Source organism: Alkalihalophilus pseudofirmus OF4 (assembly GCF_000005825.2).
GTDB classification, from domain to species: Bacteria; Bacillota; Bacilli; order Bacillales; family Bacillaceae_D; genus Alkalihalophilus; species Alkalihalophilus pseudofirmus.
This window is the reverse complement of sequence record NC_013791.2, coordinates 979,286-1,094,628: the sequence shown is the minus strand read 5'-3', so window position 1 is coordinate 1,094,628 and position 115,343 is coordinate 979,286. Positions and strand designations below refer to the sequence as shown.

Sequence of the window (115,343 nt, the reverse complement as noted above, 5' to 3'; positions counted from 1 at the left end):
TTAGTGATTGCTTGACGCTTCGCTACTTCCCCTACTTGACGCTCACCGTCTTTGAATGCCACAACAGAAGGAGTTGTACGGTTACCTTCTGGATTAGGGATAACTGTTGCTTCCCCGCCTTCCATTACTGCCACACATGAGTTAGTTGTTCCAAGGTCAATTCCAATAATTTTACTCATTTTATATGCCTCCTAGTTTCAATCGTTTAATTTATATAGATCTATGTAAGGATTACGCGTTTACTTTGACCATAGAAGGTCTTAAGACGCGATCCTTTAATTTATAACCCTTTTGTAATTCTTCCACGATTTGATTTGATTCAAACCCGTCTTCACTTACCTGCATTACTGCTTGATGCAAGTGCGGATCAAACGATTGTCCCGTTGTTTCAATTACTTCAACACCTTCATTTTTAAGTGTATCTTTTAATTGACGGTACACCATTTCCATACCGCTTAGAAGAGATTGTGCTTCTTCTGATTCAGGCTTAACGAGAAGGGCACGCTCAAAATTATCAACAACTGGAAGTAAACCTTCAATTAGTGCTTGAGATCGATATTTTGCAGCCGCCTCTTTTTCTTCGCGAGAACGGCGACGGAAATTATCATAATCAGCTTGAACACGCAGCATACGATTGTTTAACTCCGCAACTTGTGCTTCAAGGGGATTTTCTTCTGCTTCCACCACTTCTGTTTCATCAGATGCTGATGCCTCGTTTTGATCTGTATCAACTGCTTCTTGCTCAGTATCTTCTGCTTTTAGTTCATCTTCTAGTGTGTTTGTGTCTTTTTCAGTCATCTGTTTCACCTCCTATCGAAATCAAGTCGTCTGCTTTTAGCAGGCTCTTTATAAAAAACGCTACGTTATTCGCAACTGTTTCTTTTTGACCAATCATATTTTTACCATCAACTAACAATATTACCACTTTTAACTTTCGTGATACAAGTTAGTTAGAAGCTTTGTTAAATCTTTTGAAACCGAATCGACCACTCCGATAACACGACGGTATTCCATACGCGTCGGTCCTAAGATACCGATTGTTCCCATATGCTTGCCGCCAATCGAATACGTCGCTGTAATCATGCTGCATGAATCAAAGGCTTCAAGATTGTTTTCCTGCCCTATTTTCACCTGTATTCCTTGATGTGGAGCACGAAGAATCTGCTGCATCAGCTGATCTTCTTCAAGCATGTTTAACAGCATTCTCACTTTATCAACGTCACGAAATTCTGGCTGCGATAAAAGATTCGTTTTACCGCTGTAGAACACTTTTTCTGAACGATCATTAGTAAGTGAGTGTTCAAGTGAAGACAGGATCTGTTCATAGTTTGTGACATGTGCACGCATCACTTTGCTCACTTCTGTATTCAATTTTTGACGAAGCTTAAATAGCGGCACACCCATTAAGCGGTCATTTAAAATGTTTACCACTCGTTCGATATCAGAAGCCTCAATCGTATCTGGCAGCTGGATCGTTTGATTTTCTACATGTCCTGTGTCAGTTACCAAGATCAGGATAGCCGACCCTTTAGCAAGGGGAATGATCTGAAGCGAGCGAAGCTTGGCTTCAAACATTTCAGGACCTAGAACAATCGAAATATAGCTTGTCATATTAGACAATAGCTTTGCTGACTGTTGAATGACTTGTTCAATCTCCTGCATTCGATCAGAAAAGATCGTACGGATATTAGCTTGCTCATCTTCAGTCAGATCATGAGGCATGAGCATGTTATCAACGTAATACCTGTACCCTTTTTGAGACGGAATACGTCCTGCAGAGCTGTGAGGCTTCTCTAAAAAGCCGAGTTCCTCTAGGTCAGCCATGTCATTTCTGATCGTCGCTGGACTAAATGTTATATCTTCTCGCTTAGAGATGCTGCGAGAACCGACTGGCTCTGCCGACCGGATATAATCATCAACTATGGCGTGCAGAATTAACAATTGTCTATCTGTTAACATCTCTCATCACCTCTGTTAGCACTCACAATGATCGAGTGCTAAATCTAATGATAAATTATCAAATAGGTCAGGATTTGTCAACTTCAAAACAACATTTCTTCTAAAATAAACGTTCGGTTTTTTTGCTAATCCTCTAACACAGCAAGAAACTGTTCAAATACTTCATTGGCTAACAACAGTCCCTCGTTTGTCAGTTTTAGCATGCCTTGCTCACTAACTAGCAACCCTCGCTCAGATAAATCCTTTATTTGATCGTGATAGAGCTTGTTAAGGTCTTTATCGTAGCGTTTAGATAACTCGTCAAGATCTACCCCGTTAAGCTTTCTCAGGCCCATAAACATCGCTTCTTCAATTTGTTCTACTCTACTGACTTTATGTTCATTAAGGTAAGGCAGCTTCTTTTGATTTACAGCTTCTATATACTTTGGCACCGGACCAATGTTTTGATGGCGAACGCCATTTACATACCCGTGAGCCCCAGCACCGAAACCATAATATTCATCGTTATTCCAATAAACGAGATTATGCTTACTTTCTCGTCCGGGCTTAGCGAAGTTGGAGATTTCATATTGTACGAAACCATGAGCTTTCGTACGTTTTCTAAGCTCTTCATACATTGTTACCTCATCTTCTTCAGGAGGCAAACTTAATTTCCCCTTGCGCTGACGATTAAAAAACACTGTCTTCTCTTCAATTTTTAATGAATAAGCAGATAGATGTTCTACCCCTAATTCAGCTGCTTTTTCAATCGTATCAATAAATTGTTCGACCGATTGATGCGGCAGACCAAACATTAGGTCAAGCGATAGATTATCAAAGCCTGCTTCTCTGCTCCTCTTAACAGCGTCATGCACACTATCACTTGAGTGCGTTCGGCCGATCGCGTCTAATAGTGATTGATCAAAGGACTGCACTCCGATGCTAAGACGATTCACCCCGAATTCTTTCATAACAGCAAGCTTTTCTTCTTCACTGCTATCTGGATTAACTTCCACCGTAAATTCCTCAATCTGCTCCATAGGAAGGATCGAATGCATTTCGGCAAATAGAGTTCGTAACTGAGCAGCCGTTAAAGCGGTAGGGGTTCCACCGCCGACATAGATTGTTTTAAGCTGATCGGGCTTTGCTTCATTAATCGTCATATGCATTTCGTGAAGCAGTGCTTGAATGTACTCATCGACCGGCTGGTTTTTCAAAAATACTTTATTAAAATCACAATAGTGACAAATATGCTCACAAAAAGGGATGTGAATATATGCTGCTGTCCTCATATTATTCCTCCTGCTAACAATAAAACCGCAGGAATCCCTGCGGTTATCATTGTATTATTCATCCATACGAAGAACGGCCATGAAGGCTTCTTGCGGTACTTCCACGTTACCAACAGACTTCATTCGCTTCTTACCTTCTTTTTGCTTCTCAAGAAGCTTACGTTTACGTGAGATATCCCCGCCGTAACATTTAGCAAGTACATTTTTACGCATCGCTTTAATCGTAGATCTTGCAATAACTTTTTGTCCAATACTAGCTTGAACAGGCACTTCAAATTGCTGACGAGGGATTAACTCTTTTAACTTTTCAACAATGATTTTGCCTCGGTCATAAGCTGAATCGCGGTGAACAATAACCGATAGGGCATCGACCTTCTCACCATTTAACAAGATATCCATTTTAACCAGCTTAGATTGTTTATAGCCGATCAACTCATAATCAAATGAAGCATAACCTTTTGTATTTGATTTTAATTGATCAAAGAAGTCATAGACAATTTCAGATAAAGGAATTTCATAAACAATTTGTACACGGTTCTCATCTAAGTATTGCATGTCAATGAAAATTCCACGTTTACCTTGGCAAAGCTCCATTACTGAACCTACATAATCATTTGGAACCATTACTTTTGCTTTTACATAAGGTTCTTCCACATAATCAATCTTTTGTGCATCAGGCATATTAGACGGATTATCAATTTGAAGGTCTTCCCCACTAGTCAGCTGAACCTTGTACACAACACTTGGTGCTGTAGTGATAAGAGAGATACCAAATTCACGTTCAATACGCTCTTGAATGATTTCCATGTGCAAAAGTCCTAAGAATCCGCAGCGGAAACCAAAACCTAGCGCCTGAGATGTTTCTGGCTCATATTGCAATGAAGCATCATTTAACTCAAGACGCTCAAGAGCTTCACGAAGGTCATTGTAATCATTTGTATCGATTGGGTAAAGACCACAGTATACCATCGGATTCATGCGACGGTAGCCTGGCAGTGGCTCAGATGCCGGGTTCACAGCATTCGTAATCGTATCACCGACACGCGTATCCCCTACATTTTTAATCGCTGCCGTTAAAAATCCTACATCTCCGACAGTCAGCTCATCACGTTTTTCTGCTTTTGGCGTAAATACCCCAATCTCAGTTACTTCAAATTCTTTTCCTGTAGCCATCATTTTAATCTTCTGGCCAGGCTTCACTGTGCCATCAATAATACGAATATAAGCTACGACACCGCGATATGAATCATATAGAGAATCGAAAATTAAGGCTTTAAGTGGGGCGTTCGGGTCACCAGTTGGTGCAGGTACCTTTTCGACCACTTGCTCTAAGATCTCTTCAATTCCAATTCCATTTTTTGCAGATGCAAGTACAGCATCAGATGCATCAAGACCGATTACATCCTCTACCTCTTGTTTCACGCGCTCAGGCTCTGCACTTGGAAGGTCAATTTTATTGATGACCGGCAAGATCTCGAGATCATTATCAAGGGCCAAATAAACATTGGCAAGAGTTTGCGCTTCAATGCCTTGTGCTGAGTCAACAATTAACAAAGCCCCTTCACAAGCTGCTAAACTTCTCGATACTTCATATGTAAAATCTACATGTCCTGGAGTATCAATTAAGTGGAAAATATATTCTTCGCCGTCTTTAGCTGTATAGGTTAATTGAACAGCATTTAATTTAATTGTAATTCCACGCTCGCGCTCAAGGTCCATTGCATCAAGCGTTTGGTCTTTCATTTCACGGTCAGTCAGGGCGCCTGTTTTCTCTAAAATTCGATCAGCTAACGTTGACTTTCCGTGGTCAATGTGAGCAATGATCGAGAAATTTCGGATTTTCTTCTGGCGCTCTATGCGGTCATTGTTATTCATAAATTGATCACTCCTACTAAATCGTGCCATATACACTATTTCTCATTATACCAATCGTATAGACCGTCTTCAATACACAGATTAGGGTTAGCCTAAAATCTTAACTTATTTGCTATTAAAACGATCTTTATTTTCTATTAAAATGATCTATTTTACAGAAATAGGGAAGTCCCTATAGCATGTCTTTTTTATTATCATATGTTATTACTAAAAGGTTTGTTAAAGAGGTGAGCCCTTGTCAAAAGAAGAATTTGAACGACTAATGAGATTATTAGATGTCATACAAGAAATCGGATCTAAAGAATTATTCTCAAACATCATTGATGGTGTGAACCGGGATCGCTACAACCTTATCCGCACCTATTTCGACGAATGTATCGATAATATCCCAATAAAAGAAAAAAGAGAGTAGCAGCTATTATTCGCTGCTCTCTCCATTTAACACTTCATGAACAAATGTCATCACTTGGGTAAGTGCCATCCGGCTTATTCTGTTTGCTCCTTCAGCAACACCTGTGCCAAGCTCAGAAAAAAAGTTAAACCTTCCTACATCTTCTGCTTTTTGGCGCTTTTCCACTAATTGACTTTTAGGATCTACAGGCTGTTCCTTTTTAGCACTTATTACCTCAGGTTCTGACGGGACACCTGCCGCTTCACTCTCCTTGAGTTCAAGAGGAACTGGCTTTGTGATCCCTAGTTCTTCGTTCATATGCTGAATGCCAAATAGAGAACCAAGCAACAAAGTTACGAGTATGAACATGATCACAAAAACCAGTTTCTTAATCATCATTTTTCCTCCTCTTCTCCGTCTGCTGCGCTTACATCCACCGCTTCTTCTGTTTCTACATCGTCTGTTCCATCTACCGCTTCTGCATTCCAATAATAATCAGCAAACACATCAGCCAGCGCTTCTGCAGAACGATAGACCTCTTCAAGTGAGTTATGCACACCGCCAAATTCAACCAGCATTGATTGTTTCGATAAATCTTGATTAAATTTACCATTTGTACCTCGGCCTGCTTTTAAAATTACCCCACGGCTTAGTCCAGGATATTTCTCTTCAAGCATGTCATGCAGCTCTTCTGCTAATTTAAGATTATGTTCATAATTTGAATGATCCCCGCCTACTACAAATACTGTCCGTCCATATTCAACACCATTTATGGTTACAGTCGTTTTATCCCTTGAGAGCGTATCGCGGTGAAGGTCAAAGAAAAATTGCAGGTCATCATTTTGTGCTATGGCTTCTTTTACAAATTCACGAGATGCATCATACGATTGTGCGTATTGCCAGCCTCTATTTTTTAGAGCACCTTGCACATCACGTTCCTCTATTTCTGTTCCGATCCCTCTTTTTTCAAGTTCTTGAGATAACTTCTCTCCGACTAAAGTGATATTAACCTCACCATGAAAGGCTTCATTTACTACGTCTGTTTTAAGCTCCGGTAAAAATGACTCGGTATTATGAGAATGAATAATATGCGCTACTTTTCTGCCATCTGTCGAGCCTTGCAGATTATCTCCTGCCTGCTTTAATTCCTCAAGCTTTGCCAAACTTTCTTTTGTCGCCTCACGCTCTGCCATTATTACTTCTAGAGGGGGAGCTGACTCAAACGGCAAGTTTGTATAATCTGTTCCTTCACCCGCTACAATAATCTGGCCGTCAAATAATGAAAAGCCTGGCAGCTCTCGCCCCAACAGACTTCTTGGATCATCCGGATTAATACTTGTCGCCACTTGAAACGCTACACCAGAGAGACTCATAGCCTCAGCATCAGGTGGAAGCTCTTGTTTAAAATACTGATTCTCCATTCCAAGAAGGTGAACAAAGTCTTCTCCTTCCAGACCATTAGCCCATTGATTTATAGAGGAAGAAGCCATTCCATATCCCGGCTCAAAGGAAGTGAGTACACCTGTAAATATAAAAAGGGACATCACGCCAACTATGATTAATGCAGCTAGACGTTTTAAGCTCGTCCGATTGACTTTTACGGTAAATCCATGAAATCCCCGTCTTCGCATCTTCTCATCCTTTCATGTTTGCTTGTCCACACGCACACTTACATGATTAGACCTTGTAGTTGAGATATATGCTTTTATGAGACAGGGTAGAACGTATAATTTTATACAGGTATGTATTTTCTCAATATAAAAGCCTCTTCCCATATGGAAAGAGGCTTTCTGCATTAATGTGTGTAGGAACCAACATTATCTTGATTCACTTTTTTGTGAAGAGCTGCGTTCAGGCCTTGCGCAATGACATTGGCCATATCATCAATAAAAACATCAACTTCTTTTGGAGTGACCATTAAATTATGTCCAAGCGGAGAGAGGACTTCTCTAATCAGCTGACGTTTCTCTTCTTCTGGAAGCGCGCCGACCATTCCGAGAATTGTTTGCTTTTTCTCGTCATTTGGCAGATCTTCATCCGTTAACACCCGCTTCTCGCCAAATGTCATCCCTGCTGGGGCAAGGGAACGAGACGGAGCATTCCCTTCTTTCATTTCGCGACCAAAATGCTTTAACACATAATCAATCGTATCACTCGTAATGGACACCGCATCGACCACCGTTGGAATCCCAACAGCAATAACCGGAATCCCAAGCGTATCTTTGCTCAGCTCTTTTCGTTTGTTCCCAACTCCGCTTCCAGGATGAATGCCTGTATCAGAAACTTGAATCGTCGCATTCACTCGCTCAATGGAACGTGACGCTAAGGCGTCAATCGCAATCACGAAGTCAGGCTTTGTTTTTTCAATGATACCAAAAATCACATCACTCGTTTCAATACCTGTCAGCCCCATAACTCCAGGGGTGACTGCACTAACAGGACGATATCCTCCTTGAACCTGTTCAGGAGCGAGCTCAAACAGGTGACGAGTAATCAGTAAATTTTCAGCTGCGATCGGACCAAGTGCATCAGGTGTGACATTCCAATTCCCTAAGCCGACAACTAAACAAGTATCCTCTTCCTTGATTCCAATGTCGGTCATAAACTGATGAAACTGACTTGCAAAAACTCTCTCCATTTTTTCTTGAATGTCAGTATCTTTCTTTCTAATCCCTTGAGATTCAAATGTTAAATATGAGCCTTGCTTTTTCCCAAGACGCTTTGCTCCTACTTCATCAATGATTACTTTAATTACTTTAACATCATCAATCACTTCTTCTTCAATCTGCACACCGCTGACATTTTGTGATTCTTGTTCTCCTGGAGCCTTTCTCTCTTGCTCTTCAACTGCCAACTGATGAGCTTCCACAGCTAGATCAGTGCGTATTTGATATTGTTCAAGGTTTAATTCTTTAGGCATTCGGATCACCCTCCTCATTCTACTCTTATCAAATAGCTTCTCCATTGGTTTTTGTTTTCATTCTTTCTATTGCATTTGTTCGTTGTTTTTGATAGAATGCAGATTGTTGTATTGATGATGCCAACGGGTGTCGTCACTGCCTTGAATAAAGGATGCGAAACCGTTCATAACATAGAGATGGACTGGTTACAAAAGAGGACAATCGTTGTTTAACCAGGAGGTGAAAGGTATGCCAAATATTAAATCTGCAATTAAACGTGTGAAAACAAACGACAAGCGTCGTGCGCAAAACATCGCTGTTAAATCTGCTCTACGTACTGCTATCAAGAACTTTGAAGCTAAAGTGGAAGCTGGTGAGCAAGAAAATGCTCAAGCAGCATTCGTTGATGCAGCGAAAAAGCTTGACAAAGCAGCAAACAAAGGTCTTATTCATAAAAATGCAGCTTCACGTCAAAAGTCTCGTCTAGCTAAAAAGCTTAACGGTCTTTCTGCATAATGAACGAAAAAAACGACTCATACAAAATGAGTCGTTTTTTTATGATTATAAATCTTGAGTCATCTTCATTAATAATAATTCCACCGCCAACACTTTCTCCATCTTTCCTGATTTAATCGCATAATCGGTATCAGCTGCCGCTTCAAGAAGGGTTAAAAGTGATCTTTCCTCAAATTGACTGACCTTTTGGCTGGCAAGTTTAACAGCATATGGGTGAAGCTTTAATTGAGCTGCAATTTGTTTTTGTGAGTAAGCTTGTTTACTTAACCCCTTCACTTGATAATAAATTCGAAACTGTCTTGCAAGGAGCGCTAATATCTTTAATGGATCTTCTTTCTGCTTCAACAAATCATGATATATGACAAGTGCCCCGTCTAAACGCTTTTTCACAGCAAAATCAATTAATGCAAACACATCTTGCTCAAGAGTGCGAGCAACAAGTAAATCAACCTCCCGCGGAGTAATCTCTCCTCCCTCACCTACATAAAGGGCAAGCTTTTTCAACTCTGACGCTGCAAGAAGCAAGTCAAATCCAAGCCGTTCAACCAAACGTTCCTGTGCTTCTTTTGTTATTTGGATATGGTGGCTAGCTGTCTGCTCTTCTATCCACTGCTTCATCATTCGGTCATCAAATGGAAGAGCTTCAATAACTGTTGCTTCTTTTTTTAATCGTTTTGTAATTTTTTTCCGTTCGTCTAGCTTCTCATAAGGGGCAACAAGGATGAGCGTTGACTCAGGAGAAGGATTTTCTATATATTTGATTAACACATCAATATCATGCTCGATTTTCACGTCTTGCTTTTGACTGGTAACGGCTTGAAAATCTTTCACAATAACCACTTTATTCGCCCCTAAAAAAGGCAGTGTTTCCGCTTCTTGAACAGCAAGCTCTATTGGCGTTTCTGAAAAGCTGTATGTAATAACATTCATATCTGATCCATCTTGACCGACTACTTGATCTAATACTTGCTGCGAAAAATCTTCAATCAAAAATTGTTGCGTACCATGTATAAAATAAACGGGTGAAACCTTACCATTTTTTACCTCTTTTTTTGCTTGCAAGTAATTCATTTACACATTCCCCAATTTCATTGCAATATTCTTATCGATTTATGGATAATCTATGGGTGTAGTCAATCGATATTGACTGCTGACTTTCGCTACCCTTCTTTAGCTTAGAAAAAAATGCTGGCCATTACAAGTTAAATATTGAGTAAGTGTATTGAGTACATTTACTTTGCAAAGCTAGTTAGTGAAAACAAGAGAAAGGGGTCCGGCCCCCATGTGCCAAACCCCCATTTATGATAAACGTCATGATCCGAGATCCCGGGTACCCTCGTTCATGACGATAATCATGACCGCCTTTCACTAGTTATGATATCCTATGCAGATTCAAACTATAGGTGACAACTCTTTACAATGCAGGCAGATCCAACTCAAGATGAACAAATTATTGAACATTTCTTGATTAAGGATAATTGTTTGAGGAATCGATATAGCTTTTTTTGGTGGCTTGGCTTATACTAAAGGTTGAAAAAAGGAGGGGTGCCAGATGAATCATTTTGAAAAAGACGTACAAAGTAAACGTAATGATGCGATTGATTCTGGTGTTGCCTTTGTTGTTTCTTTTGGCTTCTTTGCAACGATTTTTATCATTGCATCTATTGTTGATGTATTCTCAGGATTTTAAGCCGAAAAAACACAGGCATGAAAGGTACCATCTGAATGGTACATAAGCAGAGGAGCAAGTTAATCTTGCTGCTCTGCTTTTTTATATGAGGAAAATATGATCTTCATTTTTTCTTGGTATAGATGCAATTGAACAGCACCTTCGAGGTCCGTTCTAATCACCTGAATGTTGTGGTCAAAAAGGCGTTCGGTTACCTCTGGATGTGGATGATTAAAGCGATTGTTTCGTCCTGCTGAAATTAACCCAATATTTGGTTGAACCTGCGTTATAAATGCCTCTGTGGTTGATGTTTTGCTGCCGTGATGACCAACCTTCAGGATATCAGCTTGAAGATCAGGAAAAGCCTGAATCAACACCCTCTCCCCTTCTTCTTCGAGGTCACCTGTAAACAACAGCTTTACTCCTTCTATCTCTGCAAAAAGGACAATAGACCGGTTATTTAAATCTTGTTCATCACCAGATGGAGACAATACGATAAAACGAGAAGATTGAGCTTTCCAAGCATCACCTTTTGAAACAAAGTGAATCTCAGTACCTCTCTCGTACAATTCCCGTAGTAACGCTTGTTCAAACTCTCCTTCTACCGTTCCTGCACTATATAAAAGTTTCTTAATCGGCACCTCATCTGCTAACGCAAAAGCTCCTCCTATATGGTCCATGTGACCATGCGTCAAAATCAACGTATCAACTTTTCGGATTCCCTTAGCCTTTAAATAATCAACGACTACATCTCGGCCTACATCATAAGTAGAATTTCTCTCACGCCATTTCTCATTGGCGAAATGCAGTGTACCTCCTGCATCAATGACATACACTTCACGGCGTCTCGGAAGCTCAATAATAAAGCTGTCTCCTTGGCCAACATCCAGCATCGTCACCACGGCCTCCTTTTTTAAAAAAGGACCTGCCCATTGACTAATTACAATCCACAAAAGACCGCAGATCAACAGTTTCCACCAGCCTCTCTTCCCTGCTTCCCACAAAAGGATGGATGCTGTAAACAAAAGGATGGAGCCAAATAAAGCTACTGCATTCGGTTTACCTGTACGTACCATAAATAATGAAAGGCCATCAAGACGAACCAGCCATTCATGTACAGGAGGAATCGTGATTTCTAAAAGCAGAAAAGCAATGTTTATATTCGAGGGGAGGATAGATGAACAAAGCACGCCTAGAAAGGCTAATGGCAAGACAATAAAAGATATAAAGGGTATATAAATGAGATTAAGAAGAAGAGAAAGCAATGAAGCTTGATAAAAGTGAAGGAGAATGAGCGGAAGAGATGCAAGCTGCGCGAGTGTCGTCACTGCTGCCAACCTTGCAATATTATGCGAATAGCGATTTATGATGATTGGTGCAGAAAGGATAAGAACAAACGAGGTAAGAAAAGAGAGTTGAAAGCCCAACTGAAACAACGCAAACGGTTTTATCGCTAAATAAAGAAGGAATACAGCCGCAATCGGAATAAGAGGCGGCACAGTTTGTTTAAAGCGTAAAAAAAAGAGTACAATGATCGTCATAAACGACGCACGAACGACCGAGGGTGCCCCGCCTGCAATAATCATATAGATGGGTAAACTTATACAAAGTGCCTCGAGCGCCCTCTCACGGGTAATTCCTGCCCTCAGCAGCATAAAGAACATTACAGACACAACCAACCCTACATGCAGACCAGAGACCGCCAATAGATGTATAACACCTAATGATTGATAAGCACGAAGAACATCCTCTTCTACAAACACCCTCTCACCAAATACTAAAGCAACGATGATCCCTGCCGAGCTCTCCCCTGACCCCTCTAAGATTTGTTTGATTTGCTTACTTCTAAATGCTTGCATTTTGTAATAAAATCCGGAGCTGCTTGCCCTGCACGTAAGCGAGGAAAGATTCGCCGTCATGATCCAGTGTATGTTTTGTTCGTATAAAAAAGTTTTATAATTGAATTGATAAAAATTTGTGGGGGACCGCGGAGAGTGTAATTTCCCTTCAATGCGACAAAGGTCTCCAGGAGCTAGCGTGCGAAGAAAAGCTTGTTGGGCCTCACTTTCAATAAATCCATGAACTTGGATCATTTCATGTTGTATGCTTTTTACCTTCATAGATAATGAATCACCATCAACATAAACAAGTGAGTGGATAGTAGCGTCAATAACTGTCTCATCACCTGAATAAACCGATACATGACGCGCCTCTGCAAGTGTGCCTATGCCTGCGTAAAGACTAAAGAAACTTACAGCAATCAACCCATTGATTCGTATAGACCTTACATGCATACATAACAACAGCAGGAGAGCGATACAGACAATATAAAAAGAAAGGCTCGTCCCTTTTAAGATGAAAACGAGACCGAGCACACTAGAAATGGCAGCAATCACACTATAAACCATAGAACCCCCTTATGATTTAGGCGGATATAGAGAATCCACTTCGGCGCGTAGACCTTCCCATTCAGCCTCATTCATGCCAAGACTTTTTAATTTGGTTAACAATGTTTCTGTTAAATCCTGTTTTTCATTTTGGTGAATATCAAGAACAGGGTTTTCAAGGACCACTTGTGATACTTCTACACCAGCCTCTTTAAAAAGCTCAACGGCATATGGATGGTTCTTATAATCACTTGCATAAAATACTTTTTTAATCCCAGCCTGGATAATGGATTTCGTACAATGCACACAAGGGAAATGTGTAACATAAAGCTCCGCTCCCTCTGTCGGCACGCCGAATTTTGCACATTGCAATAATGCATTTACTTCTGCGTGAATTGTCCGGATACAATGATGATCTACAACATAACACCCCTGATCAATGCAATGATCACTGCCACTAACCGATCCATTATACCCCCCTGCAATAATCCGTTTTTCTCTTACAATCGTGGCACCGACCATTAGGCGGGTGCACGCGCTTCTTAATGCTAATAAATGACTTTGAGCCATAAAATATTGATCCCATGATATACGTTCCATCTCTTCACTCCCCTTGCATAGTAGCCACTACTAGTGTAGAGAACAGATACAAAGGAAGTCAATGACTTATTGTACCGTCACTAATTCTTGAAGCTTCTCAAATGACTTAGGCCCTATACCTGATACATTCATCAGCTCTTCTACACTCTGAAAAGCTCCTTGTTCTTCCCTGTAACTGAGAATAGCTTCTGCTTTTGCCGGTCCGATTCCAGGCAATGTTTCGAGCTCCGCTTGGCTCGCTTTATTTAAGGAGATTTTAGCGCCAGCTGCGTTCGAACTTTGTGTTTCTGCTCCCATCGTTAAAGGAATCTCTTCTTCCCCTAAATAAGGAACATAAATGACCATTTCATCAACTAAAAGCTGGGCTAAATTAATACCGTCACCAAACGCGTCAGGCAGCAGCCCTCCTGCTGATTCAATCGCTTCAAATACTCTGCTCCCTTCATGTAATTGATACACTCCTGGTCTCATAACTGCACCCTTCATATCAACGGTCACAACGCCAGGGTCAGCTGCCGCTTCTATTTCTGGCTTATCTTCTTCAAGCTCTTCAGCAAAATTCCAATTCATTTCTTCTATTTCCTCCTCCCCTATATTGCTAAAATGCAGAAATAACACTACACTTACAATTAGAGCAATGCCTGTTAAAATAACCGCTACAATATGTTTTGGCCAATTAGCAATCAAAAGAATAACCTCCATCATGTTATTAGAAAGGAAGACACTAAAATGAGCGTACATTTACAAATTGCTGAGCAAGTAACAAACCATCGCAGAGCACAAAAGGAATTTCTAGCATTAGATGAGAAAAGAGAGGCGGCCATCGACCGGGTAGTAGAAGACGCTAAGAAAGGTTTACATATTTCGCTGAATGAAGTAAATGCGATTACAAAGGAGATGAATCAAATTGCTCAAGACTTTTACTTCCCTCCTAGAAAAGAAGTAACGACCGATATGGTACGAGAATACATAAATAAATCCAAATAATAAAGACACATACTTACCCTGCCTTCTTCATACGCTTGTGATAACGATATCGTTTTGGGACGTTTTGGAGAAGGAGGGGATTTTCAGATGAGGGTTGGAATCATTGGGCTTGGCAGTATGGGGACGATTTTACTTGAGTCATTTCTTGATTCCGGAGTAATAAAAGAGAAAGATATAACTGTAATCAATCGTACAAAAGAAAAAGCCTTAAAAGCAAAAGAGGCGTACCCTGCCATTCATGTAGCAGATACAATCGCTGAAGCAGTCAAACGCTCTGATTATTTTTTTGTCTGTGTCAAGCCGCTTCAGTTTGCATGTGTGATTGATGAAATAGCTCCGGTCTGTACACAAAAGCAATTATGCATCTCTATTACGAGTCCAATCTCTGTAGAATTGCTTGAGAGTAAAGTTGACTGTAAAGTAGCCCGTATTATACCGACCATTCTTAACCGTGCCTCAGCAGGTTCTACACTGATCAGCTACGGCAAGCGCTGCACCACCGAAGACCAAAAACAAGTGCATGCCTTTATGAGTCATTTCTCAGAACCACTTGAAATTGAGGAAAACATTACTCGGGTATCTTCAGATATCGTAAGCTGCGGGCCGGCTTTTTTCAGTTATTTATTACAACAGTTTATTGACGGGGCTGTGAGACAAACAGAGATATCTAAAGAAGACGCCACTACTCTTGCGACAAATATGATCATAGGTATGGGCCGCCTGTTAGAGCAAGGACACTATACCTTACCTACCTTACAAGAACGAGTTTGTGTGCCAGGGGGAATTACCGGAGAAGGGATTAAAGTACTCGAACAGGAAGTTGGTCATATGTTCGACCATTTATTTCAGCAAACTCATGCAAAATACTATCACGAACAAAAGAAAATACTTGAAGCCTTCACAAACCAAGCGACAAATAAATAAAAAACAGGGGAAAGCATTGCTTCCCCTGTTTTTTTCGACATTAATTCACATTATCCTCTTTTTTTCTTTCGCGCAGCAAAGAAAATTCTCATGCTTTCTTCTGAAGGGATCTCTGATGAAAAGTCGGCAGTCACCGCTTCGACCTCAAAACCAGCCTCAAGAAGCCATGTCGTGTACTCTTCTACTGAATAGGTACGTTGTTTATGAAGCTCTTCATATCTTTCATATAAGCCGTTTTCTTGCTTAACAAAAAAAGTGAGTTCATGCTCTACACTATTCTGATACTCACCAGGAAAAGAATGCCAGATATATGAAATCTCTTCCTCAGAATCTGCAAACGTTTGACCAACGAATTCATCCTCAATTTTTGAAATCGAGTGGACATCAAATAAAAGCCAGCCGTTATCCACCACATTTTGTGACACAGAATGGAGGGCTGCTTTAACATCATCAGGCGTCTCTAAATAATTTAGCGAATCGCAAAAGATCGTTGCCACATCATATTGACCTAGATCACCGAGCTTTCGCATATCCTGATGGATCAGGAGCGGGGAAACTCCTTTTTTCATACATTTATCTCGTGCAACAACGAGCATCTCACTTGATAAATCTACCCCAGTAACATCAGCACCCTCATCAAGCATCGAAAGAAGAAGCTCTCCTGTACCGCACCCGACATCTAGGATCTGAATTCCTTCTAAATAATCAACACCTAGTGTTTTTTTTGTAAAAGAAAGCCACTCATCGTACGGTGCATCAGCCATCAACTGATCATACAGAGCAGCAAAAACTTGATAATTCATTTTTTCTCCTTTAAATACGTCCAGCCATCGCACTGCTCAACTTTTCCTTCTTTTAGAAGCTTACCAAGTGCACGCTTAAATGCTGCCTTACTTATGTTAAAGCGGTGTTTAATGTCTTCCGGCTGAGACTTGTCCCAATAAGGCATCTGACCGCCGCGCTCTTCCATGTAGCGAACAAGCTTAGTGGCATCATCTTCTTGACGCTCCGAGCGAAGGGGGTGCATCGTGACATTCAGACGACCGTCTTCACGCACATAGATAACACGAACGGTTACTTCCTCCCCGTAACGAGGCTCTCTTGACATTTCATTATCGTGAAGGTAAGCTAAATACCCTTCTTCCGTGAATATGGCTGCTCCCTCATCAAGATAATGATAGACACGGCCTTTTACTTCTTTATTCATGAGGATCTCAGATGCTTTTTTCGATTGTTCTTCAATCGGTTGACCTTTTACAAGACGTGCCATTAAGCGCCCTTTCTTATCCCATGTATAGGACACAGGAAGAACATCGTCAGGCTTTGGCCATAAATTACGGTCAGTTGGCAATTCATCCATTGATAAGAATAAATCGCGAGATATTCCATTATATAAGAAGACACCATGCCCCGTTTTAATCGAGACTACTTTCAGCCAAGCAAATCCCTCGCCTTGTACAATCGGTTGTTTCATTGTTGCGGATAAGCGTTTTTCATGATCGTGATACAAGAAGACCTCAATGTTTGATCCAATTTCTAGTTCTTCTTCACCTTCTATATCATTTTGATGAAGAAGAATATCCGTATTGCCATCACTTAAAAAATACCCAAACTTTGCCTGACGAGCTACTTTCAGTGTCACGGTATAGCCAGGTTTTAATTCCATTAACTTAAGACCCTTTCAATTTCAATGGTTGGAGCATCTCCCCATAGTTTCTCTAAGTTATAGTACGTACGTTCATCTTTATGGAAGATGTGGACCACAACATCTCCGAGGTCAACTAAAATCCAGCGCGCTTGATCGAATCCTTCAAGACGTTTAATTTCAATTCCTTCTTCTTGTGCCACTTTTTTAAGTTCATGAGCAATAGCTTGTACCTGCTTTTCGGAATTACCATGGCAGATCACGAAATAATCTGCTATCAGTGAAATCCCCTTCATATTTAATCCAACAATATTCTCAGCACGTTTATCATCAATTGCATTAATGGCAAGTGTTAATAATCTTGATTCACTCATTTATTCAAACCCCTTTTCGTTTTAATTAATTGATTGTATGTGTTTAATGTGTCAGGATACACAGGCTGTCTTCTTTTCATTAGAAAAGTAATCGTATTTTCAAGTGATTTAATGATCGCTTCATCTAAATCCTTTTCACTTAGCTCCCTAACCTCAGCAACTCCCTTGAATTGTCTTCCCGGTTCAATATAATCAGCTAGGAAAACAACCTTTTCAAGCAAGGTCATATCAGGCTTGCCTGTTGTGTGGTACCGGATCGCATTTAAGACATCTTCATCTGAGATCCCGACTTCCTCTTTTACATAGTATGCACCACACGGGGCATGAAGTAACTCATCTCCATAACCTAATACATCTTTTTCTTTTAAAGTTGACTGGATGAGGTCTCTCATTTCTTGTTTGTCTCGAAATTTTGCATAATCATGAAAAATAGCTGCAAGTTCCGCTTTCTTCTGGTCTGCACCATATCTTTCTGCCAGTAAAATCGCCGTTTCAACAACACCAAGAGTATGTTGATAGCGGTGTTCGGTTAAATGAGGCTTAACTTTATTTAGTGCCGTCTCCCTCTCCATACAACTTACTCTCCCTTATCATAACTGCTACTTCCTCTTGAACGAAATAGCGTATCGATTTACCTTCTCTTACTCTTTGTCGTATGTCGGTGGAAGAAAGATCGATTTGTGGAAAATGAATATGGTGGAGATGATCCTTATATACAGGGGAAGGAGAATATCCAGGCCTATTCACCCCAATAAACGTAATAAGGTTTATTAGATCCTCAATCCCAGCCCAGCTTGGAAGAGACTCCACCATATCCCCGCCGATAATAAAAAAGAACGTATAATCTGGATACTGTTCTTTCAATTGCTTTACCGTATCAATCGTATATGAACGGCCGCCTCGATCTCTCTCTATTGTAGAAACATAAAAATGTGGGTTGCTCCTGGTCGCAACTGTTACCAATTCAAGCCTTTCCTCTATAGAGGACATATCTGGACGCTTTTTGTGAGGCGGAGTAGATGCTGGGATGAACCAAACTTGATCAAGCTCACACTCCACTCTGGTATGCTCAGCTAGCATCATATGTCCAAGATGAGGCGGATCAAATGTCCCGCCAAACAATCCAACTCTCATCATCCCTGCCTCCTTTGACCCCTGCAGGATTACGGAAGAATAATTTCTTTATTTTCTTTTGATTCTTTATAAAGAACAATGGTACTTCCTATTACCTGAACAAGTTCTGCTTTTGCCCCTTCTGATAATTCCTTTGCTACCTCGTCTTTATCGAATTCGCAATTTTGCAGCACACTGACTTTAATTAATTCTCTTGCTTCTAGTACATCATCAATCTGCTCAATCATATTTTCATTTACGCCACCTTTTCCAACCTGAAAGATTGGTGTTAAGTGATGTGCTTTTGATCTTAAGAAACGTTTTTGCTTTCCTGTTAACATAGTTTTTACCCTCCAAGTGTTTTGAGTACAATGTTTGTCATTCGTTTCCGGTCTGGCTTGATGCCTGTCCAATATTCAAATGACAGAGCACCCTGATTTACAAACATCCCCACTCCATTTACTGTTATTGCCCCGCGTTCTGCAGCTTCCTTTAAGAAAGCTGTTTCTAGCGGATTATAGATTAAGTCACTCACTATCGCTTTATCTTTCAACTTCGTAAGAGAGATCGGCTTTTGTTCAGTGTAAGGGCTCATTCCGACAGATGTTGTATTTACAATGATGTCGAACCTCTCTAATCCCTTCTCAGCTTCACTAAGTGTCATGGCGTTCGTTTGATCCTGTTTAGTTGAAATAAGATTCAAAAGAGTATCCGCTTTTTCTTTTGTTCGATTAGCAACAACGAGACTTGACACACCTGCACCTAAAAAGGAAGCACAAACTGCTCGTGCAGCTCCCCCCGCTCCAATCACTAATACGTTTATATCGTGAAGGTTTGAAGGCAAATAAGGCTCAATCGACTGCATATAACCAGCGCCATCCGTATTATAACCAACAAGCTTCCCGTTGTTCCTGACAATGGTATTAACGGCTCCGATCCTTTCGGCTTCACGGTCAATCTCGTCTATGAAGCTCATGATCGCTACTTTATGCGGGATCGTAACATTCACACCGTCTAATACACCGATGCGGATCTTTTCCATCACTTCTTCAAGGTCTCCTGCTTCCACATCTATCGCCTCATAATCCGCATCAATTTCACAGGCCCTAAAAGCATCATTATGCATCTGCGGTGACATCGAGTGTGCCACAGGATGACCGATCAACCCAAAACGTTTCCCCATGTTTAGTGCTCCTCTCTATCTATTACGAGATAATCGAATCACGAATGGATACACCTACGCCCTTAGGTGCATAAGCCTCTACTTTTACATTTCGATCATTGACTGTTATCCAACCAAGCCCAGAGATAACAATATCACTTTTGGTATCTTTAATGGTGAACTCATGCTTTACAAGCGGGGGAAAATCAACCATGCTTTCTTTTCCTGGCGGCGTTAATAATTCACCAAGGTGGTTTTGATAAAGTTCCTCTGCTTTCTCTCTTTTTGTCCGGTGAATGTTTAAGTCATTAGAAGTGAAGCATGTAAAAGATGACCGCTCACCTGCTACAAAATCAAAACGAGCCATTCCTCCAAAATAAAGCGTTTGTCCTTCATTTAATTGAAACACCATCGGTTTAATTTCTTTTTTAGGTGTAATTTGCTTAAGCTCTTTCTTATCAACAAAGTGAGCCATTTGATGATGATTTATAATACCTGGCGTATCATAGAGCGCTGACCCATCATCAAGCGGGATATCAATCATATCGAGTGTCGTCCCTGGGAAATGAGATGTTGTGATTAACTGTTCGGTATCACCTCCGAATTCTTTAATAATCCGGTTAATAAATGTAGACTTTCCTACGTTCGTGCATCCAACGACATAGACATCTCGTCCATCACGCAGGCGGTCTATCTCAGATGCAATATCTAGTACCCCTTCACCCTTTTCTGCACTCATTAGAAGAACATCAACAGGCTTGAGGCCGTTTTCCTTAGCAGATTTCTTCATCCAGTTAATGAGACGGTTTCTTTTTAAGGATTTAGGCAGTAGATCCACTTTGTTTCCAACTAGCAAGACATCATTATTCCCTACAAACCTGTGCAGACCAGGCAGCCAGCTTCCATTAAAATCAAAGATGTCTACCACTTTTACAATTAGAGAATCTGTATGTCCTAATGTATTTAACAACTTCAGAAAATCATCATCTGTTAATGAAACATCTTGTACTTCATTATAATGCTTTAACCTAAAGCAGCGTTGACAAATAATAACCTCTCGCTCTAGTGCGGATTTAGGTGCATAACCTGTCTCGTTTTTATCTTCTGTCTGAATCTGTACACCACAGCCAGCACATGTGATCGTTTGTTCTTCCATATTTACTCCTCCCATTGAATCATTCCACGTTTTCGCATCCAATTTAATACGACACGTTCCATCCTGCGATTTAATTTTGTGGCCAAACCATCCGTTTTCGCTACTGGCACAACCAAGATCGTTTGCAGGCCAGCTCTGTTTCCGCCAAGAACATCCGTAAAAATTTGATCACCAACAACAACGGTCTCCTCAGGCTGAAGATCCATTTGATGACAAGCTTGTCTAAATGCTCGGCGCATTGGCTTTCTCGCATTATGAATAAATACGACTTCTTCGGGGTCAGCAAATACTGAAACTCTTCTTCTGTTATTATTTGAGACAATCGTAACGTTCATGCCATATTCTTGAAGCTTCTTAAACCATTCTCTTACTTCGGGTGTTGCTTCAGGACGATCCCACTCAACAAGCGTATTATCCAGGTCTGTAATCACGCCTTTGATGCCAGCTTCCTTTAATTCTTCAAGGTTAATTTCAAAAATACTTTTTACGTACTTATTCGGTAATAGGTTCTTTAGCATGACTTCACCTCATTAACAAGCAACATCGCTATTTTTATGTTCTATCCATATAACTCTTTGCATACCTAAACAGATCAGGGCAAACTTTTCCATTTATAAACGTAGTCAAACCATAACTATACCGTCACATTTGAAAATTTTCAACGCATTTCCTTTATTTAATTTAATAACCCTTTCCACTGATTATAAAAACATAAAAAACTTTTCGACAAATTACGCCATACCTCTACACTGTGGATAACGTTATACACTTATCCCCCTACTAATTATAAGGTTTATTTCCACTAATAAACAATTAACCCACAACTTATCCACCGCTAAATGTGGATAAACAGAACGATTGTTCTCTTTTAGAAGACGTGGTAATATTTAGGTACAGACAAGCATAACTGTATATACAGCTTACAGACTAAGAACCTACATACTATGCAAACTTTCTTTTATATAGAACAAACTTGATGAGACAACCTTGATAAATGATCGATTGACTACTACATGTCTAAGGAGGTGAACTCACTGCAGCAGCGGTGAGAAGGAGATGAATAACTTATCTGATGAACTTTTAATTGAAACGTATTACAAAGCAATCGAACTTGACCTAAGCCCTGATTTTATTGAATTAATTCGTATAGAAATCAGCAGACGTTCATTATCAGACAAAATTAAGCTTTCATTTAAGCTTAAAACCTACACACCTTAAGACAATACAGAAGTACGAACGCCCAAGATTATGCTTAATATACACACCACAATAAAAGGAGAGCTTCCTACTCAGGAAGCTCTCCTTCTTCGTTTAGCCAATTTCGTGTTTGAATGACACGAAGATACTCTCTCGGCCCAAATGTTTGTGCCTCTTCACGGTATTCTTGAACACCATATTGACCTGGAATTTCTTGTATACGATTATGAGTCATCTCCTCATTAAATCCATCAGCAAAAAAGCCTGCTACCAAAATAGATGCAAAGATGACCAAACTAATGATGCTTTTATTTTTAGTAGACACTTTAATCACCATTCCCTATTCGCTTGTTTACTAATAGGTTAGCTTCTTCACACAAAAATTATACATCAAACACTGAATTTGGAAAAAGATATACTGGGTTCACACTAATAAACACGATCACACAAAAAAATTTTGCTTAAATTTTTCGTCTTTCTTCATATTTAATAATTTCGTTAAAAGTGGGTGAAGCTAAAAGCTGTAAGGATGCAAGCATTTTTAAATTAGGTTATAATTCTACATAGTCTATGAATTGTTCGGTTTTCAAATACGGATAAGAGGATAAATACATAGGGCCCAACCAATTCTACTAATAACCATTTAAGGAGGTATGTGATTTGACCGTATTACATTGGGCTACGATTTCGCCTTTTTTATTAGCTATTTTGATCCCATTTCTGTACAAATACGCTAGACGGATTCACACAGGCTGGTTTGTATTAGTACTCCCGCTTGTACTATTTATTTATTTCATTCAATACCTCTCGATAACCTCAACTGGAGGGGTTGTTGAGCACACGATTCCCTGGGTCCCATCCCTCGGAATTAACTTTACTGTCTTTGTAGACGGGTTGAGTCTCTTGTTTGCCCTATTGATTACCGGTATTGGAACATTGGTTATCCTCTATTCGATCTTTTATTTATCAAAAAAGACCGAAAGCTTGAACAATTTCTATGTGTATCTTCTCATGTTCATGGGGGCAATGCTCGGAGTTGTCTTATCAGATAACTTAATTGTTCTTTATGTATTTTGGGAATTAACTAGTTTAGCTTCATCGCTTTTAATTAGTTATTGGTTCCACCGTGAAAAATCTACATACGGTGCTCAAAAATCAATGTTGATTACCGTTTTTGGCGGATTTGCTATGCTCGGTGGTTTTTCATTGCTGTATGTCATGACTGGCACATTCAGTATTCGCGGCATCATTGAAAATGTAGATCTTGTCACATCAAGCGAATTGTTTTTACCAGCTATGATTTTAGTGCTGCTTGGTGCATTCACTAAATCAGCACAGTTCCCATTCCACATCTGGCTGCCAGATGCGATGGAAGCACCGACACCTGTTAGTGCGTACCTGCACTCTGCAACGATGGTTAAAGCAGGAATCTATCTTGTTGCACGTCTTACACCGGTGTTTGCCGGCAGCGCAGAATGGTTCTGGCTCTTAACCGGATTTGGTGTCGTAACCCTGTTATGGGGTTCAACATCTGCTGTCAGACAAAAAGACTTAAAAGGAATCCTTGCCTTCTCCACAGTCAGTCAGCTCGGTCTGATTATGACTTTACTAGGGTTAGGTTCTGCAGCAATTTATTTTGGAGAGAGCGTCGACCCAGCCTTTTATTCGTTTGCCATAATGGCTGCGATTTTCCACTTAATAAATCATGCGACCTTTAAAGGTAGTCTTTTTATGACCGCAGGTATTATTGACCATGAAACCGGCACACGTGATATCCGTAAGCTTGGTGGTTTAATGGCCATCATGCCGGTCACATTTACGGTTTCATTAATTGGACTCGCCTCAATGGCAGGCCTTCCACCATTTAACGGGTTCTTAAGTAAGGAAATGTTCTTTACTGCGCTTCTTCGTGCAACTGAAATGAATGCTTTCAATATGGAAACATTCGGTATCATCATTGTTGTACTAGCTTGGATTGCGTCTGTATTTACATTCCTGTATTGCTTAATCATGTTCTTTAAAACATTTACAGGGAAATTCAAGCCAGAGAATTATGACGTAAAAGTACATGAGGCTCCAATTGGAATGTTGATCAGTCCAGTTATTCTAGGCTCTCTTGTTATCGTCTTTGGTTTCTTCCCGAACATCTTAGCTTATACAATCATTGAACCTGCAATGCAGGCTGTTCTGCCTACAGTACTTGCCGATGGGGAACTGTTCCATGTCAATATTTATATGTGGCACGGCTTTAATGCTGAGCTGTTTATGACGATGGGTGTTGTAGCAGCTGGGATCATCTTATTCTTAATGATGAAAAACTGGGCAAAAGCGGCCTTCTATATGAAAGAGCGCGACCCGCTTAACTGGTTCTATGATAGTTCTCTAAGCGGAGTCATTACAGGTTCTCAGTTTGTAACAAGAATCCAAATGACAGGTCTATTACGTGATTATTTTGCCTATATGATTGTGTTTATGATTCTTCTTCTTGGCTACACGATGTTCAGATATGATGCATTTGCGATAGATACAACAAATGTGACAGAAATAGCTCCATACATTTGGGTCATCACAATCGTATTTATTGTAGCAACATTATCTATTCCGTTTATAAACAAGCGGATTACCGCAGTGGTTGTAGTGGGTGTGATTGGTTTCTTATTAGCATTGCTTTTTGTTGTGTTCCGTGCACCTGACTTAGCCTTAACACAACTGCTTATTGAAACAGTTACAGTACTGCTTTTAATGCTTGCATTCTACCACTTACCAGAACTTCGTAAAGAAGAGTTCAAGCCGCGCTTTAACGTACTGAACCTAATAATATCTATTGGAGTAGGTTTCTTTATTACAGCAATTGCCCTAAGTTCTCTTGCGCTTGGTAATGAAGCAGGAATTGAGCCTATTTCACAATTCTTTATAGAGAACTCTAAGGAACTTGCTGGTGGATACAACATGGTTAACGTCATCCTTGTTGACTTCCGTGGCCTTGATACGATGCTAGAAGTTCTTGTCCTTGGAATTGCTGCATTAGGTGTTATTGCATTAATTAAGCTACGTATGACAGGGAGGGAAGATGTGTGAAGAATTTAAAATCAAATGATGTGCTTCTTCATACACTCACACGTGTTGTGACGTTCATCATCCTGGCATTTTCTGTCTACCTATTCTTCGCCGGGCATAATAATCCCGGAGGAGGATTTATTGGGGGGTTAATGACGGCAAGCGCCCTGCTGTTAATGTATCTTGGATTTGATATGAGGAGCATCAAGAAAGCAATCCCATTTGATTTCACCAAAATGATTGCCTTCGGATTGTTGATTGCGATCTTTACAGGATTTGGGGGTTTGTTAGTTGGAGACCCGTACCTTACTCAATATTTTGAATACTATCAAATTCCGATTCTTGGTGAAACTGAGTTGACAACAGCCCTTCCATTTGACCTTGGAATCTACTTAGTTGTTATCGGAATTGCATTAACGATAATTCTTACGATAGCGGAGGATGATATGTAATGGAAATTTTAATGTCCATCACTGCTGGTGTCCTCTTTATGGTCGGAACCTATTTAATACTTACCAAAAGCTTGCTGCGTGTGGTTGTAGGGCTCATCCTGCTCTCACACGGAGCACATCTCCTGCTGTTAACAATGGCAGGTTTACAAAGAGGCGCACCGCCACTATTACATCTTGAGGCAACAACTTATTCTGACCCGTTGCCACAAGCATTGATTTTGACAGCAATTGTTATTAGTTTTGGGGTCACTTCATTCTTACTTGTGCTTGCATACCGCACATACAAAGAGCATAAAACAGATGATTTAGACCAATTAAGGGGATCTGCAGATGAATAACTTAGTCATACTACCGATTCTAATCCCATTTATTGTAGGTTCGTTTCTTATTTTATTTGCAAAACATCACAGCCTACAGCGCGTAATCAGCGGTTTTGCTGTTGTAGGCATGCTTTTAGTATCCATTTACCTTGCGGTTGATGTTTATCAAAATGGGATCACTGTACTTGAACTTGGTAACTGGCAAGCACCTTTTGGTATTGTCTTAGTTGCTGACCTGTTTGCTACTATGATGGTTATCCTTGCAAGTATTGTAGGAGTTGTTTGTTTATTCTTTGCCTTTCAAACCATCTCCTCTGAACGTGAAAAATATTATTTTTATCCGTTCTACTTTTTCCTACTAGCTGGGGTAAACGGTGCATTTTTAACAGGAGACTTATTTAATCTATTCGTATTCTTCGAGGTTATGCTGATTGCGTCTTACATTTTAATTGTATTAGGTGGGACAAAGTATCAACTTCGCGAATCATTGAAATATGTAGTCATTAATGTTTTTGCCTCCATTTTGTTTATTGTAGGTGTGGCCTATATATATTCAATTACAGGAACACTTAATATGGCTGATTTAGCCGTCAAAGTGGGAGAGCTCGAACAAACGGGTGTATTAAACGTTATTGCGGTTATTTTCTTAGTTGTATTTGCAATGAAGGGCGGTCTCTTCCCCCTTTACTTCTGGCTTCCACGTTCTTACTTTGGACCACCAGCAGCAATTGCCGCATTATTCGGGGGCTTGTTAACGAAGGTTGGTATATATGCAATTATGCGTACATTCACCCTCATCTTCAATCATGACCCTGGTTTTACCCACACGTTAATTTTAATTTTGGCCGGTCTCACGATGTTCTTTGGTGTCCTTGGAGCCGTTTCACAGTTTGACTTTAAGAGGATCCTTTCATATCACATTATTAGTCAGGTTGGTTACATGGTGATGGGTCTTGGTATTTACACGCAGCTAGCCATTGCCGGTGCGATATACTATATCGCCCACCACATTATCGTAAAAGCAGCCCTCTTCTTATTTGCAGGGGCAACACAAAGAATTACCGGAACAACCGATTTAAAGAAAATGGGCGGCTTGCTTAAGACGCATCCGTGGCTTGCATGGATGTTCTTTATTTCAGCCATATCCTTAGCTGGTATCCCGCCGCTTAGTGGATTCTTCAGTAAATTTGCGCTTATTTTAGCAGCATTCTTGAACGAGAACTACATTATTGCAGCCGTCGCTCTTGCGGTTGGGCTTCTAACATTGTTCTCAATGATGAAGATTTTCATTTATGCTTTCTGGGGGGAACAAAAGCACACTGAAGAACAAGCAAACTTTAAAGTGGGTAAACTCTTACTGCCAATTGTTCCACTAGTCGCTTTAACTATTATCCTTGGTTTCGCAGCCGAGCCAATTTTCCAATATTCACTGCAAGTGGCTGATCAAATTCTAGACCCAACGATTTATATCGAATCTGTACTTAAGGAGTAGATGCTAATGGCTTTTCAAATATTATTAAACCTTGTCATTGCGGTTATCTGGGTTAACTTTCAAAATAGCTATACAGCTGTCGACTTCTTAATTGGATATGTTGTTGGGATTTTCATCTTATTCGTTTTAAGACGTTTTCTGCGTTTTGATTTTTACATGCGCCGCATATGGGCTATTATTAAGTTAATTAGTTTATTCTTTAAAGAACTTATATTAGCCAATATAGACGTGATTAAGATTGTGTTAAGTCCTAAAATGAATATCCAACCTGGAATTGTAGCTGTGCCTACTAAATTAAAAACAGACTGGGAGTTAAGTCTTCTAGCATCTCTTATCTCTCTTACTCCAGGTACACTATCGATGGATTTCTCAGATGATAATAAATACATCTACATCCATGCGATTGATGTTCCTAATAAAGAGAAAATGATCCGTGATATTCACGATACATTTGAACGTGCTATTTTGGAGGTGACCAAATAATATGTTCCAATCCATTTTAATGATTGTATTAGTGGTCATGTCTATCTCATTGTTCGTTTGCTTTATCCGTACATTAATCGGCCCTACGATGTCTGACCGCATCGTAGCGCTTGATACATTTGGCATCAATCTAATAGGCTTCATCGGGGTCATTATGATGCTTCAGGAAACTTTGGCATACTCAGAAGTTGTTCTTGTCATTAGTATTCTTGCCTTTATCGGGTCGATTGCGCTTTCTAAATTTATTGAAAGGGGTGTTGTCTTTGACCGCGGTTGAGATAATTATTAGTATCTTTGTTCTCATTGGCGGCTTTCTTAGCCTGTTAGGTTCGATCGGGATTATTCGTTTCCCTGATGTGTACGGCCGTCTCCACGCTGCGACAAAGAGTGCAACACTTGGTGTAATCTCGATTATGCTCGCAACGTTCTTATTCTTCTTCCTCGTTCACGGTGAATTTGTCGGAAAACTGTTATTAACGATTTTATTCGTTTTCCTAACTGCTCCTGTAGCCGGAATGATGATGGGCCGTTCTGCTTATCGTGTAGGCGTGCCTTTATGGGAAAAGAGTACTCAAGATGACCTAAAGAAGATGTATGAGAAGAAAATGAAAGGAAGCAACTAAGCTTCCAATAGGAATGAGGGGGCTGTCCCTTAAGGTCATAAAATGGCCTTGGGACAGCCCCCTCTCTTATCAAGCGGTATTTTTTTTAGTGGCTTTGTTTATGAGCAGATGATACACTTGCTCTATTATTAAGAGGATCACTCGGAGGTTTTAATGTTTCAATCATTATGGGAGTATATATTAGTATTTCTAGCGGCGGCTACGCCATGGCTTGAAGCGATCGTCGTTATACCGATCGGAATTATTCGAGGATTAAATCCAGTGCTCGTATCAATTGTTGGGTTTGTCGGTAACATGCTGACTGTTTTACTTGTCGTTATTTTCTATGAAAAATTCGAGGCATGGAGAGCACGCAGACGTAAGGAGAAAGGAATCGAAGAAAAGCCTCCTACAAAGCGTCAGGAGCGCGCTAAGCGAGTCTGGAACCGTTATGGTCTTCCCGGCCTTTCCATTGGAGGGCCGCTGATTCTAGGCACCCATTTAACGATCCTTATGGCGCTTGCACTTGGGGCAAAAAAACAAGCTGCTACGTGGTGGATGACCATAAGCTTAATTGCTTGGATTCTTGTTTTTGCTATCGGCACCTATTATGGATTTACCTGGTTCACTAATTAGATTCCATACAGAGATCAAGCGGCAAGGGCAAATGGCAACGATAAGAGAATGTCATATGAATTAAAATGATCTTAAGTCACCCACTATATTTCTTACTAAAAACTACTACTTAGCGGATGAAATATACGGAGACTCCTATGGGAACTAAAGCGAAGCTGAGACCCCACAGGGCCAAGCCCGAGGAGGCTCAGCAGCTTCCCATGGAAAGCGAAGTATATTTCAGAAGCGGTATACACAGGCCGCATTAGTATAATGTTTGAATTACCATAAGTCAAAATACTCTGCCCCAGCCTCTCTGTATTTATATAAAGGTACCTCTCCTCTATTTGTTAAAAACACATTTCTTCATTTCCTCCCTCTCCAACTATTCATATACAGATCTTATTATCAAACAACCCTCCATATTATGACAAAAATAGTGCTGTTTTATCGACTTCGTTCTCTAGTGAAAACGGCTCGAGTGTGTTATGATATTAATTTATAAAGGACGTTAGGAGCATTTGTTTAGCTAACGTTAAGGAGTGAAGTGAATGTTCCTTTTAGAACATCTCGATCAGACGGTGAAGAAAATGAAAGGTCAAATTGCAAATATATTAACACTTATGAACCTTGGATTAGGTGCTCTCTCAATCATCTTCGTTCTGCAAAACGAACTTAGAATGGGATTGTTATTTATTACAATTGCAGCAGTATGTGACCGACTTGACGGAGCAGCAGCAAGACGCTTTCAATCTACGTCTGAATTTGGAAAACAACTAGACTCACTGAGTGATATTGTCTCTTTTGGAGTCGCACCAGCTTTATTGATTCATCAAGCTGTTTTACATGAATTCGGCTCAGTCGGGGCCATTTTCGCGATTATCTTTATTATTTGCGGAGCGATACGTTTAGCTCGCTTTAATGTAATGGAAAGTCATGGCTTCTTTGTTGGCCTTCCTATCACAGCTGCAGGATGTATCTTAACATTTTCATCTCTATTAGTTCCATTTCTAGAAGCATATAGTTTTATGTTCATTACGATGATCCTTGCCTTGCTTATGGTCAGCTCATTTAAAGTGCGTAAGATGTAGAATAAAGGATAAAGCTCAAAGCGACTGCTTGAGCTTTTTTCGTATCAAAATTAGGGAATCTACGCTTTTTTGCTGTCGAAATGTCAAAAAGAGTGGAAAAATTGACTTTAAATGCTTGAATTTACCCCCAAAGTCTTGACACCACTGGGGTTTAATGAGTAAATTTGAGTTGCAGGTTATTTTAGCTTGTTGGGACAGCTATTAAATCCAATCGAACAAACGAAGATAGATTCACATTCTATAAGAGTTTATCTATCGTTTTTCAAAACAAGGTATGAAAGGGAGTTTTTTTCATGAACAAAACAGATCTAATTAATTCAGTATCAGAGCAGGCAGACCTTTCTAAGAAAGATGCTTCTAAAGCAGTAGACGCTGTATTTGACAGCATCACTAACGCACTTGTTGAAGGTGGTAAAGTTCAGCTAGTAGGTTTCGGAAGCTTTGAAGTACGTGAGCGTTCTGCACGTAAAGGCCGTAACCCGCAAACTGGCCAAGAAATTGAAATCCCAGCAACAAAGAACCCAGCATTTAAGCCAGGTAAACAATTAAAAGACGCTGTAAACTAATAACGTCAAAAGTAAAAGCGAAGAGTACTCCTCTTCGCTTTTTTCAAAGAGTTATAACACATTTAATATTGTAACCTTAAAAAAAGTATGATAATTTGAAAGTAGTTTCTGAATCATATTTTCAGACTTATATTTAAATAACATAATTAAATAGCGAGACCACTAGGGGTGCAATTATTGCTGAGAAAGGTGCAAGCCTTAACCCTATTACCTGATCTAGATAATACTAGCGGAGGGAAGTGGTGAGAGCGTCTATTCTCAGTTGTAACTCCAGCTGTGTTCAGCGAGATTGCATACAGCAAGGTTTTCCTGTACATATGACGTCTATCAGCCACTTCTTTTATAGAAGTGGTTTTTTATTTGCTTTAAAGGAGTGAGAACATGAAATCTATTGCAGAACTTATTGAACGTGTTGAGGAAAGAGAAGAAGAACTAATCTGCCTGTTGCAGCAGCTAGTAGAATATCAAACGGAAAGCCCCCCAGCTAGAAATACGAAAGAAGCACAGGACTTTATCGCCCACTACCTTGCTGATGCGGGCTTTGATATTGATATGTGGGATGTTTACCCTAATGACCCAAATGTCGTAGCTGTAAAAAAAGGGACAGCTTCTGCTCACCACCGCAGTTTACTCTTAAACGGACATGTAGATGTAGCTTCCGTTGCCAAAGACGAAAACTGGACCTACCCCCCTTTTAAACTGACTAAAGAAGGACGAAAGGTGTACGGACGCGGAATGGCAGACATGAAAGGCGGTCTGGCTGCCTGCCTGTTTGCAGCAAAACTTCTCCATGAAGCAGGTATAGAACTTCCAGGTGATCTGACGATTGAATCGGTCATTGGTGAAGAAGTCGGTGAAGCTGGTACAAAAGAATGCTGCGACCGGGGCTACCGTGCAGATTTTGCGGTTGTAGCTGATACGAGTAATTGCGAGATTCACGGGCAAGGCGGAGTCATTACAGGCTGGGTAACCGTGAAAAGCCCAAAAACGTTCCATGACGGACTGAGACGCAATATGATTCATGCTGGCGGCGGACTCTATGGTGCGAGTGCAATTGAAAAAATGACTAAGTTGATTCAAGGTCTTAGCGAGCTTGAGCGTCATTGGGCCATCACAAAGTCATATCCTGGTTTCCCAAGCGGTATGAATACAATCAACCCAGCTGTGATTGAGGGCGGCCGTCATGCGGCATTTATAGCTGATGAATGCTCGCTTTGGATAACAGTGCACTATTATCCTGATGAAACGTATCAAGAGGTCACCCGTGAGATTGAAGAACATTTACTTGCCGTTGCAGCTGGTGACCCTTGGTTAAAAGAACACCCTCCTCTTTTCCGTTGGGGCGGTACTTCAATGATTGAAGACCGGGGTGAAATCTTCCCTGCCCTTCCGATAGATTTGGAGTGGGATGGTTTGAAGCTTTTAGAATCCACTCATCATAAAACGTTTGGTGTTAAAACAAAAGTCGGAATGTCTTCTACAGTGACAGACGGAGGGTGGCTTGGAGATGCTGGTATTCCAACCGTCATCTATGGTCCTGGTGAGTTAATTCATGCCCATGCTGTAAATGAAGAACTATCCATTGATCAGCTTCTTGATTATACGAAAACGATTTTAACGTTCATCTATGAATGGTGTCATAAAGAAAAGCAATAGCGTTTATAAAACGTACGATAAAAAGGAGGACTTGTACATGTCATTTTCAGCACGCCTACATCAAAATTCCCTACCCATTTGGGAGGCTAGTCACAACCATCCGTTTGTAAAAGGAATCGGGGACGGGACACTTGATATTGAGAAATTTAAGTTCTTTATGAAACAAGACTATGTCTACCTAATTGATTACGCCAGACTATTTGCGCTTGCAAGCATGAAAGCAACTTCACTTAAAAATATGGCCCTATTTGCCAAAATGCTTGACGCCACATTAAACATTGAGATGGACCTTCACAGGCAATATGCAGAGAGACTTGGGATCTCGGCTGAAGAGTTAGAAGCTACCCAAGCTGCACCGATGACATTAGCCTACAGCAGTTATATGTTAAGTGTTTCTGAGCGAGGCTCTTTAATTGATTTAGTGACTGCCATTCTCCCTTGTGCTTGGAGCTATTATGAGATTGGAAAGAAGCTCGCAGAAATACCAGGAGCCATGGAACATGAATTTTATGGTGAGTGGATTACGATGTATCAATCTGAAGAATTCGGCGAAATCGCTGATTGGCTGATTAACCTGCTTGATGAATTAGCTCTTGGACTCCCTGAGAGTGAATTAGCCCGTCTTGAAGAGATTTTTCTTAACACAAGCCGCTTTGAATATATGTTTTGGGATATGTCTTATAACGAGGAGTCTTGGCCTTCTCATGTCCGCTAAGCAGCTCGAACTACGCGATATAACATTCACTTATAAAACGGCTCAGCGGACAACGATTGAACGTTTAAATGCAGAAGTTTATGAGGGAGAATTTCTCTCTCTCATTGCACCGAGCGGAGCGGGTAAAAGCACTATCTTCCGTTTACTCATGGGCCTAGAACAGCCTCAGCACGGAGAAGCTCTTTTTCATAACAACAGTAGCGCTATGGGCTATATGCCGCAAAAAGACCTTCTTTTAGAGTGGCGTACGGTTCTAGAAAATGTTACCCTCCCGCTCGAGTTAAAAGGCGTGAATAAAAAAGAAGCAAAAACAATCGCCGAACCTTATTTTGTTCAGTTTGGATTAGAAGGTACCCAGCATCAATATCCTAGAGAACTTTCAGGCGGAATGAGGCAGCGTGCATCCTTTCTAAGAGCGATGATTGGGGGTTCTAAGCTCTTACTATTAGATGAGCCCTTCAGCGCCTTAGATGCCATGACCAGGCTCCATATGCAGGATTGGCTGCAAAAGGTCTGCAGTGACTTGAATTTAACTGTCATATTAATTACTCACGATATGGATGAAGCCTTAAGAGTAAGTGATCGAATCCTAGTCTTCTCTAGCAGCCCTATGAGTACTTATTTAGAACTGTCAATAGAAGAACCTCATCCTAGAGCAAATCTTGAAACACTGGCTCCAATTAAACAACAGATTATGAGGCAGCTGTTTAGTGGAGTTGACTCAATATGATTAGAAACTATACAGCTCCGAGTCTGCTCTTACTCGGGCTATTGATTAGCTGGGAGATTTTAGCTGGATTTATTGATAAACCTTACTTGATGCCGGGACCATTAGCCATCACAGATAAATTAATTTCGCTTCATTCAACTTTATTCTTTACCCACCTCCCTGCAACACTCGAGGTGGTGATTACAGGGCTTGTTATCTCCACTATTTTAGGAGTAACAGTCGCTATATGTATGCATCGCTGCCCGGTTATTGAAAGGGCTCTTTACCCGCTTCTTGTTATTTCACAAACCATACCTATCATTGCACTAGCACCGATCTTTGTGCTTTGGTTTGGCTATTCCGTTTGGAGTAAAGTGGTCGTCACTGTTCTTATTACCTTTTTTCCGATTACGGTCAACATGTATGATGGTTTGAAGTCAACTCCAAAGGAATTAAAAGAATTATTTCAAACAATGAATGCCAGCCCGTTTGCAACGTTTATGAAATTATATGTTCCCCATAGCCTGCCTTCTTTCTTATCAGGAATGAAAGTGGCTGTACCGCTCAGTGTCGTAGGAGCAGCGATCGGGGAGTGGTTAGGCGCAGAAGCTGGTCTCGGCTATTTCAGCAGACGAATGATGACTCAATTTGACGGGGCTGGCGTATTTGCTCCAATCGTATGGCTTGCGCTTATTGGAATCATTGGGTTTTTACTTATCACTATTCTTGAACGATACCTATTACGTTGGAGGACTTAACAATGAAAAAATTATACTTATTTTCGCTCACGCTTTACCTTTTAGTTCTAGCTGCTTGTGGCGGAGAGGTCACAGAAACGTCTGCAGAGCCTACTGATTCCTTAGAAGATGTAGACATTATGCTAGATTGGTATCCTAATGCTGTTCATACCTTCCTGTATACCGCAATAGAAAATGGCTATTTTGAAGAAGAAGGATTAAACGTAAACATCATTTTCCCTGCCAACCCTACCGACCCTATTAACTTAACGGCAGCAGGAGAACTTGACTTTGCCTTAAGTTATCAGCCAGATATTATTACAGCCAAGCATCAAGACTTGCCTATTGAAGCGGTGGCTCCCATTGTACGAAGCCCTCTTAATCACGTAATGTTTTTAGCGGACCAGAACTTCTCAAGCCCTCGTGACTTAGAAGGTAAAACAGTGGGTTACCCTGGTATTCCATTAAATGAACAGCTGCTAAAAACGATGGTTGAAAATGACGGCGGAGACTTCTCTAAAGTTAAAATGATCGATATCGGATTTGAATTAGGTCCAGCCATTATGACAGAACGTGCTGATGCGATCATCGGAGCATATATTAATCACGAATATCCAGTGTTAAAGCATGAGGGTTATGATATAAACTATTTTAACCCGACAGACTACGGTGTTCCTTCTTATTATGAGCTTGTATTAATCACGAATGAAAAGCTGATGAACGAGCGGCGAGAAACCGTAGATGCCTTTTGGCGTGCGGCTGTAAAAGGCTATGAACAAATGAGAGATGAGCCTGAGGCGAGCCTTAACATCCTCTTAGACAACCAAGAAGAAGCTAACTTTCCTTTAATTGAAACAGTCGAAAAAGAAAGTTTAGATATCCTTTTAAGTAAAATGGAAACAGAAGAAGAACCTTTCGGAACACAAAGCAAAGAGCATTGGGAGCAGATTGAAAATTGGTTAGAAAAAACTAAAGAATAGTTATCAAAGAGCTGTCCTATTGGGGCAGCTCTTTTCTTGGCCGAGTTAGTTAAATGATAGACGCAATAATGCCTTCAACTGATGAAATGAAGTGATGAAACCGAGCAATTCTCTTGCCAACAGACTCATAAATGTCTTGAAAACATACAATTGACCACCACACACTACCTAGGTTTTAAGTGCATTTCACAGATACAAAATCTACTCTAAAACTTTATAGGATTGATCCCTCACTACGACCGTCTCTGGTGTGATAGAGATAAGGATGGCTGTTTTGCCAAATGACGTAAAACGTGGATCCCATTTATCTTGGTCTGCTCCTAAGTAACGCGTTAACAGGCGATTTGCTCTGTCTTGGTCAAAAGACACAACCTCCCCTGCTCCTCTAAAGCCAATATGTATTACCTTCCCAGTCCTTTGATCATACTCCACTATTCCTACCGCACATTGAGGTTCCGCCTCTATTCTCCTCGGGAAACTATCGGTGTTTACATCTCCTATAATCCACAGCTTCCCTTCTTCCCATAAAAACCAAACAGGTGAATCTCTCGGGACGTTCTCTTCTACTGTAGCCAAATGGGCAAATAAAGACTTCTTGAGCAGCTTTTCCATATCGACTTCTCCGCGATCACGTATGATTTTCACTTATTAATCAACCTTTCTGTTTCTATGATTCTTAATTTCACTTCGACACGTTTATCCCTACCCCTTCTACCTTTCACTATATATTCCTGCTCTCTTAGTTACAAATTAGATATGAACAAAGTCTCACCAGGTAAAAATTACCTATTTTCTGTCATTTAACTGTAGCAATCTTTACCAATCATTAGACTCCTCTTTATTCTACCTAAATAAAATCTATGTAAACTACTATTTGTAAGCAAAACTAGTTATACATAGGAGGAAACAAGAATGAAAATGTTTAAAAGATTTGCCGCTACCGCTTTGTGCACAGCAATGGTCGTTTCAGGGGTTAGTTACGTGCAACATGTTAACGCAGGACCTCCCTCCCACTCAAGTGCCAAAGTAGAAAACGTCATCTTCATGATTCCAGATGGTTATTCTGCTAGTTATGCGACGAATTATCGAATTTACAAAGGAGAAGACACAGTCTTAGATTCGATGTTAGTAGGAATGATGAAAACAAACTCTGCCGATAACTGGGTAACTGATTCCGCAGCAGCAGGAACCGCCATGGCAACGGGGTCTAAGACAAATAATGGTATGGTCAGTGTTTCTCCAGAGGGTGAAATTCTTGAGACAGTTTTGGAAGCAGCAAGTGATGCAGGAAAATCGACCGGGCTCGTTGCGACCTCGACCATCACGCATGCCACTCCGGCTGTGTTTGGTTCACATGTTGAGTCTCGCGGCAGTGAGGCTGATATTGCGCTTCAATTAATCAATGATGTAGATGTCATGCTTGGAGGGGGTAAAAGCAACTTCCTGCCTAAAGAAGAAAATGGAAATCAAGCAGAACGTAATTTAGTAGAAGAAGCTGAATCGAACGGATATGAATTCGTAGAAACAAAAGAAGAACTTTTATCAATGAATGGCAAACAGGATAAAGTGCTAGGCTTATTTGCAGATGGCGGTATGGCACCAGAACTAGATCGGGATCACACAGAGGAGCCAAGTCTCGCAGATATGACTACCGCTGCACTCCATTCGCTATCAAACAATAAAAAAGGGTTTTTCTTAATGGTAGAAGGAAGCCAAATTGATTGGGCCGGTCATGCACATGATGCAGCTTGGGCAATGAAAGACTCAGAAGCTTTTGAAATGGCCGTTGAAGAAGCATTAGAGTTTGCTAAGAAAGACGGTAAAACATTAGTAGTCGTTGCAGGAGATCATGATACAGGCGGAATGAGTGTTGGCGGTTATGACGAATACCTTTCAAAAGTTGATATTTTAAGAGAAGTGACGGCTACGGGAGATTTTATGGCTGGGGAGTTGAATGAAGATCGCAGCAATGCACGCGACATTGTAAGCCAATATGCCAACATTGAGCTTACGGAAGATGAAGAAGCTCGCATTCAATCAGCTGCTGTCAATCAAACAGCGATGACAATCAATCAAATTATCAGCGAGCGTGCCTATGTGGGCTGGACATCAAAAGCACATACTGGTGTCGACGTTCCTGTATATGCCTATGGTCCGCAATCAGATTTATTTAACGGTCTGCTAGATAATACAGACCTGCCAAATCGAATTGCCGAAGCAATGAAACTTGAGTTTGGTAAGTAATAAGAAAAGGAGTTCTTCTGCATTAGAGGAACTCCTTTTTCGATTTAAAAATCAAAATTATCAGGATCTGGACCGCAGCGCTCATCTTTGTTTAATGCATTAATACGATCCATATCTTCATTTGTTAATTCAAAGTCAAAAATATCCGCATTGGCAATAATGCGATATTCTTTAATAGATTTAGGGATTGTAATGACTTTTTGCTGAAGATCCCAGCGCAAAATAATTTGAGCAGGTGATTTTCTGTACGATTCAGCTATTTCTTTAATGGTCTCATCTTCTAGTAATTCACCTTGCTTTAACGGAGACCATGCTTCAACCTGAATCCCTTCACTCTCACAAAATTGCTTTAATTCTACTTGGGTAAGATGCGGGTGAAACTCTATTTGGTTGACCATCGGCTTAATCTCAGCTTCTTTTAAAAGGTCACGAAGATGATGAATGTGGAAATTACTAACGCCGACAGCCTTTACTTTCCCATCTTTATAAAGCTTCTCAAGCGCTTTCCATGTCTCAATGAATTTCCCTTCAACAGGCCAGTGAATGAGGTATAAATCTAAATAATCGAGCTCAAGACGTTTTAAGCTCTGATCGAATGCTGCAAGGGTTGATTCATAGCCTTGATCAGCGTTCCATACTTTAGAAGTGATAAACAATTCTTCCCGAGGAATACCTGACTCTTTAATACCTTGTCCTACCCCTTCTTCGTTTTTATATATCGCAGCCGTATCAATACTTCTGTATCCATTTTGAATGGCAATACGAACGGATTCACTTGCCTCAGACCCATCTTTCACTTTATATACCCCAAGACCAAACCAAGGCATTTTCACTCCATTATGTAACGTAGCTGCCTCTTGCAAACTCATAACCATACTTCCTTCCTCCCCATATTTCATTAAAAATGAATTTAACTAAAAGTTCTTTCTATTCTATTTTCCTATACCTCTATCACATCTGACAAGCTTTAATTCATCTAAGTAAATCGTTAAAGCTTTAAATCGAGATAGATTTTCATATTAAAAGTCTTCTAATGAGACTCTTTGGCTAAGGTGTATGAACTCTTCAATTTCCTCAAACACTTTTTCTAAGCTTAGCAGCCAAAATTCTTCTTCTCCTGCATCCATTCCGGTATATTTTTTTATAAGTTCTTCAACCGGTAGAACAGATGTATCATGCAGAATATCCTTCAACAAGGTCCCTCTATCCTCCGATTTCTTCAGGAATTGATAGAATCCGCTGCTGATTAAATGAGCAACGGTATACGGATAATGACCAAACGGTTTATGGGTGAAATAAAAATGCCTTAAGGAAGCCCAAAAGGTAGGCTCATATGTATCAAAAAGATTATTCATCACTTCTTTTTGGATACCTTCCATGAGCATATTTAGTTCATCAGCACTTACATAACTAGATCTACGTTTATCATAAAAAATTACTTCGAACTGATGCCTGATATAGCTGTTTACGATCGTTACTAGATCACGAACGAGCTGTTGGTTTAACAAATGTAATTTTTCACCATCATCTTCTGCCTTCTCAATAGCTGCCCGCATGACGATCGTTTCTGTTAACGTTGATGCAATTTCTGCCATAACCATAGGACAGTCCTGTCTGTACATCGGCAGCTCTTGCAATAACGTGTAATGATAGGCATGTCCGATTTCATGCGCTAGCACGCCAACACTTTCTATTTGTTGGTTATAATGCATGAATATCCGTGATTCCTTATCAATTGGAAACGCTGCACAAAATGCCCCCGGACTTTTACTCTCACTGGGCAGCGCATCAATCCAATGGTTTTCAACAATATGCCTAGTAAAAGCACCTAGATCCTCATCAAAGCTCTTTAAATGGTTTTCAATAAATTCAATTCCCTCTTTAAAAGGAATGTGCATTTTATCTTGCTTTTGGGGCAAAGATGCAAATTGGTCAGTCCAACATAGATGGTCTGCCTTGAATAATGCATGCTTATGCCTTATGTAATTATAAAAAGGCTCTATATGATGAAGCACCGTATTCCACATAGCATCCAACGTTTTTTCATTCATCCGATTAAGATGAAGAGATTCCTCTAGAGATGATTCCATCCCCTGATTCTTATAAGCATTTAATCTAAATCCTGCTATATGATTGAGTGCTTTTGCACAAAGAGGAGCTTCATGCTGCCATGCTTCTTTCCATTTCTTGATTCCTTCAACTCTTTTTGCACGATCACTGCCGTAATAAATCGTCCTTAAAGCATTTTGTGCAGTAAGCTCATCTTCACCTAACATGAATGAGATGCGATTTGCGGCTAGTTGATGAAGGTCACCCCAGGCATGCAGACCATCTGCCTCTAAGGAAAATATCGCTTCTCCTTTCGCTTGATTACGTGACAGCTGTTTACCTCTACCATGCTCTAGATGAGTTCTAATTTCTGCTAAACGCTTATCACCGCGAAGGACCTTCCATTCTTGCTCACTCAGTCCAGCCAATTCAATCTCCACTTGCGATTCTACTATTTTATAAATGCTATACATTTGATTGACCTGATCAAGCCATATTTGAGGAGCTTCTTTTGTTGTATCGATAGAGCGTAAACAAATCACATATTCAAATAGCTGATACCATGATTGGTAAAGCTTCTGCAGATCTAGGATAAGGTCTATTACTTCGCTTCTTGTCTTCTTTTGTATCTTGACTTTAAGGCTTTCTAAACCTTCTTCAATATTTTTTAAATACTTGGGAACCTCTACTTTATCTTGCCCCCTCGGTGTAATTCGGTCCAAATCCCATTTCATTTCGAACACCTCATTTATGCCAGACTTAGATCTGCTTTACTTGACTAAGTACGTTTTGGTTATTCGTTCATATAAAGGCCTTTCTTTTTTAAAGAACGTTATAATGACAAACGGAAATAGAATATATTTTAAAAACTCACGAGAAAGCAATTGTAATCGTGACGGTTTTTCAGCCTCTTCGTTATATACATGTAAATCAACGATCATCATACCAAACGAACGTCCTGCACGAAATACATATAAAAAATGCACTAAAATAAATATGACCGCTAAAATCCCCCAGTTAATAAGTAGCAAATGAAACTCATTTTGATATAAATATCTTGAAAATCCTTCTGCATCATAATGAGGTGATTCAGAAATGACCATCAACCAAGATGTTGTTCCTGCCGAAGCCAAAAGAAGTACTACGGACAGAAATAAAAAATCATAAAAACCTGCTAGTATACGATACCAGCCGCTTGCTAACTCATCTTTATTTAATAAACGGGCCTTCCAATCAATCCCCACCGCATCTCCCCCTTTTTTTTCCAGTTAATTATAACATAATTTTCTAAAAAATCAGTTAAGAATGGATGAATTTCTTGATAGATGGCGATTACTCCCCTTCCCTTATAGGAATGATAGGATTGAAGAATCAATTTCTATGATGTAAAATGAATCAGTGAGAATTCATGCCAATTACATACAACACTAAATAAAGAGGTGGATTTGAAAATGAGTAATGATAAAATTTTAGTTTTCGGTCACAAGAATCCAGACACTGATACTATTTGTTCTGCTTTAATTTATGCAGACCTTAAATCTAAGCTTGGAGGGAATGTTGAAGCTGTTCGTCTTGGAGAGATTAACGAAGAGACTGCCTTTGCATTAAACTATTTTAATGCTGAAAAGCCTCGACTTGTAAATACGGTTTCAGATGAGGTTGCTGAAATCGCGCTTGTTGACCATAATGAATTTCAACAAAGTGTAGATGACATTGAGAATGTAAAGATTATTGAAGTAGTAGACCACCATCGTATTGCAAATTTCCAAACGAAAGAGCCACTTCATTTCCGAGTAGAGCCGGTTGGATGTACAACAACCATCCTGCGAAAAATGTACCAAGAGAATAATGTAGAAATCACAAAACAAATTGCTGGTTTAATGGTATCTGCTATTATCTCTGATTCATTATTATTCAAATCACCAACATGTACAGAAGAAGATGTACAAGCTGCTAAGAGTTTGGCTGAAATTGCAGAAATTAACCTTGATGAATACGGCCTTGAAATGTTAAAAGCAGGAACGAAGCTTGAGAACCGTTCAGCGGAAGAAATTATCTCAATTGACAGTAAAGAGTTTCCTATGGGAGACAAATTAGTTGAGGTTGCACAAGTAAACACAGTTGATGTAGCAGAAGTACTAGCGAGAAAAGACGAACTTTCAGCTGCAATGAATAGAACGATCGAAGAAAAAGGACTCGAAGTATTTGTTCTAGCAATTACAGATATCTTAGAAGGAGATTCTACGATCCTTACTTACGGTGCGGGAGCAGCTAAAGTCGGCGAAGCATTCGATGTAGCGATTACTGAAGACACAGCTCTTTTAAAAGGTGTCGTATCAAGAAAAAAACAAATTATTCCTGCATTAACCAAAGTTATTGGTTAATGTACTCTCCAACCTTGCTTCTAAATAGAAGCAAGGTTTTTTTATGCGGTTTCCTCTAATGAAAGAATATGATCGATTTTAAACATACGCCGCTGCCTTCTTTTATGGCAATAGGCGATCAAATGAGTTTCATTCATTTGAATAATGGTAATACTCCTTTGGGTAACCATGCCCTCAGCAGATAGATAGATCATTTCAATCTTCTTTTTGTTTTCTATGGCTCTTCTTAGCTGCCCTTTCATTAGACCCACCTCACTCACTTTTTTACATTATACACAAACACACGTTCTCAATCAACATAAATAAGAACATACATTCTTAATTATTGTATGCCATTTAACCAAAAAAATGACAAAAAAAGAACAGCTCCATAAAGCTGTTCTAATGAAAAATACTCGCTGATATCCAGAAGCCTAACAAAAAAGTGATTATTGACCCTAAAATACTTAATCCGATATATGCCAGTAGTTTTCGCCACTCTTTTTGTTCGATTAACATAGCAGACTCAACACTGAAGGTTGAATAGGTAGTAAATGCTCCAAAAAAACCAAGTCCAATTGATAAAAAGAGAGGGTCTTCATAAGCACCTAATGGGACTTCACCAAAATACCCTCCCAAAAAAACCCCTAGCCCAAAGGAGCCTAATATATTCACAAGGAGCATTGCAGTGGGTACAGGAGGTTTTGGAAACTTCTTCATTATGATTAAACCCAAAAGATATCTAGTGACAGCGCCAATAGCTCCGCCTAATGCAAGAAGGAATATACTCATGATTTAAGTCCTCCTTCTCTCGTTTTCAGTTTGCGTTTAGCTATCGCAGTGCCTAGAACCGAACCTGCTAATGCAAACACCACTCCGCCAAAGAGGGAGATAACCACATAAATGAAAGCGTTATAAAGGTGTACACCATACAAGAGAACGGAGTCTGCAGCAAAAGTAGACATCGTCGTAAACCCTCCGCATAAACCTACTCCAAGTCCCGTTTTCACCCACTCTTTTGGTTTAAAAACAATAAACCAAGCAGTCAAAAACCCTAATAAAAAACTTCCGCCAAGATTTTCTATAATTGTACCCAAGGGATAGCCTGTTTCAAGCGTTACTATATTAAATATGTACCTGAAAGTCGTTCCTATTGCCCCTCCTATACTAATCGCAATAATGTTCTTCGTTAAATCATTCATACAAGCCTCCCACCTTACTACACTAAAAGCTGATTAACATTCTATCTATTATAAAGTAAGTGTTCGTAAATTTAAAATCAGCTATTTATATAGGGGCAGCCAAATAGAATATAAACGAAAATTGTGAGACACCTCTACTCTAGCAGGTGTCTTTTTGAGTAGATTTCTTCTTTTCCTTCTTTCGGTACCTTTGAAAGATAGAAAGTGAAATTAGCAGCCATAAACTGCTGAGTAATACCCCTCCTATAATATCACTTGCATAATGAACCCCTAAGTATATTCGGCTGAACGCTATCATTAAAATCATACTTACACCAAATGTAATCAGGATTATTCTCGCCGTGACGGTGGATGTGTGTTTCCATAATAAATAAATAATCATTCCATACAGTGATACAGCAGCCATTGTATGAGCGCTAGGATAACTATATCCTGATTCCACTATTAAACTTGATTCAGGACGTTCTCTTTTTATGGTCATTTTTAGCACTACATTAAGTGTAACTGAACCAAGCGATACTAGTGCAAAAAGAATGACATCTTGTAAGCGGCGGTATTTTAAATAGATCACTCCAAGAAATAATAGAGAAATAACAATAACCGGCCTAGTTGCACCGATAAAACTAAAAAATCTCATCATTTTGGTTAGTAAGTCTGTATGAAAAGCAGCTATATTTTCTACTATTAAACGATCCACTGACAAGGTATATCCTCTTAAAACAGAATAGGTTGTAATTAAGAAGAAGGCGAACAATAAAATAAAAGGTATTAGAACTTTATAAGGAATCTTTTTTTTCATCCTTCACCTCTCACTGCAATATTTCTCTGCAATATTTTACATACTATACCCTCTTTTCTAGAATTTTAATGACTCAGCTTAAGTTATATGATAAAAGCTATAGATTCTAAAATTCAATCGCAAAAACTATTAAAAAAGTCACCCAATTACGGTTAAAAAAGGTATAATAATAAGTACGCACAACTACTATTATTTACCTATAAGCATTTCACTTCCCTAGAACTATAGACCCGCATGATTTTCGTTTAACAGTCTCCTCTTGTCTGCTTCTTTTGACGTGTAAATTTATTATTTAAGGGGTACGTCTATGATAAATAGTCTGTTGAATCAGCAGAGCACCAGCATAAATAGGAATTCAGATTTATATGTAGTGATTAATTCTGCTTATAAGATTACTCATGCTTCCTCTAAAAAAGGTGAGGAACAAATGAATCTTAGCCACAGTGACCTATGGGATCTTCTGCCGCCATCATGTCATAATACGTTTGAAGATGCTTTTTTCAGGTCCAAGACGGAAATGATTCCTATACATTTGGAAATAAGCAAGCCCCTCCTCTCATTTAAATGGGTGGAGGTTGGCATTTTCCCTTTTGTAGAAGGTTTCTCAATGTTTTTTAAAGACTTAACAAGACATAAACAGGTCGATCAACTGATTACCCAGAATGAGAAAAAGCTTGCACTGCTTGCTGAGGCCTCAAGCGATTTGATTTTTCAAGAAGATCCAAAAGAATTGCTAGATAATCTGTTTAACAGCTTGTCACATTACTTAGACTTAGATGTTTATTTTAATTATATTTTTGATGAACGAGCGAATAAACTGCGGCTGATGAACTATTACGGTATTCCAAAAGAAATAGCAGATGGGATGTGCTGCTTAGATTTTGGTCAAGCAGTATGTGGTACGGCTGCTCTCAATCAACATAAAATTATTGCTGAAGATATTTCAAGCTCTATAGACCCTAAAGTCAATTTAATTAAATCGTTGGGAATACAAGCATATGTATGTCACCCTCTGATCTCTTATGGCAAGTTAGTCGGCACTTTGTCTTTCGGATCAAAAACCCGTACACATTTCATCAAAGAGGAATTAGATTTAATTGAGAGAATCTGTACTCAAGTATCGATTACTTTAGATAGGCTTTCATTAATCGCTAAGTTACAACAAACGAATATAGAATTAGAACAAGCCAACACTTCACTAGTATATGCACAAGCTCAAGCTGAAAAAGCACATAAGGCTAAATCTGATTTTCTAGCGATGATGAGTCATGAATTAAGAACGCCTTTAAATTCTATTTTAGGATTCTCACAGCTTCTTCATCAGGATACTGGCACGCCGCTGTCAGCTCAACAACTCGCTAAAGTAGATAAGATTTTGAAGTCAGGAAGACATCTTTTGACGATGATAAATGATATTCTTAAATTAGTAAAGCTTGAAAACGGCAAGCCCTTTATAGAGTTTCAAGAGGTCGATTTGGATGCCATTGTTCAAGCTGCATTAAGAGAAATCACTCCTTATGCACAGTTAAAAAAGCTTAAAATGAATTGTGAAGACTTAAAACTCAAATCCGACCAAATTATCTACTCTGACCCTGTCAGATTACAACAGGTTCTTTTAAACTTACTTAGCAACAGCGTAAAGTACAATCGAGAGCATGGAAACATTACTATTTCTTATCAAGTTTCAGAACATACGGTCACTGTAAATGTAGAGGATACTGGAGTGGGAATCTCCTCTGTCGAACAGTCGAAGATCTTTGATCCATTTTATCGTACCGAGGAATTTTCAATGGAAGCAGAGGGAACTGGAATAGGTCTGTCGTTAGTCAAGCAGATTGTCACAGAGATGCAAGGAAAGATCGGTGTAGAAAGTCAATTAGGAGAAGGCAGTACATTTTGGATTGAATTACCAATAGTAAAAAAGTAGAAGCATCCAGTATAAAGGATGCTTCTTTTAATAGGTATAAATATCTATTATTTTTTACCCATTAAATATGTTTTACTTTCTTTTGTTATGGGTATTAAGATACTAGCTATTAAACTAATACTAACTAGAGGTGTTCTTCATGTTAACTAACATTGAGTGTGAAGTTTTCAAGCAAGAGTTAAAAAAATTAGCCGATGAATATATTAAGTGCAGCAACGCCTATATAAAACAAGCAATTAAACATGATATTTTACAACTAAGTTCTATTTTATTACAGGCTTCTAAGTTAAAAGCACATGCTGTTTAACCTGGTCCTTATACAAAGATGTCCTTCCCCACAATCTCAGGTATTTGCAGCATTTCAAAGATATCCATCACTTCAGTTCTTACTTTAGAAATCGTTAACGCAATTTGCTGCTCATTTAACGTTTGAATGGTACTCAATAAGAGACCAATACCTGACGAATCAATAAATGGAACCTCTTCAAAGTTTATAATGATTGTTTGGTGTTGCATAAGAGCAGGAAGTAATTCTTCCTCAATTAATTCTGTACTATCGATATCTAAGTCACCTATAAGTTTAACCTCAAGTTCGTTCATTTTCTTACTGAGGGTAAAATGAGTCATTCCTTCTACCTCCATCACCACTAATGTAGCACCATTTTTTGTTTCTCATTAAGATAAGCATTAACAAAGTGCGTTGTCTCACTAAATGTATGAGCTACATTTCCTATTTTAATTGTCGTTCCATCCATTGCTTTATCGATTCTAATCTTCTGATCACGTGGAACAGCTATCTTTGTTACTGCGCCCATATCTGAGCCAACTTCGTTAATTTGTACTCCATGTCGTCCAAATACTTCGCCGCCTCTTATAATACCTCTAATTTTTAATTTTCCACCGGCATATATTTTAGAATGAACGCTGCCCTTCCCATGAATAGTAATATCTCCGCTGCAATAAAGTTGACTGTTAATTGCACTTGGTATAGTGATAAAAGCTTCCGGTTCAACTGGAGTCTGGCTCATTTCATATAGTTGGTGAATTTCTTTTGAGAGGTTCAGTATATACTCATGAGTAACATTCTCCCTATTTAGTGACAAGAAACATTGGTTTAATTGAGAAGACACATCAAGGAACCTTTTGTCTGCAATTTCTTCCTTATGCTTTGTAACCTTCTCATTAAACGTTTTGACAAGCCCAGGAAACCCTCTGAATTTCTTTTCGAGCAAAATAATAATAAGGGGTTTCAGTCCCCTGCGATTGAAATCTGTATTTTTAAATGCAGGTGATTGTGTTAATTGTTCAATCAGCTTTAAAATCATTTTTAGATTCATATTTATTTTCGCTAGATGATCTCCTAGTTCAGTAATGATCATATTGCTCTTTCCTGCTGACAGTTCTGAGGACATAATGTTTCCATACGATGTAATCGCACCTGCGGCAAGAATCTTTGATCGGTTAACCTCTTTACGAATCGTTATGTCTCCCGTAGCTTCTACCAACATCCCTTCTTCTACTTTACCAAGAACCTCAACATCTCCTCTAAACCGAATATTTCCTGATTCTAGGTCGACATTTGCTTTATGTGTCAATTTCGGCAAAACCGAGACTTTCACAAAAAGGCCTCTCTTTTCCACTTTAGGTCTTCCTGCTTGTAAGGAGATAATTTGATCGCCTACGCGTTCGACTCCCTTGTCTAATTGTAGTACTACTGGGAATGTCTGCTTTGCAGGCAAGGGATCATTTTGCACAGTCACTCCCGGAACTCCAGGGACTGGATCATAAACAACACCGATTACTTGACCCTCAGCTATTGCAGGAATGTCATTGATCTCTTTAAAGTCAATACTGCCATCTTCTTTTTCTTTTAAACCACTTTCAGTCTCTAGTTTAACTAAAACCTCTACCCAGCCGTTTTTCCCTGGCTTTGGCTCAAGTCCTGTTGCAATTTCAAACTCACCTTTTTCAACGGTCTCGATTGCTTTAATGATCTCATTATGATTAAACCCATATTTAACTCGTAGTTGGTCTAGCTCTTTAATAATATCTTCATAGGTCAAAGAATTGTCCACAATTTTTTCTTCTTCTATAACTAGTTTCAAGTGCTCACTCGGTCCCACATCAGTTAACGTTCTAGTAATTTTGTACCCTGGAAAAACGTTTAACATGACCTTCAAGTGATTCTTGTCCATGGATATATTCCATTTTGTTTTTATTTTTTCTTCGGCTAGTTCAATTTGTATATCATCTTCTTGTGTAATGATCAAGGAAGATGACGTCACACGTTCCTTATTTTTATAAACATTGATTCCTTTTGGCACTGTAATAACGGGATAATGGGTGCTAGAGGAGTTGCATTGCAAAAGGCCATTTTCCACCCATGCTTTACCCATTCCGTTATTATTAGTAGCAGGGACAGAGGTTTCATTAATAGGAGTCTCGCTTAATGTATCCTCTTTGATCGACCCGTCTTCATCGATATCTAACTGTGAAATCAACTTTTCCATCATTTCAAATTCGTCAATGATATTTTCACTTGTCACTTCACGAGCAGCAGCCTGCTCAATAAAGTCTTGATGGTTAATGCTGCTATTAGAAGAGTCATTAAATGTGTTCTCTCGTTTTGTTAATTTAACCACTGCCGTTTTCTTGCCGATCTTCAAAAACCCTTTTTTCTCATTCTGAATGACTTCTATATTTACATCATTAATTGTCGTATTTAAAATCGATAACCCAACTGAGATTGCCTCGTTAATATCGCGTCCTTTTGAAATAATGCTTTGAGCCATACGATCCCCACCTATACATTAATTACTGGAGAATTTAAACTTGTTATATCCGATTTTTCATAACTCACCTTTAAAACAACCATTGTGATGTCATCTTTTTGAGGGGCTCCCTCTGTAAAAGACTCAATAGAAGTGAGAACACCCTTTTCAATCTCTTCAATTTCATTTGTATATTGATCACGAAGAACTTCTTTCAGCCTGTCTAATTTAAATTGTTCACCTTCGTTATTTTGAGCTTCAATAATCCCATCTGTATAGAAGAATACTGAATCTTTATCCTTTAATCGTACTGACTTTTCTTCATACGATTGGTCCTTCAAGCCACCTACCATAATGCCAGATACTTTAGGAATTTCACTTACCTCCCCTGTTTCTCCGTTAATAAACAATGGCATATTATGTCCTGCATTTGCGTATGTTAACTCATTTGATTCAGGGTCCCAATCGGCGCAAAACAAAGTAACAAATGATTTAAGTGTTCTTAGATCAGTAAAAAGAGCTTGATTCATAGAAGATAACGTCTCTCCTGGACTTGATTTACTCTCCGCAGCTGTTCGAAAAGCCCCCCTTGTTAAAATCATCAGCATCGCTGCAGGAATGCCTTTTCCCATCACATCTCCGATAACAATGCGAATTTTCCCGTTAACAAGTGGATAAAAATCATAATAATCTCCGCCAATTAATCGTGCCGGAACAGAAGAACCTATCACTTCGCCTTTCTCAAACGTAGGGGTTGAGGCATTTAATAATTTGGATTGTATGTTTTTCGCTAAATTAATTTCTCTTTGAAGTGTTTTCTCTAAACTTTTTGTTTCTTCATTCATGGTTTTCCTTGAAAAACTCATTCCGTCATAATACATTACCCCACCCCCCTCTGGACTGACTCAAGCACTTGGTAAACTCCGACCATTTCAAAGATTTGATCAGTCATGTCATTTATCCCCACAAACTCAAGCTTAAATTGATGATCAGCCGATAGGAAGATGAGAGCCATCACCGTCCCTACACCTGTTGAATCAATAAAATGAACGTTATTAAAATCAACAATTAACTTCTCTATACTTTCATTTATCAAGGGCAAGTATTGATCAATCTCATTAGTAGTGGAGATATCTAAAACGCCTTTTAGATGAAGTGTCATTACATTTCCTATCTTTTCTTGTTGTATGGTTAAATTCATCTTTATCTCCCCCTCCTTCTCTGCCATGACTAATTGTATTTATAACCGTTCTTCATCTACTTTAAAGAAGCTGATTTTTTTATTTAGTTCTACAGATAATGCATCAATTCTCTTTGAAGCCTCATTCAATTCCTCTAACGTGTCATAAAACATAAATGTTAAATTCGTTACTTGATTTGAATGATCTTTTGAGAAAGCTTCTAATTCTTTTACTTTCGATTGCACCTGAACTAAAAATTCTTTTGCATGGATGTTATTACTGTCCGCTTGAGAAATCGAATCAATAGTAGAAATAAGTTCAGCTAACTGCTCTAACGTAATTGTTAAATCAAATAGAAGATCTTTTGACTCGGCTGTCATAGCAGCTGATGTGTCCCCCATGGATTTTACAGAAGAATAAACTTGCTTTGACAGCAAACTAGATACAACAACTAAAGAATGTGATTCATCTTTCAACTCGGTAATAAGACGGTTAAAGTGAGCTGTCATTTCATTCAATTGATCAGCTAACCAATCAAATTCATTCTTTTCATGGACATCTAAAGTGTGCGTTAAATTTCCTTCTGCTAATTTATGAATTTGCTCTACTATTTGATCGATGGGTCTTAACTGCCGCTTTGCAGCTAATCTTATAATGATAATTAAGATCATGGATGCGACTAAAAATGTACCGACAAACAACAACAAGAATTGATCTCTTACTTCTTTTAAGCGCTCTAAATTCATCGTTATCGTCATGACACGTCCATTATCAAGAGGCTGGTAAATTTTTTTGTATGAGATTTGATTATCGCTAAATTCTACACTTCTCATCTCAGATAATTCTTGAACTTCGGTGATCATCGCAGCATCCTCTTCAGTTTCAATTGTGTGATGACCATGCAGAACAGGCAGATCTCGTTGCGGCTCTACAATATCGACTTCTGCAGGATTAAGCCAAGGCCCGCTATTAATTACAGCTATCTCTTCTATATCAATATTCTCTTCAATAATCTTGTCTATCATTTGTGTTGGTCCTGACTGAAAGGTTTGGCGATAGATTTCTTCATCACTAATAAACGCATTAATCATAAAATCAGTCGTGCCATCAAAATAATAAGCAAATTTATAATAGATGTGTTCAAATCTTTCCGCCCGAGAAACAGGGCCTGCCCAAAATCTCTCCATCGCATGCCCTTCTTCTATTGTGACAGGCTCTAATTCCATTAATTGATTAAATGCAGTAAACCAATATCCCCAATTTTTTGAGCTCATATTTAGCTGCGTAGGGTCAGATGATTGTGTGATAATAATATCATCATCAGCTCTCTCCCAAAGTGAGATTTCTTCTACACCCCAGCTCTCGGCAAGTTCACGTAATTCATCCATTGTAATAGAATCAGCATCTCTTCCACGAAGATCACTAGCAATTCCTTTTGAAGATGTATATAGCCCTTGTTCAATCATTCTTTCAATTGTATTTGCCGATTCCTGCGTTCCATCCATTGCATGCATTACGATACTAGTAGCCGTATATACCTGCTCCTGCTGAAACTCTTCTACTTTTATCTTTATGAAATAATAACCTACTAGAAGAATGATTAATGCCAATACTCCTAAGAAAAGGCCGATTTTAACAAGCAATTGAAACATAATCGTATTCCTTTTCATTATCGTTCCTCCGTCTTCTCAAATATCTCGCTACATCGCTGGTATATAAAAGCTATAGATCAAAGGTTAGGATGATCGTTGAGCCGATTGGTGATGTGTAGAGCAATACTTGTTTTGTCATTTTAGTCATTAATGTAAAACCTTGACCTAGGGATTCTTTAGAAGAATAACCTGCAAATAAAGTCATGTTTGGAAGTTTATCAAGAGGAAAACCCGGCCCTTTATCTTCAATGACCGCATAGAGTTCTTCCTTTTCCATACATCTATATAACGTAACTCTTCCTTCCTCCGCATGCTTGATAATATTTGTAATCCCTTCTGAAATGACAAGCAGCCAGTTCATCATCTTCGTCTGATTTATGTCTTTTTGTTCTAGGATTTTCCTGATTTCTTGCCGGTTATATGGGATATCTGCACGCTTTTGGACCATTCCTTCATACAAGACATCGCTTTTTTCATACTTCTGAACTTCATCTTTTTCAATAAGCTTCAGCTTGCCTTGAGTTGCTGCATAGATAACATCGCGGTAAATAGCCCACTCCTTTGCTGTTGACTTAGTATCGTCGTGCACTTTCTTGCACTCGGTAGAGCTTTTTTCAAACAATGCCTCTTTATGTTTAAGGTAAACCATTCGTACTGCATTTTTCACATCTTCCGGAAATGATAATCGTTCGATTTCCTTCTCCACATCTTTTGAAGCGGATTCCCAATCTAATAAATGTTCACTGAGTAAAAAAATAGAATCTTCTTTTACCCTTTTCTTATTGTTTTGGCCTTTAGGACGTAAGAATGATAAAAATAATAATTCGTTGCCTTTTTTAGGCTCATAATGTAATTCAGCAGAGATTTCTCTTGCAAGAAATCCCCGCTTAAATTGATATTCCATTTCACGATAAGCTGCTTGTTTAGGAAGAGCAGGGATACCTGACCTAGATGCAACAGCACCGCCATTAAATAACTTTTTAAATAACTGTCTCACAGGAAGGCTCTCCTTAACCCATTTCATTAGGAAATTCGACCTTTTCAGAACAAAAAAATAGACCCCGAGACTATCTTTGGGTCTATTTACTCACGACTGTTCCTATTATTCTTTTTGGTGTAATTTCACTTAATCATTTTTTGAAATTGGCTGATCTTTAATTTTGATATATGTGCAACTTCAGGATACCCATCAAAACGAATCAAATAGGTTTTACCAGATGCTTCAACAGAAAGTACATTATTTAAATTCACAATATAAGACCGATGGGTTTGAAAAAATGATGGATCATTGAGACTGGAATCTATCGCTTCAAGCGAATCAAGCGTTTCGTATACACCTGATTTAGTATGAACGACCGTATCTTTTCCTCTCTTTTCAATAAAATAAATCGTATCAAACCTAATGTAGAAAGTAGTTCTTCCTTTTTTGACTATAAGCTTATCTGTAGTTGAAATAGACTTAGACTTCTCTCTTTCATTATTTATAAGATTGACTGCTTTTTTCAACCCTTTATACAACCGTTCTTGTTCGATTGGCTTCACGATATAATCAATTGCAGACAATGTAAAAGCCTCCACAGCAAAATCCTCATACCCTGTTATGAAAATAAATTTTAATTCGGGTCTAAGTTTTGTACAAAGTTTATTTGCTTCGATCCCATTAATTTTAGGCATCCCTATATCTGCTAATACTAAATCAACATCTTCCCCTGCATCACTTGTTATATACGTTAACAATTCTTCACCGTCTTTTAGTTCTGCAATAAGATTAATTTGCGGAAGATAACTAATGAATGCTGTTAAAATCTCTCTGGAATCTGGATTATCATCAACGAGTATTGTATTAATTTCTTTCATATGCATCCCTACTTTAAAGATTCTATCAGTTAAAGCACATTTAATTTATTGCTTAGATAGTGAAATCATGAAGCAGCTGCCTTTGCCAGATTCACTAGTAACTGTAATTTTTCCGCCCATCGCTTCAATCAATTGCTTTGCTAAAGCAAGACCGATCCCGCTTCCTTCCACTTCATCTTTTACTAAAGGAGACCGGAAGAAATGATCAAAAATTTGGGTTTGATCCTCAATAGATATACCTACTCCTGTATCTTCTATCTTAACAAATATATACTCATTATGCTCAAAAACATCAATAGAAATCTGGCCGCCATCTACATTATACTTTACTGCATTCGTTAGTAAATTCATTATGACTTGACGCAATCTTGTCGGATCTGCAAGCACATAGTATTGATTATCCAAGTTCATGTGCATGATTAATCGAAGCTCTTTTTCTTTTAATAATGGCGTCATGTTGCGCGCAGCTTGTTTAACAAATCCTGAAAGTTCAATTTCTTCCATATGAAAGTTAGAAGAATCTGCTGTATCTGTTCTTGTTAAGTCTAATATATCATTTCACTAGTGTTGCATAAAACCCTATAATTATAGTAAGAATATTCTGTCTATATTTCACTCTGGTAAATGAGCTAAAAAGACAATCCAAAGCGAGAGGTGGCACTGACCATTTGGTAAAAATATACATTTAATACTTAAGCAACATCGACTAGTACATGTTTACGGACTTCCTCTTTGCTCAATGAACCTGAACCATGTTCTTGCTGGTCTCCACATAGTTGCCTTGAGCCATCGGGTAATCCGTAATAATGTAGGTTTTCCTTTGGCTTCAAGTTGAACGAGTACATTGAGGCAATACGTAATTAACGCAAGGAAAATTTGATTGTGTACAGCTTGTTCGCTGTATCCAAAAAATGTTTTGATTTCGACGTGCTGCTTTAACCATTTGAAAAATAACTCTATTGCCCATCTTGAACGGTATAGATCGCCTATTTCTTCCGCTTTTAAGTCAAAGCGATTCGTGATTAAACGTATTGGATTCCCTTTGGAATCAACTGTTTCAAGGATTCGAAATACATTTTCAGTACGCTTTTGTGTTGTACCGATGTACGCTATTTTATCCGTTGTAATCGGACTTCCTTCAGGTAAAGAATAGGATTCAACCTCTCTTATGACGGCATTCTTTTTCAGTCTTGAGAGAAAAAAGATTCCTTCATCAAAGTAGCGATCAAACCGTTGATAGTCGATATATCCACGATCAAACACATACATGGCATCTTTGTCATCAACGAGAATCTCCAATTGATTCCGATCGTGTTCAACGGCATTTGTGATAACCGCTTTATCAGGATAGACCGTATCTTGATCGACAAAAACTAATCTAAGATGAAGTTTGACACCACCCTTGCTCTTCCGAAATGTAGCCCAGTTACAACGGGTGAGATTTAGCGGCAGGGTGCTTGAATCAATAATTTTTAAAGGAAATGGTGACTGATATTGGTTGGTTTTCATCTGAATCTGCCGAACTAATTCAAGAAAGACGATGGAAAACAGCGATGAATCTATAGCCCTGTTTTTACGAGAAAGCTGAGAAACACTGATTGATTTGATCCCCAGTTCTTTCTGTAAGTTTTCATCGGCTAGTTCTGCATTCAACGCATGAAGGCTTTCCACTTGTTTCAAGTGTGCATAGAGAAATAGTTTTGTAAAAGAGGACGTTGATAATTTCTTCTTATACTTATCTAGTCCATCTTTTTTTACTTGTTCATCAAAAAGTTTCATATTTATGGGTGCAACCCATTTACCAAATGAAGATAATCGTGTATTCTTGTCCATAGCGGATATCCTTTACGTTGGATTTGGGCAGGAACCACCTGTACTTCCATTGTAAAGGATTTTTTTGTGCGCTCATGAACTGAAATTTGAATATTGGGTGTATTTTGAATCTTGAAATAATATTAATGCAACACTAGTGATATCATTTATAAGATTTAAAAGGTGTATCCCGGAACTCTTAATTCGTTTTACTTTACTTACCTGAGCACCTGTAAGAGGAGGCTCTTTTTCTAACAGCAGAAGTTGAGCAAATCCTAATATACTGTTAAGCGGTGTTCTGAGCTCATGGGATATATTAGATAAGAAGTCTGTTTTTGCTTTTATTCCTTCTTCAGCATCAGCCACTGCTTGTCTTAAACTTTGTTCCATCTGCTTTTGATATGTTACATCTCTAAACTTCCAAAAATGAACATCAAGAGATTCATTATCTTTAATAGGTATATAATCTCTCTCAAGTACTCTTCCGTCTATCAACTTTATCTCTTCATTCAACACAATCTCTTCGTCCATAATCGTTTGCTCTACAGCAGCGCTATAATTTTTGAGGTCAGGGATCATCTGCCCGTATTGTAGAAGAATGTCGTCAGTCGCTTTTCTAACTAGATCTTTTTGAGAAATCGGAAGGCTGAACATTTTAATGAATAACTTGTTCGCATAAATAATTTTCCGCTCCTTATTAATTACGATGATTCCTGATGGGTCATTTTCAATTAAATTGGCTAGATAAGCATTCTTTTCTTTTAATTGGTTCTGCTCTTGTTTACTAACCGTAATATCTGAAAAAGTAATAACGGAACCGCTCAATCGCCCTTTATAAAATAAAGCTTCAGTATTGATCGACAGCCAGCTCAACTGCCTATTATATCGAATCCCCATGATGATATTATGCTGAGCTTTTTTTGTGTTTAATGTGACAAAGCACGGAAAATTTTCATTTGGAAACGGAGCGCCGTTTTCGTATATAAAATCACGATTTAGCTGATAAAGATTCATTGCGATTAGTTCAGCGTATGGAATATGTAATAATTCTGCAGCTTGTTCATTAGCTGTTATTACTTTCCCGTCCGTATCAATAACAATAACTCCTTCAGTCATTGTGGTTAAAATGGAACGATACAAAATTTCATTCTCTAGAAACTTTGCTTTAATCATTTCCCTGTCAGTAATGTTGATTGCTGAGCCAACAACTTCGAGAGTTTGACCATTTTCCATCACAGGCTTTAATGACATATAATAACGCAATCCGTTAAATTCACCTTCATAATGAACGGTTTTTCCACTCCATGCTTCATTATAAAATGTTGTTTTTTTCAAGGCTAAATCTTTCGGTAGAAATTCGTCCATTCTCTTTCCTACGACTTCTTCCTCTTTTAACCCTATACGGTCTACTAGTTCACCTCTATAGTAGGTATGAATAAACTGCCCATGTACTTTTTTAAACTTTACTATAAAACCCTCTATATTCTGAATCGTATTTTTCAACGTCATTTCACTTGATAATAGCTGTCTTTTCATTACCTCATGCTCAGTAACATCATTAGCGATAACGTTTATCCCAAGCAGCCTGTTACGATATTTGATCGGGATATGCGTCACGTTCACAAACAACTCTTTACCTGTTTTTGATCGTAACGTTGCCGTATAGTAAGCAGTCGACCCTTCTAAGGAGGTTTCCATAGCTTGTTTAATAGTGGAAAAATACGAACACTCAAATAAATCCAGATACCGTTGAGATTGTAATTCTTTTTCACTAAATCCTGTTACAAGAGAAAATACATGATTGCTTTTAGTAATTCGGCCTTCCTTATCTAATGTACAAACTAAGTTCGGATTGCTGTCAAACAAAGAATCTGCATGTAATTCACTCATCCGTTTGGCATGTATAACTGTGCGTCGATCCAAATAAGAAGTAATGATGACTAGGATAAAAATGAATAACACACTAATTGTAATTCCATAAACAATTAAAGAATTATTGCTTGGAGTATGGGGAGTTGTGGTCACATGGCCATGGAAATGGTACATGCCAATGTAGTGAACCGCTAAATAACTAGCTGCAAGAAGAATACTGGAGACCACTTTATGACTTAGAGTTACATTTGTTCCCTCTATCGACGTTCTGAATATTCGAAAACCAATAAAAGCCAAAATACTCCCTGAAATAAGACCAACAAGGACTTGGGTGATATTAAACACATCAGCTGCTTCTCCGCCATGCATACTCATCAAACCTGCATAATGCAGGATTGAGACACCCACACCAAAACTTAGACTGCCGAATACAGCATGCAGATAGGAGGTGGATTTCATAATAATTAATAATGTAAGACTAGAAAAAAGAATCGAAAATACGATAGAAAGTATGATCGGTGATATAGCATGTTGAGTATGGTGATGACTGTTATATCCGAGCATACTGATAAAATGCATGCTCCAAACACCCACTCCTAATGTCACGGCCGCTACTACCGCCCAAAACTCACGTGTGAAATATTGTTTCTTTGTATATACCTTTTCTAATAAATCGATAGAGGTATAGGCTGCTACAAGGGCTATAAAAATCGATAGAATAATAGACAGCCCGTATAAATGTGTATACATAAAAGAGACCTCTGTCATCTCTGCACCTGCTTTAATATAGTTTATATAGTATTTTGTATAAGAAATAACTATTTTCTCTTATTATCTTACAAGATTCGCTATCTTACAACATGGTTAATGAAGAGCTTCAGTAAAAGTTAAACAAGCCTGAAAATGAATGATAATTCACCTCCAGGCGGTTTCTTTCTTAATTACTTCTAGATCTAATAGTTTTTATCCTCATCGTCATTTAGCAGGATTTAAAGTTTGATTTAATTGACTTTAAACTGCTGTAGCTCTCCTGATAGATCCTGCGCCAGATTATTCAATAATGAGACAGATGACGAAATTTCCTCCATTGATGCATTTTGCTCTTCTGCAGAAGCACTGATCGTTTGAATGCTGCTCGAGGCTTGTTCAGCGATCACTGCAACATCTTCTATTTTCCCTGTCATATTAATCGATTGTTGATTCACTTGATCGATAATTACATTCATTTCGTTCGTTTGTTCTTTCATCAGCTGTATATCTTTCAAAATACCTGTGAAACCATTGCCAGTAAGATTTACTTTGTCTATTCCCTTCTTTACAACTTCTTTACCTTCTTCCATAAGCTTTACTGCCTGATGAGTTTCCGTTTGAATATCTTGAATGATTTTTTTGATATTTTCCCCCGCTCCCGTAGACTGTTCGGCTAATTTTCGAACTTCTTGAGCGACAATAGCAAAGCCTCTTCCATGCTCACCTGCTCTTGCAGCTTCAATCGTAGCGTTTAAGGCCAGCAAGTTTGTTTGGTCTGCAATACCAGTGATTAATCCTACAATTTCACCAATTGTTTTAGACTTTTCTTCTAATGTGCTTATCACTTTTGAGGTACTGCCTACTGTATGATGGATCTCATTCATTTGATTAATCGTATCGACTACCAATTTGTTCCCTTCAATCGCCTTTTCATTTGTTGATACAGCAAACTTTGATACTTTATCAATAGTAAGAGACGACTCTCTCATTTGGGCAGAGACTCCTCTTGCTGTATCTACTAACTCGTTTGCGCGCTTTACTTGTTCCTCAGCTCCGGTGTTCACATCTTGAATAGCATAGGTGATCTGTTCAATTGCTTTACTATTCTCTTCAGCTACAGAATTTAATTGGTTAGATGATCCCGTCACTTCTCCAACTGTTTGATTTGTTTTTAGAATAAGGTGGCGCAAATCTTTCATCATCTCATCAAAAGCCATAGATAATTGACCAATTTCATCCTTTGATGCATTCTGAATAGTTACGGATAGATCTCCTTTAGATGCTTGCCTGATCGCGCTCTGTAAACGATTTAAAGGTCTGATTAGAATGAAGCGAACAAAAATGAGGATAATAGTAGTGGTTACTATGAGGGTGACTAATGTATTAACATAAACAGCAAAGTTTCTTGCAACATATTGATCAATTAATGAAAATAGATAAGCTGAGATCGGAGAACTAATTAATAAACTTACAATAATTGCACCGATTAATTTAGGACCGATTCCACTGATATTAAAGGTTTTCATCAACATCTCTCCTCTGATAGCTAGGCCATCTTATTCAATTTTTATCGAATAAATATCTGCGATTATTAGTTAGTCTATTCAAGATGCAAATGAAAGTTCACTGCATTTCTTAGATGTAAACTCCTGTAATGTGGACTTTATGTACTTGGAAAGTTGAATCTTAAGTTGGACCCCAAGCCTCCTCCCCTAAAATAAATTAAGACTTAATACCCACCCAATACCTCCTACAACATATATTTAAACCAATTTAAGAGATTAAACGACAAAAAAGCACCGATGTCTTACACCGATGCTGCGTTTTTCATTATATTTTGACAACCTGCATATCAAAGTAGGCTTCGATAATCATTTTAATCGTTTCTTCTGACATCATTAAATGTTTAATGTTCGTTTGTTTGATTAACCTTTGGGTATTAGCATCTTCAAATGTAATTGCACCTGATAGATATACATTGAACACATCCACCATTCCGTTCAATCTCATTTCTGCCAGACTTAATTCATAGCTAATGGTATCTTCCACAACCGACAACCGCTCAAATTCTAGAGCCTCTTTTAATACGTTTAAGAGATCCATATTATTTGGCGGATTAGGATTTGTAATATGGTAAACCTTATTAGGCTCCGCTTTTGCTAAACCGACTGCTAATACGTCAGCAACATAATCAACAGGAACTAGATTTGATGTACCTTCTTTATTTGCCACCAAACGGTAGACTTCAGAAGAAGTATTCTGTCTGCTCACTCGACGTTTAAATAAATCAAGGGCACGCATAAACCCATAAAGAGTAAATTCAGAGTCTGCTTCTCCTGTTTTTGAATCACCGACTATAATAGATGGCCTGAAAATTGAGATTTTCATTTTATCGGAATAAGCAAAAACAAGATGTTCAGATTTGACTTTACTTTCTTCATAAGGGTTGTTGTATTCAGCCGATGGATCATACAGCTCCTCTACTCCAAGGCTGCGTTTTCCAACAGTATAGGCTGTACTTACATAATGGAACGATTCTACTCCTAATTTCACCGCAAGATCAAGTGCATGTTTTGTTCCGTTATAATTAATCGCAAATAATTCATCACGTAAATCTAAATCAAATTTAACTAGAGCTGCTAAATGATAAAATGCATCTATATTGTTGTTTAGTTGTTTAAGGTTTTCTTTAGATAATCCACAATCAACATCCGTAATATCACCCTTTAAAAGATGAATACGTTCTTGTTCTTCAGCTGTAAATGCTGATTTAACCTTCATTCCTTTTTCCATATTACGAACAAGCACATACAACTGATGAGAGGTGTCCTCTATTAAATTCTTGATGAGCTTACCGCCAAGAAACCCTGTAGAACCTGTTAGAAAGATATTCATATTCTTCCTCCAATTAACCCATCATTAGGAAATTTTTTTTACAGCCTCGAACTGCCCCTTCAAAAAGTTTACAGAAACTTCATTGAACTTGCGATACTTCTCGATATTGCATAGGTGCCCGCATTTCTCAAAAACAATCAAGCTTGCCTTTTTATCAGACTTAATATCTTCTTTTAATGTATCAATAAAAAAGTGATCTTCACTGCCTGATATATACAGCTTACTGATCTCAGGAGCATGCTTTTGAACAAAAGTATAAGTGGTTTCGATAGATTGTACTGCATCGTACCAGCCCATAAAATTTTTCCGCTTCATCTTAACCGCTTCACGGATAAAACTATCGCGTGATTTCTTATGATTCGCCTTAGGCATCATAATTTGAGCAAATAATTTATAGATCCATAAGTGGGGAGTAAATGGCTTAATGAGTTTTCCAAATGTTAACAGCGCTTTAGACGTTAAATTAAATCTTGTAACAGTCCCTGCCATGACAACACTTTTTACTCGTTCTGGTGCATCTTGAAGAATTTGATGAATGATAATGGTTCCTAAAGATACGCCCACAAAATGCGCATGTTTCAATTTCAAAAAATCTAGTGTTTTCACCACTTCTCTAGCGGCTAATTTCCAAGAGAAATCTTCTGTATATGAATCTACATCTGGCGAGTTTCCATGACCAGGCAATTCAATCGTAATCACATTAAAGTGTTCTTTATATGCTTTTAGCTGCAATTTAAAGATCTTTGAATTTCCACCAAAACCGTGAATCAAAACGACATCTTCTAAACTGCTTGCATGTTTATGAATCGTATATTCTAACAATCTTTTCACACCTGCTTCCTCACACGTCTCCCCATTATAAAGGCTTGAAGCTTCTCTGTCACGTCACCTCTTGTCGAAACTTGATATAAACAGTTGCAAGAAGGTCGTTATGAGGCAAACGAGTGACATTTACGAACATTGTGTGAAAGATTTTATCGGTATTAAAGTCTTTTAATGCATATTTTTAAAGTGATGAGAAATAGATTTGTAAAAGGTTAGTAATCGTTGAAAAAGATTAGCTTTAATCAAATATATATAGTAATCTATATCTTAAACTAACTATACAGGGTATATTGAACTAAGAATATATACTCAAACCAAACATAAATGAGAGAAGGATTTCAGTGCAAACGTTACCGAATCAAGTCAAAAAATTATTAGATATTGAAAATGCCTTAAACCAGACGGCTATCGTTGCTATTACTGATACAAATGGCGTCATAACCTTTGTTAACGACAAGTTTTGCGAGATCTCTAAATATACGTCTGATGAATTGATCGGCAGGACACATCGAATCATCAATTCAGGCTACCATGATGAATCTTTTTTTAAAAGGATGTGGGAGACCATTAAGAAGGGTGAGACATGGAAAGGAGAAATCAAGAATAAAGCAAAAGATGGAAGCCATTATTGGGTAGATACGGCCATTGTACCTTTTATGAATTTAGAAGGGGAACCGTATCAGTATGTTGCAATCCGATATAATATTACGGAGAGAAAAGCGTTAGAAGAAAAACAATTACAACGAATGATTGAAGATCCCGTGACCGGACTATCAAACTTCAGCCACTTTGAAAGTAAAGTTCAGCAAATGATTTTAATGGAAGCAGAATTCCATTTACTTTATATTAATATTGACCATTTCAAAGGAATCAATGAAAGTTTGGGAGTATATCAAGCAAATCAAATTTTAAAGTTAGTTGGAGATCGAATTAAAGGCGCATTAAATGAGATAGAAGCCGTAATAAGCAGGGTTCATGGCGATGAATTTGCCATTGTTCTTCCTTCAGCTGCTCCTATTAACCAAATAGTAGATACTTTACATACATATTTTAAAGAACCGATTGTACACTTGCACCATTCCTATTATATGACATTGAGTATCGGTCTTACTGCCTTCCCAGCGCTGTCAAGCAATTTTCAAGAATTAATGCAAAGCGCGTTTTATGCAGTAAACCAAGCGAAAAGCACTGGAAAAAATACATGTGTATCCTTCCATCAAGATATGAATGTTAATATTAATCGCAAATTAGAAATGAAAAACTGTATGCATCAATCCATCTTAAACAAAGCGGAAATGAACAAAATGGATATGAACAAAACGGACTTAACCAAAGCGGATATTAAAACGGATCAGCCAAAAGACTTCATCATGCATTATCAGCCTCAGGTAAATAGGAAAGGTGAAATTATCAGCTTTGAAGCTCTTGTCCGCTGGCATTCACCGGTTTTCGGTGCTGTTTCACCAGCAGAATTCATTCCATTAGCAGAAGAAACAGGATTAATTGTCCCTCTTGGATATGTTCTATTCGAGGAAGTGTTAAAGGATCTCTCAATATTAAAAAAGGCTTACGGTGATACGATTCAAGTCGGATTTAATTTATCTCTGAAACAATTTTTTTACCCCCCCTTGCTAAAAAGATTAAAGGAACTATGTAATCAATATGGAGTACGCAGTCAAAATATAAAAATCGAAATTACAGAGAGTATCTCGGCTAAATCTCCAAAAGAAGTAATACATTTAATGAAGCAATTCAGAGATTTTGGCATGGAAATTGAATTAGATGATTTTGGTACTGGTTATTCTAGTATGCAGCATCTGAAAAACTTCCCAATCACATGTTTAAAAATTGATCAAAGCTTTGTTCGAGACATTACCCATTGCAGCAAAACACAAGCCCTCGTTAACAGTATGCTTTATCTGGCTCAAGAGCTTGAGCTTGATGTCATTGCTGAAGGAATTGAGACTCTTGCGCAGTATGAATACCTTCTTCAGAAAGGCTGCAGCTGCTTTCAAGGATATTATTTTGGAAAACCTCAAGCTATTCAAGCTTATAATAACTAAATATAGCAAAAAAGAGGAGCTCCTTTAAAAGGGAAGCTCCTCTTTTTGTCTCTCCTAGCATTAATGATTGCTATGCTCCAATTCAGATAACTCTTCTTCTGTGACCCATTTATGGTTAACCACTTCTTCTCCACTATCTGTTAGGGTAAAGTCCACCATGTACACGGTTGTCTGTTGGGCTGAATCAATGACTGCTTCAGCACCTTCCATCCCAGCCATGTGATCTGCATTAAGAGTGACTTCATCACCCGGTTCAAAAGGGTCCTGATCAGCCTCTTCTAATTCTTCATGAATCACCCATTTATGGTTCTCTTCTCTCGGGCCGCCGTCTGTTGGATCATAAGACACCGCATAAACCATTGTATCGTATGCACCAACAATCGTTGCCTCGGCACCTTCCATCCCAGCCATGTGGCCGTCAGTGATCATCGCATGGCTGCCTACCTCATACGTTGGGTTATCTGCTTCTTCTAAGCCTTCCGGAACCTCACCAGAGCTTGAGTGATCCATGTGAGCATGTTCATCTTCGTCCACATCACCATGCTCGTCCATTTCAGAATGCTCTTCTCCCTCAGTTTCCGTTTGTTCCTCGTTTTCCATGACTTCATCCGGGTTAACCTCTTCGTTTCCACAAGCAGAAATAACAAATGCTGAAAAAAGAGCGGCCATTCCTATCGCTAATTTCTTCATTTCTTTACCCCTTCCTTTTAAAGAATCAGATTTTTCTATTATATACTACATTTCTTAATAGTACTTTATTTTCCACTAATTCCTTTAGTAAAAACTAGTTCTTTTTCATTTTCTCTCCTTTAACTGCATCAGGCACAACTAATTGCCTTCCAATCACATATTGACTTATCTTTATTGGAGATAACAGTTTGGCCAACAAAATTGATGCGCCTACAGAAAGTATAAAGACCGCCATAAAATATAAGAGAGGATGTAGAAATTCTACTGGTCCCATATAAAACAAAAAGAATTTATGCAATAAATAAATATTAAAAGAATATTTACTTATCAACCTAATAAAGGGTGGGACATAATCAAATCTCATCGTTAATAAAATAATCGCAAATATCATACTTACTGTGTAGAGAAGCATATCTATTCTTTTTGATGAGACGACAGATAAAATGTCCGAAGTGACTAAGAAGACTAGGAGTAAGATTGATACGGATGGCATAACCAGTACTTTCCATTTATGTCTAATGAGTAAAGCTTTCAGCGCTTCATAATTCTTCCCGCAATAATACCCAAGAACGAAATAAAAGATCCATCCGAAAAATGGTACCCAGTATCCACGCAGCCAAATGTATTCAGCAACAGGAGAGCTTCCTGGTTCTGTAAAATTAAAAAAACCTAAATAAATCAAATTAATGATTAAAGCAATCGGTAGGACGACTTTGGGAGACCATTTTCTCAGGTAGCCTTGCAATAGAACATGGAGTATATAAAACTGAAAAATGATTAAAATGAAATAGCCGTAATATCCACCAAGAAAAATATGTTTAAATGATTGCAATACCGCCTCTTCCCATGAATGAGAGATAACCAAAGCGAACAATATACCAATAGAGATAAACGGAATCAGTAAAAACATCACCCGTTTCTTAAAAAAATCCTCAGGAACATGATTAGGATAGGCCTTAGCTAGTAACAACTCTGATATAAACACAAACGCAGGTGTCCCAAAAAAGGCCATAAAGCGGATTAATATAAGGATATGTTCACTTAATTCAGAGGCCGTATGTTCATAATTTGCAAGAGTGGTGTTCACCGCATGAGTGACCGCAACGGCTAAACAAGAAATCGCACGAAGCCAAAATGCCTCATTTATGTATTGTTTACTCACTCATACACACCCTTTCTCATCGGTTACCTGCCTTTCTATTTTTATTCTTACCTGAAAGTTCCTTTGTTATAAGCAAGCCTGACTATATGGCTTCTACCCTTCATACAAAAAAATAAAACAGCCGGCCATTGCCAGCTGTTTTTTCTATCCCTTCCCTTGACTATGTTTATAAAATTCATGGAACAGCTTCATCAGTGCTCGCTTTTCAATCCTTGAAACATAGCTTCTAGAAATTCCAAGCTTCTTGGCAATCTCTCGTTGTGTCAATTCATCTTCCATATCGAGCCCAAACCTGCCGACGATCACTTCTTTCTCACGCTCATCAAGTACATGAATGTATTCATAAATTTGTTTTTTCTCCATTTTTGTCTGAATTACATCAACAATATCGTCTGCATCTTCTTGGAGAACGTCAATAAGTGAAATTTCATTGCCTTCTTTATCTGTACCAATCGGGTCATGAAGAGAAACGTCTTTCTTCACTTTTTTCAATGCACGAAGATGCATGAGGATTTCGTTTTCAATACATCTAGCTGCATACGTCGCAAGCTTTGTCCCTTTCCCATCAGAATAACTTTCAATCGCTTTAATCAACCCTATTGTGCCAATTGAGATTAAATCTTCTGTGTCTTCTCTCGTATTCTCAAATTTTTTTACGATATGAGCAACAAGTCTTAAATTATGTTCAATGAGTAAATTTCTCGCCTCCGCATCCCCCTCTTGCATCAGCTTTAAGTATTTACGTTCATCGTCTTTTTTGAGCGGCTGCGGAAACGCGTTGTTTTTCACATAAGAAACAAACACAATCACTTCTTTTACAAAATAAGAAAGTGCCGCTAGCATTCCAGACACGACCTCACCCCCGCATTTGTCGTTTTTACATTCATATGTCGAATTGGGCTCGCCTGTGTCTGTACTAGCGAAAAAGATTATGTAATTTATCTCTGCTCTTTCTTCGGTTTCTGGGCTATCACTTGTACGACGTGAGATAATCCCTTATGAAGTTCCCCTTCCTCACGCATCACTTCACCAGTGAAAAAGTGAATGATTTTCCAATCAGTAAATGTCGTTAGAAGCTCTTCTGCAGAATAGAGAAGCTCTATATCTTTTGGGCCGCCGCTTTCATAGGGCAGCTGATCGGTTGAGTAGACTTCACTTATGTAATAACCACCTGGCTTAATTGCTTCTTTCACCCCACTTAATGTCTTATCTCGCAAAGGCTTTGGGAAATGTCCAAACACACAAACAACCCCATCCCACGAATCACTTTCCCATTTTGCATTATTTAAATCGATTAACTTTGTGTCGACCTCGACCGATCTCGTGCCTGCCAGCTTCAATGTCTTTTCTAATCCAGAGAGAGCATAATCCCATGAGGTCACCTCCAGACCCTTTTCAGCTAGATACACAGCATTTCTTCCTTCCCCTTCCGCAATCGTAAGTATATGACCCGTTAGATCTACTTTAGCTAATGCCTCAACAATAAAAACATTCGGGTTCATGCCATATACATACTCTTCTGTTTGAAAACGTTCATGCCAGGAATTCATATGATCACCTCATCATTTAGTTACTACCTAGTTTAAACAAACCTTGCATCAAAATCTATTCAGTCGATTTTCTTGCACCCTTTCATCATATTTTCATAAACGTTTGATATTGTTGATGTCAAAGAGCTCTTACTTAGTTGAGAGACATAACGAAAGAACAGAGGGGAAGATGTACTATGGATTTAGCGCAAATAACGGTGTGGGCTGCTTTTTTAGCTGGCTTTATCTCCTTTATATCACCGTGTACTCTTCCACTTTTTCCTGTCTACCTATCTTACATCACAGGGATTAGTGTGAAAGAGCTGCAAACCAATCACAAAAGTCAGAAAGTACGTAAACAATTAATGATACACAGCTTTTTCTTCTTATTAGGCGTATCATCTATCTTTTTTGCATTAGGGTTTGGTGCCACGTTCTTTGGTCAATGGCTTGAAGATATGATCATTGGTCGTAATGGCAACCTTATTCAACAACTTGCCGGTATTTTCATTGTGGTAATGGGATTATTCGTAAGCGGGATTATTCAATTCGACTGGCTGATGAAGGACAGGAGATTTAATGTCGGGAAAAAGCCAGCTGGTTTTGTAGGGACAACGTTTGCTGGTATGGGGTTCGCCGCAGGATGGACACCATGTATCGGGCCAATATTTGCTTCAATCTTAATGCTCGCAGCAAGCAATCCCCAAGAAGGTCTCCTGTATACGCTGTTTTACATACTAGGTTTTACGCTGCCGTTTTTTGTTCTCACATTCTTTATTGGGTCAACACGATTTATTGTGAAGTACAGTCAACCTATTATGAAAATCGGCGGGGCAATTATGATCCTTATGGGAATTCTTCTCTTCACTGGGAAAATGACCGATATTTCTATCTTTATTTTACGTTTGATTGAAGGAACATGGCTTGAAAATTTAGGATAAAAGTGCACGCCATTAAAATAAGAACACGAAAGGATGAATGGAATGAAGAAATGGTTTGTATTTATACTTCTTTTTGGAATGGTCGGGTGGGTATTATATGATACAATCGATTGGCAAAGTGGAGAAGAAGCCTCTCCAGGTCAAATAACTCAAGAGATAAATGATCCAGAAGATGAGATTGGATTAAAAGAAGGTAACATAGCTCCAAATTTTACGCTTGAGACATTAGATGGCGGTGAAATGGCATTAACCGATTTCCGCGGGCAGAAAGTGTTTGTGAACTTTTGGGCAACATGGTGCCCCCCTTGCCAAGCTGAGATGCCTCATATGCAAGAGCTGTACGAGGAGCACGATGTAGAAATTCTAGCGATTAATTTAACGGAAACAGAGCCTAATGTCGAACAAGTGGATCGTTTTCGCAATGATTTCGAGTTAACATTCCCAATATTATTAGATCACGATGTTTCAATTGCGGAGTTATATCAAATTCAGCCAATTCCCTCTTCGTATTTCATCGATACTAACGGACGCATACATAGTGTGGCTTTAGGTGCTTTGACAAAAGAAATGATGGTTCAAAGAATAGAGGAAATGGATTAAGTTAAACGAAATATAAAGGCAGTCAAGAATGAAGGTGGTAATCAATGAAACAACTCGTTTTAGTCGTTGAAGACGATGATATGATTCGTGACCTGATTGATATTTATTTAAAAAAAGAAGGATATGACGTTATTTTGGCTGCAGACGGAGAAACGGCTAAGGAACAATTTCTGAAGTATTCACCTTGCTTAGTCATCCTAGATTTAATGCTGCCGAAAATAAGCGGTGAAGAAGTATGTCAATGGATTCGAGCTCAAGAAAGGAATGAAGTTTCCATTATCATGGTTACTGCTAAAACGAGCAGTGACCATAAAATCTCAGGGCTTAAAATGGGCGCAGATGATTATGTCACAAAACCATTCAGCCCAAATGAATTAATGGCAAGAATTGAAGCTGTGCTTAGAAGAGGAGGACAATTCTGCCAAAAAATAAGTCATGAAGGGTTAGTCATTAAACCTAGAAAAGGCGAGGTTCTGCTAAATGGGGAGCTTGTACCTTTAACCAAATACGAATTTAATTTATTGTATTATTTCATGGAAAATCCAAACATAGTTTTATCACGTGAACAGCTCATAAAACAAATTCACCCTGATGATGAAGCCGATATCCTAGACCGAACAATTGATGCACATATTAAAAAGCTAAGAGAAAAGATAGAAACGGAACCGAAAAAGCCTCAACGAATTGTGACTGTAAGAGGAATGGGGTATCAATTTGTTCCTTAAGAAGCTAATTAAAGCTAAGAAAGACAGGGCCAAACATTCACTAAGCATCATTATTCCTATCACGTTATTAAATTCAGGTATTTTGATCATTTTTCTCTTGATTAGCAGCTATCTTATTTATTCTACAGCTTGCTTTTTAGTCGCTCGTCTACCCACTGTCCAAGAGGAAAAACAAATGATCTTTAATGATCAACTGGCTTTATTTTTATTCATACTGCTTCCTTCTACCATCCTGACAGGAATTGTGCTCCATTATTGGGTAACAAAGAAAATGTTTAAACCTTTTCATGAACTTATAGAGCACACACAAGCTTTAAAAGAAGGACGCTTTCCTCCTGAAATTAGGGCGCGCTCGTATCGTGAAATTAATCAACTGACTCATACCTTTAACGACCTTACAGAACGTCTAAAATACAATGAAAAGTCAAGAGATCAAATGTTAACAAATATGGCTCATGATTTACGAACACCGCTTTCGAATATTAACGGATACCTTGAAGCGATGAAAGACGGAGTGATTAAGGGGGATAAAGATATTTTTTCTTCCTTGCATAAAGAGTCAGACCGTCTGATTCATATGATTAATCAGCTGCAAGAGATGAGTAAGTGGAATGAAATCACAAGTCATACCTTACTTGAGAAATACAACTTAGAGATTCAATCTGTTTTGCACGAGAGTCTTTCTTTGTTTGAACTCACATTAAAAAATAAAAAGATCTCTCTTTTGACTGAGATTGACCCATGCACAGTTTCCATAAATAAAGAGGGAATTCAACAAGCCCTGACCAACTTGATGCAAAATGCTATTCAATATTATGAAGGGACCTCCCCTATTTCTGTTAAAGGAGAGAAGTGCGGAGGTTATTATCAAATCTCTATCACTAATCCCGGACTTCCATTAACAGAAAAAGACCAAGTCTCTTTATTTGAACGATTTTATCGAGTAGATACAGCTAGAAACCAAAAGACAGGTGGGACAGGACTTGGGTTAGCGATTGTTAAAGAAATTGTAGTCACCCAGCACAAAGGAGAAGTATTCATCGAATCGACAAACAACCATCATACGTTCTTTCTTCACCTTCCACTAAATCACTAAGAGGCTGCCCAGATTTTTAGATTGATTCACCTCAAAAAAACGACGAGCTCAATGAGCTTCGTCGTTTTATCATTCGCTTATCCGTTAACCGTTTGATTCATGGCAATCGTTAAACTTTCTTCTACAGCTTCTGCGTGACTGGTTAATTCTGAATCATCCAAGGCAGAAATTAAGTGAGTGGGTTTAGGCATTCCAATTTTCGTTACGCCACCTTCAACATAAACAACCATTTTACAAGGAAGAAAATATCCTGCTAGTAAATTTCTTGTGAGTACGTCTTTAGCCACTTTAGGATTACACACTTCAAGCACACGAAAATCTTCTTCAAATGTTTGGCCTTTCTCTTCTAGTTTTCCACGAAGGTCAAAATCCCAAAGAACTCCAAATTCTTGTTCTTTTAAGTTAGCTGTTAACTTCTCTACTGTCTCATTAATTGAATGTGGTGATTTAACTGTTACATGAAACATCCCTATACGCCTCCTTTAGGTAAAAAGCTTATATACCCCTATAACTATCCATAACCTTATTATCCTCTACTTAAACATCTAAGTAAAGTTCGTTACATTTTTCAGAATAAAAAAGTGAAGCATTTCGCTTCACTTTATATTCCTATCTAGATATCATCCTTGCCTACTTCTCCTGGGATGTTATTGTTTGTTTTCGACTTCGTGGAATTAGAACTCACTTCATCTTTCGCTTCAGCCACTTTGTTTCCAATATCCACTACATCTTCTTTTAGGCCCTGTGCCTGATTCACAATATCCATTGAATCTTCTTTCACATCTTTCACTTGCTCTAAGATATCGCCATTCACTCGCTCATATAAATCTTTAGCCTCGTTAATGGCCTCCTTTAATACAGCAGAAGCAGATTGAACTCTTGCTTGGACATCTGTCTTCACTTCTTCTGGATTCTCTCTTACTTTTGTTACCATATCCATTGTCTGATCTTTCATATCGCTTGTAGCGGTCGTCACACGATTTCTCGTCTTAGGATCTAACATTGCGACAGCAGCTCCTACTGCTGCCCCGATTACAATTCCTTTCATTAGACTTCCGCTTTTCTCGTTCTTCGTAGATGGTGCTTGTGCATACGTGGTATGACTAATTTTAGCTTGTGCCATTGGTTGAACCTCCTATTAAATTTAAAAATTTTAATATTAGAATGATTTGTTACTAAAAAAATACCCTCATTTCTTTTCTCTAAACATAAAAAGAGAACCAACCAATAATTGGAAGGTTCTCAACTCACATTATTTAATTTATTTATATACATGAAGTCGTTGGATAATTTTGGATAATAGTCTTGTGCGCTCAGTAAGAGAAGCAATCTCTAAATACTCATCCTCGCTATGTGCGCCTCCGCCAATTGGTCCTAAGCCGTCAATTGTAGGAATTCCCATCGCAGCAGTGAACGATGCATCTGATCCACCGCCTGTTTTTGTATCTTTTATTGCCATCCCAAGCTCGCGTCCAACTTCTTGTACAATTTGAAACAGATGAGCAATCTTTTCATTTTTTAACATCGGCGGTCTGCTGATATCACCTGTTACTTCAATTTTTGTGCCCCGCACATCAGTAGAAGCACATACTTCTTCAATCTTATGCTCCATCTCGCTTGCCTGTTCAGGTGTTGCCACACGGACATCAACATGTCCTATTGCAGAGGAAGAAATCGTATTAACCGCATTGCCTCCCTCTATGATTCCAACATTGACTGAGATCCCATGTTCATGATCATTCAGTTCGTGCAGCTTCACTATTTTGTGAGCAAGTTCTTCTATTGCACTTCTGCCCTTTTCCGGTTCTATACCTGAATGAGCAGCAAGCCCTTGTACTTCGATTTTGTATCGGCCGCTGCCACGCCGCTCCGTCACAAGAGATCCATCTTTTCTCGCAGGTTCCATGATAAGAGCATAAGATATACCTCTCGCTTGCTCTTCAATTAAGCCTCTTGAAGACCTGGAGCCAATCTCTTCATCACTATTTAAGACGATTCGAACATTCTGATAGGCAGCATCCCCTTCATCTTTTAACGCTTGTAAGGCATAAAGAACGGACACGAGACTTGCTTTCATGTCAATGACTCCTGGCCCATACGCGCGTCCCTTTTCTTGATCTATACTGAAAGGACGAACCTTAGCCGTACCATCTTCAAATACTGTATCCATATGAGCGACAATCAAGATATCAATGTGACTTGCATCTGGGTGTTGGATCACTAAATGATTGCCAACCTCAATATTAGGAACCACATTGACCTTAAATCCTAACTCCTTAAATTTTTGTCCGACAATCTCCCCGACTTTATCAACACCTGCTTTATTATTCGAACCACTATCAATATTAACAAGTTTCTCAAGTAATTGAAGCATCTCGCTTTCTTTTGAATGAACCTCGATCATGCTAACGTACCTTCTTTCTTCTCCTACACATTTACTTTCCTATTCTAGTATATGCTGTCTATTCCTTATATTTTCGTTGATGTGAGCCCTTTTATCAAGTGGGAAAGTGAAATAATAAGAAATCCATTAATACCTAGAGGAATTATTTTTCTATTTATTTCCTTATGCACTTCGATTACGATAAAAGAAGACTGACTTCCGAGGTGAGGATATGGACACCCTTTCGTTTCAGCTTTCTACCTATAGTATTGAATTTGCTAATCAACAATTGACTTTGCTCCCAAAAGAGTTTGATTTATTACATTTTTTGTATCGTCACCCGAACCAAGTCTTCAGCCGCGACAAGCTATTAGATGCGGTTTGGGGGGAGGGCACCCCAACAGACCGGACGGTGGATGATCATATTTACAGGGTAAGAAAAAAGCTTGGCACTCTTAAATCCGGGATTAAGATAAATACCATCAGAGGACAAGGATATTGTTTAATTAAGGGCTCCTCTAAAGAAAAAACGCTAAAAATAGAAGATCCTCAATTTGAAGAGATAAGCGAATCTTTATTATATACCTACCATTTGTACGGTAACGGTCAGGCTATCAAGTCATTATTAAATAATCCAGCATTCGGTATTGAGCCTCCATCTAGCCTACGAATGCCGTTAGCGTTTATGGCTGGAGATTATCGTTCAATCATCTATGATTCATCCATTTCATTTAAAGAGAAATCATTATTTTTATTATGGGTCTATCTCTTACTAGAAGGGGCAAAGCCTGCTTGTGAATACTTTAATCAAGTGTACACAAAGCAGCTTTTCACCCCTTTGCAGCAGCCTGAATTTGATACATTAAGCAAAATTCTATTTCTCTTACTTAGCCGGAATTTTGATAAAGCGCTTAAGGCAATAGTTTTTACAGAAGGAAAAATAACTTCGTCAAATGATGGCTTCTATCCATTTTTTAGAATAACAAAGCTAATGTATGCGATATGCATGTCTGATCAAAGGGAAATAAACGAGGAAAAGGCATTGTTAAAAGTTTTCTTTACAGAAAAACCTTACCTACGTGAAAAAGGGGTTTTTCTCATTGTCACAGGCATTAAAGAAATAATTGAAACAAAAAAGAGATCTGGTCTAGCTTTGATTGAAGAAGGAATTGAAATTGTAGAGCATTCTCAATTCAATTCACATATGGGCTTAGCCATTGCCATTATGAGATTTTTCCTTGAGAAGGAATGTACAGATGAAGCGCTTCAGCTTCTTGTTACAAACACTTCCACAGCATTTTTTGAACCACATCAAATAGAGAAACTTAAAAGTGAAATTAAATCTATATTTCATCGTCACCTCTGATATTCCTCTGACATACCTCCTCTATGATGAAGCCATAAGGGAGGTATCTTACCATGTCTTTACAACCACTATTTAAAAATAAATTATTTATGAAAGTGTTCGCGTCTTATAGTATCTCAATGTTTGGCATTTACTTTGACCGTGTCGCCATCTTCTTATTGTTTGCTTATGTGTGGCAAGAGCGCCCAATCATGCTCGCATTTATTGCCGTCGCAATCGCCCTTCCTCAAGTGATTATTAGTCCTTTTGCCGGGGTATTTATAGAACATCGAAATAAGGTAAAAGTGATGCTTGCAGCAGATATCCTGACCGCTCTTTTTACCTTCTCACTATTATTTATCACAAACACATGGCTCTTTTTAACTGTTTTAATGCTGCGTTCTACGATCGCAACCGTTCATTTCCCTGCTGAACAAGCCATCATCAAACATATTGTTCCAGAGACCCTTGTGCTTCGTGCAGTAAGTTTAAACGGGATATCAGCCCAGGCTGCAAGAATTATAGGTCCGGTTATTGGAGCTACGCTTGCAGCTATCTACTCACCTCTTCTATGTCTGTTCATAAACGGGGTTTCACTGCTTTTTTCGAGTCTCATATTACTGAGTGCTGCTAAAGAAAAAACTAATTTCTCACATCCTCGAATAAGAGAGAAACAGCCATTTTTGGAGGACTTACAGGAAGGTTTGAGGATTATCCTACAAACAAACACTCTCTTAATCTGTTTTGGGTATTCTTTTTTAGGCTTTTTCGCTCTACAAATGGTTGATGTGCAATTCCCTGTTTTATTTAGATTGATCGCGCCAGAACATCCTGAGTTAATGGGCTGGATTATGTCGTTTGTCGGTATCGGATCCATTTTTATTTATGGACTGATGTCTAAACAAAGAAAAATGCTTTACCCCGCTAAGTTACTAATGACAAGCTTTTCCTGTTTAGCGATTGTGTTTATTAGTGCGAGCTTTTTAACAAGCGGCTTTCCACTGTCAGTGCCTTTACTCATGTCTATTATTTTAGGAATCGGCATTGGACTGCAAATGTTTGTCGCCCAAACTGTTATTCAAAAAGAAACAACGGGTGACACGATTGCACGTGTTTCAAGCCTATATCATGCGATTATCAATGTAAGCATTCTAGTGGCGCCATTGATCGGAGCACTTCTTGTTGAATTGTTTTCTATCTACACTGTATTAAAAGGGTCTGGAATCTTACTCTTATTAATTGGAAGCGCCCTGCTTCTTACTCACAAAAGAGAGAACCAGGAGCGTGTTGAAGTAACGAGACATCCTTCGATCTAAGAAAAAAATGCATCTCCTTGATCAGATAAGGAGATGCATTTTTTCCTAACATAGGATTTGATTATGACTTTGTATAAGTTCCTTGATGAAAGGACATTTTCCAGTTACCATTCTCTTTTTTCCATATAGAACTTCGTATTGTGTTACTTACCCTGTGCTCATCAAATACCCGATAAGTAGCAAGAATCACTTCGGGTGCCAGCTGCCTGATCTCAAAATCATAAATCTTCATGCTGACTACACCGACTCCTCCTTCTCCTAAGCAGTCATCTCTAACCCATACTTGTCCGGAGCTTGCAAATTCCAAAAAATCATCAGCTAAGAGTTCTTCTAATTGTTCAGGTGACGTTCTTGTGTGCGATTGAAGCAGCTTTTCTTCTAAAAGAAGAATAGTTTGTTTTAATGTTTGGATACTATTCATCTCACACCTCCGTCTATTTTATTACTTATCTTATTCGCCATTAAGGCCATGATTCCCTTGCAGGATAAGGAAATTCTCTTTATAGAAAAAGCATTTAATTTTCAATTAGAAAATTAAATGCTTCTCTTCGTTTATATTGAAATAATTTTCCGGCCTTTTTCAGCGAGCGCGTAGTAAATACCATGTTCTAATGTCTGAAAACAATCATAGTTAGATAAGTCGATATCTTCCTTTGTAATCGCAAGGCTTAATTCAGCTTTAATTCCTACTAGGATCGTTTTAGCTCCTATTAATGAAGTAGCTGATACAAGTTTCTCAATTAAATCAGCTGAGACTGAGGCAATATCTGAATCGAGTCCCGTGAAATCGAGAATTAAGAAGGTTGCTTTATGCTTAGGAAGATTGTGCAGCGTTTTCTCGATGAGTTCATCTGTACGCTCTTTATCATACATACCAAGCAGTGGTACCACTACTACCCCATCCATTACCGGAATCATCGGGGAAGATAACGTTCTGATAAGAGCCTTCAGTTCTTGTGTTTTATCTTCAACCATGGCCTCAAGCTGCATAATTTCTTGTTGTTCACGGCTTCGAATTAATTTATGTATATTTTCTGTAACGGTTATTTCAGAGGGGAAATACTCAACTACGGTTTCCTCTTTGCCCTCGACTTGGCTTTGAAGGATTCTATACCAAATATTTGTACCAAATAACCCAGTGAAGATCCCAGCATAATGAGCTGGAAGAAAGCTGCCGGCTTTACTCTTTCCTTGTGCAATATTAATCTTATACTCCCAATCATCTCTTAATCGAATAATGACCTTTTTTTGATCTGTATCAAATAGATCAATTACTGCTTTTCCCCAGCCTGCAGAAGCATATGTACGCGTAAGAGTTTCAGCAAACTCTTTTTCGCTAACATGCAGCCTCTCAAAATAATCACCAACTACAGTCCCTTGCCTGTATCCAGTCGTTTCCAACACAACACTTGTAGCTTCTTCTCCTGACACCTCTTCAATCGTATCAAAAAACGTTTTCATTGCAGAAGAGATCCAAAAAAGTACAGCATCTTCCCCTTCAAAGAGAAATTGGCCCTTTTCTACATCCCACCCAAATTCTAAGCCGCTCACATTTACTTTTGGTGCTTCCATTTTTGTAACGTCCTCCTTCTCTTAAATTAAATTTCCAACCTTTTAACTTTATTATACATCACCTGAGAATAGACACTAGTCACATGTTGTGTAAAATGGTAGAATTCTAATTTATGAGTAATATATATAGCAGGAGGAAGCAATGAAAATAAATGTAATTTATATTCTTACGATTTCTGTTTTTCTTAGTATGGTGTTTTTTATTGATTCTAATGAATTTGATAAGCTGCTGCTTGATTGGATGAATCAGCTTATTCCTTCATCATTACAAGAGCCTATGTCTTTTCTAACTAAACTTGGTTCTGGAGAAGTAATGATTATACTTACCCTTGTCTTAATGGGGTTTTTATATTTTAAAAGAGAAAAACTTTATGCCCTCATGCTCGGAGTTATTGTTTTTGGCGGACTCTTTTTGAACCTAGGATTAAAGTTATTATTTCAGCGGGAGCGGCCTGGTGAGATTCGTTATTTAGAAGTGTTTGGGCAGTCTTTTGAGCTAGCTTCCTACAGCTTCCCAAGCGGTCATACGATGAGAACCTTTTTACTATTTGCTTTTATTATATATATTAGTTACCTCTTTATCACAAAACGTGCGATCCGTTTGATGAGTTATGCCATTGCTGTTTTCTGCATATCTGTTGTCGCATTGAGCAGAATGATCTTAGAAGCCCATTATCCGAGTGATATTATCGCGGCTATCAGTATTTCTATCCTATGGTTTATAATTTGTATACGAGTTGTTCCAGGCCTTGTCCGGAAATATTCAAGAACCCAAGCTCCAAGTTAGAGCTTAGGTTCTTTTTTCGTCGAGTGATTTTGTGAAAATAATTCGGTCTTTACCAGGCCCATCATAATTTTCATAAATAGAAATACCATTTACTACCTTGGTGCCTGGTTTAATGGTAAATCCCATCCGTTTATGAAAAGCAATGGATCCTTTATTTACGGGTGAAGTAACGCAAAGTACGTTATCGCACCCAAGCTCTTTTATTTTTTCAAAGAAAGCCTCATACAGTATGCGTGCATGACCTTCTTTCCTCGCTTTCGGGTGAATCCCTACAAAATGGATATATCCTATATTAGGGTCAGTCTGGGAAGGAAATCCCACTAAAAACCCTATAATCTTATGTTTCTCTTCAATGACAAAGCTCGTTTCTTGAAAATGAATAAAAAATAAGCGTTGCAGCATATCACTCATCATACGGCCGCCCCACCATTCATCAATGACTGAAATGACCCGATCATAATCAGCTTCTGCTAAATGTCTTATGTTCATTTCATCCTCTCCAATCACGTTACTTACCATTTATTATACGCTTTGCATGGTTATCCAACTACCGTTGAGAACGTTTAAATCCAAATAAACCGAGCCTTTTATAAAGGAGGCTCGGTTATAGGTTGGTAGGGATAAGACTTTCCTTTTAATGCAGCTGTAACAACAGTACGATGAGAGTGAGTTTTTTCTTTTTTACTATAATAACCTGAACATGTGACAAGGTTGAGCTTTGATTTCCCACTACCATGAAAAATTGATTTCACAGGTGCTTCTGCTCTCTTATATGTCTCTACATCTTCCACTTGATATGTCAGTATATAATCATTCTCAGTGACAATATAAATATAGTCCCCTGTTTTTAACTCATGAAGGTGATAAAACACCGCTGGACCTACATAATCATCGAAATGACCTGCTAACACAGCATTTCCTGGTCCTCCTGGATTCACCCCGTCCTCATACCAGAATACTTTTTCTCCATCAGGCGGAATCTGCTCATAATTCCTTAAACCGAATGGCGCAATTTCAGCTTGAATATCCAATGCAGGAATTTTGATAAACTCTGGTTTTGATCCTGTTAAACTTTCTGCAGCATTTGATTGGGACGGCTGACATCCTAGCATGATAAGAATAAAAACTGAAAAAGATGTGAGCCAAATTTTCATCTTAGCGAATGTCTGATGCTCCGCCTAGTCCTGTCTTCGGCATGTCTTCTGGAGTTGGCGTAGCATCAGTTAATAAAATCACATCAAATTCAGGCTCAGCATTTAAAAGCCCGGTTGCTACAGCTGTATAGATCATTCCTTCTTTCAACTCAAGATTAGTTAGTTCTTCAACGACATCAGCCGTCCCAGCTGCACGAATTTCAAGGTTATATTCTCCTGCCGGCAGCTCTAAATAGTCTGTCACTGCGGAAAAAGCTGCATTTGGGAATAAAATATCTCCTGTATCTGTTGCGATATCAACAGCTGGAGCATCAGGTGAAAAATGAGCCACACGGATCTTCGTATTGCCTTCTGATACTTCTTGCTCATCTAGCATCGTTGTTAAGCGAATAGACTCTAACTGACCGATTGCTGACACAGTATATGCTTCTCCTCCGCTTACAGCTAATTGTTCGCTAATGATTGCAGAAGTTGTATCACCTGCAGCATAGATCTCTACTTTATGAGAACCAGCAGGCAGCTGCAAGTAGTCACTGGCATCTTTAAATTCTATATTTTCTACTACAAGCTCCTCATTTACAAAAACATCTACTCCTGGAGCATCAGGTGTTGCATGGAGTACTCGAACCATTGCCATTTCCTCAGCAAAACCGGTTCCTGTAAAGGTTAGGAATAGCATAAAAAGCAATACTAAACTAAGTAATTTTTTCATCTAACTCATCTCCTTTTTTATAGGTGCATGCATATCTTTCCAATCGACAATCCTTACTATTCATAAAAGAAGAGTCAAAACGTATGAAAAAAGTGGTAAGGAACACTCCCATTAGACGACTATTAAAACAATCACTATACTGAAGATGGAATATATCAAGAAAGGACGTAATGCAAAATGATGAAATTTATAGATAATAACAATATTACTAACCCGAGAATCAATTTAGCGATTGAAGAATATGCTTTAAAGAATTTAGATCCAGAACACTCCTATCTTTTGTTTTATGTAAATGAGCCTTCAATCATCATTGGTAAAAACCAAAATACGATAGAAGAAATCAATCTTGACTACGTAAAGGAAAAGGACATCCATGTGGTTCGCAGACTTTCTGGCGGAGGGGCTGTTTATCATGATTTAGGAAATCTAAACTTCAGCTTTATTACTAAAGATGATGGTGAATCTTTTCACAATTTTAAAAAGTTCACAGAGCCTGTTGTCTCTGCTTTAAAGAAGCTTGGAGTGGAGGCAGAACTTAGCGGCCGCAACGATATACATGTGGGTGAGCGTAAAATATCTGGAAATGCTCAATTTTCTACTAAAGGAAGAATGTTCAGCCACGGTACATTAATGCTTCACTCAGAAATTGAACATGTCGTTTCAGCGCTTAATGTAAAAGATGAAAAGATCCGCTCAAAAGGGATTAAATCAATACGCAGCAGGGTAGCAAACATTAATGAATTTCTAGATCAGCCATTAACAGTTGATCAGTTCAAAAAAGTATTATTACAGTATATCTTTGAAGCTGACGACGAAATCCCTGAATATCATTTAACAGAAACAGATTGGGAAGAAATTAATCGCATTTCAGAATCTAGGTATAAAAATTGGGACTGGAATTACGGGAAATCTCCGGCCTTCGACTTAAAACGAACGAAGCGGTTTCCGGTTGGCTCAATAGATGTTCGCTTGAATGTGCGTAAAGGTCGAATTGAAGCATGCAAAATATACGGAGATTTCTTTGGTGTGGGCGATGTAAGCGAGCTTGAATCTAAACTAATAGGCGTCAAGCATGAAGGGGATGCATTGCGTGAAGCATTAGACGGTGTAGATATTAAACCTTACTTTGGCAGCCTTGATAAAGAAGAATTTATTGCTTTTATTTACTAAGATTCATATTCCCTAGGAAATGAAGTCTGATTTAATTTAATCAAAAAAAGGGCGGTTCACATCAAGTGAACCGCTAACAATGGGGAGAGTAGAGAGAACATGTTGGAAGCTAGGTCAATGACCTTTCCTGAATTCATCTTACCTCACATTTCATTAAAATACAGAGTTCTTGTCATATCATCTAACAGATTTTTTAGCATTATTTCGCTCTAAATAATTGAGTCTTGAATTCATCAATATCTGAGAATCGACCCCTTAACTTGAAGCATGTAATCCTAACTTTTTCAGCAATTGAATCGCTTCTTCTGTTTCATCTTTATTTAAACCAGATAAGATATGTGCAATTCGTTCCTTATGCACATGAAAACGTTCATCCATCCATTGTTTCCCTTCATCTGTTAATGTCGCATACGTAATACGGCGATCTTTCGGACATGGACGCCTTAGTAACAGTTGTTTTTTTTCGAGTTTATCTACTACATAAGTGATACTTCCACTTGAAATAAGTATCTTTTCACCAATCTTTTGAAGCGGCTGATCGCCTTTATGGTAAAGCAATTCTATTACGGCAAACTCAGTTGGATTCAAACCGTAACTTCGAATATCCTTTTCAACCTCTGTCATCACAGCACTATGAGCTCGAGATAAGACCACAAATAACTTCAACGAAAGATCATCATTTGCTTTAGTCATAGTTAATCCCCTTTATCTTAATTTTAAGATATGTACTAAGTGTACAAGACCCCCCTCTTCTTTGCAACAATCAATCGTAGATGCTCATATGCTATACTATAGTTAAAAAAGCGTATAGGATAACCATAATTATGTGTGAAAGGAAGGATCTCTTTGCCGGATATCTCAACTATTATTTCAACGATTAAAGACCGCCAACCAGGTGTACTTGGACAACAGACTGCTAAACATTCCGCTATTCTTCTGCCTCTTGTTGAAGTAGATGGAGAACTTTCTGTATTATTTGAAGTTCGATCCGAGCATTTAAGGAGTCAACCTGGTGAGATTTGCTTTCCTGGCGGCCGAATTGATCAAAGTGATAACAGCGCTGCAGCTGCTGCGATTAGAGAGCTAAGCGAGGAATTAGGAATTCCAGAAAATCAGGTGGAATTAATTGCTCCACTAGATTATTTAGTTACCCCTTTCCGAGGAGTAATCTACCCCTTTGTAGGTAAAATCAATGATATAACTCAACTGCACCCTAACAAGGATGAGGTGGCTTCTACATTTACAGCACCGCTTAGTTACTTGTATGAGACTAAGCCAAAAATGTATGAAATGGGGATCACGTTTGAACCTGCAGATAATTTTCCCTTTCACCTCATTCCAAACAAGAAAACTTATAACGGTCGAACCCAATCGGTCCAGGAACTGTTTTATTTTTATGATGAGTACGTAATTTGGGGACTAACCGCCAGAGTCCTTAATCACTTCTTAACCTTAACAAAGCCAACATGACAGATCATGTTGGCTTCCTACTTGTTTATGAATCTTTCGGCAACCGTAATATAAAGAAGAAACTAGTCACAGCTAATATAAAAATGGTCGTAAAAACAATTCCTAGACTGTTTGTTAAGCCTAGCTGCAGTGCCTCTAGCTCTACTGAACGTAATTCTTCCCTCTGACCTGCCTCGAGCAAGTGATTGACAGCATCAATGGTCGGCTCAAATGATAAATACTCTTGACTGTTTTTAAGCTCGTTTTCAAGACGTCTATTCAAGAGACCTCCTAAAAAAGCAACTCCTACAGCTCCTCCAAGAAGCCTCATAAACATATTCATAGATGTCGCTTCTCCTCGGACATTCCAGTCAACTGATGATTGAATCGACACTATAAAAGTCGTTGTAGAAAAACCCATTCCAACTCCAATAACAAAGGAACCTGCTCCAGCCCATAGCGGATGGTTAATAACAGGCAGCAGCATATAGAATAACCCGCCTGTTACTAATGCACATCCACCAATCAAGGCTGTCGTACGGAAGCCTTTTTTGAGCATCATTTTTCCAGCAATAGTAGATGAGATCGGCCACCCAATCGATATCGCTGTCAACGCAAGTCCAGCAATAATTGGAGGCTGATTCATGACACCTTGCACATAGGTAGGTAAAAAGGTTGAAACAGCCAGCAAGATCGCTCCTGCCGTAAAGGAGGCAATATTTGCGTTGCGAATGTGCTGATTCTCCCATAAAGACAACGTCATCATTGGATTAGCCTCTCTGCGTTCCACTTTGATGAACAAGACAAGACAAATAAACGAGCAAGCAAGTAAGCTCATTACCAGAGGTGAAGTGAATCCCCACACATTTCCTTGTATTAAGACGAGCATAAAAGGTGTAATGGCCAAAAGTAAAAGAAGTGCTCCCTTATAATCAATGGATTGCCTATTCTTTTTCATCGATTCAGCGGACTTAATATCCTCATGCAAGAAAAGAGTTACCCCAATTAATGCAATGATTCCAAAAGGGATGTTGACCCAAAAAATCCAAGCCCAATGTAGATATTCAATAAATACAGCACCGAGTACAGGACCCATAATCGCAGATATCCCCCATACACTCGCTAAGTACCCTTGGATATTCGCACGTTCTTCTTTCGTGTACATATCGCCCACAATCGTTGTAGCTATTGGCTGCACAGCCCCTGCGCCCAGTCCTTGAATAAACCTGCTGATGATTAGCATCTCCATCGTTGCAGAAAATCCGCATAGGATCGATCCGATTAAAAATATAGATATCCCAATAGCAAAAATAATTTTCCGTCCATACATATCAGAAAGTTTTCCATATACAGGGATCATTACTACCTGCATTAATAGGTAGGATGAAAAGACCCAGCTGAATAATGAAAAACCTCCTAGATCAGCAACAATTTGAGGCATCGCTGTAGCAACAATTGTCGCTTCCACAGCCGCCATAAACATGGCCAAAATAACTGCTGTTAACACAATTGGACGCTTTGTTTTACGCTTACTCACATAAATTTACCCCTTTTATTTATCTCGTTTTAATTTTCTCAATATTTTGTCTTTACATTCAGTCAAACATGATGTAATTTTAGTATAGATTGACAAGGAAGTGAATATTTAATTAGTGGCCAGGGGGTGACGTACATATAATTTGAACAAATGCTCAGCTGTCAATTTAACTGAGCGAGCGTTCAGTCTTATTTCGATTGAAAGCGTTATCAATTATACGAAAAGAGGTGTCAGTATGAGTGCTTACAAAAAAGAAGTTTGGTTTACGATTATCATGTCAGCCCTTTTTCTAGTGTCTGGTCATATGGGTTTAATCTTCTCTCTTTTCCCTGTTGATGGAATGTTATTTGGGTTTCCGATTATGTACATCGTTCCCATACTGGTCGGTTGGTTTGGCGTACTCATTCTAACGATCATCGCTGGTAAAATGGGAAATCACATTGACCAAGCAATTGAAGATGAAAATGCTCAAAATCAATCTGCTCAATCATCTGAGAAGGGAGCTAGCTAAATGGAAGATCAACTATGGCAATTATCGAATCCCGTTATTGGTATTATTTTTGTAGTCGCTACATTCGCTTTATTCTACATCGTAGGCTGGGTTTCAAACCGTGCGAGTAAATCTGTAGAAGATTTATATGCCGCTGGCGGCGGTGTTGGTCCAATTACTAATGGACTAGCGATGGCTTCGACCTACATGAGTCTTGCTACATTCCTTGGTGTTACTGGTCTTATCTTAAATTTGCAAGCCCCATTTATCTTACTGTGGATTCAAATGATTTTAGCTATTCCTTTAATTACAATTATCTATGGTACGAGTCTACGTCGTATGGGCGCATTCTCACCAACTCACTTCGTACGGGAGCGTTACGGGGTTAGTGCATCTATTATTGCGGCTCTATTTATGATTTTAGTATCTATCATGTATGCACTTGGTCAAATGATCGGTATCGCCGTAACATTTGAAACGCTGCTTGGTATCCCGTATATGACAGGCCTTATTATCGGCGGTCTATTAATTGTTGGGTATGTAACAATTGGCGGTATGTCTGGTGCGACAAATAACGCAGCGATCCAAATGGTCATTATTGCGTTAATGTTTATCGTTCCTCTTGGAGCGATCATGAAAGCAATGGGCGGAACTGGCTGGTATTTCCCTCCGCTTCTATATGCGGATATGGTACCTGCTATGCTTGAGGCTATGCCTACATTCTTTGATTATCAGTATTCTTCTAAATGGTACTTTGCTTTGATTCCGGCATTTACAATTGGAGCTCTTGGGCTTCCTCACTTAGCAATGCGTATTTATACGGCATCAAGTCTTAAAAGTGCTCGTCAAGCGATGGTATGGTTTGCGCTAGTACTAGGTCTTGTTTTCTCTGCAACTTATGCAATGGGATTTGCAGGTGTATTCTATACACAAACAGAAGGTGTTGCAATCTCTCAAGCTGATGCAGATAAATTAACGATTATCTTAAACTTAGTGTACAACCCAGAGTGGGTAACTGCTCTAGTTATTGCTGGTGCAATCAGTGCCGGTCTATCAACTTTAAGTGGAAACCTCCTTGCAATTGGTGCTCTTATTTCACAAGATATCGTAACGACGCTAAAGCCAAATTTAACAAACAGTATGAAAGTAAAGCTTGGTTACTTCTCGATTGCTGGGGGCGGGGTTGCAAGTGTCCTGCTTGCTATTAATCCTCCTGACTTTCTGGTAGTAAGTATTTTATGGGCTTTCGGTTTAGCCGGTGTAACAAATGCTCCGTTAATTTTGATGGGTGTATGGTGGAAGGAAGCAAACCGCTTTGGCGCCATAGCTGCATCAGTAGTAGCAGGTGGTCTATACGTTGTTGTTTCACCTTTCGTCTTCCCATCTATTGTAATCAGTGGTCATGGATTAACAGATGGTATGGGGATTTCTGGTGCTATGCTGGCCGTACCATTAAGCTTCTTGCTTCTAATTGTTGTTTCATACATTACAAACCGCATGCCTTCACTGCAATCAAAACTTTCTACAGCTGAAGATCACAAGCTGGTAGAGCGCATCCATGGCTGGACAGACGTTAACCCAGCACGCTACAACAGCCGTTTCGGTGCTGCCATTATCAGCATCATCTGTATCGGAGTAGCAGTTTGGGCCATCATGCCTTGGAATCTATAAGAATCACTTGACATTTCAAGTGAATAGTAGCAGTGTACATAGTGTACACTGCTGCTTACATATACATAGCTAAAGAGATAGGAGTTATCCATATGAATCGATTTACTCTACTTATTAAAGCGATTTTACTAGATCGAGAAGCCTTTCGCACGCTTGCTGAATCACCTAAAACGAACCGCATCGGAATGCTGCTTGTTGTTCTGCTAGGTGCAGCGTATGGGCTGTTTTCTGTTCAAGCAAACAACGCCTATGTCAGCAGTTTTGAATCACCCCTGCTTCGTGACTTTGTTGTTCCTGTAATCTTTATTATCTTTGGAATTATAACCATTATTTTAACTCGATTTGCTTTTACTCTACTCCTTTGGGCAGGGGCTCGCGGCTTTGGCGGAGCTGGATTGCTTCGTGTTCAATACCGTCTTTCTATTATTATCTTAGTACCGAGCTTTCTAGCGATGCCTACGCTGATCGGCATGCAAGCTGGTTACCCGATCTCTGCTATTCATCTCGCGTTGCTTGCAGCAGGAATTGCTTGGATGTATGTACTCGGAGTTCGCGCGATGGAAGCAACTCAAAGCTTTAGAGGATTCCGATCATATGGATCTGTACTAGCAATTTTTATCTTTTTTGCTTGTATCTATTATTTAGTTATTCCACCTGCATCTTAAAAGCAAACCGCCAAGCGAGTGTAAACTGCTTGGCGGTTTTTGTGGGTGCTGAGGTTGGTAATAGTGTGATTGTGTCTTTTCAGGTGGTTATTGAGCTGATGATTAGTATTAATGCGCCTATGCTAGATACTATTGTATAGTTGTCTAGCATAATTGAGCCTATTGGCTGTGATTTCGTTGCTTCAAGAGAAAATTGCGTCTTTGCTCTTAACATTTACGTCAGAGTGAGCAGTGATTACGTCAACCGACTGCTCAGTCCAACTCTATTCATATATCCAAAACAAAAAATGCGCCTCGTCTGCCGAAGCGCATAATATTATTCATCTTCATACATTTGTTTTTGTGCATTCATCGCTAAACGGTGACAAACCACTGCTAACCCCATTGTAAGAAAGACTCCTACAATAAATCCGCTAGGCAGCGAGACAGCTTGTCCATCAGCCGGAATAATTAATCCAATAAACAAAAAGGCACTTAACGACAGCAGGATAAAACCAAAGCGCTTATAATCAGCTACTTTATCTTTTAACTCTTGCATCTTCTTCTCTGTCATAATACGTCCCCTCCTACTCTATCACTTATGATATCATGTTTAGAGAGGATATGATGATGCAATGTCCGCCACTATAGGTAACTTATTCCGCTAATGCTTCAACCATTAAAATGACTTGATTTGCTGAATTTACAGATGCTGTTTCTAAAAACTTCTCATAAGATACTTTTGCATCACTGCCAGCAATGTCAGATAATGAACGGATAATAACAAACGGCACCTTAAATTGGTGACACACTTGCGCAATGGCGCCAGCTTCCATTTCTGCACATTGAGCAGCAGGGAAAATCTCTTTTAATTCAAGTACACGTGCATGATCACTCATAAAGGAATCCCCAGAGACAATCAATCCTTTTACAGTGTTTACCCCTACTTTTGCAGCTGCCTTGTCAGCAATAGAAATTAACTCGTCATTCGGATCATAGAAGGCAGGCATTTGCGGTACTTGCCCAAATTCATAACCAAATACCGTTGCATCTACATCGTTGTAACGCACTTCCGTTGAAATAACGACATCCCCTACGTTTAAGCCTTCTTTAAAACCGCCAGCTGAACCTGTATTAATAATACGATCTGGTTTGTATAATTCAATTAAAAGTGTTGTGCCGACTGCAGCATTTACTTTCCCAATACCCGATTTAAGCAGTACCACATCGACTCCTTGTAAAGTACCGTGGTGAAATTCACATCCAGCAATCGTTTTATCTTCTCTATTTCCGAGTTTGCTTTTTAATAATTCAACCTCTTCATCCATTGCACCGATAATTCCAATTCTCATTTCCTTCATTCCTTTCACTCAAACAATCTCTTCCTAGTATACACAGCAGAACTCATGAATTCACTTATTTTCTTTTGAAAACGAATTTGCTATGATTTAAAACAGATAAGTTATTTCAAATAGATAAAACCGAAAAAGATAACACCTTACTAGGAGTGGTGACATTGAGTATCCAATTAGAACGAATTGAAGATAAAGTTGAATGCTTTGAAGCAACCAGCTTCAAAGAACTTGAACAGCGTATTAATGAGAAAATTGATGTGAATAAAGCATTATTACTAGAAGTAGCACAAGTAAATCATCATGTGTACCCACATTTTAAAACAGGGCAGCCTATCTATACAGCGGTGGTTCATTTTAAAGCAAAGCAACTATAAATTGTTCCAACTATAAAATAAAGCCATCTCAGGAGAATGGATCTCTTGAGATGGCTTTAAAATATTTTTCATCAACCCGTATTCACAAGTCCTGCTGCTACTCCGCTGATTGTGAGCAATACCTCGGTCATTAACTCATCAGATGGGTTCTCTTCTGCACGCATTTTTGAGATTAGGTCAACTTGTAAGAAATTAAGCGGATCGACGTACGGATTACGTCTATGGACAGATTCTTGAATATTTGGCGAGTGATCTAGAAGTTCTTCGCTTTCTGAGATTTTTAATAAAATCTCTTTTGTGCGAATATACTCTTCACTAATATCACCAAAGATTCGATCTGCAATTTCTTGGTCTTCTACTAAATTCATATATTCTTTCGCCGTCTTTAAATCGGCTTTCATTAGGGCCATTTGCAGATTATTAATCGTTGAATGGAAAAACGGCCAGTTATTGTACATTTCGCGTAATAGCGCCAGGTTCTCTTCGCTCTCATTTGCAAACGCGCTGAGACCAGTCCCTGCTGCATACCACGCTGGGATCATTTGACGAGACTGCGTCCACGCAAATACCCACGGAATCGCACGTAAATCTTCAAAGCGCTGACTTCCTTTACGGCTCATTGGACGCGAACCAATATTTAAGGCACCTAGTTCATTTAACGGTGTTGCTTGTTTGAAATAGGTTAAGAAGTCTTGATCTCCAAAAACAAGCGACTGGTATTTCTTAAGCGAGTGTTTAGACGCTTCTTCCATTGCCTCTTCCCAAGCCTCTTTACGCGAATGTCCTTTTTTCGTTTGGATCTGTGATGAAGCTGATGCCTCTAACAATGCGGACGCTGCCTGTTCAAGGTTTCGATAAGCAATATCTTCAAGAAGATAACGCGAGGACAGCACTTCGCCTTGCTCCGTAATTTTCACTCCATCACCAAGCGTCTCTGCCGGCTGGGATAAAATACTGCGGTTAAGCGGTCCGCCTCCTCGTCCTAGCGATCCGCCGCGGCCATGGAAGAACTTCAAACGCACTTGATAATCCTTTGCCATATCATGAATTTCCTGTTGAGCTTTAAAGAGCTTCCAGTTTGCCGTAAGTGTTCCGCCGTCTTTACTTCCATCAGAATATCCAAGCATAATTTCTTGATGGTTGCCGCGCTCAGATAAATGGTTGCGATATACATCCATCTCAAACAATGTCTTCATAATACGCGGCCCAGCTACTAAATCATCAACCGTTTCAAGAAGCGGTGCAACATGAAGTCCGCTGTCTACTGTACCATCAGCATGCAGGCGGTAGATTCCAGCCTCTTTAGCTAGTAATAGCACTTCAAGCAAGTCACTTGAAGACTGCGTCATACTTACTAAATACACTTCAATAGAGCGGCTGCCAAACTCACGATGTGCTTGCTTAATCATGTCAAATACTTTTATCACTTCTTGTGTTTCTTTTGAGTAATCTTCTTTCAGAAGTAAGAGAGGTCTTGGGTCCCTTAAAACATCTTGCAGGATAGTCAATTTCTCTTCTTCTGTCAGGGAAGCATAATCATCAGTGATTTGTACAGCTCTTAAGATCTCAGTAATTGCCGCTTCATGCTCGCCACTGTGATTACGAATATCAAGTGTTGCTAAATGGAATCCAAAAAGTTGTACCTGACGAATTAGCTTTCGTAATGTTTTTAGTGTGCGGTTTGCTGGTTGATGCTGTTCTGCACTCTCTTTGATCAGATTTAGATCAGCTAATAATTCCTCTGCATTTTGGTAAGCTGCTTTATCCTCTTTACCAACAGCACGAATTCTCTTTAAAATCACTTGAAACTTACGACGATATAGCTCTGTTTCAATCGGCCATTCTTCTCCGTCCTCCAAATAATTAGCTTCATCTGCTTCAACTGATTGTAAAAGCTCGTCACTAATTTGTACACGAGTTGTTGTCTGACTGAAGCGTTTCATTAAATCAACTAGACTCTCTTTGTATTTCTTTAAAACAAGACGTCTTTGGAGTTTCAGTGTTTCCCACGTCACTTCTGGCGTTACGTTTGGGTTGCCGTCGCGGTCCCCTCCAATCCATGATCCAAAATGAAGGAAGTTTGGCACAGACCATTTGTGATTAGGGAACTGTTCATCGAGCTGCACTTCTAATTCTTGGTGTACTTCAGGAATAACTTCAAATAACGTTTGGTTGAAATAGTGCAACCCATTTTTCACTTCATCAAGAACTGTCGGTTTACGATGACGAAGCTCATCTGTCTGCCATAACGCCGTTACCTCGTTAAACAGGCTGTCCTCTAAACGGCGGCGTTCTTTTTTCGTTAGTTGTTGATTATCAAATTCTTGTAAGATTGTTGAGATACGTTTTTGCGTTTCGAGTACCGTACGTTTCGTTGCCTCTGTCGGGTGAGCCGTAATAATAAGCTCAATCGATAAATCGTTTAGCACTTTTTGCATCACTGCATCTTCTGGCTGTAACTCTTTTACAGCTGACACTGCACGCTCTAAAGAGAATGGCTGGCTTACTCCCTCTTCATTCAGCTGGTATTGTCTTTGGCGGCGGATTCGGTGATTTTGTTCCGCTATATTCACTAAATGGAAGTAAATTGAAAACGCGCGTATTACTTGCTGACGTGTTGGTGGTTCAAGTGTCGCAATCTCTTCTTTTAATGCGTTATATGTCTCTTGGTCATGGTGTTGACGCAAGGATTTTGTTTTTTCACGAATGGATTCAACTTTGTTTAGGAGATCAACCCCTCCATGGTGGACAAGAATTTCTCCTAGGATATTACCGAGCTTTTTTACATCATTTCTTAATAATGTATTTGCATCATTGACTTCAATCATTCAAACATCCTCCTCATACTCTAAACTTAGAAACGGCCCATAGGGACACACTAAGTCCCGACAGGTCGATATGTGTCCCTGAGAAATTATAGGACTCTCATCAGGTTTTTATTATCTTACCTGATAATGCTTTAATACGCAAATATTTTTCTGACTATTCAGCCTTTAGGTGTTACTCATATTCATTTAAGTGTTAGAAAAAGTAACATTAAGCCTTGATTGTTACTTATCTTAACATAAATATAGATTTCATCAATTCAAATTGCTCATTCTAAAGCTCTGAAAGCCTTAACATTAAAACATTTTAAAGCAACCTAAGCCAAGGCAATAACTATCCTCGGCTCCACTTTACTCATTTATTTAATGTTTTTCATATCAAGTGATTTATTTAAGATCGCTCCCGTATGCTTAATGTTTAAATGAATGGTTATTTCATTAAGAGATTGTTCATCAATAAAAAGCTGACCATTTTCTCTTAACGTTAACCATTCTTTTGGGTGCTTTCTAAAAAACTGATGCTCTAAATTTAAGAAGTCTACATTATTTTCAATTCCTAATTGATAGAGCGCTAAAATTTCATCTTCGACCTCTTTAATTGATTGTTTATAAATTTGCGGGATTACGAGGTGATGATTTTCGTTTCGGTTCGTAAAATAGCCTCTCATCGATACCACAATGTCAAAAGACGGCTTCCCCTCTTTTATACCTGAATTTGTTCTAGGTACAGGGTCTTTAATAACCATCACATATTCTGTATTATCTTCATCAGGTACGACCAATGAGGCCCTTTGTGTATCTGGAATAAGCCAGCGAAGGCCTTCTAATTGATCCGTTGTGAAGAAACCTTTAAAATGGTCATTCTGAATAAAAAATGCCCCGTTCACCTCTAATTTAGATTCATCTTCGTTGTTCTTTTCCCATTGAGTTTGATCAATAGCAAGTGATGGTATATACGTTGTTTGGGAGGGTTCAAACATTTCCCTTGCCAGACGTTGTAATTTTATTGGTCTAATTTTTGAGCTTTGCTCATAGCTTCTCATTGGATTATGCATTATCGTATCAAGAGAGGTCTTAGCGAAGAATCCAGTTTGACTAAGAATATCTTCCATTGATTCAGTTGTACCAAAAACCCAAGGCGTTAAACGAAATTCATAGTACCTCGTTAATGCATCAAAGATGTGTTGAAATCCTTGATCTAGAGCTGACTCACTTAAAACAATAGATGTTACATGCGCCCAAATAATTCTTTCTTGTGCCGTTCGATACACTTCAAAAAAAGCTTCTTCAAATGTATTAGCAACAGCTTTTGAGACGAGCATTTGAGGCTCTCCGGCCCCCCCGCCTTCTGTTGTCGCAACTTGGTCAAGATTAACCATTTGAATGTAACTCTCATATTTCCCGTCTTTAAAGTCAATCCCAATAGCGGTTGCATAATTGGCGTTTTGAAGCTCTTTAATATCACTGCATCCAGCTAACAAAAAGACACTTACTAAAAGGATCATGGTTGGCTTACCTAGAGTTCCCATCATGATTTCCTCCGTTTCAGCATAGGTGCGGTAAAATCTTTACGTTTAAAGGGATTCAGCAGTAATGCAGATGGGATTTCTTTTAAACTTAAAGATGACACTGGCTCAAGATATGACAGTTTAAACGATTGAAGGTGACACAAATAAATAAGTACACTAAATACTGTAATAAAAAATCCATATACTCCTAGAAATGCCGATACAGCTAAGCAGTAGATGCGCAGAACACTCACTGTTCCCGTCAATGATTGATTGACGAGGGTGTACGTTGCAACCGCACTTAGTGCAATGACAACGATAAGCGCCGGTGATGCAAGCCCTGCACGAATCGCCGCATCCCCAATAATTAACCCACCTACAATTGAAATTGTCTGGCCTAATGCTTTTGGCATCCTGACCCCTGCTTCTTTTAATAGCTCAAACAAACCTAATATAAAGATGGCTTCAAGCGCATAGGGAAAGGGAAGACCCTCCCTTGCAATAACTACTGTTGCGAGCAGTGGAAATGGCAGCTGATCTATATTTACAGAAGCAATGGCAATCCAAAAGCCTGGCAAGAAAATAGCAATGGTTAAAGCAACCACTCGGATAATACGCTGGAAAGCAATTAAATAAAATGGATAATGAACATCCTCAGGTGACTTAATCAATTCGAATAAATTAATGGGTCCGATTAACACAGTCGGTGATCCATTCACAATGATAATAAACCGGCCTCGCAGCATGCACTCTACCACAAAATCAGGGCGCGTAATATAATCAAACAAGGGAAATAGAGAAAAGGAACGGTCAGACAGCCATTGTTCTAATTGGCCGCTGCTTACAATCCCTTCTGTTTCAAAGCCCTCCAGTCTTTTTCTAACTTCCTTTATGACTTCTTTGTTTGCTTTATGTTCCAAATACAAAAGGGCTACTTTAGTTTCAGTTTCAGACCCTAGCGTAAACGTTTCACTATATAATCGCGGTGATTTTAACCGCTTTCTAATCAGAGCAATATTAGTATGCAGTTCTTCTGTAAAAGAATCTTTAGGACCTTTAATTGATACTTCAGTAGTGGATTCCTGCGGTGTACGCTGTGGTATTTTCGCGATATCAATTGCCTGAAATTGTGGATCTCCTTCTTTAAAAACAATCAAGTAACCAGAAAAGAGTTTTTCAATCAATAGATCAAAGTTATTTACTTCAAAACTAGGAGGCAGCCCTTGAAGATATGTTTTCTCATCATGGTGATCGCTTAAATTGCTTATAACAGCCATGTAATGATCATTGTATTGGGCGTGATCAATCATCCCTTCACAATAAAAGGAGAGAATTGCATTTGGTTCCTCTTTACACTCTAGATCTTCAAATCTTGCCAACAACTCTTTAAGTTCTGGTATCGTCAACGTTTTGCTTTTTAATTTTTCATCTGCTGTTATTGACTCCGGATAACGTTCTATCTTACGTTTCATAGGCTTTGTGCTCCTCCTTTCTTTCTAGGTAAATAACTAATCACAAGAAGGAAAAGGGTCATTAAAAACCCAAAAATTAATACTGATGGGTAGAAATATCTCCCTAAAAAAGTCTGCATCCAAATATCACTGATCGGGTAGATTGACACAGCAGAAAGAATAATACCCACTAATACAAGCAGCATTTGTTTTGTCTTCTCGGTATATTTTCTCAAAATGTCATAGAGGATAAATAAACATAGTGACACTCGAATGGTTGTTCCGCATAGCAGCTGTAATACTGCTAAAAAATCAACGTGAGAAATATGTTCTCCAATCATCACCAGCCTCCACTGTTCAAAAGCTGGAAATCGCATATTCGCTGCCACATTAGGTCCAAAAGCTGCAATAGAGCCTAAAGTCGGCCCTAGTACTAACCCTGTTAAAAGAGAAATTAAAATAATGAAGTGTTTTAGATAAAATGGCTTATTAAGATGGTGCTGTAACAGCACGATAAAAAGCAGGTCGACACTGCCTCCAAGAACGATGATTGTTCCCTTAATCAGCGGTTCACTGCCATACATTAAAAACCGGAAGCATGTAAGAATATGATTTTTCCCCCATGGTAGAAAAAGCAACTAAATGCCCAAGTATCCAAACGACAGGCAAAAAGAAAGATGAAAGGTAGACAATTGTTTTTAAATTATAGTAAGCAGCTAAGACACATAACAGAAGAAATGGTGCAACAATTAACCAAATAGGTGTCACCGGTAAAAAGTAGATATCTACACTTTGTGTGAAATCATAAAACGTGATGGCCGCAGTGAAAATGATATAAATAATAAATAGAAGAATAACGACTGCCGCCACTGCATGTCCAGTTCTCTCACTGACCCAATCAACCAGCTTTTTCTGTTTATTTCGCTTAATAATGAAATGGAGCAGTACACCCCAAATTAAAAGGAGACCATACCCTATAAGGACACAGATCCAGGCGTCACGCTTTGCTGCTTGAAGAAGATGAGGAAGGATAAGTACATGATTAGAAATACCAATAAATAACAATAACACAAAGATGATCTGCAGTCGTGAAAACATGGTAACCCTCCTCCTTCTTTAGCATTTCATTCCTTAACTTGTGTCAAATGGTTATGGTGTATTCTTAGATCTTCTAAAATTTAAAAAACGCTGCCGGTTACCCGACAACGTCCTTATTGGTATCACATCTGCTAACCGATACTGGGATCCCATTAAATATCGCATTTCCAGATACCGGATCAATCATGCGATCATTACTTAATCGATTTGAATTCACCCCAGCATTCTTCCTCCCCTGTTCAAGCTGAATACCATCCAAATCATGTCCCCACCCATGCGGAAGAGTGACAACACCTTCCATAACGTCATTCATCACCTCAACTCGGACTTCTATTTTCCCTACTGCCGACTCTACACTAACCATGCTTTTATCTTCAATATGATGCCGGCTTGCGTCATTTGGATGCATTTGCAATGTACAACGATTACTCCCCTTCGTTAATTCTTTAATATTATGCATCCAAGAATTATTCGACTGTAGGTTTCTTCGACTGACTAATAATAGGTGATCTGCATTCTTATCACGTTTTCCTTTTAAGCGTGTTAAATCCTTCATTAAAAGAGAGGGTGCCATCTCTATCTTTCCTGAAATAGTGGTAAGCACTTGTGGAAGCCTGGATTTTAAAGGGCCTAAATCCTTCCCATGCGGATACTTCTCACTAAGGACTGTTAAAGATAGTCCACTAGGAACCTCACCGAAAAAGTCACCATATTCACCTGTTCGCAATAAAAAATCAAGCATTCTTTCCGGCCCTCGTCTATGGGAAAGGTTTGAAAAGATTTCAGCTGGGTCCTTGTTCGAAAGAGGTGAATTCTCGTTACGCTGCTCTTTTTTTATAAGCTGCATAACGGCATAATCATCTAGTGCACGTACAGGGTCAACCCCAAGTTCTTCATCCATCACTGCTGCAGCTAACTGAAGCAGGATTTCCCACTCATCGAGCTGATCTTCAGGCAGACCAAATACTTGCTTTGAATAATGAGCGATATTTCTTACGGACAGCTGGTAAAAAGATAAATCATAATGCGAGCGTTCTAGTGCAGAAGGAGCAGGCAGCAGCACATTCGCATGTCTAGTCGTTTCATTTAAGTAACAATCAACACTGACCATAAATTCAAGTGAACTTAATGCTTGTTCTATTCGTTCACCATTCGGTGCGGATAATACTGGATTTCCTGCGACTGTTAGTAAGCCTTTAATTTGGCCCTCTCCAGGCGTTTCAATTTCTTCAGCCAAGCATGAAATCGGAAGTTCTCCTAGCACCTCGGGTTGTTTTCTAATTCTTGAATGAAACCGACCGAACCGATCTGCTTTTTTCTTGCCGCCTGCATTTTTTGAGCCGGCTGCTGGACTGGTGAACATGACTCCTCCTTCTTTATCAAGATTACCTGTGACAATATTAATCACTTCTATTAACCAGCTGTTCATTGTTCCAAACGTTTGAGTACACGTCCCCATTCGACCATAAACAATTGCACGTTCTGTTTTTGCAACCTCTCTAGCAAGCTTCTGTATGATGTGAACATCAATCCCGCATGTAAGACTTAACTCTTCAATTTTGAAGTCATTAAGGGCTTGCTTTAAGTCTTCTAATCCGTTTACATAATTTTCTGCCCTCCCAAGATCTTCTAACCCCTCTGAGAAAATCGTGTGGAGAAGTCCTGCTAAAAAATAGGCATCCGTACCAGGAATAATAGTATAGTGCTCATCAGCAGCTTTTGCTGTAACGGTCGATACCGGATCAATGACCACCATTTTCCCGCCGCGTTTTTGAATATTTTTGATCCGCTTTCTCATATTTGGAGCTGTCATCAAGCTCCCATTTGAAACAAGTGGATTTGCACCGAGTACTAAGAAATAATTCGTACGATCGATATCTGGAATAGGGATCGAAAAGTCACTTCCATACATCCATTCCGCTGTCAGCTGCTTAGGGATTTGATCCATCGTACTTGCGGAATATCGATTTTTTGATCCAAGTGCCCTCAACAAAATTGGAACATAGAGCATACCAGCTAGATTATGAACATTTGGATTGCCTAAATAGCTCGCTACCGCATCTCGACCGTCCTTTTTTATAATGGTCTGCAGACCTCTTTTCACTTCCTCAAATGCTTCTTCCCAAGACGTTTCCCGCCATGTGTTTCCATCACGTATCATCGGCTTTTTAATCCGGTCTGGATCTGAATATAATTTATCTAAATGAAATCCTTTTGGGCATAAGTATCCCTTACTAAAAGGATCTAATGTATCTCCCTTAATAGCCGTTACTTTATTGCCTTCTGTATGAATCTCTAATCCGCATGTTGCTTCACATAGTGGACAGGTTCTGAAATGAACTCTCTTATCTTTCTCTTCCATTCATTAACCTCCTCCAATTTATACCTACTAGTCAGTATGTTAATTTTATAGAATATTCAATTAGTTGGCAAGTATGTTTTATACTGAGTAGTTAATATCACCCTACTTTTAAAACAACAGCCCAATCAAAAACCCTTCGCTTTATAAAAGCGAAGGGTTTTTCCTAGTTACATGACATATTGGCTGAGTGGTGAGATCAACACAATAAGAGCCACAACTCCAACAGCTATTCCACCTGCTTTATTTCCTTTGTGGTAATATTCTTTTGCATAATAACCTGTATAGATTGCTGCTCCAACAGATAACAGCCATATCATTTCTTAATCCCTCACTTCTCTCATATCTGTATTCTGAATAAGTTTCCCAAAGCGAATCGCTTCCATATCAAACTTTACGTCAATGTTAGCATTGGGGTAAATTCGATTATTCCAGTCTGCTTGTTCATATTCTTGTATTGTTCTAAAGTATCGCCTGACGTAAAGTGACCAGTAAAAAGGCTCAGATCCATATACATCTTGTGACTTCTTGATTAGTTTTCCCGCTTCTTGATTAAACTTTTCCTCAACTGCTCTTTCAAGCATTTTAAGATTTTCTTGATTCGTCCCATATTCGATGAGACTAGGGACTGCTAATAGTTCCAAGTGAAACGGAACAACCACATCGATTTGAGCTGGCTCATCTTCTTTCATTTTTATAGAAATATTTGTTGTTCGCTCTTTTATGAGACGTGCAGATATGCGGTGCACCTCAGACTTCGGATCTGGAAAATTAATTAATATGTCCTCTATATGCTGAGTATTATCAAGAATCATTGAAAGCCTTGTTTCTTCACCTGTTAACGTATCTATCATAACTCCCTCTTTAAAAACAGCGGATCCAATAAACTGTGTGTCCTGTTCCCCTTTTTGCGGTACTTGACCAGCGTAAAATTCGTCTTCTAATGCAGGTTTATCTTGTAGCCTTGTAGCAGTTGCATAGATGCCTAAAAACAAATCAGCATCCCCTTCTGTAATTTGAAAAAAGCGATGAATGTCTGCATCAGGAATCAGCCCTGTACTGCTCGATTGCTGCATCATAAGCTGATAATACTTATGGGGCTTTACTTCAAGCGGAGGATCATTGTTTGCAAGAAATTCACTTGCATTTTCTCTTGTTATAATAAGCTGCACTCCTCTTCTAAACGCCGCTGCTCTAGTTGTCGCTTGTAAGACATTTAATAACTCGCCAGAACGCGCAAGCTCTTCAGAAACAATTAATACTTTTGTCTGATCAAGATTAATTTCTCTGGCAATGAGAGTGTTAGCGGTACTTTTTGCCGCGATGATATCATTGGCTTGTATCGTTATATTCTTTTGAAGTTCACCCTCTGCTTGACCTCCTCTTAACTGCCCTTGAGCTATCTGAAAGGAGATCTGATATTGTCCATCATCTTCTGCCTTATCTATCCCCACTGCAATAACAAAAGCCTGCTGTTCAAGCTCTGTTTTATCATAGCAGCCTCCTAGTATTAATAAACTAAGAATAATTATCAAACCTTTAGTTCTCTTCACCTCGCTAACTCCCCCTTACTTTTAGCCACAGCCCACAAAATAAGAGGCAGTATGATAAATAAAGGAGTTGTCAATGTTAGGAACATATCGCGATAAACGAGTACATTTTGAATTGGATTATTAATGGACATTCCCAACACTATAGCTAAAAAGAAGAAAACAGCTAACAAAGGTTTGAATGATGAGATTGAAAAAACAGCTGCAAAAATCCATGTGGTAAAATAAAGATAAATCGTATAAATGCTGCAAATAACCAAAAGATCATAAAGAAGGCTTCAACATTAGTAAAATACATTCCAACAGAAATGTACTGGGTCACTTCATGGAAAGGATAAGCCACTTGGTCGATCGATTTATAATCAAAGAAGAGGCTGTACATGAGAAAAAACAAAGTTAGTTCAAACAAGGTAAATGCGCCGCCAATGTAAGTAGTTCTATGAAACGTTTTTGTTGATTTCAAAGAGGTGTAAGCCATTGTTAAAAGAAAGAGATCTCCAAAAATTGAAGCCTTTTTAACCCCTTCAATAACTGTCACCATCATCCCTTCGCCCCAAATTGGAAATACCCGCATCCACACGACATCTTTTAGCACTAAAACTAATAAAATGAGTGCAATCACTTTAATAAATGGAGTTAAGATCCAAGATGTTGATGCGATGACATTCAACCCTTTTCTTGCACCAAACAAAATGACAATGAATAAAACAGTATATAATGCATACTGCGGAGATTGCGGGAAGAAGATGGAACTTAGTTCATCTAGATAATTTCTGCTTTCTAAAACTAGTGATACAAATGCCACTAGGAATAGTACTACGCCAACTAATCCACCCACCCACTTTCCTAACAAATGATAAATAAGGTCCATTAAATTCTTATTCTGGTAGGTACGTAATAAATATAGAAGCAACAAAAAGGGCGCCAATAAAGTTAATGCTCCCGCAAAAGGCATCATCCAGAATGCATTTTTACCTGATTGAGCCAAAATGGCAGGAGTCATACTTGTAATTTTTGTTCCAATCGCTAGAACAATGATTGAGAAAAACTCACGTCCGCCAATTTTTTGTGAATGTTCCATATAATCACCTACCTCATGCTGTTTTTCTTCATATCCCTCGGATGAATCTGACCAGGTCTAAATAATTCCTTTGATACAGGACCTCTGAAGACTGTATCGTTTCCGGAACGAAAGTGAGGAGAAAGAGGAGACAAAAACGGGACTCCAAAAGATCTAGCAGCTGCAGCATACATCAAACATAATATAAAGGCTCCTATTATTCCGAAAATGCCATAGGTCGCAGCCGCAAAAATAAAGACAAATCTGATCATACGAATCGTGTAATTTAAACTTACATCCGCAATAGCGAAAGACGATAAACCCGAGAGTGCTACCACAATGACAACAATCGGACTTATTACATTTGCCTCAACTGCTGCCTGTCCTAATATGAGAGCACCGACGATCCCTATTGTTGGTCCAAGAGGGCTTGGAATCCTTAATCCTGCTTCACGTATTAATTCAAATGCGAACTCCATCATGACGATTTCAAATACAAGCGGAAAAGGAAGCTGCTCTCTTGCTCCTGCTATAGCTAAAAGTAAATCAATAGGTATCATTTCCTCATGAAAATTCGTCACTGCAATGTAAAAAGATGAGATAAATAAAGTAATAAAAACCGCAAGCAAGCGAATCAACCTTGAGAAATTACCATAGAGCAGCCTTGAATAATGATCTTCTGGTGAGTGAAAGAAAGACCAAAAGGTAACTGGAAGAATGAGCGCTGCAGGAGAGTTTTCCATAATGATTGCGATATAGCCATCATCAATGTAAGCTGCTGTTCGATCAGGTCTTTCAGTATATAAAACACTCGGGAGTAATGAATAGGTTCGCTCCTCAATAAATTGCTCAAGCATTTCGATGCTCCTGACACTGTCTACCTCAATTCGTTCAATACGTTTTTTCACTTCATTTAACACGTTCTCATCTACCAGATCATTCAAATACAAAATCGTGGCCTCACTCTTGCTTCTAACCCCTACACTCATACCTTCAGCGATAAAATGTGGATTAGATATCCTCTTTCTTAGAAGCGATAAATTTACAGAAGCTGATTCTGTAAATGCTTCTTTTGGCCCTTTAACAAGCACTTCATTCTCAGCTTTCTCAATTCCGCGGTGCTCATAGCTGGCAACATTAAATGCCAGCCCGTTTGAACTTCCTTCTATTATGAAAATCACATACCCTTGATGAATATAATTGCTCACATCCAACAGATCATTTACGTCACTAATATGTTCAATGAAAACAATATCTCTAATATCTTTCCCATCCTCAGTTAGTAGAGGAGAGATAATCGATTGTTCGACTTTATCTAGATCTACAGCGGTTGCATAAAAAAAGAGTGCAGCTCTCGAATCCATCCCTTTTATATGTATATCCCGAACGACAAAGTCTTTGTTAATAGAGGCTGAATATAATTCTTTAATCATCTCTATGTTTTGTGTTAATTCATCACTTAATGGAGAAGTAGTGATGTCAGCTGCTTCAGTTGATCTTGAGTGCTTTATAAACTTTCGCTTCAAATGATAAAGCATGCGTTTCACCACCTCATCCAGTTCTTCATAGTTAGCCTAACCCAAACTCTTGGAATTATTTTGTTAGATTGGCTGAAGAATTGACACTTACACATAAAAAGCCAAGCACTCATAGTATGAGAGCTTGGCTTAAATGAACTGATCAAGTTATGCACTTTTTTCTAATAAATCATTGATTTCATTTTTATATAAATCAGATTTACCGCCAAATACTGCTTGAATGTTTTTATCGTACTTCATCACCCCAGCAGCCCCTAACGCTTTCAATTGACCTTCGTCAATCTTTTTTGGATCAATAACTGTTACACGCAGCCTTGTAAAACACGCATCAACGTATTCAATATTTTCTTTTCCCCCAAAAGCTTCTAATATTTGAAAGGCTTTCTCTTGATAAGAGGATGCAGCTTTCACATTTTTCTCATTAAAATCTTTACGTGTATATAACTTTGCCTCTTGACCCGCTCTACCTGGAGTGGCAAGGTCCCACTTTTTAATGGCGAATGTAAATGTTGCATAATACAGAACGAAGAAAAAAGCACCGAGAATCAAATTCATCCACCAATTAGGCGTACCTGGCAAGACGTTCACTAACACATAATCTATAAACCCTGAGCCGCCAGCCCAACCTAATTGAACATTTAACATATAGGCAATCGTAAAACTAATACCTGTAAAGAGAGCATGTACAACAAATAAGAGCGGAGCAACGAATAAGAAAGTAAATTCAATCGGTTCTGTAATCCCTGTTAAAAAGGCAGTCCCCGCTGCTGCAATCAGCATCCCTTTAATCACAGGCTGGTTCTTTTTATCAGCTTGTCGGTACATAGCAAGAGCTGCACCTAATAGACCAAACATTATAATTGGAAATTTACCAGCCATAAAGCGACCGGCTGTTACTTCTTCTCCCGCAGCAATTTGTGATAAGAAAATATATTGATCTCCTGACACCATTTGACCTGCTACTTCAGCTGTTCCTCCAAGCTGTGTCCATAGGAAAGGCGCATACCAGATATGATGCAGTCCAGTGGGAATTAAGACTCGTTCTAGAAATCCATACAATCCTACATATAATGGATTTGTCGTATCGGAAGCGATTACATTTGCGACCGCATTAATCCCCACTTGGATAGGCGGCCAAATAACCATCATTATAAGAGCTAAGAAAATCGATGCAAAAACCATTACTATCCCTACTGAACGATCTCCTGCAAAGAACCCTAATACTTCGGGAGGTTGGAATCTTCGAAAGCGGTTATAGACAAAAACAGCAAGCATCCCTACAAGAATTCCGCCTAGCACCCCTGTCTCAAGTGTCGGTATTCCTAAAGCCATTCCGTATTCACCCTGAGCTTCCGTCATCTCAGGTGTAATTCCAAGTGCTAAAGATATCGTTGTATTCATTATTATGTACCCTAGCAGTGCTGCAAGGGCTGCAATACCCGATCCGCCTGTTAGACCTATCGCAACACCTACCGCAAAAATGATGGGTAAGTTGTGAAAGATACTTAACCCAATCGATTGCATCCCTGAACTTACCGCTTGCATTGATTCTGTTTGCAAAACGGTTAAATAATCAGCTAAAGGTCCATTCATCGCAGCGCCAATTCCAAGCAGGATTCCCGCTGCAGGAAGAAGTGCTACAGGAACCATGAGTGATTTACCAAACTTCTGTAAGTTTGCAAATGAAAATAGTTTCATCTCCTTCTACCTCCACTTCATCTAAGAGCGGTTGGCAAGAGCGACCCTGCCAACCACAACTAAAGGTGTTTTACTAGACTAATTGTTTTGTTTTAAATGCCGGCCAATATCTTTGATTAGAAATAATAAGTTCATCTAAAATCTGACGAGCGCGAGGCGCATCAACTACTGTACGGTTCAAGGTCAGGGCTTGAAGAAGTTTATTGTAGTCTTTTTCATACCAGCCATCGACCACTAATTTTTCATAAGCTAACTGACCCTCAATTAATCCTTTTTGGAAGGTAGGAATTTCACCGACTGCAAATGGCTTTGGCCCTTGAGATGTCAATGCAGCAGGCACTTCCACCATAGCATCGTCTTGTAGATTTGAAATAATTCCGTTGTTCTCGACAATCACAATAAACGTATCATGGCGATTATACGCCAGGGACGCAGCCACGCGAATCATATAACAGCCATGAATATCAACCTCTAGATGCGCATTCTCAGTAGATTGTTCACGAATAATCGTTTCACATTGTGTAATAACTCGCTTTTCACGACCATTGATTACTTGTCTAGCACGGGTATTATTTTGATCCTCTTTTTCTACCATTTGAGATGGGTATAGATAATATTGTAAATACGTATTTGGCAGGTAATCAGGGAAATCACGAAGCATTGTTTCAACTTGTTTGAACGTTTTAATCCATGAAGGATCGTTCACAATCTCTGAATCCTCTGGTAAGAAACCGTCATTTAAAATTGCTGATTTAATATCTTCCATCACTGATTGACCATCTTTATCATAAATATTTGTGAACCAGCCAAAATGATTCAATCCGAAATATTCAGGCACTAGATCCCAAATTTCTTTTCCTAAGATCTTCGCATAACTTACCATAATTGCCGCCGGCATATCACAAATATTTAAGATCTTATGATCATTTGGAAATTCTCGGCGCAGAGCCTCTGCTACAATGGCAGCTGGATTTGTATAATTTAGGATCCATGCATCTGGTGAATACTGCCTTAATTCGTTTATTATCTCAATCATATCTCCAATGGAACGAAGTCCGTAAGCCATACCGCCAGGGCCACATGTTTCTTGTCCTACAGCTCCGTATTTCAATGGGATCTGCTCATCTTTCTCACGCATCTCTAGACCGCCTGTGCGAATCTGAACAAAAGCAAAATCTACATTTTGATAAGCTTCGGCTTTATTTGTTGTATAGTTAAACTCCTCAAGCTCTGGATATTTCTCTCGTAAAATGACTTCCGTGGCTTTTGCTATACTCTCTTGTCGTTCTGCATTTGTATCATAAAAGGTAATTGATTTTAAAGGGAAATTCTTTTTTTCTTCTATTAAGCTCATGACCATTCCAAGTGTGTATGTACTTCCTCCGCCAATTACTAATAAACGTTGTTTTTTCATGTTGATTCCTCCATCACTTGTATATTTGTATTTAATTTGTATTATAATTAACTTAGAACAAATATAATACAAATTAATGAAAGCGTCAACATTCAATTTCATTTGATGGAAGATATTTCGTAGAGTATGATAAAATTATGAGCTCATAGGATAGGACGTGTAATAGTGAAAACATCATCCCCTTTATATAGACAGATTGCTAAACAGATGAAAGAAAAAATCCATAAAAAAGCTTGGCTGGAAGGAGAAACGATTCCAACTGAAGCCAAGCTAGTAGAGATGTTCCAAGCAAGCCGCGTGACAATTCGCCAAGCTATCAACCTCTTAGTGAATGAAGGTCTGCTTTATAAAATTCAAGGCAGCGGAACCTATGTAAAAGAAAATAAAATTGAACATAATATTTATTCCCTTAAAAGTTTCACAGAGGAGATGAATGCATTAGAAAAGCAAGCAGCTAACAAAATTCTTACGTTTCAATTAATCGACCCGCCAGATGAGATACGAAGCCGGCTTGGGATCCAGGAGGGTGAACAAGTTGTTTATGTGCGGCGTTTACGTATGATTGAAGACAAACCTCTTGTCATTGAAGACACCTATATGCCGATAAAACTATTTCCGGACTTGTCCCTTGAAGTCATGCAAGGTTCTAAATATCACTATATTGAACAGACAAAACAATTTAAAATTAAGGAAAGCTTTCAAGAAGTCCTTCCTTACATGCCTCCTGATGAAATAAGAGAACTGCTGCATCTTGACTGCAACATTCCTATTATCAAAGTACAACTTTCATCGACCTTAAAAGATGATACTGTGTTTGAGTACAGTGAATTATATTTTAAAAGTGATGAATACAAATTTACGATTGTCGCGACAAGAACCTGACAAAAAACAACCTGCTCCCACTTGGAACAGGTTGTTTACGCTTCTTGTTTTTGTAGTTGTTCTAGTTGATTTCTCCGATTTTGAAGCTGCTGCGTTTTCGACTCTAATTGTACAGATAGAAAGTTCTGAGCCATTTCAATTTGACGATAATAGGTAGAAAACGAGGAGGAAGTAAGATCATTATATTGTTCATATACCTTACTCGTGCGAATCGTTTCAAACTCTGCAGCATACTTTCCAGCCCAGGTGTTTGAATTAAGCTCAGGCAGCAGGAATTGACCTTGGAATGCTGTCATTTCTGCTTCTTGACTTTCTAGCTTGGCCCTTGCTTCATTCAATCGTAGTAATTGTTCTTGAATCTGGCTTATATCATTTGATAATATCGCTATACTTTGTCTAACCGTCGCTTCTGTTTCAAACATCGTCTTCCCTCCATTCTATTTGGTTTTCAATCTCAAGAGTGTGCAACCAACCTTCAAGACTCAGCAAGTTGAATTCTACTTTACTAGCATTAGAATATGTTATCACCCATACCCCTTCCTCAGCTGGCAAATGAAAGATCACTTTATTTAAATGGGTATCCTGGTACTCCTCATCCACAGTGAGAAAACTTATACTATCAAGCAGCCTGTCTCTCTTATCTAAACTTCGAATAAACTGGTCAAATGCTTCTCTTTCCTGAGGAGCAAAATCAGCCGCTCTGCGAATTTTTCGTCCCCCGCTTTTCTTGCTCATTTCGGCAAACTGATCATCAGTCAGAGTAAATGAGACATTAGCAGCCCCTCTTATATTAGAATAGCGGTAAAAGCTAGCTATCTCCTTATTAAGATCAGCGTGAGGAAGAACGGTCATTTTATGATCTTCATCTTTCATGAAGATATCCTCTCGCAGCCACGTCCCATTTTTTAATCGACGAAAAATAAGCGTTTCATTTTTATCCCGATTAATTGCTCGAATGATAGACCGAGCTTGAATATATTCATGGATAAAATCCTGCAGCCATCCGGATACAATATGTTCCTCATCAATCCATTCTTTTTCAAGTAAAAGCTCTAATGCTTTCTCAGAATAATCTCTCCAAAAAAACTCTGTGCGATTAGGAAACATACTGTCTCCAATTTCCTTCGCTTTGTCTTCATAACCGCATAGAGAAATTAGCACGATTAACTCTTTTGAAGATAATGTTTCAATGTTCATTGGTTCACCCCCTATTAGTGTTTGGTGAAATTAACATATGAGTCTATCCTCTAGAAGCCAAGTGAATCAAGTAATAAACCAACTAAAATTAATATAATGATGCATATTAGAATAAATCCAATAGTCCATGCACCAAAAACTAACCTTGCCCTCCAATAAGAATATTTCTTCATGAAATGTATATAGAAGAAATAAGGAATACCGTGCATGAGATAGAAAACGATATTTAATCCTTTATCAAAGGTAGTTTCAGGACTCTTCGTATATGCCCTCCCAAAAAACGAGATAAAGTGATTACCAAAAATCGCTGGCATCAACGCACTTAATATATTTAACGCAATTAACGAGACGAGAGCAATTCCCAAAAAATAGATAATCAACATTTTACAACTTCACCCACTTGCTTGATGAGCTACCTACTTCATCCCCTTTTACTGTGTTGCCTAGATGAGAGACACTAATCACCTCTTGTTGAGCTACTTCCTCTTTTCTTCTTTGTAAGGAGCGATACTCTTCTATCGAGCAATAAGATAAGTGAGGTGCCTTCTTGAACAACTCTGTTATAAATTCTCTTTCGTTTTCAGGAGAAACACGAATATTCATCGATCTGTCATGAAAATCAACCATAAAGCCACTAAAAGCATACATGAAATTGTAATGAGGGACACGATATAACCCCTTTGTCTCTTGAATGCTTTTCATATTTTTATAATCAAACGTATATGTCTGCAACCCTATTTGTACTTCTAAATACTCGTCTTCTACTACAAATAGTAAACGAAGAAACAACGTAATAATCCACAGCACTAATAACGCATATCCGGTTAATAAAGGTGGGATTAATAATGAAGCATCTCTCCAGCCATACATTACAAAGAACATTACGATAAGACCAATAACAGTTGCTATATTAATAGACAGCATGGGCAGATCCCGTCTTCCTTTAAAAGCCATAAGAATCCTCCTACTCTTGCTCTGCTGGCTTTAAGAACGTAGAATGTATTTTCTCTTGAAATTGCTTTGCATATACATTAGTAACATGAACATTAAGATGCTCATCATATTCCAACATCCATACTCCACTAGTCGAAGGTATGTGAAATAGAACTTCTGTTATTGTATTTTGCTCATTTTCCAGATCGACTTTTATTAGACTTATATTGTGCAGGGTCCAATTGTTGCTATTAATAGAGGAAATAAGTTCGTCAAAAGCAGTCAGTTGATCATCCGGCATGTTCAAAAGACTTTTCAGTTTAGGAACGTTTTCTTCCTTACTTAATAAATCAAATTGATGATCCGTTAATGTAAAGGCTTGATGATTCTCGCCTTTCATATCCATGTACTGATTGAAGTGCAGGACATGCTCTGAAATTTCATGCTCTTCTATAAAGAAAAATTCATGGATAATATCTGCGGTGACATGATGCATGAGCCACTTCTCATTAGGGAGTTGATGAAAGAGGAGAGATTCATTAGCTGTGACATTAATAGTTCGAATAATTTTCGGAGATTGTACAAAGTGCTTAATAAATAATTGAAGCTCCTCATTTAAAGGCACCTCATTATTACTTGCTTTTTGAACGTCCCATACCCCTTTTAGCATTAATTGATGAACCGCCCCTTCAAACACGGCTTCCCAAGCATCCTCTGATTTTTCCCCTAATGAAGATTCACCAATTCCTTTAGCAACAGAAGGGTACCCGCATAAATCTACTAGAACGACCAATTCTTCTGTAGTACACTTTAATACTGACTGCATCTTCTAATCACCTCTCATATCAATCATTGATTTACATTTATTATAAAACCCTTTCAAACCACTCGATGAAAATACCGTACATTGCTATAAATATAAAGCTTACGAAGAAGAAAGCAATCGACCAGATAAAGAACAATAATCTTGCTTTCAAATATGTATATCTCACCATAAATCTTGTATAAAAATAGAGAGGGATTCCATAAATTGCATAGAACAATCTATTGATAAGCCGGTCATGAATCGTTTGAGGGTTACAGACATATGTTAACTTCATAAAGGAGATAGCAGAGTGACCAACCAAATTCGCGACAAAAGTCATTACTAATTGGAAAGTCAACAAAATACCTATAATTAAAAATATACTGTTAACTACTAATATCATTTAAGTTTCTCCCAGATTACCAACTATTCTCACAGCTTCAACCACTTACTAGAAGAACTCCCTACATTTTGTGCTTTTACCGCGTCCCCCAAATGAGGAACAACAATAACCTCTTGCTGGGCCACTTCTTCTTTTCTCACTTGCAAGGCACGATATTCTTCTATGGAGCAATATGATAAGTGTGGAGCTCGCTTGAACAGTTCTTGAATAAACTCTTCTTCTCGTTCAGGTGAAATACGAATACTCTTCTTTTTGTCTGATTTGAATTGGATTTTCAAAGCAGCTGTTGACCCTAGATAATTATCGCAATCTTTCTTCGTTAGTCCCTTAGAATAATCTATAGCTGTCATTTCTTCATAATGCCATGTAGTAAAAAAACTCCCCATCTGAGAAGTAAGATGCTCATCATGCAGCCAATATCTTATCCGAAAGATTAAATGAATGCCTAAAACCATACCTACCAAATAAACTATAAAAGCCATAAAGATTATAGGCGTAAATTCAACAAAACGAATCATATAATAAAGGAAGGAGAACATAAAAAGAAGGAGAGCTGTAAAGATTGAGTTCATTGTAAAGTCTCGATTCGAATTAAATAGCATCTCTCGCCCCCTGAGTTTTTGTCATAGCACAATATCACTTTAATAATTTAATGAATTCATCAAATTAGTTCTAGAATGAATTTCCTAACTACCAACAATTATAAATAATATGTGTACGGTTCAACCATTAAAGTGACAGAAACCCCCAGAATAAAAACAAAAAATACAAATCCAAGCATCCAAATAAAATAAATAATTCGAGCCTTTATACGAGGGTATTTGATCATAAACTTTTTATAAAAATGGTGTGGAAATCCATATAAAAGGTAAAACACAATATTTAAGAATCGATCAAATCCTGACTCTGCATTTTTTGTATAAGTATGTTCCATGAATGAAACAGCTTGATCACCAAAAATTGCTGTTAAAATACTTACGGACATCTGCACAGTTAAAATAGATACAAATGCTAGGTATACAATGAATAAGAGAAAAATAATCAGCTCCATTATAAATGCATTATACAGATGGTGGTTGAAACACTATGCAAAATAGTGATTAGACAAATGAATAATTAAGACATTCCTAGTATACTTTCAAGCAACATTTTAGATCTTATCAAATGGGGAAGTTGGACGCTTGGTATAGGATCGTTTTGTAAAAGAGACAAAATCTTTCCCAAGTGTTGCTGTTAACAACCCTGAAGTAATTTGCACAAACATTAATAGTATTATAATTATCGATAATATATAAGCACGCTTCCATATTAACCTCTATTATTATGTTTAAAGGTTTACTTAAATGTATTTGGTATCCTTACTGTAGTCATAGGCACTCCAATCACATCAACACTTCTGTTATAAAACTTGAAATTAATAGAAAAATTATGATAGATATTATTAAGCCTATCACATAAAAAACATATAATATTCTAGCAACTACATATGAAAATCTCTTCATAAAAAAATTATAAAAAAAATGGGGAAGTCCATACAAAGCATAGAAGGATAAATTAAGTATTTTATCCCCAATTTTTTTTGCACCTTTAATATACGAAAATTCCATCATACGCATACCTGTATTACCAATTATTGCTGTAACAAGGCTCATTGTTAATTGAACACCTATAAAAAAAATAAGCAATATATATAAAATATCTATTATTGTCACTTATAATTCTCCTCTTATACTATTTAAACCAACTGTTGATCGATCTTGATAAATCCTTAAGCTTGTTGTAACTTTTTTCAGCTAAATCTTTTGTGCTTTTTGAAAACTTCCCTCCCAAATTCACTCCAGCTACACCTCCAAGCACAGCTCCAGCAGCGCCGCCTATTACAGTACCTATTCCCGGTGCTATAATTGTGCCAATAACTACTCCTGCCTTAGCTCCCCCAGCAGCTCCTAAAGCCCCTCCCCCACCTTCAACTGCTATACCTGCTAAAAATCTTACAGACTTTTGGTCTTTTGTTTTTTCTCTATTTTCACTCGCAGTAAATTCTTTAAAGTTAGCAACTGTAGTAAGGGCCCAACCAATCGGGCTAGCTCCATTTCGGACATATTTATTTTCAATTATTTTTTTGGAAAGGTGACCTAATTTACTTACTGAACTACTCGTATTTTTTGACATATTATTAGCTATTACATCTTTTGAGGAAGCTTTCTTGTTATCATTTAAGTTATTTTGTTGATATGATTTTTTAGAGTCTAAACCATTATTAATATTACCTGTGTAACTGCCCGTAGCATAGGCTGTAGCAGCAAGCAGATTTGGAGCTATTGATTCGGTATATCCATAAAAGGTAGAAGTACTTGAAGTAACCTCAAACAATTTATCCGCTTCCCTAACATTCTGTGTGCTCTTAACTGCTCTGAATTCTTCATTATCCTTAATCATATTATGGTTAAACTGCTCAATTGATATGGATTGGCTGACAAACATTTCTTCTAAACTTGATACATAGTTTTGTAGAAGCTGTATATCCTGCCCGACAAATTCCATACTAGGAATCTGTTCATAGTCGTACTGATACATTTTTTCATCAGTTTCTTTAGATTTTGATTTCAATGTAGCTAACCCGTCCATGACGCGATTATAATTGAATTCGGGCAAATATACCACATCTTTGTACATTGCAATAATACTGTTCACTTCTTCACCTAGTGTTGTCATAGTTGATTTTAATTCTTCTATTTTTCCATTGACTTCATCTTGTAAAAAGTCTTCGCGAATGTACTCATTTTGATTAAAATACGCATTTAATTGATTTAAGGTATCTTCGAGAGATGCTTCAAATTCTGACAGAATCGTGCGAAGGAGTTTTACAAAAGGGCCATGGCAGTAAGTGAAATAATTGATGATCCGAATCGCAGTACGCCCATTGAATCTTGATTCCACACCCAAAAGAGCGGCTTCATTGTGCAGCCAGCTTTCTACTGGAGATAATTGATCCTGCTGTCTCTTAACTTCTTGAAGTAGTGATTCTACATTTTCAATCATGGAAGCTGCATCTAATATTTTCACCTTTTACCCTCCTTTAATTTGATGTGAAACCTGTTGGTCTGCTTCTTCATACTGATCCACAACACGATAAACTTGCTCCACATTTTTTTGCAACAGGGCCTTATAGGATTGAAGTAGTGATTCCATCGCTTTCATATTTTTTTCTGCTTCCTTAATCGTATCTAGTTCAGAACGCCCATCAAACGTGACTGCATACTCTGGAGTTACACTATCTAAATGAGATGACAATCGATCCATCTTATTTCTCACTCGAGTTGGTTTCAAGCTAATTTCTTCACTCATATAAACACCCTCCAAACCTACATAAACTGACATTTATAAGTACATTTATCATTTTAAAAGAAGCAATTGGAAATGAAAACCATACTTAAGGTGCTATTATTATAAAGAAAAGCTCAATTAATCTATTTATAAATGACTTTTTTACCGTTTAATTATAGTGAAACAGCGCTAATTCAAGGTCTTTTTTACCAAATACCATTAAGCACATAGATTAAGAGAGCAGACACAATGGAATGAAAGGAAATAGAAAAATATAAAAATCGTTAGTATTTAATACCCCAAAGCTTCAAGAAACAAGCCAATAATAATGATCACTATTAAGAATAAAAGCCATGCATTTCCCCCTATAATCCTTATTCAGTCACCCTTATCCTACCTTTACATCAATAACATCTCCTACTCTTTCACTTAACACCGCCATCTCTGGTAATATAACCCATAGTCTATAAGCACCAAAAAACCAGCCGCAACGGGCTGGTTTCTCTGCTTATTGGACGTCTTCTTCAAAGTACATTTGAGCATCGACTGATTTAGGCTTCGCTTTTTTCGGCTTAGGTCCCATATTATCAAAGCTTGCATAGTCGTAAATGGCAGTGCTGACAATCTGAGCCACATCCTGAAGTTTCTCTTTACTGATTTTATCAATCGTATCCTCTGGTGTGTGGTACCATGGCTCAAGCGGACTGTGGATGAATAATGCTGCAGGAATGCCTTTTTCTCCAAATGGAACATGGTCACTGCTTCCGCCTTGGTTAAATGGAGTTGGTGCACCATTTAAGCGGTAGCTGGATGCTTGTGCTAGTTCAGTTACAAGATTCGGCTGGCCATTGACCGTTCTCATCACTAGGTCACCCGCATCGCGGCTTCCTACCATGTCTAAGTTAAAGTTTGCCACAATTCTATTAAGCTCTGAATCTGACAACGTATTTACATAGTGTCTAGAGCCAATTAAACCAAGCTCTTCAGCGCCAAATGTCGTAAAGCGGATTTCGGTATCCGTCGGCAGGTTCTTCATGGCTCTCGCTAACTCTAACACCATGGCTGTTCCTGATGCATTATCATTTGCTCCAGGTGCTCCTGGTACGGAGTCATGATGGGAGCTGAGCACAATCACATTACCATTATCTTTGTTTTTATTGGTTGGTTTCTTAGATGCAATGACGTTATGAGAAGTACGCAGCCCAGACTCTGCTCCTAAAACTGTTAGAGAAGCTGTAAGAGACTCTCCTTCTTCTAATTGAGAAGCTAATGCTTGTCCTTCTGCTTGTGAAATAGAGACGGCAGGAACAAATTCATCATTCGCACCGCCAAGTGTACCATTTAAGGTACCAGGTGCATTATTATAAATGATGACCCCACGAGCTCCTGCTCTTGCTGCATTCAGCACTTTATCTCCAAAGCTGATTTCACCACGTTGAATTAAAGCGATCTTTCCATCAAGTTCTACCCCTGCTAAATCACTCTCACGCCCTAACCCCGCATCGACAAGATCAGCAGTTACCTCTCCGCTCGCTGTATAAGTAAATGAATTAGGAGTTAAGCTTGTCCCACCTACTGACAACTCTACAGTATGAGGGGCTGTAAATCCAAAAAATTCAAAAGGCTGAATTTCTGCTTCATACCCATATGATTCAAATTGCTCCTTAATATAAAGCACTGCTTGATATTCTTCTTCTGAGGCAGCTACACGTGGTGTTTGCTGTAGGTAATCGATGTTATTATAGATATTATCTACATTAATTTGGTTAATCACACGGTTATCAAGTACATTATGAATGCCTGATTGGCTCGTTGCAGAAGGCTGTGCAAAAGCTTGTACACCGACAGAGCTTAATGTTAGAGAAGTTACTAAAGCAATAGATACTAAAGCCTTTTTCATTTACAGTTCCCTCCATTATAGTAATAGTTTACATTCTGAATCATACAATATTTCAGACTATTATATAAGGGAATATATACCTTAAACTTCATAGGTACTAGGACCAATTTATTTCGTATCGCTAATTATCCTAGAATAAAAAAGACCCATACTTTGTAATGTTTGACCACATTATTATTCATATAAATTCACTTATTTTCATTCTGCATTTCCCTTTGCTTAACCCCTTGTCCCTCATGTATAATAGGAATAGAAATGAAAAAACAAACCAACCTAAATAAGACCGAGTGCAAATGCACTCAGTCCTAGCAACTGCTTGCTGCAATACGCAGCTGACCAATTGGATATTGCTGTTTTGAAATAGCTCACCTTACTTGGCGGCAGGGTAGCTATTTCTTTTTGTGCTGACTCACAATGATACTGACCGTAAGTGCTAACACAGCAAGTAAGATGCTTGAGAATTGGGCCAGTAAACTTAACGCCTCATAGATCGTCAAAATAAGCCTCACCCCCTCTCTACGGGAGTTCAGCCGCTACCTTGCTAGCAGTTGCTAACCTTATTATACCAAACAGATGTTCTCATTACTAGGATCGTTTGTTCTCATCTGCTAGGTCTTTCCGATCAAATGCTAGAGGAGGCTGCTCTAACCATTTTTTTAATCATTAAATTTGCCCCGTCTTCTGCATATAACTGTACATCCATAAGCACTTTGTTATACATTGCTCCTAAATCCATTCTTGGACTTTGTGAAACCGCAGTTCCGTAAAACTCAATCCCTAAAGAATTTAGGCTTGATACATAAAACATCATTCTTAATTTCCTTGTCTTC

The 115,343-nt window shown here is 38.6% G+C and carries 124 protein-coding genes, 1 pseudogene and 1 riboswitch (2 of these 126 running past the window's edge); of the genes and pseudogenes, 40 read left to right on the top strand and 85 right to left on the bottom strand.

All coding sequences use genetic code 11. The annotated features are described in order from the left end of the window. The 5 genes from dnaK to lepA all read right to left on the bottom strand — a co-directional run. A protein-coding gene (gene dnaK / locus BPOF4_RS05465; protein WP_012958085.1) for a molecular chaperone DnaK crosses the window boundary here: on the bottom strand, positions 1-179 show its 5' end (the start). Its footprint begins 1,654 nt before the window's first position; only the first 179 of its 1,833 coding nucleotides appear in the window; it begins with the start codon at positions 177-179; its stop codon lies off the left edge, out of view. Between the two features lie 52 nt (positions 180-231). Further along, the gene (gene grpE, locus BPOF4_RS05460) at positions 232-798 is read right to left on the bottom strand and encodes a nucleotide exchange factor GrpE (protein WP_012958084.1); all 567 of its coding nucleotides are present in this window, start codon (positions 796-798) and stop codon (positions 232-234) included. Between the two features lie 129 nt (positions 799-927). Beyond that, complete coding sequence (hrcA, locus tag BPOF4_RS05455; protein ID WP_012958082.1) at positions 928-1,959, bottom strand: heat-inducible transcriptional repressor HrcA; 1,032 nt, start codon at positions 1,957-1,959, stop codon at positions 928-930. A 125-nt stretch (positions 1,960-2,084) separates the two neighbouring features. Then, positions 2,085-3,230 (bottom strand): radical SAM family heme chaperone HemW, encoded by a 1,146-nt coding sequence (hemW, locus tag BPOF4_RS05450; RefSeq protein WP_012958081.1) that lies wholly within the window; start codon positions 3,228-3,230, stop codon positions 2,085-2,087. 54 nt (positions 3,231-3,284) lie between these two features. Then, a complete protein-coding gene (gene lepA / locus BPOF4_RS05445) occupies positions 3,285-5,105 on the bottom strand; it encodes a translation elongation factor 4 (protein WP_012958080.1) in 1,821 nt (606 codons plus the stop codon). A 235-nt stretch (positions 5,106-5,340) separates the two neighbouring features. Between lepA and BPOF4_RS22130 the strand changes: the two genes are divergently transcribed. Next, on the top strand, positions 5,341-5,517 hold the full coding sequence (locus BPOF4_RS22130; protein WP_012958079.1) for a hypothetical protein: 177 nt from the start codon (positions 5,341-5,343) through the stop codon (positions 5,515-5,517). A 6-nt stretch (positions 5,518-5,523) separates the two neighbouring features. Here BPOF4_RS22130 and BPOF4_RS05440 read toward each other — a convergent pair whose 3' ends face one another. The 3 genes from BPOF4_RS05440 to gpr all read right to left on the bottom strand — a co-directional run bounded on the left by BPOF4_RS05440 (position 5,524) and on the right by gpr (position 8,416). Beyond that, positions 5,524-5,895, bottom strand: coding sequence for a DUF3679 domain-containing protein (locus BPOF4_RS05440; RefSeq protein ID WP_139314728.1), 372 nt, complete (start codon positions 5,893-5,895; stop codon positions 5,524-5,526). Further along, positions 5,892-7,127: a stage II sporulation protein P gene (locus tag BPOF4_RS05435; protein ID WP_012958077.1), complete on the bottom strand. Its 1,236-nt coding sequence runs from the start codon at positions 7,125-7,127 to the stop codon at positions 5,892-5,894. The genes BPOF4_RS05440 and BPOF4_RS05435 overlap by 4 nt, the downstream gene beginning before the upstream one ends. Before the next feature lie 164 nt (positions 7,128-7,291). After that, the gene (gpr, locus tag BPOF4_RS05430; RefSeq protein ID WP_012958076.1) at positions 7,292-8,416 is read right to left on the bottom strand and encodes a GPR endopeptidase; all 1,125 of its coding nucleotides are present in this window, start codon (positions 8,414-8,416) and stop codon (positions 7,292-7,294) included. A 229-nt stretch (positions 8,417-8,645) separates the two neighbouring features. On the opposite strand from gpr, the gene rpsT reads away from it, so the two are divergent. Further along, positions 8,646-8,912, top strand: coding sequence for a 30S ribosomal protein S20 (gene rpsT / locus BPOF4_RS05425; RefSeq protein WP_012958075.1), 267 nt, complete (start codon positions 8,646-8,648; stop codon positions 8,910-8,912). A gap of 45 nt (positions 8,913-8,957) precedes the next feature. Here rpsT and holA read toward each other — a convergent pair whose 3' ends face one another. Beyond that, the gene (holA, locus tag BPOF4_RS05420) at positions 8,958-9,983 is read right to left on the bottom strand and encodes a DNA polymerase III subunit delta (RefSeq protein ID WP_012958074.1); all 1,026 of its coding nucleotides are present in this window, start codon (positions 9,981-9,983) and stop codon (positions 8,958-8,960) included. Between the two features lie 481 nt (positions 9,984-10,464). On the opposite strand from holA, the gene BPOF4_RS21560 reads away from it, so the two are divergent. Further along, complete coding sequence (locus BPOF4_RS21560; protein ID WP_012958073.1) at positions 10,465-10,602, top strand: YqzM family protein; 138 nt, start codon at positions 10,465-10,467, stop codon at positions 10,600-10,602. A gap of 59 nt (positions 10,603-10,661) precedes the next feature. On the opposite strand, the gene BPOF4_RS05410 is transcribed toward BPOF4_RS21560, so the two are convergent. From BPOF4_RS05410 to BPOF4_RS05400, 3 genes are all read right to left on the bottom strand, one after another. Continuing rightward, the gene (locus tag BPOF4_RS05410) at positions 10,662-12,989 is read right to left on the bottom strand and encodes a DNA internalization-related competence protein ComEC/Rec2 (RefSeq protein ID WP_012958072.1); all 2,328 of its coding nucleotides are present in this window, start codon (positions 12,987-12,989) and stop codon (positions 10,662-10,664) included. A 9-nt stretch (positions 12,990-12,998) separates the two neighbouring features. Next, entirely contained in the window at positions 12,999-13,568 is a 570-nt protein-coding gene (locus tag BPOF4_RS05405; protein WP_012958071.1) for a ComE operon protein 2, read from the bottom strand. Between the two features lie 66 nt (positions 13,569-13,634). Further along, complete coding sequence (locus BPOF4_RS05400) at positions 13,635-14,273, bottom strand: helix-hairpin-helix domain-containing protein (RefSeq protein WP_238446484.1); 639 nt, start codon at positions 14,271-14,273, stop codon at positions 13,635-13,637. Between the two features lie 24 nt (positions 14,274-14,297). Here BPOF4_RS05400 and BPOF4_RS05395 point away from each other — a divergent pair, with 24 nt between their 5' ends. Continuing rightward, on the top strand, positions 14,298-14,555 hold the full coding sequence (locus tag BPOF4_RS05395) for a YpbS family protein (protein WP_012958069.1): 258 nt from the start codon (positions 14,298-14,300) through the stop codon (positions 14,553-14,555). An 87-nt stretch (positions 14,556-14,642) separates the two neighbouring features. After that, positions 14,643-15,479 (top strand): late competence protein ComER, encoded by an 837-nt coding sequence (gene comER / locus BPOF4_RS05390; protein ID WP_012958068.1) that lies wholly within the window; start codon positions 14,643-14,645, stop codon positions 15,477-15,479. 50 nt (positions 15,480-15,529) lie between these two features. Here comER and BPOF4_RS05385 read toward each other — a convergent pair whose 3' ends face one another. Genes BPOF4_RS05385 through BPOF4_RS05345 form a run of 9 tightly spaced genes read right to left on the bottom strand, consistent with a single transcriptional unit; the run spans position 15,530 to position 21,447 of the window. Beyond that, positions 15,530-16,282, bottom strand: a complete 753-nt coding sequence (locus BPOF4_RS05385) for a class I SAM-dependent DNA methyltransferase (protein ID WP_012958067.1) — start codon at positions 16,280-16,282, stop codon at positions 15,530-15,532. Beyond that, positions 16,279-17,145 carry a CvfB family protein gene (locus BPOF4_RS05380; protein WP_012958066.1) on the bottom strand — a complete coding sequence of 289 codons (867 nt, stop codon included), beginning with the start codon at positions 17,143-17,145 and terminating at the stop codon, positions 16,279-16,281. The genes BPOF4_RS05385 and BPOF4_RS05380 overlap by 4 nt, the downstream gene beginning before the upstream one ends. After that, on the bottom strand, positions 17,145-17,498 hold the full coding sequence (gene rsfS, locus BPOF4_RS05375; RefSeq protein ID WP_012958065.1) for a ribosome silencing factor: 354 nt from the start codon (positions 17,496-17,498) through the stop codon (positions 17,145-17,147). Before rsfS ends, BPOF4_RS05380 begins: the two co-directional genes overlap by 1 nt. After that, positions 17,495-18,070, bottom strand: a complete 576-nt coding sequence (yqeK, locus tag BPOF4_RS05370) for a bis(5'-nucleosyl)-tetraphosphatase (symmetrical) YqeK (RefSeq protein WP_012958064.1) — start codon at positions 18,068-18,070, stop codon at positions 17,495-17,497. The genes rsfS and yqeK overlap by 4 nt, the downstream gene beginning before the upstream one ends. After that, positions 18,045-18,635 carry a nicotinate-nucleotide adenylyltransferase gene (locus BPOF4_RS05365; protein ID WP_041822264.1) on the bottom strand — a complete coding sequence of 197 codons (591 nt, stop codon included), beginning with the start codon at positions 18,633-18,635 and terminating at the stop codon, positions 18,045-18,047. Before BPOF4_RS05365 ends, yqeK begins: the two co-directional genes overlap by 26 nt. A gap of 26 nt (positions 18,636-18,661) precedes the next feature. Continuing rightward, positions 18,662-18,952: a ribosome assembly RNA-binding protein YhbY gene (gene yhbY, locus BPOF4_RS05360; protein ID WP_012958062.1), complete on the bottom strand. Its 291-nt coding sequence runs from the start codon at positions 18,950-18,952 to the stop codon at positions 18,662-18,664. A 5-nt stretch (positions 18,953-18,957) separates the two neighbouring features. Further along, positions 18,958-19,794: a shikimate dehydrogenase gene (gene aroE / locus BPOF4_RS05355; protein ID WP_012958061.1), complete on the bottom strand. Its 837-nt coding sequence runs from the start codon at positions 19,792-19,794 to the stop codon at positions 18,958-18,960. A gap of 22 nt (positions 19,795-19,816) precedes the next feature. After that, entirely contained in the window at positions 19,817-20,929 is a 1,113-nt protein-coding gene (gene yqeH / locus BPOF4_RS05350; protein ID WP_012958060.1) for a ribosome biogenesis GTPase YqeH, read from the bottom strand. A gap of 2 nt (positions 20,930-20,931) precedes the next feature. Next, on the bottom strand, positions 20,932-21,447 hold the full coding sequence (locus BPOF4_RS05345; RefSeq protein WP_012958059.1) for a YqeG family HAD IIIA-type phosphatase: 516 nt from the start codon (positions 21,445-21,447) through the stop codon (positions 20,932-20,934). Between the two features lie 538 nt (positions 21,448-21,985). Here BPOF4_RS05345 and BPOF4_RS05340 point away from each other — a divergent pair. After that, positions 21,986-22,147, top strand: a complete 162-nt coding sequence (locus tag BPOF4_RS05340; RefSeq protein WP_012958058.1) for a sporulation histidine kinase inhibitor Sda — start codon at positions 21,986-21,988, stop codon at positions 22,145-22,147. Between the two features lie 67 nt (positions 22,148-22,214). Here the strand turns inward: BPOF4_RS05340 and BPOF4_RS05335 are convergent, their stop codons facing one another. Then, positions 22,215-22,451 carry a hypothetical protein gene (locus BPOF4_RS05335; RefSeq protein WP_012958057.1) on the bottom strand — a complete coding sequence of 79 codons (237 nt, stop codon included), beginning with the start codon at positions 22,449-22,451 and terminating at the stop codon, positions 22,215-22,217. A 335-nt stretch (positions 22,452-22,786) separates the two neighbouring features. On the opposite strand from BPOF4_RS05335, the gene BPOF4_RS05330 reads away from it, so the two are divergent. From BPOF4_RS05330 to BPOF4_RS05260, 15 genes are all read left to right on the top strand, one after another. Beyond that, positions 22,787-25,204, top strand: a complete 2,418-nt coding sequence (locus BPOF4_RS05330; protein ID WP_012958056.1) for a Na+/H+ antiporter subunit A — start codon at positions 22,787-22,789, stop codon at positions 25,202-25,204. Next, positions 25,201-25,635, top strand: coding sequence for a Na(+)/H(+) antiporter subunit B (locus tag BPOF4_RS05325; RefSeq protein ID WP_012958055.1), 435 nt, complete (start codon positions 25,201-25,203; stop codon positions 25,633-25,635). Before BPOF4_RS05330 ends, BPOF4_RS05325 begins: the two co-directional genes overlap by 4 nt. Then, entirely contained in the window at positions 25,635-25,973 is a 339-nt protein-coding gene (locus BPOF4_RS05320; protein WP_012958054.1) for a Na(+)/H(+) antiporter subunit C, read from the top strand. The genes BPOF4_RS05325 and BPOF4_RS05320 overlap by 1 nt, the downstream gene beginning before the upstream one ends. Next, complete coding sequence (locus BPOF4_RS05315; protein ID WP_012958053.1) at positions 25,966-27,447, top strand: Na+/H+ antiporter subunit D; 1,482 nt, start codon at positions 25,966-25,968, stop codon at positions 27,445-27,447. Before BPOF4_RS05320 ends, BPOF4_RS05315 begins: the two co-directional genes overlap by 8 nt. Positions 27,448-27,453: 6 nt before the next feature. After that, complete coding sequence (locus BPOF4_RS05310; protein WP_012958052.1) at positions 27,454-27,930, top strand: Na+/H+ antiporter subunit E; 477 nt, start codon at positions 27,454-27,456, stop codon at positions 27,928-27,930. 1 nt (position 27,931) lies between these two features. Then, entirely contained in the window at positions 27,932-28,207 is a 276-nt protein-coding gene (locus tag BPOF4_RS05305; RefSeq protein WP_012958051.1) for a Na(+)/H(+) antiporter subunit F1, read from the top strand. Next, complete coding sequence (mnhG, locus tag BPOF4_RS05300; protein ID WP_012958050.1) at positions 28,194-28,553, top strand: monovalent cation/H(+) antiporter subunit G; 360 nt, start codon at positions 28,194-28,196, stop codon at positions 28,551-28,553. Before BPOF4_RS05305 ends, mnhG begins: the two co-directional genes overlap by 14 nt. Positions 28,554-28,706: 153 nt before the next feature. Then, on the top strand, positions 28,707-29,168 hold the full coding sequence (locus BPOF4_RS05295) for a small multi-drug export protein (protein ID WP_012958049.1): 462 nt from the start codon (positions 28,707-28,709) through the stop codon (positions 29,166-29,168). Between the two features lie 530 nt (positions 29,169-29,698). Beyond that, complete coding sequence (gene pssA, locus BPOF4_RS05290; RefSeq protein ID WP_012958048.1) at positions 29,699-30,238, top strand: CDP-diacylglycerol--serine O-phosphatidyltransferase; 540 nt, start codon at positions 29,699-29,701, stop codon at positions 30,236-30,238. A gap of 293 nt (positions 30,239-30,531) precedes the next feature. Next, entirely contained in the window at positions 30,532-30,804 is a 273-nt protein-coding gene (locus BPOF4_RS05285; protein WP_012958047.1) for an HU family DNA-binding protein, read from the top strand. A 154-nt stretch (positions 30,805-30,958) separates the two neighbouring features. Further along, positions 30,959-31,059, top strand: a riboswitch (TPP riboswitch). A gap of 126 nt (positions 31,060-31,185) precedes the next feature. Then, positions 31,186-32,460 carry an acetylornithine deacetylase gene (locus tag BPOF4_RS05280; protein WP_012958046.1) on the top strand — a complete coding sequence of 425 codons (1,275 nt, stop codon included), beginning with the start codon at positions 31,186-31,188 and terminating at the stop codon, positions 32,458-32,460. A 37-nt stretch (positions 32,461-32,497) separates the two neighbouring features. Next, positions 32,498-33,175: a thiaminase II gene (gene tenA / locus BPOF4_RS05275; RefSeq protein ID WP_012958045.1), complete on the top strand. Its 678-nt coding sequence runs from the start codon at positions 32,498-32,500 to the stop codon at positions 33,173-33,175. Next, on the top strand, positions 33,165-33,905 hold the full coding sequence (locus tag BPOF4_RS05270) for an ABC transporter ATP-binding protein (protein ID WP_012958044.1): 741 nt from the start codon (positions 33,165-33,167) through the stop codon (positions 33,903-33,905). The genes tenA and BPOF4_RS05270 overlap by 11 nt, the downstream gene beginning before the upstream one ends. Next, positions 33,902-34,642, top strand: coding sequence for an ABC transporter permease (locus BPOF4_RS05265; protein WP_012958043.1), 741 nt, complete (start codon positions 33,902-33,904; stop codon positions 34,640-34,642). The genes BPOF4_RS05270 and BPOF4_RS05265 overlap by 4 nt, the downstream gene beginning before the upstream one ends. Before the next feature lie 2 nt (positions 34,643-34,644). Then, on the top strand, positions 34,645-35,601 hold the full coding sequence (locus BPOF4_RS05260) for an ABC transporter substrate-binding protein (protein ID WP_012958042.1): 957 nt from the start codon (positions 34,645-34,647) through the stop codon (positions 35,599-35,601). Positions 35,602-35,802: 201 nt separating this feature from the next. Here BPOF4_RS05260 and BPOF4_RS05255 read toward each other — a convergent pair whose 3' ends face one another. Beyond that, complete coding sequence (locus BPOF4_RS05255) at positions 35,803-36,246, bottom strand: pyridoxamine 5'-phosphate oxidase family protein (RefSeq protein ID WP_012958041.1); 444 nt, start codon at positions 36,244-36,246, stop codon at positions 35,803-35,805. A gap of 267 nt (positions 36,247-36,513) precedes the next feature. On the opposite strand from BPOF4_RS05255, the gene BPOF4_RS05250 reads away from it, so the two are divergent. Next, positions 36,514-37,845 carry an alkaline phosphatase gene (locus tag BPOF4_RS05250; protein WP_012958040.1) on the top strand — a complete coding sequence of 444 codons (1,332 nt, stop codon included), beginning with the start codon at positions 36,514-36,516 and terminating at the stop codon, positions 37,843-37,845. A 44-nt stretch (positions 37,846-37,889) separates the two neighbouring features. On the opposite strand, the gene BPOF4_RS05245 is transcribed toward BPOF4_RS05250, so the two are convergent. The 3 genes from BPOF4_RS05245 to BPOF4_RS05235 all read right to left on the bottom strand — a co-directional run bounded on the left by BPOF4_RS05245 (position 37,890) and on the right by BPOF4_RS05235 (position 41,138). After that, a complete protein-coding gene (locus tag BPOF4_RS05245; RefSeq protein WP_041822261.1) occupies positions 37,890-38,720 on the bottom strand; it encodes an aldo/keto reductase in 831 nt (276 codons plus the stop codon). Between the two features lie 144 nt (positions 38,721-38,864). After that, complete coding sequence (locus tag BPOF4_RS05240; protein ID WP_012958038.1) at positions 38,865-40,628, bottom strand: M3 family metallopeptidase; 1,764 nt, start codon at positions 40,626-40,628, stop codon at positions 38,865-38,867. Positions 40,629-40,664: 36 nt separating this feature from the next. Further along, positions 40,665-41,138 (bottom strand): RDD family protein, encoded by a 474-nt coding sequence (locus tag BPOF4_RS05235; RefSeq protein WP_012958037.1) that lies wholly within the window; start codon positions 41,136-41,138, stop codon positions 40,665-40,667. Positions 41,139-41,345: 207 nt separating this feature from the next. Here BPOF4_RS05235 and BPOF4_RS05230 point away from each other — a divergent pair, with 207 nt between their 5' ends. Continuing rightward, the gene (locus tag BPOF4_RS05230; RefSeq protein ID WP_012958036.1) at positions 41,346-42,278 is read left to right on the top strand and encodes a manganese-dependent inorganic pyrophosphatase; all 933 of its coding nucleotides are present in this window, start codon (positions 41,346-41,348) and stop codon (positions 42,276-42,278) included. A 41-nt stretch (positions 42,279-42,319) separates the two neighbouring features. Here the strand turns inward: BPOF4_RS05230 and BPOF4_RS05225 are convergent, their stop codons facing one another. From BPOF4_RS05225 to BPOF4_RS05210, 4 genes are all read right to left on the bottom strand, one after another. Further along, positions 42,320-42,520 (bottom strand): WYL domain-containing protein, encoded by a 201-nt coding sequence (locus BPOF4_RS05225; protein ID WP_012958035.1) that lies wholly within the window; start codon positions 42,518-42,520, stop codon positions 42,320-42,322. A gap of 139 nt (positions 42,521-42,659) precedes the next feature. Continuing rightward, on the bottom strand, positions 42,660-43,049 hold the full coding sequence (gene crcB, locus BPOF4_RS05220; RefSeq protein WP_012958034.1) for a fluoride efflux transporter CrcB: 390 nt from the start codon (positions 43,047-43,049) through the stop codon (positions 42,660-42,662). After that, a complete protein-coding gene (locus BPOF4_RS05215; protein ID WP_012958033.1) occupies positions 43,046-43,459 on the bottom strand; it encodes a fluoride efflux transporter FluC in 414 nt (137 codons plus the stop codon). Before BPOF4_RS05215 ends, crcB begins: the two co-directional genes overlap by 4 nt. Before the next feature lie 139 nt (positions 43,460-43,598). Then, a complete protein-coding gene (locus tag BPOF4_RS05210; RefSeq protein ID WP_012958032.1) occupies positions 43,599-44,258 on the bottom strand; it encodes a phosphatase PAP2 family protein in 660 nt (219 codons plus the stop codon). A gap of 427 nt (positions 44,259-44,685) precedes the next feature. On the opposite strand from BPOF4_RS05210, the gene BPOF4_RS05205 reads away from it, so the two are divergent. Then, entirely contained in the window at positions 44,686-46,185 is a 1,500-nt protein-coding gene (locus tag BPOF4_RS05205; RefSeq protein WP_158305555.1) for a GAF domain-containing sensor histidine kinase, read from the top strand. Between the two features lie 139 nt (positions 46,186-46,324). After that, positions 46,325-46,492, top strand: coding sequence for a hypothetical protein (locus BPOF4_RS22125; protein WP_012958030.1), 168 nt, complete (start codon positions 46,325-46,327; stop codon positions 46,490-46,492). A gap of 8 nt (positions 46,493-46,500) precedes the next feature. Here BPOF4_RS22125 and BPOF4_RS05200 read toward each other — a convergent pair whose 3' ends face one another. From BPOF4_RS05200 to BPOF4_RS05140, 13 genes are all read right to left on the bottom strand, one after another. Continuing rightward, on the bottom strand, positions 46,501-46,812 hold the full coding sequence (locus BPOF4_RS05200) for an STAS domain-containing protein (protein ID WP_012958029.1): 312 nt from the start codon (positions 46,810-46,812) through the stop codon (positions 46,501-46,503). A gap of 20 nt (positions 46,813-46,832) precedes the next feature. Beyond that, positions 46,833-48,977 (bottom strand): flagellar assembly protein A, encoded by a 2,145-nt coding sequence (locus BPOF4_RS05195; RefSeq protein WP_012958028.1) that lies wholly within the window; start codon positions 48,975-48,977, stop codon positions 46,833-46,835. An 11-nt stretch (positions 48,978-48,988) separates the two neighbouring features. After that, positions 48,989-49,837, bottom strand: coding sequence for a PP2C family protein-serine/threonine phosphatase (locus BPOF4_RS05190; protein ID WP_012958027.1), 849 nt, complete (start codon positions 49,835-49,837; stop codon positions 48,989-48,991). Then, positions 49,837-50,157, bottom strand: a complete 321-nt coding sequence (locus tag BPOF4_RS05185; protein WP_012958026.1) for an STAS domain-containing protein — start codon at positions 50,155-50,157, stop codon at positions 49,837-49,839. The genes BPOF4_RS05190 and BPOF4_RS05185 overlap by 1 nt, the downstream gene beginning before the upstream one ends. A 39-nt stretch (positions 50,158-50,196) precedes the next feature. Further along, positions 50,197-51,807, bottom strand: a complete 1,611-nt coding sequence (locus BPOF4_RS05180; RefSeq protein WP_012958025.1) for a HAMP domain-containing protein — start codon at positions 51,805-51,807, stop codon at positions 50,197-50,199. Positions 51,808-51,859: 52 nt separating this feature from the next. Then, on the bottom strand, positions 51,860-52,786 hold the full coding sequence (locus tag BPOF4_RS05175; RefSeq protein WP_012958024.1) for an ATP-binding protein: 927 nt from the start codon (positions 52,784-52,786) through the stop codon (positions 51,860-51,862). A 125-nt stretch (positions 52,787-52,911) separates the two neighbouring features. After that, on the bottom strand, positions 52,912-53,646 hold the full coding sequence (locus BPOF4_RS05170) for a LytR/AlgR family response regulator transcription factor (protein WP_012958023.1): 735 nt from the start codon (positions 53,644-53,646) through the stop codon (positions 52,912-52,914). Between the two features lie 45 nt (positions 53,647-53,691). Continuing rightward, positions 53,692-54,150: a sensor histidine kinase gene (locus BPOF4_RS05165; RefSeq protein ID WP_012958022.1), complete on the bottom strand. Its 459-nt coding sequence runs from the start codon at positions 54,148-54,150 to the stop codon at positions 53,692-53,694. 213 nt (positions 54,151-54,363) lie between these two features. After that, positions 54,364-55,479: an IS4 family transposase gene (locus tag BPOF4_RS05160; protein ID WP_012957436.1), complete on the bottom strand. Its 1,116-nt coding sequence runs from the start codon at positions 55,477-55,479 to the stop codon at positions 54,364-54,366. A 72-nt stretch (positions 55,480-55,551) separates the two neighbouring features. Then, a complete protein-coding gene (locus BPOF4_RS05155; RefSeq protein ID WP_012958021.1) occupies positions 55,552-58,098 on the bottom strand; it encodes a PAS domain S-box protein in 2,547 nt (848 codons plus the stop codon). Between the two features lie 233 nt (positions 58,099-58,331). Next, on the bottom strand, positions 58,332-59,606 hold the full coding sequence (locus BPOF4_RS05150; protein WP_012958020.1) for a methyl-accepting chemotaxis protein: 1,275 nt from the start codon (positions 59,604-59,606) through the stop codon (positions 58,332-58,334). A 304-nt stretch (positions 59,607-59,910) separates the two neighbouring features. After that, positions 59,911-60,975: an SDR family oxidoreductase gene (locus BPOF4_RS05145; protein ID WP_012958019.1), complete on the bottom strand. Its 1,065-nt coding sequence runs from the start codon at positions 60,973-60,975 to the stop codon at positions 59,911-59,913. A gap of 24 nt (positions 60,976-60,999) precedes the next feature. Then, positions 61,000-61,806 carry an alpha/beta fold hydrolase gene (locus BPOF4_RS05140; protein WP_012958018.1) on the bottom strand — a complete coding sequence of 269 codons (807 nt, stop codon included), beginning with the start codon at positions 61,804-61,806 and terminating at the stop codon, positions 61,000-61,002. 335 nt (positions 61,807-62,141) lie between these two features. Between BPOF4_RS05140 and BPOF4_RS05135 the strand changes: the two genes are divergently transcribed. Continuing rightward, a complete protein-coding gene (locus BPOF4_RS05135; protein WP_012958017.1) occupies positions 62,142-63,863 on the top strand; it encodes a sensor domain-containing protein in 1,722 nt (573 codons plus the stop codon). A gap of 60 nt (positions 63,864-63,923) precedes the next feature. Here the strand turns inward: BPOF4_RS05135 and BPOF4_RS05130 are convergent, their stop codons facing one another. The 4 genes from BPOF4_RS05130 to BPOF4_RS05115 all read right to left on the bottom strand — a co-directional run bounded on the left by BPOF4_RS05130 (position 63,924) and on the right by BPOF4_RS05115 (position 67,265). Beyond that, positions 63,924-64,553: a YdhK family protein gene (locus BPOF4_RS05130; protein ID WP_012958016.1), complete on the bottom strand. Its 630-nt coding sequence runs from the start codon at positions 64,551-64,553 to the stop codon at positions 63,924-63,926. Between the two features lie 94 nt (positions 64,554-64,647). Further along, complete coding sequence (locus BPOF4_RS05125; protein ID WP_012958015.1) at positions 64,648-65,715, bottom strand: acyltransferase family protein; 1,068 nt, start codon at positions 65,713-65,715, stop codon at positions 64,648-64,650. A gap of 144 nt (positions 65,716-65,859) precedes the next feature. Beyond that, on the bottom strand, positions 65,860-66,567 hold the full coding sequence (gene sigK, locus BPOF4_RS05120) for an RNA polymerase sporulation sigma factor SigK (protein ID WP_012958014.1): 708 nt from the start codon (positions 66,565-66,567) through the stop codon (positions 65,860-65,862). An 86-nt stretch (positions 66,568-66,653) separates the two neighbouring features. Next, positions 66,654-67,265: a class I SAM-dependent methyltransferase gene (locus BPOF4_RS05115; protein WP_012958013.1), complete on the bottom strand. Its 612-nt coding sequence runs from the start codon at positions 67,263-67,265 to the stop codon at positions 66,654-66,656. 176 nt (positions 67,266-67,441) lie between these two features. Here BPOF4_RS05115 and BPOF4_RS05110 point away from each other — a divergent pair, with 176 nt between their 5' ends. Genes BPOF4_RS05110 through BPOF4_RS05095 form a run of 4 tightly spaced genes read left to right on the top strand, consistent with a single transcriptional unit; the run spans position 67,442 to position 70,606 of the window. Then, complete coding sequence (locus tag BPOF4_RS05110) at positions 67,442-68,185, top strand: cytochrome c biogenesis CcdA family protein (protein ID WP_012958012.1); 744 nt, start codon at positions 67,442-67,444, stop codon at positions 68,183-68,185. A gap of 42 nt (positions 68,186-68,227) precedes the next feature. After that, a complete protein-coding gene (locus BPOF4_RS05105; protein WP_012958011.1) occupies positions 68,228-68,785 on the top strand; it encodes a redoxin domain-containing protein in 558 nt (185 codons plus the stop codon). A gap of 44 nt (positions 68,786-68,829) precedes the next feature. Continuing rightward, positions 68,830-69,510 carry a response regulator transcription factor gene (locus BPOF4_RS05100; RefSeq protein WP_012958010.1) on the top strand — a complete coding sequence of 227 codons (681 nt, stop codon included), beginning with the start codon at positions 68,830-68,832 and terminating at the stop codon, positions 69,508-69,510. Beyond that, positions 69,500-70,606: a sensor histidine kinase gene (locus BPOF4_RS05095; protein ID WP_012958009.1), complete on the top strand. Its 1,107-nt coding sequence runs from the start codon at positions 69,500-69,502 to the stop codon at positions 70,604-70,606. The genes BPOF4_RS05100 and BPOF4_RS05095 overlap by 11 nt, the downstream gene beginning before the upstream one ends. Before the next feature lie 77 nt (positions 70,607-70,683). Here BPOF4_RS05095 and BPOF4_RS05090 read toward each other — a convergent pair whose 3' ends face one another. The 3 genes from BPOF4_RS05090 to BPOF4_RS05080 all read right to left on the bottom strand — a co-directional run bounded on the left by BPOF4_RS05090 (position 70,684) and on the right by BPOF4_RS05080 (position 73,010). Beyond that, positions 70,684-71,073, bottom strand: a complete 390-nt coding sequence (locus BPOF4_RS05090) for a DUF302 domain-containing protein (protein ID WP_012958008.1) — start codon at positions 71,071-71,073, stop codon at positions 70,684-70,686. Between the two features lie 146 nt (positions 71,074-71,219). After that, the gene (locus tag BPOF4_RS05085; RefSeq protein WP_012958007.1) at positions 71,220-71,729 is read right to left on the bottom strand and encodes a YtxH domain-containing protein; all 510 of its coding nucleotides are present in this window, start codon (positions 71,727-71,729) and stop codon (positions 71,220-71,222) included. 138 nt (positions 71,730-71,867) lie between these two features. Continuing rightward, positions 71,868-73,010 carry a M20 family metallopeptidase gene (locus BPOF4_RS05080; protein WP_012958006.1) on the bottom strand — a complete coding sequence of 381 codons (1,143 nt, stop codon included), beginning with the start codon at positions 73,008-73,010 and terminating at the stop codon, positions 71,868-71,870. A 211-nt stretch (positions 73,011-73,221) separates the two neighbouring features. Between BPOF4_RS05080 and BPOF4_RS21135 the strand changes: the two genes are divergently transcribed. Beyond that, positions 73,222-74,355 carry a winged helix-turn-helix domain-containing protein gene (locus BPOF4_RS21135; protein WP_012958005.1) on the top strand — a complete coding sequence of 378 codons (1,134 nt, stop codon included), beginning with the start codon at positions 73,222-73,224 and terminating at the stop codon, positions 74,353-74,355. Between the two features lie 53 nt (positions 74,356-74,408). Beyond that, the gene (locus BPOF4_RS05070) at positions 74,409-75,650 is read left to right on the top strand and encodes an MFS transporter (protein ID WP_012958004.1); all 1,242 of its coding nucleotides are present in this window, start codon (positions 74,409-74,411) and stop codon (positions 75,648-75,650) included. Between the two features lie 61 nt (positions 75,651-75,711). On the opposite strand, the gene BPOF4_RS05065 is transcribed toward BPOF4_RS05070, so the two are convergent. Then, positions 75,712-76,071: a nuclear transport factor 2 family protein gene (locus BPOF4_RS05065; protein ID WP_012958003.1), complete on the bottom strand. Its 360-nt coding sequence runs from the start codon at positions 76,069-76,071 to the stop codon at positions 75,712-75,714. A gap of 131 nt (positions 76,072-76,202) precedes the next feature. Next, positions 76,203-77,222, bottom strand: coding sequence for an STAS domain-containing protein (locus BPOF4_RS05060; protein WP_012958002.1), 1,020 nt, complete (start codon positions 77,220-77,222; stop codon positions 76,203-76,205). Positions 77,223-77,364: 142 nt separating this feature from the next. On the opposite strand from BPOF4_RS05060, the gene BPOF4_RS21130 reads away from it, so the two are divergent. Further along, complete coding sequence (locus BPOF4_RS21130; RefSeq protein ID WP_012958001.1) at positions 77,365-78,009, top strand: phosphatase PAP2 family protein; 645 nt, start codon at positions 77,365-77,367, stop codon at positions 78,007-78,009. A 3-nt stretch (positions 78,010-78,012) separates the two neighbouring features. Here BPOF4_RS21130 and BPOF4_RS05050 read toward each other — a convergent pair whose 3' ends face one another. The 3 genes from BPOF4_RS05050 to BPOF4_RS05040 form a co-directional block, all read right to left on the bottom strand. Continuing rightward, positions 78,013-78,498, bottom strand: a complete 486-nt coding sequence (locus tag BPOF4_RS05050) for a GNAT family N-acetyltransferase (protein ID WP_012958000.1) — start codon at positions 78,496-78,498, stop codon at positions 78,013-78,015. Positions 78,499-78,596: 98 nt separating this feature from the next. Further along, positions 78,597-79,121 carry a class F sortase gene (locus BPOF4_RS05045; protein WP_158305554.1) on the bottom strand — a complete coding sequence of 175 codons (525 nt, stop codon included), beginning with the start codon at positions 79,119-79,121 and terminating at the stop codon, positions 78,597-78,599. Between the two features lie 43 nt (positions 79,122-79,164). Then, complete coding sequence (locus BPOF4_RS05040; protein WP_012957998.1) at positions 79,165-79,875, bottom strand: DUF4397 domain-containing protein; 711 nt, start codon at positions 79,873-79,875, stop codon at positions 79,165-79,167. A 180-nt stretch (positions 79,876-80,055) separates the two neighbouring features. Between BPOF4_RS05040 and BPOF4_RS05035 the strand changes: the two genes are divergently transcribed. Beyond that, positions 80,056-81,045, top strand: a complete 990-nt coding sequence (locus tag BPOF4_RS05035; protein WP_012957997.1) for a lipoate--protein ligase — start codon at positions 80,056-80,058, stop codon at positions 81,043-81,045. Between the two features lie 255 nt (positions 81,046-81,300). Here the strand turns inward: BPOF4_RS05035 and BPOF4_RS05030 are convergent, their stop codons facing one another. Further along, the gene (locus BPOF4_RS05030) at positions 81,301-81,738 is read right to left on the bottom strand and encodes a MarR family winged helix-turn-helix transcriptional regulator (protein ID WP_012957996.1); all 438 of its coding nucleotides are present in this window, start codon (positions 81,736-81,738) and stop codon (positions 81,301-81,303) included. A 153-nt stretch (positions 81,739-81,891) separates the two neighbouring features. On the opposite strand from BPOF4_RS05030, the gene BPOF4_RS05025 reads away from it, so the two are divergent. Beyond that, positions 81,892-82,515, top strand: coding sequence for an NUDIX hydrolase (locus BPOF4_RS05025; protein ID WP_012957995.1), 624 nt, complete (start codon positions 81,892-81,894; stop codon positions 82,513-82,515). 25 nt (positions 82,516-82,540) lie between these two features. Here the strand turns inward: BPOF4_RS05025 and BPOF4_RS05020 are convergent, their stop codons facing one another. Then, the gene (locus BPOF4_RS05020; RefSeq protein ID WP_012957994.1) at positions 82,541-84,031 is read right to left on the bottom strand and encodes an MDR family MFS transporter; all 1,491 of its coding nucleotides are present in this window, start codon (positions 84,029-84,031) and stop codon (positions 82,541-82,543) included. A gap of 235 nt (positions 84,032-84,266) precedes the next feature. On the opposite strand from BPOF4_RS05020, the gene BPOF4_RS05015 reads away from it, so the two are divergent. The 3 genes from BPOF4_RS05015 to BPOF4_RS05005 all read left to right on the top strand — a co-directional run bounded on the left by BPOF4_RS05015 (position 84,267) and on the right by BPOF4_RS05005 (position 86,857). Further along, a complete protein-coding gene (locus BPOF4_RS05015; protein WP_022626711.1) occupies positions 84,267-84,542 on the top strand; it encodes a hypothetical protein in 276 nt (91 codons plus the stop codon). Continuing rightward, complete coding sequence (locus tag BPOF4_RS05010; RefSeq protein ID WP_012957992.1) at positions 84,543-86,192, top strand: sodium:solute symporter family transporter; 1,650 nt, start codon at positions 84,543-84,545, stop codon at positions 86,190-86,192. A 92-nt stretch (positions 86,193-86,284) separates the two neighbouring features. Then, positions 86,285-86,857 (top strand): hypothetical protein, encoded by a 573-nt coding sequence (locus BPOF4_RS05005; protein WP_012957991.1) that lies wholly within the window; start codon positions 86,285-86,287, stop codon positions 86,855-86,857. Between the two features lie 316 nt (positions 86,858-87,173). Here BPOF4_RS05005 and BPOF4_RS05000 read toward each other — a convergent pair whose 3' ends face one another. Together BPOF4_RS05000 and mtnN are read right to left on the bottom strand one after the other, a co-directional pair. Further along, positions 87,174-87,410: a YrhC family protein gene (locus BPOF4_RS05000; protein ID WP_012957990.1), complete on the bottom strand. Its 237-nt coding sequence runs from the start codon at positions 87,408-87,410 to the stop codon at positions 87,174-87,176. An 82-nt stretch (positions 87,411-87,492) separates the two neighbouring features. Further along, on the bottom strand, positions 87,493-88,188 hold the full coding sequence (gene mtnN / locus BPOF4_RS04995) for a 5'-methylthioadenosine/S-adenosylhomocysteine nucleosidase (protein ID WP_012957989.1): 696 nt from the start codon (positions 88,186-88,188) through the stop codon (positions 87,493-87,495). 164 nt (positions 88,189-88,352) lie between these two features. Here mtnN and BPOF4_RS04990 point away from each other — a divergent pair, with 164 nt between their 5' ends. Next, entirely contained in the window at positions 88,353-88,565 is a 213-nt protein-coding gene (locus tag BPOF4_RS04990) for a YrzA family protein (protein WP_012957988.1), read from the top strand. 71 nt (positions 88,566-88,636) lie between these two features. On the opposite strand, the gene ppc is transcribed toward BPOF4_RS04990, so the two are convergent. From ppc to BPOF4_RS04940, 12 genes are all read right to left on the bottom strand, one after another. Continuing rightward, positions 88,637-91,393, bottom strand: coding sequence for a phosphoenolpyruvate carboxylase (gene ppc, locus BPOF4_RS04985; protein WP_012957987.1), 2,757 nt, complete (start codon positions 91,391-91,393; stop codon positions 88,637-88,639). 356 nt (positions 91,394-91,749) lie between these two features. Beyond that, entirely contained in the window at positions 91,750-92,922 is a 1,173-nt protein-coding gene (locus BPOF4_RS04980) for a Ger(x)C family spore germination protein (RefSeq protein WP_081457623.1), read from the bottom strand. Then, complete coding sequence (locus BPOF4_RS04975; RefSeq protein WP_012957985.1) at positions 92,919-94,370, bottom strand: spore germination protein; 1,452 nt, start codon at positions 94,368-94,370, stop codon at positions 92,919-92,921. The genes BPOF4_RS04980 and BPOF4_RS04975 overlap by 4 nt, the downstream gene beginning before the upstream one ends. Further along, entirely contained in the window at positions 94,367-94,933 is a 567-nt protein-coding gene (locus tag BPOF4_RS21125) for an SLC5/6 family protein (protein WP_012957984.1), read from the bottom strand. The genes BPOF4_RS04975 and BPOF4_RS21125 overlap by 4 nt, the downstream gene beginning before the upstream one ends. After that, positions 94,920-95,447 carry a GerAB/ArcD/ProY family transporter gene (locus BPOF4_RS21120; protein WP_012957983.1) on the bottom strand — a complete coding sequence of 176 codons (528 nt, stop codon included), beginning with the start codon at positions 95,445-95,447 and terminating at the stop codon, positions 94,920-94,922. The genes BPOF4_RS21125 and BPOF4_RS21120 overlap by 14 nt, the downstream gene beginning before the upstream one ends. Positions 95,448-95,544: 97 nt before the next feature. Further along, entirely contained in the window at positions 95,545-97,809 is a 2,265-nt protein-coding gene (locus BPOF4_RS04965; protein ID WP_012957982.1) for a molybdopterin-dependent oxidoreductase, read from the bottom strand. A 167-nt stretch (positions 97,810-97,976) separates the two neighbouring features. Continuing rightward, positions 97,977-98,126, bottom strand: a complete 150-nt coding sequence (locus BPOF4_RS22120; protein ID WP_012957981.1) for a hypothetical protein — start codon at positions 98,124-98,126, stop codon at positions 97,977-97,979. Positions 98,127-98,129: 3 nt separating this feature from the next. Then, positions 98,130-99,359, bottom strand: coding sequence for a Ger(x)C family spore germination protein (locus BPOF4_RS04960; protein ID WP_012957980.1), 1,230 nt, complete (start codon positions 99,357-99,359; stop codon positions 98,130-98,132). Between the two features lie 163 nt (positions 99,360-99,522). Beyond that, complete coding sequence (locus tag BPOF4_RS04955; protein WP_012957979.1) at positions 99,523-100,437, bottom strand: GerAB/ArcD/ProY family transporter; 915 nt, start codon at positions 100,435-100,437, stop codon at positions 99,523-99,525. 8 nt (positions 100,438-100,445) lie between these two features. After that, complete coding sequence (locus BPOF4_RS04950; protein ID WP_012957978.1) at positions 100,446-101,954, bottom strand: spore germination protein; 1,509 nt, start codon at positions 101,952-101,954, stop codon at positions 100,446-100,448. 147 nt (positions 101,955-102,101) lie between these two features. After that, positions 102,102-103,652 carry a PTS transporter subunit EIIC gene (locus tag BPOF4_RS04945; RefSeq protein WP_012957977.1) on the bottom strand — a complete coding sequence of 517 codons (1,551 nt, stop codon included), beginning with the start codon at positions 103,650-103,652 and terminating at the stop codon, positions 102,102-102,104. Positions 103,653-103,725: 73 nt separating this feature from the next. Further along, positions 103,726-105,066 carry a 6-phospho-alpha-glucosidase gene (locus tag BPOF4_RS04940; RefSeq protein WP_012957976.1) on the bottom strand — a complete coding sequence of 447 codons (1,341 nt, stop codon included), beginning with the start codon at positions 105,064-105,066 and terminating at the stop codon, positions 103,726-103,728. A gap of 165 nt (positions 105,067-105,231) precedes the next feature. Between BPOF4_RS04940 and BPOF4_RS04935 the strand changes: the two genes are divergently transcribed. Next, the gene (locus tag BPOF4_RS04935; protein WP_012957975.1) at positions 105,232-105,948 is read left to right on the top strand and encodes a GntR family transcriptional regulator; all 717 of its coding nucleotides are present in this window, start codon (positions 105,232-105,234) and stop codon (positions 105,946-105,948) included. A gap of 35 nt (positions 105,949-105,983) precedes the next feature. On the opposite strand, the gene BPOF4_RS04930 is transcribed toward BPOF4_RS04935, so the two are convergent. The 14 genes and pseudogenes from BPOF4_RS04930 to BPOF4_RS22620 form a co-directional block, all read right to left on the bottom strand. Next, positions 105,984-106,370 carry a YwqH-like family protein gene (locus BPOF4_RS04930; RefSeq protein WP_012957974.1) on the bottom strand — a complete coding sequence of 129 codons (387 nt, stop codon included), beginning with the start codon at positions 106,368-106,370 and terminating at the stop codon, positions 105,984-105,986. Next, a complete protein-coding gene (locus BPOF4_RS04925; RefSeq protein WP_012957973.1) occupies positions 106,363-107,145 on the bottom strand; it encodes a hypothetical protein in 783 nt (260 codons plus the stop codon). Before BPOF4_RS04925 ends, BPOF4_RS04930 begins: the two co-directional genes overlap by 8 nt. A 50-nt stretch (positions 107,146-107,195) precedes the next feature. Continuing rightward, positions 107,196-107,528 (bottom strand): hypothetical protein, encoded by a 333-nt coding sequence (locus BPOF4_RS04920; RefSeq protein WP_012957972.1) that lies wholly within the window; start codon positions 107,526-107,528, stop codon positions 107,196-107,198. 1 nt (position 107,529) lies between these two features. Then, positions 107,530-108,099 (bottom strand): PH domain-containing protein, encoded by a 570-nt coding sequence (locus BPOF4_RS04915; RefSeq protein WP_012957971.1) that lies wholly within the window; start codon positions 108,097-108,099, stop codon positions 107,530-107,532. Positions 108,100-108,109: 10 nt separating this feature from the next. Continuing rightward, positions 108,110-108,904, bottom strand: a complete 795-nt coding sequence (locus tag BPOF4_RS04910) for a hypothetical protein (protein WP_012957970.1) — start codon at positions 108,902-108,904, stop codon at positions 108,110-108,112. 40 nt (positions 108,905-108,944) lie between these two features. Further along, entirely contained in the window at positions 108,945-109,286 is a 342-nt protein-coding gene (locus tag BPOF4_RS04905; protein WP_012957969.1) for a hypothetical protein, read from the bottom strand. A 29-nt stretch (positions 109,287-109,315) separates the two neighbouring features. Beyond that, positions 109,316-109,888: a PH domain-containing protein gene (locus tag BPOF4_RS04900; protein ID WP_012957968.1), complete on the bottom strand. Its 573-nt coding sequence runs from the start codon at positions 109,886-109,888 to the stop codon at positions 109,316-109,318. Between the two features lie 98 nt (positions 109,889-109,986). After that, complete coding sequence (locus BPOF4_RS04895; protein ID WP_012957967.1) at positions 109,987-110,337, bottom strand: hypothetical protein; 351 nt, start codon at positions 110,335-110,337, stop codon at positions 109,987-109,989. 331 nt (positions 110,338-110,668) lie between these two features. Then, positions 110,669-110,998, bottom strand: a complete 330-nt coding sequence (locus BPOF4_RS04890) for a hypothetical protein (RefSeq protein ID WP_012957966.1) — start codon at positions 110,996-110,998, stop codon at positions 110,669-110,671. A 19-nt stretch (positions 110,999-111,017) separates the two neighbouring features. Continuing rightward, positions 111,018-112,352, bottom strand: a complete 1,335-nt coding sequence (locus tag BPOF4_RS04885) for an LXG domain-containing protein (protein WP_012957965.1) — start codon at positions 112,350-112,352, stop codon at positions 111,018-111,020. A gap of 3 nt (positions 112,353-112,355) precedes the next feature. Further along, the gene (locus BPOF4_RS04880) at positions 112,356-112,634 is read right to left on the bottom strand and encodes a YwqI/YxiC family protein (RefSeq protein WP_012957964.1); all 279 of its coding nucleotides are present in this window, start codon (positions 112,632-112,634) and stop codon (positions 112,356-112,358) included. A 487-nt stretch (positions 112,635-113,121) separates the two neighbouring features. After that, positions 113,122-114,513, bottom strand: a complete 1,392-nt coding sequence (locus BPOF4_RS04875; protein WP_012957963.1) for a M28 family peptidase — start codon at positions 114,511-114,513, stop codon at positions 113,122-113,124. Between the two features lie 389 nt (positions 114,514-114,902). After that, positions 114,903-115,022: a putative holin-like toxin gene (locus BPOF4_RS22935; RefSeq protein ID WP_354004543.1), complete on the bottom strand. Its 120-nt coding sequence runs from the start codon at positions 115,020-115,022 to the stop codon at positions 114,903-114,905. A 113-nt stretch (positions 115,023-115,135) separates the two neighbouring features. Then, positions 115,136-115,343 (bottom strand): annotated as a pseudogene (locus tag BPOF4_RS22620) (DUF3231 family protein); it runs 111 nt beyond the window's last position.

What these genes read in the sequence shown, in the direction of transcription:
- BPOF4_RS05205 (WP_158305555.1), top strand. Translation starts at nt 44,686, where the DNA reads ATGAATCTTAGCCACAGTGACCTATGGGATCTTCTGCCGCCATCATGT.
- BPOF4_RS05110 (WP_012958012.1), top strand. Translation starts at nt 67,442, where the DNA reads ATGGATTTAGCGCAAATAACGGTGTGGGCTGCTTTTTTAGCTGGCTTT.
- BPOF4_RS05105 (WP_012958011.1), top strand. Translation starts at nt 68,228, where the DNA reads ATGAAGAAATGGTTTGTATTTATACTTCTTTTTGGAATGGTCGGGTGG.
- BPOF4_RS04905 (WP_012957969.1), bottom strand. Translation starts at nt 109,286, where the DNA reads ATGATATTAGTAGTTAACAGTATATTTTTAATTATAGGTATTTTGTTG.
- BPOF4_RS05245 (WP_041822261.1), bottom strand. Translation starts at nt 38,720, where the DNA reads ATGGTTATGAGTTTGCAAGAGGCAGCTACGTTACATAATGGAGTGAAA.
- BPOF4_RS05345 (WP_012958059.1), bottom strand. Translation starts at nt 21,447, where the DNA reads ATGCTAAAGAACCTATTACCGAATAAGTACGTAAAAAGTATTTTTGAA.
- BPOF4_RS05285 (WP_012958047.1), top strand. Translation starts at nt 30,532, where the DNA reads ATGAACAAAACAGATCTAATTAATTCAGTATCAGAGCAGGCAGACCTT.
- BPOF4_RS05215 (WP_012958033.1), bottom strand. Translation starts at nt 43,459, where the DNA reads ATGAATGATTTAACGAAGAACATTATTGCGATTAGTATAGGAGGGGCA.
- BPOF4_RS05365 (WP_041822264.1), bottom strand. Translation starts at nt 18,635, where the DNA reads ATGATGAGAGTTGGATTGTTTGGCGGGACATTTGATCCGCCTCATCTT.
- BPOF4_RS05180 (WP_012958025.1), bottom strand. Translation starts at nt 51,807, where the DNA reads ATGAAAAGGAATACGATTATGTTTCAATTGCTTGTTAAAATCGGCCTT.
- BPOF4_RS05185 (WP_012958026.1), bottom strand. Translation starts at nt 50,157, where the DNA reads ATGAATTTAACCATACAACAAGAAAAGATAGGAAATGTAATGACACTT.
- BPOF4_RS04925 (WP_012957973.1), bottom strand. Translation starts at nt 107,145, where the DNA reads ATGAACATTGAAACATTATCTTCAAAAGAGTTAATCGTGCTAATTTCT.
- BPOF4_RS05015 (WP_022626711.1), top strand. Translation starts at nt 84,267, where the DNA reads ATGAGTGCTTACAAAAAAGAAGTTTGGTTTACGATTATCATGTCAGCC.
- BPOF4_RS05115 (WP_012958013.1), bottom strand. Translation starts at nt 67,265, where the DNA reads ATGAATTCCTGGCATGAACGTTTTCAAACAGAAGAGTATGTATATGGC.
- grpE (WP_012958084.1), bottom strand. Translation starts at nt 798, where the DNA reads ATGACTGAAAAAGACACAAACACACTAGAAGATGAACTAAAAGCAGAA.
- BPOF4_RS04950 (WP_012957978.1), bottom strand. Translation starts at nt 101,954, where the DNA reads ATGCTTTATCATTTGAAGCGAAAGTTTATAAAGCACTCAAGATCAACT.
- BPOF4_RS05005 (WP_012957991.1), top strand. Translation starts at nt 86,285, where the DNA reads ATGAATCGATTTACTCTACTTATTAAAGCGATTTTACTAGATCGAGAA.
- BPOF4_RS05155 (WP_012958021.1), bottom strand. Translation starts at nt 58,098, where the DNA reads ATGACAGAGGTCTCTTTTATGTATACACATTTATACGGGCTGTCTATT.
- BPOF4_RS05200 (WP_012958029.1), bottom strand. Translation starts at nt 46,812, where the DNA reads ATGACTCATTTTACCCTCAGTAAGAAAATGAACGAACTTGAGGTTAAA.
- BPOF4_RS04930 (WP_012957974.1), bottom strand. Translation starts at nt 106,370, where the DNA reads ATGTTTGAAACAGAAGCGACGGTTAGACAAAGTATAGCGATATTATCA.
- BPOF4_RS05045 (WP_158305554.1), bottom strand. Translation starts at nt 79,121, where the DNA reads ATGCTAGGATGTCAGCCGTCCCAATCAAATGCTGCAGAAAGTTTAACA.
- BPOF4_RS05010 (WP_012957992.1), top strand. Translation starts at nt 84,543, where the DNA reads ATGGAAGATCAACTATGGCAATTATCGAATCCCGTTATTGGTATTATT.
- BPOF4_RS21135 (WP_012958005.1), top strand. Translation starts at nt 73,222, where the DNA reads ATGGACACCCTTTCGTTTCAGCTTTCTACCTATAGTATTGAATTTGCT.
- BPOF4_RS04975 (WP_012957985.1), bottom strand. Translation starts at nt 94,370, where the DNA reads ATGAAACGTAAGATAGAACGTTATCCGGAGTCAATAACAGCAGATGAA.
- BPOF4_RS05190 (WP_012958027.1), bottom strand. Translation starts at nt 49,837, where the DNA reads ATGTATTATGACGGAATGAGTTTTTCAAGGAAAACCATGAATGAAGAA.
- BPOF4_RS05160 (WP_012957436.1), bottom strand. Translation starts at nt 55,479, where the DNA reads ATGGACAAGAATACACGATTATCTTCATTTGGTAAATGGGTTGCACCC.
- BPOF4_RS05295 (WP_012958049.1), top strand. Translation starts at nt 28,707, where the DNA reads ATGTTTCAATCATTATGGGAGTATATATTAGTATTTCTAGCGGCGGCT.
- BPOF4_RS05050 (WP_012958000.1), bottom strand. Translation starts at nt 78,498, where the DNA reads ATGAACATAAGACATTTAGCAGAAGCTGATTATGATCGGGTCATTTCA.
- BPOF4_RS05395 (WP_012958069.1), top strand. Translation starts at nt 14,298, where the DNA reads ATGAGCGTACATTTACAAATTGCTGAGCAAGTAACAAACCATCGCAGA.
- comER (WP_012958068.1), top strand. Translation starts at nt 14,643, where the DNA reads ATGAGGGTTGGAATCATTGGGCTTGGCAGTATGGGGACGATTTTACTT.
- mtnN (WP_012957989.1), bottom strand. Translation starts at nt 88,188, where the DNA reads ATGAGAATTGGAATTATCGGTGCAATGGATGAAGAGGTTGAATTATTA.
- crcB (WP_012958034.1), bottom strand. Translation starts at nt 43,049, where the DNA reads ATGAGTATATTCCTTCTTGCATTAGGCGGAGCTATTGGCGCTGTCACT.
- lepA (WP_012958080.1), bottom strand. Translation starts at nt 5,105, where the DNA reads ATGAATAACAATGACCGCATAGAGCGCCAGAAGAAAATCCGAAATTTC.
- BPOF4_RS05385 (WP_012958067.1), bottom strand. Translation starts at nt 16,282, where the DNA reads ATGAATTATCAAGTTTTTGCTGCTCTGTATGATCAGTTGATGGCTGAT.
- BPOF4_RS22120 (WP_012957981.1), bottom strand. Translation starts at nt 98,126, where the DNA reads ATGATATGGCTGTTATCTGTTGGAGCAGCAATCTATACAGGTTATTAT.
- BPOF4_RS05270 (WP_012958044.1), top strand. Translation starts at nt 33,165, where the DNA reads ATGTCCGCTAAGCAGCTCGAACTACGCGATATAACATTCACTTATAAA.
- BPOF4_RS05080 (WP_012958006.1), bottom strand. Translation starts at nt 73,010, where the DNA reads ATGATCGAGGTTCATTCAAAAGAAAGCGAGATGCTTCAATTACTTGAG.
- BPOF4_RS05195 (WP_012958028.1), bottom strand. Translation starts at nt 48,977, where the DNA reads ATGGCTCAAAGCATTATTTCAAAAGGACGCGATATTAACGAGGCAATC.
- holA (WP_012958074.1), bottom strand. Translation starts at nt 9,983, where the DNA reads ATGAATTACTTGCAAGCAAAAAAAGAGGTAAAAAATGGTAAGGTTTCA.
- BPOF4_RS04875 (WP_012957963.1), bottom strand. Translation starts at nt 114,513, where the DNA reads ATGAAAAAGGCTTTAGTATCTATTGCTTTAGTAACTTCTCTAACATTA.
- yqeK (WP_012958064.1), bottom strand. Translation starts at nt 18,070, where the DNA reads ATGGAGAGGGAGACGGCACTAAATAAAGTTAAGCCTCATTTAACCGAA.
- BPOF4_RS05030 (WP_012957996.1), bottom strand. Translation starts at nt 81,738, where the DNA reads ATGACTAAAGCAAATGATGATCTTTCGTTGAAGTTATTTGTGGTCTTA.
- BPOF4_RS05280 (WP_012958046.1), top strand. Translation starts at nt 31,186, where the DNA reads ATGAAATCTATTGCAGAACTTATTGAACGTGTTGAGGAAAGAGAAGAA.
- BPOF4_RS05070 (WP_012958004.1), top strand. Translation starts at nt 74,409, where the DNA reads ATGTCTTTACAACCACTATTTAAAAATAAATTATTTATGAAAGTGTTC.
- yqeH (WP_012958060.1), bottom strand. Translation starts at nt 20,929, where the DNA reads ATGGAAGAACAAACGATCACATGTGCTGGCTGTGGTGTACAGATTCAG.
- hrcA (WP_012958082.1), bottom strand. Translation starts at nt 1,959, where the DNA reads ATGTTAACAGATAGACAATTGTTAATTCTGCACGCCATAGTTGATGAT.
- BPOF4_RS05400 (WP_238446484.1), bottom strand. Translation starts at nt 14,273, where the DNA reads ATGATGGAGGTTATTCTTTTGATTGCTAATTGGCCAAAACATATTGTA.
- BPOF4_RS21120 (WP_012957983.1), bottom strand. Translation starts at nt 95,447, where the DNA reads ATGTTTTCACGACTGCAGATCATCTTTGTGTTATTGTTATTTATTGGT.
- BPOF4_RS05435 (WP_012958077.1), bottom strand. Translation starts at nt 7,127, where the DNA reads ATGCGAAGACGGGGATTTCATGGATTTACCGTAAAAGTCAATCGGACG.
- BPOF4_RS05380 (WP_012958066.1), bottom strand. Translation starts at nt 17,145, where the DNA reads ATGGAATTAAAACCTGGCTATACCGTGACACTGAAAGTAGCTCGTCAG.
- BPOF4_RS05170 (WP_012958023.1), bottom strand. Translation starts at nt 53,646, where the DNA reads ATGAAAGAAATTAATACAATACTCGTTGATGATAATCCAGATTCCAGA.
- BPOF4_RS05100 (WP_012958010.1), top strand. Translation starts at nt 68,830, where the DNA reads ATGAAACAACTCGTTTTAGTCGTTGAAGACGATGATATGATTCGTGAC.
- BPOF4_RS05040 (WP_012957998.1), bottom strand. Translation starts at nt 79,875, where the DNA reads ATGAAAAAATTACTTAGTTTAGTATTGCTTTTTATGCTATTCCTAACC.
- BPOF4_RS05240 (WP_012958038.1), bottom strand. Translation starts at nt 40,628, where the DNA reads ATGAAATGGGATTTGGACCGAATTACACCGAGGGGGCAAGATAAAGTA.
- aroE (WP_012958061.1), bottom strand. Translation starts at nt 19,794, where the DNA reads ATGGGGAAACGTTTTGGGTTGATCGGTCATCCTGTGGCACACTCGATG.
- BPOF4_RS05310 (WP_012958052.1), top strand. Translation starts at nt 27,454, where the DNA reads ATGGCTTTTCAAATATTATTAAACCTTGTCATTGCGGTTATCTGGGTT.
- BPOF4_RS22125 (WP_012958030.1), top strand. Translation starts at nt 46,325, where the DNA reads ATGTTAACTAACATTGAGTGTGAAGTTTTCAAGCAAGAGTTAAAAAAA.
- BPOF4_RS05035 (WP_012957997.1), top strand. Translation starts at nt 80,056, where the DNA reads ATGAAATTTATAGATAATAACAATATTACTAACCCGAGAATCAATTTA.
- BPOF4_RS05060 (WP_012958002.1), bottom strand. Translation starts at nt 77,222, where the DNA reads ATGGAAGCACCAAAAGTAAATGTGAGCGGCTTAGAATTTGGGTGGGAT.
- BPOF4_RS21125 (WP_012957984.1), bottom strand. Translation starts at nt 94,933, where the DNA reads ATGTATGGCAGTGAACCGCTGATTAAGGGAACAATCATCGTTCTTGGA.
- BPOF4_RS05225 (WP_012958035.1), bottom strand. Translation starts at nt 42,520, where the DNA reads ATGAAAGGGCAGCTAAGAAGAGCCATAGAAAACAAAAAGAAGATTGAA.
- BPOF4_RS05405 (WP_012958071.1), bottom strand. Translation starts at nt 13,568, where the DNA reads ATGGAACGTATATCATGGGATCAATATTTTATGGCTCAAAGTCATTTA.
- BPOF4_RS05315 (WP_012958053.1), top strand. Translation starts at nt 25,966, where the DNA reads ATGAATAACTTAGTCATACTACCGATTCTAATCCCATTTATTGTAGGT.
- BPOF4_RS04915 (WP_012957971.1), bottom strand. Translation starts at nt 108,099, where the DNA reads ATGGCTTTTAAAGGAAGACGGGATCTGCCCATGCTGTCTATTAATATA.
- BPOF4_RS05260 (WP_012958042.1), top strand. Translation starts at nt 34,645, where the DNA reads ATGAAAAAATTATACTTATTTTCGCTCACGCTTTACCTTTTAGTTCTA.
- BPOF4_RS05130 (WP_012958016.1), bottom strand. Translation starts at nt 64,553, where the DNA reads ATGAAGAAATTAGCGATAGGAATGGCCGCTCTTTTTTCAGCATTTGTT.
- BPOF4_RS04895 (WP_012957967.1), bottom strand. Translation starts at nt 110,337, where the DNA reads ATGGAGCTGATTATTTTTCTCTTATTCATTGTATACCTAGCATTTGTA.
- BPOF4_RS05000 (WP_012957990.1), bottom strand. Translation starts at nt 87,410, where the DNA reads ATGACAGAGAAGAAGATGCAAGAGTTAAAAGATAAAGTAGCTGATTAT.
- BPOF4_RS05165 (WP_012958022.1), bottom strand. Translation starts at nt 54,150, where the DNA reads ATGGAAGAAATTGAACTTTCAGGATTTGTTAAACAAGCTGCGCGCAAC.
- BPOF4_RS05440 (WP_139314728.1), bottom strand. Translation starts at nt 5,895, where the DNA reads ATGATGATTAAGAAACTGGTTTTTGTGATCATGTTCATACTCGTAACT.
- BPOF4_RS05410 (WP_012958072.1), bottom strand. Translation starts at nt 12,989, where the DNA reads ATGGTTTATAGTGTGATTGCTGCCATTTCTAGTGTGCTCGGTCTCGTT.
- BPOF4_RS05250 (WP_012958040.1), top strand. Translation starts at nt 36,514, where the DNA reads ATGAAAATGTTTAAAAGATTTGCCGCTACCGCTTTGTGCACAGCAATG.
- BPOF4_RS04955 (WP_012957979.1), bottom strand. Translation starts at nt 100,437, where the DNA reads ATGGAACATTCACAAAAAATTGGCGGACGTGAGTTTTTCTCAATCATT.
- BPOF4_RS04910 (WP_012957970.1), bottom strand. Translation starts at nt 108,904, where the DNA reads ATGCAGTCAGTATTAAAGTGTACTACAGAAGAATTGGTCGTTCTAGTA.
- BPOF4_RS05210 (WP_012958032.1), bottom strand. Translation starts at nt 44,258, where the DNA reads ATGAAAAAAAAGATTCCTTATAAAGTTCTAATACCTTTTATTTTATTG.
- BPOF4_RS05145 (WP_012958019.1), bottom strand. Translation starts at nt 60,975, where the DNA reads ATGAATATCTTTCTAACAGGTTCTACAGGGTTTCTTGGCGGTAAGCTC.
- BPOF4_RS05265 (WP_012958043.1), top strand. Translation starts at nt 33,902, where the DNA reads ATGATTAGAAACTATACAGCTCCGAGTCTGCTCTTACTCGGGCTATTG.
- BPOF4_RS04965 (WP_012957982.1), bottom strand. Translation starts at nt 97,809, where the DNA reads ATGGAAGAGAAAGATAAGAGAGTTCATTTCAGAACCTGTCCACTATGT.
- BPOF4_RS05150 (WP_012958020.1), bottom strand. Translation starts at nt 59,606, where the DNA reads ATGAAAACCTTTAATATCAGTGGAATCGGTCCTAAATTAATCGGTGCA.
- BPOF4_RS04945 (WP_012957977.1), bottom strand. Translation starts at nt 103,652, where the DNA reads ATGAAACTATTTTCATTTGCAAACTTACAGAAGTTTGGTAAATCACTC.
- BPOF4_RS21560 (WP_012958073.1), top strand. Translation starts at nt 10,465, where the DNA reads ATGAATCATTTTGAAAAAGACGTACAAAGTAAACGTAATGATGCGATT.
- gpr (WP_012958076.1), bottom strand. Translation starts at nt 8,416, where the DNA reads ATGCCTAAAGAATTAAACCTTGAACAATATCAAATACGCACTGATCTA.
- BPOF4_RS04900 (WP_012957968.1), bottom strand. Translation starts at nt 109,888, where the DNA reads ATGCTATTTAATTCGAATCGAGACTTTACAATGAACTCAATCTTTACA.
- BPOF4_RS04980 (WP_081457623.1), bottom strand. Translation starts at nt 92,922, where the DNA reads ATGATGGGAACTCTAGGTAAGCCAACCATGATCCTTTTAGTAAGTGTC.
- BPOF4_RS05090 (WP_012958008.1), bottom strand. Translation starts at nt 71,073, where the DNA reads ATGTTTCATGTAACAGTTAAATCACCACATTCAATTAATGAGACAGTA.
- BPOF4_RS04880 (WP_012957964.1), bottom strand. Translation starts at nt 112,634, where the DNA reads ATGAGTGAAGAAATTAGCTTGAAACCAACTCGAGTGAGAAATAAGATG.
- rsfS (WP_012958065.1), bottom strand. Translation starts at nt 17,498, where the DNA reads ATGAGTGAATCAAGATTATTAACACTTGCCATTAATGCAATTGATGAT.
- ppc (WP_012957987.1), bottom strand. Translation starts at nt 91,393, where the DNA reads ATGATTGAAGTCAATGATGCAAATACATTATTAAGAAATGATGTAAAA.
- BPOF4_RS05320 (WP_012958054.1), top strand. Translation starts at nt 25,635, where the DNA reads ATGGAAATTTTAATGTCCATCACTGCTGGTGTCCTCTTTATGGTCGGA.
- BPOF4_RS05340 (WP_012958058.1), top strand. Translation starts at nt 21,986, where the DNA reads ATGAATAACTTATCTGATGAACTTTTAATTGAAACGTATTACAAAGCA.
- BPOF4_RS05230 (WP_012958036.1), top strand. Translation starts at nt 41,346, where the DNA reads ATGAGTAATGATAAAATTTTAGTTTTCGGTCACAAGAATCCAGACACT.
- BPOF4_RS05305 (WP_012958051.1), top strand. Translation starts at nt 27,932, where the DNA reads ATGTTCCAATCCATTTTAATGATTGTATTAGTGGTCATGTCTATCTCA.
- BPOF4_RS04940 (WP_012957976.1), bottom strand. Translation starts at nt 105,066, where the DNA reads ATGAAAAAACAACGTTTATTAGTAATTGGCGGAGGAAGTACATACACA.
- hemW (WP_012958081.1), bottom strand. Translation starts at nt 3,230, where the DNA reads ATGAGGACAGCAGCATATATTCACATCCCTTTTTGTGAGCATATTTGT.
- pssA (WP_012958048.1), top strand. Translation starts at nt 29,699, where the DNA reads ATGTTCCTTTTAGAACATCTCGATCAGACGGTGAAGAAAATGAAAGGT.
- tenA (WP_012958045.1), top strand. Translation starts at nt 32,498, where the DNA reads ATGTCATTTTCAGCACGCCTACATCAAAATTCCCTACCCATTTGGGAG.
- BPOF4_RS05085 (WP_012958007.1), bottom strand. Translation starts at nt 71,729, where the DNA reads ATGGCACAAGCTAAAATTAGTCATACCACGTATGCACAAGCACCATCT.
- BPOF4_RS04920 (WP_012957972.1), bottom strand. Translation starts at nt 107,528, where the DNA reads ATGTTGATTATCTATTTTTTGGGAATTGCTCTCGTCTCGTTAATTGCG.
- BPOF4_RS21130 (WP_012958001.1), top strand. Translation starts at nt 77,365, where the DNA reads ATGAAAATAAATGTAATTTATATTCTTACGATTTCTGTTTTTCTTAGT.
- BPOF4_RS05065 (WP_012958003.1), bottom strand. Translation starts at nt 76,071, where the DNA reads ATGAATAGTATCCAAACATTAAAACAAACTATTCTTCTTTTAGAAGAA.
- rpsT (WP_012958075.1), top strand. Translation starts at nt 8,646, where the DNA reads ATGCCAAATATTAAATCTGCAATTAAACGTGTGAAAACAAACGACAAG.
- yhbY (WP_012958062.1), bottom strand. Translation starts at nt 18,952, where the DNA reads ATGTTAACAGGAAAGCAAAAACGTTTCTTAAGATCAAAAGCACATCAC.